This window comes from Caballeronia sordidicola (genome assembly GCF_002220365.1).
In the GTDB taxonomy this organism is placed as follows: Bacteria; Pseudomonadota; Gammaproteobacteria; order Burkholderiales; family Burkholderiaceae; genus Caballeronia; species Caballeronia sordidicola_C.
This window is the reverse complement of record NZ_MTHB01000110.1, coordinates 56,563-171,905: the sequence shown is the minus strand read 5'-3', so window position 1 is coordinate 171,905 and position 115,343 is coordinate 56,563. Positions and strand designations below refer to the sequence as shown.

Annotated in this window: 103 protein-coding genes and 1 pseudogene (2 of these 104 only partly in view); 54 read left to right on the top strand and 50 right to left on the bottom strand. The window is 60.4% G+C overall.

Annotation, left to right across the window (positions count from 1 at the left end):
* Positions 1-726, bottom strand: the 5' portion of a protein-coding gene (locus BSU04_RS17920) for a DUF899 domain-containing protein (RefSeq protein WP_179258354.1). Its footprint begins 69 nt before the window's first position; 726 of the gene's 795 nt are visible here — the first part of the coding sequence; it begins with the start codon at positions 724-726; the stop codon falls past the left edge of the window.
* A gap of 527 nt (positions 727-1,253) precedes the next feature.
* Between BSU04_RS17920 and BSU04_RS17915 the strand changes: the two genes are divergently transcribed.
* The 6 genes from BSU04_RS17915 to BSU04_RS17890 all read left to right on the top strand — a co-directional run bounded on the left by BSU04_RS17915 (position 1,254) and on the right by BSU04_RS17890 (position 8,876).
* Positions 1,254-2,765: a sugar ABC transporter ATP-binding protein gene (locus BSU04_RS17915; RefSeq protein ID WP_089161864.1), complete on the top strand. Its 1,512-nt coding sequence runs from the start codon at positions 1,254-1,256 to the stop codon at positions 2,763-2,765.
* A 24-nt stretch (positions 2,766-2,789) separates the two neighbouring features.
* Positions 2,790-3,815, top strand: coding sequence for an ABC transporter permease (locus BSU04_RS17910; protein ID WP_089161863.1), 1,026 nt, complete (start codon positions 2,790-2,792; stop codon positions 3,813-3,815).
* Positions 3,816-3,923: 108 nt separating this feature from the next.
* The gene (locus tag BSU04_RS17905) at positions 3,924-4,865 is read left to right on the top strand and encodes an ABC transporter substrate-binding protein (RefSeq protein ID WP_089161862.1); all 942 of its coding nucleotides are present in this window, start codon (positions 3,924-3,926) and stop codon (positions 4,863-4,865) included.
* Positions 4,866-4,963: 98 nt separating this feature from the next.
* A complete protein-coding gene (locus tag BSU04_RS17900) occupies positions 4,964-6,262 on the top strand; it encodes an L-fuconate dehydratase (RefSeq protein ID WP_089161861.1) in 1,299 nt (432 codons plus the stop codon).
* Between the two features lie 98 nt (positions 6,263-6,360).
* Entirely contained in the window at positions 6,361-7,527 is a 1,167-nt protein-coding gene (locus BSU04_RS17895) for an FUSC family protein (protein ID WP_089161860.1), read from the top strand.
* 482 nt (positions 7,528-8,009) lie between these two features.
* Positions 8,010-8,876 (top strand): hypothetical protein, encoded by an 867-nt coding sequence (locus BSU04_RS17890; RefSeq protein ID WP_373452840.1) that lies wholly within the window; start codon positions 8,010-8,012, stop codon positions 8,874-8,876.
* Positions 8,877-8,924: 48 nt separating this feature from the next.
* On the opposite strand, the gene BSU04_RS17885 is transcribed toward BSU04_RS17890, so the two are convergent.
* On the bottom strand, positions 8,925-9,548 hold the full coding sequence (locus tag BSU04_RS17885; protein ID WP_089161858.1) for a hypothetical protein: 624 nt from the start codon (positions 9,546-9,548) through the stop codon (positions 8,925-8,927).
* A gap of 408 nt (positions 9,549-9,956) precedes the next feature.
* On the opposite strand from BSU04_RS17885, the gene BSU04_RS17880 reads away from it, so the two are divergent.
* The 6 genes from BSU04_RS17880 to BSU04_RS17855 all read left to right on the top strand — a co-directional run bounded on the left by BSU04_RS17880 (position 9,957) and on the right by BSU04_RS17855 (position 17,565).
* Positions 9,957-10,925, top strand: a complete 969-nt coding sequence (locus BSU04_RS17880) for an ABC transporter substrate-binding protein (protein WP_089161857.1) — start codon at positions 9,957-9,959, stop codon at positions 10,923-10,925.
* A gap of 125 nt (positions 10,926-11,050) precedes the next feature.
* The gene (locus tag BSU04_RS17875; RefSeq protein ID WP_089161856.1) at positions 11,051-12,565 is read left to right on the top strand and encodes a sugar ABC transporter ATP-binding protein; all 1,515 of its coding nucleotides are present in this window, start codon (positions 11,051-11,053) and stop codon (positions 12,563-12,565) included.
* Positions 12,562-13,599 carry an ABC transporter permease gene (locus BSU04_RS17870; protein ID WP_089161855.1) on the top strand — a complete coding sequence of 346 codons (1,038 nt, stop codon included), beginning with the start codon at positions 12,562-12,564 and terminating at the stop codon, positions 13,597-13,599. The genes BSU04_RS17875 and BSU04_RS17870 overlap by 4 nt, the downstream gene beginning before the upstream one ends.
* Entirely contained in the window at positions 13,596-14,690 is a 1,095-nt protein-coding gene (yjfF, locus tag BSU04_RS17865) for a galactofuranose ABC transporter, permease protein YjfF (protein WP_089161854.1), read from the top strand. The genes BSU04_RS17870 and yjfF overlap by 4 nt, the downstream gene beginning before the upstream one ends.
* A 151-nt stretch (positions 14,691-14,841) precedes the next feature.
* Positions 14,842-16,584, top strand: a complete 1,743-nt coding sequence (locus BSU04_RS17860) for an IlvD/Edd family dehydratase (RefSeq protein ID WP_089161853.1) — start codon at positions 14,842-14,844, stop codon at positions 16,582-16,584.
* A gap of 51 nt (positions 16,585-16,635) precedes the next feature.
* Entirely contained in the window at positions 16,636-17,565 is a 930-nt protein-coding gene (locus BSU04_RS17855; RefSeq protein ID WP_089161852.1) for a Gfo/Idh/MocA family protein, read from the top strand.
* A gap of 310 nt (positions 17,566-17,875) precedes the next feature.
* Here the strand turns inward: BSU04_RS17855 and BSU04_RS17850 are convergent, their stop codons facing one another.
* Together BSU04_RS17850 and BSU04_RS17845 are read right to left on the bottom strand one after the other, a co-directional pair.
* Positions 17,876-18,124 (bottom strand): hypothetical protein, encoded by a 249-nt coding sequence (locus BSU04_RS17850; protein ID WP_089161851.1) that lies wholly within the window; start codon positions 18,122-18,124, stop codon positions 17,876-17,878.
* 34 nt (positions 18,125-18,158) lie between these two features.
* Positions 18,159-18,656, bottom strand: coding sequence for a lecithin retinol acyltransferase family protein (locus BSU04_RS17845; RefSeq protein ID WP_089161850.1), 498 nt, complete (start codon positions 18,654-18,656; stop codon positions 18,159-18,161).
* A gap of 607 nt (positions 18,657-19,263) precedes the next feature.
* On the opposite strand from BSU04_RS17845, the gene BSU04_RS17840 reads away from it, so the two are divergent.
* Positions 19,264-19,554 (top strand): hypothetical protein, encoded by a 291-nt coding sequence (locus BSU04_RS17840; RefSeq protein ID WP_089161849.1) that lies wholly within the window; start codon positions 19,264-19,266, stop codon positions 19,552-19,554.
* Positions 19,555-19,675: 121 nt separating this feature from the next.
* The gene (locus BSU04_RS17835) at positions 19,676-20,455 is read left to right on the top strand and encodes a PP2C family protein-serine/threonine phosphatase (RefSeq protein WP_089161993.1); all 780 of its coding nucleotides are present in this window, start codon (positions 19,676-19,678) and stop codon (positions 20,453-20,455) included.
* Here BSU04_RS17835 and BSU04_RS17830 read toward each other — a convergent pair.
* From BSU04_RS17830 to BSU04_RS17790, 9 genes are all read right to left on the bottom strand, one after another.
* Complete coding sequence (locus BSU04_RS17830; protein ID WP_089161848.1) at positions 20,452-21,744, bottom strand: sigma-54 interaction domain-containing protein; 1,293 nt, start codon at positions 21,742-21,744, stop codon at positions 20,452-20,454. The two genes, BSU04_RS17835 and BSU04_RS17830, sit on opposite strands and share 4 nt — an antisense overlap.
* Positions 21,741-24,800: a peptidase domain-containing ABC transporter gene (locus BSU04_RS17825; RefSeq protein WP_089161847.1), complete on the bottom strand. Its 3,060-nt coding sequence runs from the start codon at positions 24,798-24,800 to the stop codon at positions 21,741-21,743. Before BSU04_RS17825 ends, BSU04_RS17830 begins: the two co-directional genes overlap by 4 nt.
* A 28-nt stretch (positions 24,801-24,828) precedes the next feature.
* Positions 24,829-25,581, bottom strand: coding sequence for a peptidylprolyl isomerase (locus BSU04_RS17820; protein WP_089161846.1), 753 nt, complete (start codon positions 25,579-25,581; stop codon positions 24,829-24,831).
* A gap of 51 nt (positions 25,582-25,632) precedes the next feature.
* Positions 25,633-27,006 (bottom strand): HlyD family efflux transporter periplasmic adaptor subunit, encoded by a 1,374-nt coding sequence (locus BSU04_RS17815; RefSeq protein ID WP_089161845.1) that lies wholly within the window; start codon positions 27,004-27,006, stop codon positions 25,633-25,635.
* Positions 26,984-29,500 (bottom strand): FHA domain-containing protein, encoded by a 2,517-nt coding sequence (locus BSU04_RS17810; RefSeq protein WP_089161844.1) that lies wholly within the window; start codon positions 29,498-29,500, stop codon positions 26,984-26,986. Before BSU04_RS17810 ends, BSU04_RS17815 begins: the two co-directional genes overlap by 23 nt.
* 246 nt (positions 29,501-29,746) lie before the next feature.
* Entirely contained in the window at positions 29,747-31,201 is a 1,455-nt protein-coding gene (locus BSU04_RS17805; protein ID WP_089161992.1) for an efflux transporter outer membrane subunit, read from the bottom strand.
* Between the two features lie 193 nt (positions 31,202-31,394).
* Positions 31,395-31,661: a hypothetical protein gene (locus tag BSU04_RS17800; protein ID WP_089161843.1), complete on the bottom strand. Its 267-nt coding sequence runs from the start codon at positions 31,659-31,661 to the stop codon at positions 31,395-31,397.
* A gap of 277 nt (positions 31,662-31,938) precedes the next feature.
* A complete protein-coding gene (locus tag BSU04_RS17795; RefSeq protein ID WP_089161842.1) occupies positions 31,939-32,391 on the bottom strand; it encodes a DUF4399 domain-containing protein in 453 nt (150 codons plus the stop codon).
* Positions 32,392-32,450: 59 nt separating this feature from the next.
* Complete coding sequence (locus BSU04_RS17790; RefSeq protein ID WP_089161841.1) at positions 32,451-32,882, bottom strand: DUF4399 domain-containing protein; 432 nt, start codon at positions 32,880-32,882, stop codon at positions 32,451-32,453.
* Positions 32,883-33,293: 411 nt separating this feature from the next.
* Here BSU04_RS17790 and BSU04_RS17785 point away from each other — a divergent pair, with 411 nt between their 5' ends.
* On the top strand, positions 33,294-35,177 hold the full coding sequence (locus BSU04_RS17785) for an SUMF1/EgtB/PvdO family nonheme iron enzyme (RefSeq protein ID WP_089161840.1): 1,884 nt from the start codon (positions 33,294-33,296) through the stop codon (positions 35,175-35,177).
* A 30-nt stretch (positions 35,178-35,207) separates the two neighbouring features.
* Here BSU04_RS17785 and BSU04_RS17780 read toward each other — a convergent pair whose 3' ends face one another.
* Complete coding sequence (locus BSU04_RS17780; RefSeq protein ID WP_089161839.1) at positions 35,208-37,235, bottom strand: serine/threonine protein kinase; 2,028 nt, start codon at positions 37,233-37,235, stop codon at positions 35,208-35,210.
* Positions 37,236-37,614: 379 nt separating this feature from the next.
* Between BSU04_RS17780 and BSU04_RS17775 the strand changes: the two genes are divergently transcribed.
* The 7 genes from BSU04_RS17775 to speG all read left to right on the top strand — a co-directional run bounded on the left by BSU04_RS17775 (position 37,615) and on the right by speG (position 42,765).
* On the top strand, positions 37,615-37,881 hold the full coding sequence (locus BSU04_RS17775) for a hypothetical protein (RefSeq protein ID WP_062090870.1): 267 nt from the start codon (positions 37,615-37,617) through the stop codon (positions 37,879-37,881).
* Positions 37,882-37,962: 81 nt separating this feature from the next.
* Positions 37,963-38,238, top strand: coding sequence for a hypothetical protein (locus tag BSU04_RS17770; protein WP_089161838.1), 276 nt, complete (start codon positions 37,963-37,965; stop codon positions 38,236-38,238).
* 137 nt (positions 38,239-38,375) lie between these two features.
* The gene (locus tag BSU04_RS17765; protein WP_089161837.1) at positions 38,376-38,597 is read left to right on the top strand and encodes a hypothetical protein; all 222 of its coding nucleotides are present in this window, start codon (positions 38,376-38,378) and stop codon (positions 38,595-38,597) included.
* A 175-nt stretch (positions 38,598-38,772) separates the two neighbouring features.
* Positions 38,773-40,167 (top strand): selenium-binding family protein, encoded by a 1,395-nt coding sequence (locus tag BSU04_RS17760; RefSeq protein ID WP_089161836.1) that lies wholly within the window; start codon positions 38,773-38,775, stop codon positions 40,165-40,167.
* A 37-nt stretch (positions 40,168-40,204) separates the two neighbouring features.
* Complete coding sequence (locus BSU04_RS17755) at positions 40,205-40,846, top strand: hypothetical protein (RefSeq protein WP_256982937.1); 642 nt, start codon at positions 40,205-40,207, stop codon at positions 40,844-40,846.
* Positions 40,847-41,175: 329 nt separating this feature from the next.
* Positions 41,176-42,147: a LysR family transcriptional regulator gene (locus BSU04_RS17750; RefSeq protein WP_089161835.1), complete on the top strand. Its 972-nt coding sequence runs from the start codon at positions 41,176-41,178 to the stop codon at positions 42,145-42,147.
* 75 nt (positions 42,148-42,222) lie between these two features.
* The gene (gene speG / locus BSU04_RS17745; protein ID WP_089161834.1) at positions 42,223-42,765 is read left to right on the top strand and encodes a spermidine N1-acetyltransferase; all 543 of its coding nucleotides are present in this window, start codon (positions 42,223-42,225) and stop codon (positions 42,763-42,765) included.
* A gap of 113 nt (positions 42,766-42,878) precedes the next feature.
* Here the strand turns inward: speG and BSU04_RS17740 are convergent, their stop codons facing one another.
* The gene (locus tag BSU04_RS17740) at positions 42,879-44,012 is read right to left on the bottom strand and encodes a glycosyltransferase (protein ID WP_089161833.1); all 1,134 of its coding nucleotides are present in this window, start codon (positions 44,010-44,012) and stop codon (positions 42,879-42,881) included.
* A gap of 499 nt (positions 44,013-44,511) precedes the next feature.
* Here BSU04_RS17740 and BSU04_RS17735 point away from each other — a divergent pair, with 499 nt between their 5' ends.
* Positions 44,512-47,613: an autotransporter family protein gene (locus BSU04_RS17735; protein ID WP_089161832.1), complete on the top strand. Its 3,102-nt coding sequence runs from the start codon at positions 44,512-44,514 to the stop codon at positions 47,611-47,613.
* Between the two features lie 192 nt (positions 47,614-47,805).
* Here BSU04_RS17735 and BSU04_RS17730 read toward each other — a convergent pair whose 3' ends face one another.
* From BSU04_RS17730 to BSU04_RS17705, 6 genes are all read right to left on the bottom strand, one after another.
* Positions 47,806-48,570, bottom strand: a complete 765-nt coding sequence (locus BSU04_RS17730; RefSeq protein WP_089161831.1) for a histidine kinase dimerization/phospho-acceptor domain-containing protein — start codon at positions 48,568-48,570, stop codon at positions 47,806-47,808.
* Positions 48,571-48,586: 16 nt separating this feature from the next.
* On the bottom strand, positions 48,587-48,910 hold the full coding sequence (locus BSU04_RS17725) for a response regulator (protein WP_089161830.1): 324 nt from the start codon (positions 48,908-48,910) through the stop codon (positions 48,587-48,589).
* Positions 48,911-48,918: 8 nt separating this feature from the next.
* On the bottom strand, positions 48,919-49,737 hold the full coding sequence (locus tag BSU04_RS17720; RefSeq protein ID WP_256982932.1) for a MipA/OmpV family protein: 819 nt from the start codon (positions 49,735-49,737) through the stop codon (positions 48,919-48,921).
* 508 nt (positions 49,738-50,245) lie between these two features.
* Positions 50,246-50,446 (bottom strand): hypothetical protein, encoded by a 201-nt coding sequence (locus BSU04_RS17715; protein ID WP_089161829.1) that lies wholly within the window; start codon positions 50,444-50,446, stop codon positions 50,246-50,248.
* Between the two features lie 85 nt (positions 50,447-50,531).
* Positions 50,532-50,831 (bottom strand): ArsR/SmtB family transcription factor, encoded by a 300-nt coding sequence (locus BSU04_RS17710; protein ID WP_089161828.1) that lies wholly within the window; start codon positions 50,829-50,831, stop codon positions 50,532-50,534.
* Between the two features lie 101 nt (positions 50,832-50,932).
* Positions 50,933-51,343: a DJ-1/PfpI family protein gene (locus BSU04_RS17705; RefSeq protein ID WP_089161827.1), complete on the bottom strand. Its 411-nt coding sequence runs from the start codon at positions 51,341-51,343 to the stop codon at positions 50,933-50,935.
* Positions 51,344-51,863: 520 nt separating this feature from the next.
* Here BSU04_RS17705 and BSU04_RS17700 point away from each other — a divergent pair.
* The gene (locus BSU04_RS17700; protein ID WP_089161826.1) at positions 51,864-52,874 is read left to right on the top strand and encodes a GlxA family transcriptional regulator; all 1,011 of its coding nucleotides are present in this window, start codon (positions 51,864-51,866) and stop codon (positions 52,872-52,874) included.
* Positions 52,871-53,416, top strand: a complete 546-nt coding sequence (gene mug, locus BSU04_RS17695) for a G/U mismatch-specific DNA glycosylase (RefSeq protein WP_089161825.1) — start codon at positions 52,871-52,873, stop codon at positions 53,414-53,416. Before BSU04_RS17700 ends, mug begins: the two co-directional genes overlap by 4 nt.
* Here mug and BSU04_RS17690 read toward each other — a convergent pair.
* On the bottom strand, positions 53,377-54,309 hold the full coding sequence (locus tag BSU04_RS17690; protein ID WP_089161824.1) for a LysR family transcriptional regulator: 933 nt from the start codon (positions 54,307-54,309) through the stop codon (positions 53,377-53,379). The genes mug and BSU04_RS17690 overlap by 40 nt on opposite strands.
* 286 nt (positions 54,310-54,595) lie before the next feature.
* Here BSU04_RS17690 and BSU04_RS17685 point away from each other — a divergent pair, with 286 nt between their 5' ends.
* The 7 genes from BSU04_RS17685 (at position 54,596) to BSU04_RS17650 (ending at position 62,696) form a co-directional block, all read left to right on the top strand.
* Positions 54,596-55,270: an antibiotic biosynthesis monooxygenase family protein gene (locus tag BSU04_RS17685; RefSeq protein WP_089161823.1), complete on the top strand. Its 675-nt coding sequence runs from the start codon at positions 54,596-54,598 to the stop codon at positions 55,268-55,270.
* A gap of 106 nt (positions 55,271-55,376) precedes the next feature.
* Positions 55,377-57,002: an MFS transporter gene (locus BSU04_RS17680; RefSeq protein WP_089161822.1), complete on the top strand. Its 1,626-nt coding sequence runs from the start codon at positions 55,377-55,379 to the stop codon at positions 57,000-57,002.
* 15 nt (positions 57,003-57,017) lie between these two features.
* Positions 57,018-58,094 carry an HlyD family secretion protein gene (locus BSU04_RS17675; protein ID WP_089161821.1) on the top strand — a complete coding sequence of 359 codons (1,077 nt, stop codon included), beginning with the start codon at positions 57,018-57,020 and terminating at the stop codon, positions 58,092-58,094.
* Positions 58,091-59,617 (top strand): efflux transporter outer membrane subunit, encoded by a 1,527-nt coding sequence (locus BSU04_RS17670; RefSeq protein ID WP_089161820.1) that lies wholly within the window; start codon positions 58,091-58,093, stop codon positions 59,615-59,617. Before BSU04_RS17675 ends, BSU04_RS17670 begins: the two co-directional genes overlap by 4 nt.
* 223 nt (positions 59,618-59,840) lie before the next feature.
* Positions 59,841-60,155 carry a PadR family transcriptional regulator gene (locus tag BSU04_RS17665; RefSeq protein WP_373452842.1) on the top strand — a complete coding sequence of 105 codons (315 nt, stop codon included), beginning with the start codon at positions 59,841-59,843 and terminating at the stop codon, positions 60,153-60,155.
* Positions 60,152-61,519 carry a GIN domain-containing protein gene (locus BSU04_RS47125; RefSeq protein ID WP_218827304.1) on the top strand — a complete coding sequence of 456 codons (1,368 nt, stop codon included), beginning with the start codon at positions 60,152-60,154 and terminating at the stop codon, positions 61,517-61,519. The genes BSU04_RS17665 and BSU04_RS47125 overlap by 4 nt, the downstream gene beginning before the upstream one ends.
* Positions 61,520-61,553: 34 nt before the next feature.
* Positions 61,554-62,696 carry a serine hydrolase domain-containing protein gene (locus BSU04_RS17650; protein WP_218827303.1) on the top strand — a complete coding sequence of 381 codons (1,143 nt, stop codon included), beginning with the start codon at positions 61,554-61,556 and terminating at the stop codon, positions 62,694-62,696.
* 179 nt (positions 62,697-62,875) lie between these two features.
* On the opposite strand, the gene BSU04_RS17645 is transcribed toward BSU04_RS17650, so the two are convergent.
* The 4 genes from BSU04_RS17645 to BSU04_RS17630 form a co-directional block, all read right to left on the bottom strand.
* Positions 62,876-63,787, bottom strand: coding sequence for a sterol desaturase family protein (locus tag BSU04_RS17645; protein WP_089161987.1), 912 nt, complete (start codon positions 63,785-63,787; stop codon positions 62,876-62,878).
* Positions 63,788-63,896: 109 nt separating this feature from the next.
* Complete coding sequence (locus BSU04_RS17640) at positions 63,897-64,601, bottom strand: LytR/AlgR family response regulator transcription factor (RefSeq protein WP_089161818.1); 705 nt, start codon at positions 64,599-64,601, stop codon at positions 63,897-63,899.
* Positions 64,589-65,671 carry a sensor histidine kinase gene (locus BSU04_RS17635; RefSeq protein ID WP_089161817.1) on the bottom strand — a complete coding sequence of 361 codons (1,083 nt, stop codon included), beginning with the start codon at positions 65,669-65,671 and terminating at the stop codon, positions 64,589-64,591. Before BSU04_RS17635 ends, BSU04_RS17640 begins: the two co-directional genes overlap by 13 nt.
* A gap of 212 nt (positions 65,672-65,883) precedes the next feature.
* Positions 65,884-67,038: an epoxide hydrolase family protein gene (locus BSU04_RS17630; protein ID WP_089161986.1), complete on the bottom strand. Its 1,155-nt coding sequence runs from the start codon at positions 67,036-67,038 to the stop codon at positions 65,884-65,886.
* 273 nt (positions 67,039-67,311) lie between these two features.
* Here BSU04_RS17630 and BSU04_RS17625 point away from each other — a divergent pair, with 273 nt between their 5' ends.
* The 4 genes and pseudogenes from BSU04_RS17625 to BSU04_RS48805 all read left to right on the top strand — a co-directional run.
* Positions 67,312-67,647, top strand: coding sequence for an ArsR/SmtB family transcription factor (locus BSU04_RS17625; protein ID WP_089161816.1), 336 nt, complete (start codon positions 67,312-67,314; stop codon positions 67,645-67,647).
* Positions 67,644-68,171 carry an SRPBCC family protein gene (locus BSU04_RS17620; protein ID WP_089161815.1) on the top strand — a complete coding sequence of 176 codons (528 nt, stop codon included), beginning with the start codon at positions 67,644-67,646 and terminating at the stop codon, positions 68,169-68,171. The genes BSU04_RS17625 and BSU04_RS17620 overlap by 4 nt, the downstream gene beginning before the upstream one ends.
* A 99-nt stretch (positions 68,172-68,270) precedes the next feature.
* Positions 68,271-68,708, top strand: a complete 438-nt coding sequence (locus tag BSU04_RS17615; RefSeq protein WP_089161814.1) for a DUF1801 domain-containing protein — start codon at positions 68,271-68,273, stop codon at positions 68,706-68,708.
* Positions 68,705-68,906 (top strand): annotated as a pseudogene (locus BSU04_RS48805) (NAD(P)-binding protein); the annotation flags it as partial. The gene BSU04_RS17615 and the pseudogene BSU04_RS48805, both read left to right, overlap by 4 nt.
* A 114-nt stretch (positions 68,907-69,020) precedes the next feature.
* On the opposite strand, the gene BSU04_RS17605 reads toward BSU04_RS48805, so the two are convergent.
* Positions 69,021-69,989, bottom strand: a complete 969-nt coding sequence (locus BSU04_RS17605; RefSeq protein WP_089161813.1) for a helix-turn-helix domain-containing protein — start codon at positions 69,987-69,989, stop codon at positions 69,021-69,023.
* A gap of 109 nt (positions 69,990-70,098) precedes the next feature.
* Between BSU04_RS17605 and BSU04_RS17600 the strand changes: the two genes are divergently transcribed.
* A complete protein-coding gene (locus BSU04_RS17600; protein ID WP_089161812.1) occupies positions 70,099-71,349 on the top strand; it encodes a DUF1479 domain-containing protein in 1,251 nt (416 codons plus the stop codon).
* A 19-nt stretch (positions 71,350-71,368) separates the two neighbouring features.
* On the opposite strand, the gene BSU04_RS17595 is transcribed toward BSU04_RS17600, so the two are convergent.
* Both BSU04_RS17595 and BSU04_RS17590 read right to left on the bottom strand, forming a co-directional pair.
* Positions 71,369-71,764, bottom strand: coding sequence for a hypothetical protein (locus tag BSU04_RS17595; RefSeq protein WP_089161811.1), 396 nt, complete (start codon positions 71,762-71,764; stop codon positions 71,369-71,371).
* Positions 71,765-71,883: 119 nt separating this feature from the next.
* Positions 71,884-72,759, bottom strand: a complete 876-nt coding sequence (locus BSU04_RS17590) for a LysR family transcriptional regulator (RefSeq protein ID WP_089161810.1) — start codon at positions 72,757-72,759, stop codon at positions 71,884-71,886.
* 129 nt (positions 72,760-72,888) lie between these two features.
* On the opposite strand from BSU04_RS17590, the gene BSU04_RS17585 reads away from it, so the two are divergent.
* The 3 genes from BSU04_RS17585 to BSU04_RS17575 all read left to right on the top strand — a co-directional run bounded on the left by BSU04_RS17585 (position 72,889) and on the right by BSU04_RS17575 (position 76,203).
* Entirely contained in the window at positions 72,889-73,755 is an 867-nt protein-coding gene (locus BSU04_RS17585) for an alpha/beta fold hydrolase (protein WP_089161809.1), read from the top strand.
* Positions 73,756-73,888: 133 nt separating this feature from the next.
* Positions 73,889-75,283 carry an MFS transporter gene (locus BSU04_RS17580; RefSeq protein WP_089161808.1) on the top strand — a complete coding sequence of 465 codons (1,395 nt, stop codon included), beginning with the start codon at positions 73,889-73,891 and terminating at the stop codon, positions 75,281-75,283.
* 80 nt (positions 75,284-75,363) lie between these two features.
* Positions 75,364-76,203 (top strand): DUF72 domain-containing protein, encoded by an 840-nt coding sequence (locus BSU04_RS17575; RefSeq protein ID WP_089161807.1) that lies wholly within the window; start codon positions 75,364-75,366, stop codon positions 76,201-76,203.
* 19 nt (positions 76,204-76,222) lie between these two features.
* Here the strand turns inward: BSU04_RS17575 and BSU04_RS17570 are convergent, their stop codons facing one another.
* Complete coding sequence (locus tag BSU04_RS17570; RefSeq protein ID WP_089161806.1) at positions 76,223-77,104, bottom strand: LysR family transcriptional regulator; 882 nt, start codon at positions 77,102-77,104, stop codon at positions 76,223-76,225.
* A 90-nt stretch (positions 77,105-77,194) separates the two neighbouring features.
* Between BSU04_RS17570 and BSU04_RS17565 the strand changes: the two genes are divergently transcribed.
* The 3 genes from BSU04_RS17565 (at position 77,195) to BSU04_RS17555 (ending at position 79,959) form a co-directional block, all read left to right on the top strand.
* Positions 77,195-77,746, top strand: coding sequence for a PACE efflux transporter (locus BSU04_RS17565; RefSeq protein WP_179258353.1), 552 nt, complete (start codon positions 77,195-77,197; stop codon positions 77,744-77,746).
* Between the two features lie 132 nt (positions 77,747-77,878).
* Positions 77,879-78,934, top strand: coding sequence for a porin (locus tag BSU04_RS17560; protein WP_089161804.1), 1,056 nt, complete (start codon positions 77,879-77,881; stop codon positions 78,932-78,934).
* 92 nt (positions 78,935-79,026) lie between these two features.
* Entirely contained in the window at positions 79,027-79,959 is a 933-nt protein-coding gene (locus tag BSU04_RS17555) for a glycoside hydrolase family 6 protein (protein WP_089161803.1), read from the top strand.
* A gap of 48 nt (positions 79,960-80,007) precedes the next feature.
* Here BSU04_RS17555 and BSU04_RS46450 read toward each other — a convergent pair whose 3' ends face one another.
* A complete protein-coding gene (locus BSU04_RS46450) occupies positions 80,008-80,181 on the bottom strand; it encodes a hypothetical protein (protein ID WP_179258352.1) in 174 nt (57 codons plus the stop codon).
* A gap of 127 nt (positions 80,182-80,308) precedes the next feature.
* On the opposite strand from BSU04_RS46450, the gene BSU04_RS17550 reads away from it, so the two are divergent.
* The 5 genes from BSU04_RS17550 to BSU04_RS17530 all read left to right on the top strand — a co-directional run bounded on the left by BSU04_RS17550 (position 80,309) and on the right by BSU04_RS17530 (position 88,492).
* Complete coding sequence (locus BSU04_RS17550) at positions 80,309-81,040, top strand: response regulator (RefSeq protein ID WP_089161802.1); 732 nt, start codon at positions 80,309-80,311, stop codon at positions 81,038-81,040.
* Positions 81,033-82,346: an ATP-binding protein gene (locus BSU04_RS17545; RefSeq protein WP_306427199.1), complete on the top strand. Its 1,314-nt coding sequence runs from the start codon at positions 81,033-81,035 to the stop codon at positions 82,344-82,346. The genes BSU04_RS17550 and BSU04_RS17545 overlap by 8 nt, the downstream gene beginning before the upstream one ends.
* A 270-nt stretch (positions 82,347-82,616) precedes the next feature.
* Complete coding sequence (locus BSU04_RS17540) at positions 82,617-83,858, top strand: efflux RND transporter periplasmic adaptor subunit (protein WP_089161801.1); 1,242 nt, start codon at positions 82,617-82,619, stop codon at positions 83,856-83,858.
* Positions 83,859-83,870: 12 nt separating this feature from the next.
* Positions 83,871-87,062 carry an efflux RND transporter permease subunit gene (locus tag BSU04_RS17535; protein ID WP_089161800.1) on the top strand — a complete coding sequence of 1,064 codons (3,192 nt, stop codon included), beginning with the start codon at positions 83,871-83,873 and terminating at the stop codon, positions 87,060-87,062.
* Positions 87,059-88,492 carry an efflux transporter outer membrane subunit gene (locus tag BSU04_RS17530; protein WP_089161799.1) on the top strand — a complete coding sequence of 478 codons (1,434 nt, stop codon included), beginning with the start codon at positions 87,059-87,061 and terminating at the stop codon, positions 88,490-88,492. Before BSU04_RS17535 ends, BSU04_RS17530 begins: the two co-directional genes overlap by 4 nt.
* Before the next feature lie 47 nt (positions 88,493-88,539).
* On the opposite strand, the gene BSU04_RS17525 is transcribed toward BSU04_RS17530, so the two are convergent.
* The 11 genes from BSU04_RS17525 to BSU04_RS17475 all read right to left on the bottom strand — a co-directional run bounded on the left by BSU04_RS17525 (position 88,540) and on the right by BSU04_RS17475 (position 98,491).
* Entirely contained in the window at positions 88,540-89,250 is a 711-nt protein-coding gene (locus BSU04_RS17525; protein WP_089161798.1) for a YceH family protein, read from the bottom strand.
* 157 nt (positions 89,251-89,407) lie between these two features.
* Complete coding sequence (locus tag BSU04_RS17520; RefSeq protein ID WP_089161797.1) at positions 89,408-89,821, bottom strand: DoxX family protein; 414 nt, start codon at positions 89,819-89,821, stop codon at positions 89,408-89,410.
* A 242-nt stretch (positions 89,822-90,063) separates the two neighbouring features.
* Positions 90,064-90,417 (bottom strand): RidA family protein, encoded by a 354-nt coding sequence (locus BSU04_RS17515; protein ID WP_089161796.1) that lies wholly within the window; start codon positions 90,415-90,417, stop codon positions 90,064-90,066.
* Positions 90,418-90,477: 60 nt separating this feature from the next.
* Entirely contained in the window at positions 90,478-91,614 is a 1,137-nt protein-coding gene (locus BSU04_RS17510) for an NAD(P)/FAD-dependent oxidoreductase (protein ID WP_256982927.1), read from the bottom strand.
* Positions 91,607-93,001: an FAD/NAD(P)-dependent oxidoreductase gene (locus BSU04_RS17505; RefSeq protein ID WP_089161794.1), complete on the bottom strand. Its 1,395-nt coding sequence runs from the start codon at positions 92,999-93,001 to the stop codon at positions 91,607-91,609. Before BSU04_RS17505 ends, BSU04_RS17510 begins: the two co-directional genes overlap by 8 nt.
* Positions 92,991-93,359 carry a (2Fe-2S)-binding protein gene (locus tag BSU04_RS17500; protein WP_089161793.1) on the bottom strand — a complete coding sequence of 123 codons (369 nt, stop codon included), beginning with the start codon at positions 93,357-93,359 and terminating at the stop codon, positions 92,991-92,993. The genes BSU04_RS17505 and BSU04_RS17500 overlap by 11 nt, the downstream gene beginning before the upstream one ends.
* A 111-nt stretch (positions 93,360-93,470) precedes the next feature.
* The gene (locus tag BSU04_RS17495) at positions 93,471-94,613 is read right to left on the bottom strand and encodes an NAD(P)/FAD-dependent oxidoreductase (RefSeq protein WP_089161792.1); all 1,143 of its coding nucleotides are present in this window, start codon (positions 94,611-94,613) and stop codon (positions 93,471-93,473) included.
* On the bottom strand, positions 94,610-95,407 hold the full coding sequence (locus BSU04_RS17490; protein ID WP_089161791.1) for an ABC transporter permease: 798 nt from the start codon (positions 95,405-95,407) through the stop codon (positions 94,610-94,612). The genes BSU04_RS17495 and BSU04_RS17490 overlap by 4 nt, the downstream gene beginning before the upstream one ends.
* A 13-nt stretch (positions 95,408-95,420) precedes the next feature.
* Entirely contained in the window at positions 95,421-96,293 is an 873-nt protein-coding gene (locus BSU04_RS17485) for an ABC transporter permease (RefSeq protein ID WP_089161790.1), read from the bottom strand.
* Positions 96,280-97,359: an ABC transporter ATP-binding protein gene (locus BSU04_RS17480; protein ID WP_089161789.1), complete on the bottom strand. Its 1,080-nt coding sequence runs from the start codon at positions 97,357-97,359 to the stop codon at positions 96,280-96,282. The genes BSU04_RS17485 and BSU04_RS17480 overlap by 14 nt, the downstream gene beginning before the upstream one ends.
* 52 nt (positions 97,360-97,411) lie before the next feature.
* Complete coding sequence (locus tag BSU04_RS17475) at positions 97,412-98,491, bottom strand: ABC transporter substrate-binding protein (RefSeq protein ID WP_089161788.1); 1,080 nt, start codon at positions 98,489-98,491, stop codon at positions 97,412-97,414.
* A 134-nt stretch (positions 98,492-98,625) separates the two neighbouring features.
* Between BSU04_RS17475 and BSU04_RS17470 the strand changes: the two genes are divergently transcribed.
* Positions 98,626-99,549, top strand: coding sequence for a LysR substrate-binding domain-containing protein (locus BSU04_RS17470; protein ID WP_089161787.1), 924 nt, complete (start codon positions 98,626-98,628; stop codon positions 99,547-99,549).
* Positions 99,550-99,598: 49 nt separating this feature from the next.
* Here the strand turns inward: BSU04_RS17470 and BSU04_RS17465 are convergent, their stop codons facing one another.
* From BSU04_RS17465 to BSU04_RS17440, 6 genes are all read right to left on the bottom strand, one after another.
* On the bottom strand, positions 99,599-100,747 hold the full coding sequence (locus BSU04_RS17465) for a porin (RefSeq protein WP_089161786.1): 1,149 nt from the start codon (positions 100,745-100,747) through the stop codon (positions 99,599-99,601).
* Positions 100,748-100,902: 155 nt separating this feature from the next.
* Positions 100,903-101,727, bottom strand: a complete 825-nt coding sequence (locus BSU04_RS17460; protein WP_089161785.1) for a quaternary amine ABC transporter ATP-binding protein — start codon at positions 101,725-101,727, stop codon at positions 100,903-100,905.
* Between the two features lie 34 nt (positions 101,728-101,761).
* Entirely contained in the window at positions 101,762-102,718 is a 957-nt protein-coding gene (locus BSU04_RS17455; RefSeq protein ID WP_089161784.1) for an ABC transporter permease, read from the bottom strand.
* Positions 102,719-102,766: 48 nt separating this feature from the next.
* Positions 102,767-103,804 (bottom strand): ABC transporter substrate-binding protein, encoded by a 1,038-nt coding sequence (locus BSU04_RS17450; protein ID WP_089161783.1) that lies wholly within the window; start codon positions 103,802-103,804, stop codon positions 102,767-102,769.
* A 59-nt stretch (positions 103,805-103,863) separates the two neighbouring features.
* Positions 103,864-105,090, bottom strand: a complete 1,227-nt coding sequence (locus BSU04_RS17445) for a M24 family metallopeptidase (RefSeq protein ID WP_089161782.1) — start codon at positions 105,088-105,090, stop codon at positions 103,864-103,866.
* A gap of 18 nt (positions 105,091-105,108) precedes the next feature.
* Positions 105,109-105,996: a HalD/BesD family halogenase gene (locus BSU04_RS17440; protein WP_089161984.1), complete on the bottom strand. Its 888-nt coding sequence runs from the start codon at positions 105,994-105,996 to the stop codon at positions 105,109-105,111.
* Between the two features lie 130 nt (positions 105,997-106,126).
* On the opposite strand from BSU04_RS17440, the gene BSU04_RS17435 reads away from it, so the two are divergent.
* Entirely contained in the window at positions 106,127-107,029 is a 903-nt protein-coding gene (locus BSU04_RS17435; protein ID WP_089161781.1) for a LysR substrate-binding domain-containing protein, read from the top strand.
* 143 nt (positions 107,030-107,172) lie between these two features.
* Positions 107,173-107,715, top strand: coding sequence for a GNAT family N-acetyltransferase (locus BSU04_RS17430; protein ID WP_089161780.1), 543 nt, complete (start codon positions 107,173-107,175; stop codon positions 107,713-107,715).
* Here BSU04_RS17430 and BSU04_RS17425 read toward each other — a convergent pair.
* Entirely contained in the window at positions 107,712-108,644 is a 933-nt protein-coding gene (locus BSU04_RS17425; RefSeq protein ID WP_089161779.1) for a LysR family transcriptional regulator, read from the bottom strand. The two genes, BSU04_RS17430 and BSU04_RS17425, sit on opposite strands and share 4 nt — an antisense overlap.
* The gene (locus BSU04_RS17420; protein ID WP_089161778.1) at positions 108,641-110,197 is read right to left on the bottom strand and encodes a methyl-accepting chemotaxis protein; all 1,557 of its coding nucleotides are present in this window, start codon (positions 110,195-110,197) and stop codon (positions 108,641-108,643) included. The genes BSU04_RS17425 and BSU04_RS17420 overlap by 4 nt, the downstream gene beginning before the upstream one ends.
* 402 nt (positions 110,198-110,599) lie before the next feature.
* Here BSU04_RS17420 and BSU04_RS17415 point away from each other — a divergent pair, with 402 nt between their 5' ends.
* The 3 genes in view from BSU04_RS17415 to BSU04_RS17405 are tightly spaced (at most 29 nt apart) and all read left to right on the top strand, a layout consistent with a single transcriptional unit that may run on beyond the window.
* On the top strand, positions 110,600-111,370 hold the full coding sequence (locus BSU04_RS17415) for a putative hydro-lyase (RefSeq protein WP_089161777.1): 771 nt from the start codon (positions 110,600-110,602) through the stop codon (positions 111,368-111,370).
* A gap of 29 nt (positions 111,371-111,399) precedes the next feature.
* Entirely contained in the window at positions 111,400-112,704 is a 1,305-nt protein-coding gene (locus BSU04_RS17410; protein ID WP_089161776.1) for an MFS transporter, read from the top strand.
* A gap of 27 nt (positions 112,705-112,731) precedes the next feature.
* On the top strand, positions 112,732-115,343 hold the 5' portion of the coding sequence (locus BSU04_RS17405; RefSeq protein WP_089161775.1) for a hydantoinase B/oxoprolinase family protein. The gene runs 1,030 nt beyond the window's last position; 2,612 of the gene's 3,642 nt are visible here — the first part of the coding sequence; it begins with the start codon at positions 112,732-112,734; its stop codon lies beyond the right edge, outside the window.

Below are 115,343 nucleotides of genomic sequence, written 5' to 3'. Positions count from 1 at the left end.
CTTGTCGGGCGCGGCGTCTGCCACGTAGCCGTCGTGCCAGTTCCACCACTTGTAGGTCGGGGTTTGAGGGTAGCCCTCCGGTGAGTCCTCCCAAGCCTCCTGGCGGCCAAGCGGCGTAATGTCGAGGTAGTTCCAGGTGCTCCCCATCTGCTCGTCGCCACGGCTGTTGATGAAGTAGGTGCGGAACACGCGGTCGCCGTCGCGGTAAAACACGTTCGTGCCGTGCCACTCGTCCACGCTGAAGTCAGCGTCGAAGCTGTCCGTGAGGGTGAACCACGGCATCTCCCAGCCCATCTGCGCCTTCAGCCGCGCGATGTCCGCCTGAGGCGCACGCGAGACGAAGACGAGGGTCGTGTCACGGGCGTTCAGGTGCGCGAGGTGGGCAACCTGATCGGCCACCATGGAGCAGCCCCGGCAGGCGTGCTCGGGCCAGCCGAACACGCCCGGCTCGAAGAAGGCGCGGTAGACGATCAGCTGACGCCGGCCGTCGAACAGGTCGAGCAGGCTGGCCTTGCCCCCAGGCCCCTCGAACGCGTATGCCGTCTCCACGGCCATCCACGGCATGCGCCGGCGCTCGGCGGCGAGTGCGTCACGGGCGCGGGTGTGGGCCTTTTCCTTCACGAGCAGTTGCTCGCGCGCCGCCTTCCACGCCTGCGACGACACCACCGGTGGTGTATGCATGGCAGGCTGTCCGTCTTTCCGTCCGTTCTCGGTTGATGGGGTCATGGTTTTTGCACTCTCCTGGTGGGGACAAATTCCCGCGCTTCGCGACTAAAGCGCGCCTGCGCTCGCTGCTCATCGCTGGTTGTTGGCTGTGAGACAAGTCTGGCACCGGAAATCGAACGGCGGGAGTAACAAGTGCGGCGGTATTCCGATGGAGTCGCTGAGCGCAGCTTCGGCGTGGCTGATACCAATCTGCGTTATTGCCGCGAACTCGTGTCGATGCGCAAGGCACATTTGCTCCCGACACTAGGGAATGCCTACCATTGAGCCGCCGCCGTTCAGCGTCGTAGAATCGTGGCACATCGGCTTGGGGGCCCAGCAATGTGTCTGGCTTCTCGTTGCGAGTTGAACCGCGAATTTCACCGCGCTTTTCACCGCGCTTTTCACCGCGCTTTTCACCGCGCTTTTCGCCGCCATACCCGGCTGCGACCGGCGCAGCGGCGCCCGGCGTACCGACGCCCGGCGCTTTTTCGACCCGTCTCCCGCGATGAGGCAGGCGGCCGGCGCGCACTTGTCGGTAAATCCACTCCATGATCCCGCTCATTTCCGTCAAAAGGCTCAGCAAGCGCTTTCCCGGCGTAAGGGCGCTTCACGAAATCCAGTTCGAGCTGATGGCGGGTGAAGTCCACACGGTCATGGGCGAGAATGGTGCCGGCAAGTCGACGCTGATGAAAATCCTTGCTGGCGTCTACACCCGGGATTCCGGCGAAATCCTCTATGACGGCCAACCCGTCGACTTCTCAAGCCCGCGCGAGGCGCAGGCGATGGGCGTCTGCATCATTCATCAGGAACTCCAGTTGATGAACCATCTGAGCGTCGCCCAGAATATGTTCATCGGCCGCGAACCGCGCGGACGCCTCGGCCTGTTCCTCGACGAAGACAAGCTCAACGCGCAAGCGCGCGAGATTCTTGCCCGCATGCATGTAAATCTGGACCCGCGCGCGATTGTCGGCACCCTCACCGTCGCCAGCCAGCAGATGGTCGAGATCGCCAAGGCCTTGTCCTTCGATTCGCGCGTCCTGATCATGGACGAGCCCACCTCCGCGCTCAACGACGCCGAGATCGCCGAGCTCTTTCGCATCATCCGGGAACTGAAGAGCCGGGGCGTGGGCATCATCTATATCTCGCACAAGATGGACGAGCTGAAGCAGATTTCCGATCGCGTCACCGTGTTGCGTGACGGGGAATATGTAGCCACGGTCACCGCCCGCGACACCCGCGTCGAAGCGATCATCGGGATGATGGTGGGGCGAGCTTTGACCGACGCCGCGCCTTCTCGTAGCGTTGCAGGCACAGGCGAAGTCGCGCTCGAAGTAAAGAATCTGAACGCCGGCCCGCTGGTCAGGGACGTGAGCTTCGCGCTGCGCAAAGGCGAGATATTGGGCTTCGCGGGCCTGATGGGCGCCGGTCGAACCGAGGTTGCCCGAGCAGTGTTCGGCGCCGATCCGATCGAATCTGGCGAAATTCTGGTGAAAGGCGTGAAGGTGACGATCAGGACGCCGAGCGACGCGGTGGCACGCGGTATCGGCTATCTCTCGGAAGACCGCAAGCGCTTCGGCCTTGCAACCGGAATGGACGTCGAATCGAACATCGTGATGTCCAACCTGCGCAAATTCCTGTCGCTCAGCGTTTTCTTGCGCCGCGCCCAGATACGCCGGACAGCCACCCATTTCATCAGTCTGCTCGCCATTCGTACGCCCTCTGCAACGCAGGAAGTGCGGCTCCTCTCCGGCGGCAATCAGCAGAAAATTGTCATCGCCAAATGGCTCGAGCGCGACTGCGATGTGCTCTTCTTCGACGAGCCGACGCGCGGCATCGACGTCGGCGCCAAGAGCGAAATCTACAAGCTCCTGCGCTCGCTCGCGGACGAGGGCAAGGCGATCGTGATGATCTCTTCCGAACTGCCGGAGATCTTGCGCATGAGCGACCGGATCGTCGTGATGTGCGAGGGCCGCATTACCGGCGAACTCTCAGCCACGGAGGCGACGCAGGAGAGCATCATGCAACTGGCGACGCAGCGTGAAACCTTAAAAGCGGCATGAGTCTCTAGAGGAGAGGTTCGTTTCATGACACTGCCATCGGATACTTCGGCGCTGGGTAATCGGGGACGGGCGTCCGCCCTGAGAGCCCGCCTCTTCTCGCCGACCGCCTTGCAAAAGCTGCTCGCCTTCGGGAGCCTGGTCCTGCTGCTGGCCTTTTTCAGCTTCGCCTCGCCCGCCTTCATGCAGATGGACAACATGCTCGGGATCCTGCAGGCGACGGCGGTCAACGGCGTTCTGGCGATCGCTTGCACGTTCGTCATCATCACCGGCGGCATCGATTTGTCCGTCGGCACGTTGATGACTTTCACGGCCGTCATTTGCGGCGTGTTCCTGACGTACTGGCACTTGCCGATGTCGATCGGCGTGATTGCTGCGATTGGCACGGGCGCGCTTTGCGGGACCATTTCGGGCACCCTCACGGCGAAGATGAAGATACCGCCGTTCATTGCCACCCTGGGCATGATGCTGCTGCTCAAAGGGCTTTCGCTCGTCGTCTCGGCCGACAAGCCTATCTATTTCAGCGACACCGAGAACTTCTACAGGATCTCTCAGGATTCACTGATCGGCTATTTGATCCCGAGCCTGCCCATTCCGAACGCAGTGCTGATCCTGTTTTTCCTGGCGGTGGTGAGTTCGATCACGCTGAATCGCACGGCGCTTGGCCGCTACACCTTTGCGCTCGGCAGCAACGAAGAAGCGGTGCGCCTTTCCGGCGTGAATGTCGACCGATGGAAGATCGCGATTTACGGCCTGAGCGGGGCAATTTGCGGCGTCGCCGGGTTGCTCATCGCCTCGCGGCTGAATTCGGCCCAGCCGGCGCTAGGCCAAGGTTACGAACTCGAAGCGATCGCCGCCGTGGTCATTGGCGGGACTTCGCTCAGCGGCGGTTCGGGCACGATCCTGGGCACGATCATCGGCGCCTTCATCATGAGCGTGCTGACCAACGGACTGCGCATCATGTCGGTCGCTCAGGAATGGCAGATCGTGGTGACGGGTCTCATCATCATTCTCGCTGTCTATGCCGATATTTTGCGGCGCAAGAAAAGCTGACTGAAGCTGACGAAAGTGGACACTGCACAAGACAAGATCAAGAAAAGGGAGCGCCAAGGCTCCCCTAACGGCTGAAGCCTGATAGCCCACCTCAGGAGGAGAACCACCATGTTGAAAAGAAGACTCATCGGTGTCGTAGTCGGCGTTGGCGCGCTCATTGGCGGGACCAGTCTTGTGCGCGCGGACGAACCCTACATCCCGCTTATTTCGAAAGGCTTCCAGCACCAGTTCTGGCAGGCCGTCAAAGCCGGCGCGGAACAGTCGGCGAAGGCGCAGAACGTCAGGATCTCCTTCGAGGGTCCGGAAACCGAGGCCATGGTCGACAAGCAGATCGACATGCTCTCGGCCGCGCTCGCGAAGAAGCCACAGGCGATCGGCATTGCCGCGCTCGACAGCAAAGCAGCCATTCCGCTCTTGAAGCGGGCGCAGGCCGCCAAAATACCGGTCATCGCCTTCGACTCCGGCGTCGACAGCGACATTGCGCTCACAACCTGCGCGACGGACAACCTGGCCGCCGCCTCACTCGCCGCCGACAAGATGGCCGAGGCGATCGGCAATTCCGGTGAGGTCGGCCTGATCGTGCACGACCAGACCAGCCGTACCGGTGTTGATCGCCGAGACGGCTTCCTGAACGAGATGAAGGCGAAACATCCGAACATCAAGATCGTGTCAGTCCAGTATGGCGGCGGCGACCATCTGAAGTCAGCGGAAATTGCCAAGACGATGATCCAGGCCAATCCCAATCTCAAGGGCATTTTCGGCTCGAATGAAGGCTCGGCGGAAGGTGCCGCGATCGGCGTCAAGGAATCAGGCAAAAAGCTCGTCCTGATTGGCTATGACTCCGGCAAGGAGCAGAAGGACGACATCAATTCGGGCCTGATGTTCGGCGCCATTACGCAGAACCCGATCGGTATCGGCAAATGCGTCGTCGACTCTGCGGTGAAGGCACTAAAGGGCGAAACGCTGCCCAAGAAAGTCGACACGGGCTTCTACTGGTACGACAAGAGCAACATTAACGATCCCAAGATCGCCGCCGTGCTCTACGATTGAGCGTCGCCGTCAAAGGCAGGGTCGTGGCTTCTTTCGACGCCACGACCCGTGTTGTTCATAGGTACAAGTCGATAGCTGTCGAAGAGGAGCATGTTCAGATGCCCACGATCACCAAGCTGTCCGTCCGGGACATCCGGTTTCCGACCTCGCGCTCGCTCGACGGCTCCGACGCGATGAACGCCGCGCCGGATTACTCCGCCACCTACGTGACGCTCGAAACAGATTCGCCTGAAACACTCACGGGCCATGGCCTCACCTTCACCATCGGGCGCGGCAACGAGATCTGCGTGAGTGCGGTACACGCGCTTGCCCCGCTGGTCGTCGGTAAAACGCTCGAGGACATTGCAGCGGACATGGGCGCTTTCTGGCGCGCGCTGACCTCAGACAGCCAGTTGCGCTGGATCGGTCCAGACAAGGGGGCGATTCATCTGGCGACGGCGGCGGTCGTGAATGCGGCCTGGGACCTGTGGGCCAAATCGGAAGGCAAGCCGGTGTGGAAGCTGCTCGTCGACATGAGCCCCGAAGCGCTGGTGCGTTGCCTCGACTTCCGTTACGTGACCGATGCGATCACGCCGAACGAAGCCATCGCCATTTTGCACCGCCATGCAAAGACGAGGGGTGAGCGCGTGAAGGAGATGCTGGCGCACGGGTATCCGGCCTACACGACGTCGGCCGGCTGGCTCGGCTACGACGACGACAAGATCCGCCGGCTCGCCCGTGAGGGCGTCGCGCAGGGCTGGACGCACTTCAAGCAGAAGGTGGGCGGCAATCTCGAAGAAGATATGCGCCGGGCCCGCATCCTGCGCGAAGAAATCGGCGAAAACCGCAAGCTGATGATGGACGCGAACCAGGTATGGGATGTCGATGAAGCGGTCTCGAACATGCGGCGCCTGGCGCAATTCGATCCATGGTGGATCGAAGAACCTACGAGCCCCGACGACATCCTCGGCCACGCGGCCATCCGCCAACGGATTCGGCCAATTGGCGTGGCGACAGGCGAGCACTGCCATAACCGGGTGATGTTCAAGCAGTTGCTGCAGGCGCAGGCAATCGACTTCTGTCAGGTCGATAGTTGCCGCCTGGGCGGTCTGAACGAGGTGATCGTGGTCCTGCTGATGGCGGCCAAATTCGGCGTGCCAGTGTGTCCGCACGCGGGCGGTGTGGGTTTATGCGAGTACGTCCAGCACATTTCGCTGTTCGACTATATCTGCGTGTCGGCGTCGCTGGAAAACCGGGTGCTCGAGTACGTGGATCATCTGCATGAGCATTTCATCGATCCTGTCGTGATCCGCAACGGCCGCTACATGCCGCCGCAACGTCCCGGCTACAGCATCGAAATGCACGCGGCATCGCTCGATCAACATGACTTTCCCGGGGGTCCGGCCTGGCGGGCCTGAGCCGGTACGATGCAGCGGCAGCTAGCGCCAATTCAGATCCTGCGGGATTCGCTGGACGATGATCCCCGCCTTCCACGTACGCAATCGCGGAGGCGTGAATGACGCTCGTCGGCACGCTTGTCCAGACCTGCCGGGCGGCTGTGTCGTCGCTCGGACGTGAATTGCTGGCCTGGAAGCCGTCAAGGGAACGCGCGATGTTCGGGACGCAAGCGATGCTCTCGGTCGCCCTGTCGGTCGCGCTCGCAAACGCGTTGCATCTTTCGGACACGTGGTGGGCAGCAATCAGCGGTTTCGCGGTCATGCAAACGAGTTTCGCCGGCTCCGTGCAGCGCGCCGTCCATCGCATGATGGGCACGCTGATCGGTGCCGCGCTTGGAACCCTGGTGGGGCCCTGGATCGGCGACCGGCCGTGGCTGTTTGTGCCCGCATTGGGAGCGATCGGCGGCGTTGCGGTGTTCTACGCCAACGGGACCAGGTCAGCCTACGCCTGGGTTCTGGGTGGAGTGACCGCATTGATGGTGACTTACGAAGCGCATGGGCTCCTATCAGTCCGATCGACGGCATTGTTTGCAGCGCTGCGAGTCGCCGAGGTCATGGTTGGAACGCTCGCTTGCCTGCTGGTGGCGAGCGTATTTCACTTCGGACCGAAGTGGTATGGGAAGACCCGGCCGCCATCGGTGTTCGCAACGGCCGCCGAATCCGAGGCGCCTTCTGCTTCAACTCTGTCGCCATCGCTGGAATCTTTGCTCCCGACTCGCAGGCTGCTGTGCTTGCAGGGCGCACTGGCAATCGCAATCCTTGGCGCCCTTACCTATGTTTTGCATCTGCCTGGTTTCGCGCAAGCGATGGTCACGGCGATTGCGGTGCTGATACTCCCGGCAAGCTTGCCGGCAGGCGGCGCGCAGCAGCCAGTCATCGAAAAGATGGTGCACCGCGTGGCCGGCTGCTTGCTGGCCGGCGCGCTGGGTGTGGCGCTACTGCCCCTGATGCGGGGGCAGGCAATTCTGTGCATGCTCGCGCTGTCCGTCGGCGTGTGGACAGGATGTCACGTGCAGACGGGGCGAGAAGGAGCAAGCTATGTCGGCCGGCAATTCACTATCGCGTTCATCATGGTATTTGTGCAAGACCACCATTGGTCGGCCGATCCAATACCCGCGCTAATGCGGCTATCGGGCATTCTCACTGGAATCGTCGTGCTGGCAGCGGTGATCCTCGTGACTAGCAGGCTGCATTTACCGCCGTCTCTGAACGATGCAAACCGTTGAGACTCGTATTGGCTATTTGCACCCTGCCAATCCTTTTCCCAATTAGCAGTCGCTTGGCACCCGCTGATCTTTCGGAAAGTCAATTCAACGACCAGTACGATATAAACCGCACTGCGCTCCAGCAGCTGGTCTTGAATCTGGAGTGCCGGACTCGCGAGACTCCAACCAGTCGACAGCGGATCACCCTATTTGTCTTTTGAGTTGATCGCACTCGTGCAATCAACCGCGGATCAGCTGGCTTGAAAGCAGCTAATGGCTGCAATGCTTCCCTTTCTCCAAACGTTTGCCATTCCCGCATTACCCCACGGCCGTGAAGAGAATTTCTTTAGTAAGCACCTAAAGATTTTTGTCTTACAGCCGTTTACATGATGGCGCCATTGCGCGCACGGAGTATCCAAACCCAATCAACCAATGCGGAATCGAGAGTCCGCATTCAAAAAAATATAATGCACATGCAAACAAGATTACCTTTGATCATTTCCATGTTGGGTTCATTTGCGCTCGCCGCGTGCGGTGGAGGCGGAGGAGGCAGCACGTCGAACGCACAAGCGGCGGCACCAGCCTCTTCAGCCAGCGCACCTGCAGTCGCGTCGGCGCCAGTGGCCGCATCGGCACCGGGTGGCGCATCAATACCGGCCGTGACGGGCGAGGCACTTCCCAGCCTGAGCGCCCCGCAGGCTGGCTCGACTGCTGCCACGGGCAATGGTTTCGAAGGTATCTGGACGCAACAATCGTCCACGTCCCGGGTGACGGCCCTAATCGACCCGTCGAACAACATCTCTTACACGAACGCTTTGTTCTCTCTCGTTACCTCCATGTTCTTCGGAACGGTGACGACCGCTGCGCCGAACTGGACCTTGACAAGCGGCTTTGAGACCTTGAGCAATTTTCGCTATCCGGCTAGCTTGGGAAGCGGAACGTTCACAGCGAACCAGACCTTGACTGGCAGCTACGTGGCGAATAACAGCACGGTGAACCTGTCCTTGAACTACGACCCGGCCAATGCACTCGCGGTCGACCAATCGAGCGTTGCGGGTACGTGGACACAAAGCGTGACAACCATGACGGTCGACAATGCGGGCGGCTTCACGGGCTCGTTTCTCGGCTGCGGTGTCGCGGGCACGCTGGCGCTGACCACGCCGGGCTCGAGCAAGAACCTTTACACGATGACCGTGAGCGGCACGACGACCTCCTGCACGTTGCGTTCAGGGGTGACCTACACGGGTAACGCAGCGATCACCTTCCTGCCCGTTTCCGGCAGCACGACGCTATACGAGCGGACGATCGTCTATCACGTCAAGGCAGCCGACAACTCGGTGATCGCCTCCGGTCAGTTGGCGAAGCAGTAAGCCGGTTTGAGCCACGGCACGCGTGAGCTAGCCGTGGCTTACTCCCGGTCAGAGCTGCTTCGCAGGATTGGTCTGTTGCGCGGTCGCCGGCTGTTGCGGCGCCACCGGCTGATTGCGTGTCCAGTTGATAAATCCATTGAGCATCGGGTGAAACAGCGGATCGTCCAGGCCTGCCATGTTGAATGCGTTCATGTCGATCAGCAGAACCGTCTTTCCGGTGCTGGCATCAATGGCTTTTAGCGTTCCCTCGAAAGTGTAAGCCCCCTTGAACACTGCATTGGACTCAACGATCAGGAATGGCCCGATTTCTTTACTCAGGTTATTGAGTCCAACAAGATCCGACACGCTCGGAACCTTGCTACCCAGATTGCGTTCAATGACCATTTCCTGCAAATCATCCTTTGTCACGACCCGCTTGAAGGTGTGCATTTCCTTGAAAGCCGATACAAAGAAATCCACAAAGCGCGGGTTCGGGTGTTCGGCGTCGACCTTCAGGTAAATCATTTGTGTGTAAGCGGGGTCAAATTTTTCAGCGACGCGGACATCGGTGGGTTTGAGAACCGTATGCGTTGCATAAAGGCCCGATGCGGAGTCCGGCTTTTCGACATGCAGAGTTGTGTTGCATCCGGCAAGCAGTCCGGCAAGCAGCAGGCCTATAACGATACGAAGCATAAATTCCTCAAAATTAATTGTGTAATTGGCTGCTTATATATCGTCATAGGATTGGAAATCTTGAGATCTGGCGGACGAATTTTTGTAGTTCGTTCAGCGGTTTCAGATCACGTTCTTTGGCGGTTCACGATGACCGAGAGCGACGTACGGCATTCACGAATGCACCGCTCGTGCTGCCTGATTCATTCAAGTTGGACGTCCAGGGAATTGCTCGGAACGGTCTTTCCCGAGTGAGCCGATCATTCCCCTCCGTCATACCAATTCTGGTATCACAAACACGAAATAACTGATTGGACCGCCATGAACCCCGGCGTTACGCTTCATTTCGGTACGTCCTGAATCACCCGACCGCGCGAAAACAGATAAGCACGGCAGTACCGAACACAAACACAACAATCGGAGACAAACATGAGACATGCTCGACGCGCAGCCATCGGTGCGCTGCTTGGTTCTGCGCTATTGCTGGGCGCAAGCCTGAGCGCCCACGCAGATGACAGCAAGATCACCCTGGGTTTCTCACAGGTCGGCGCGGAAAGCGCTTGGCGCACGGCCAATACCGTTTCTGTCAAAAGCGCGGCTAAAGACGCCGGCATCAATCTGAAATTCTCCGACGCCCAGCAAAAGCAGGAAAACCAGATCAAGGCGATCCGCTCGTATATTGCGCAGAAAGTCGATGTGATCGCGTTCTCCCCGGTCGTCGAATCCGGCTGGGAACCGGTACTGATCGAAGCTAAGAACGCCAAGATTCCGGTGATTCTCACCGACCGCAATATCGACGTTAAAGATACCTCGCTGTACGTGACCATGATCGGTTCGGACTTCCTCGAAGAAGGCCACCGCGCGGGCAAATGGCTCGAAGACCACTACAAGAACGACGCCGGTCCGATCAACATTGCCGAGTTGCAGGGCACGGTCGGTTCAGCGCCCGCCAACGATCGTCGCGCCGGACTGCTGGAAGTGATCAAGAACGATCCGAAGTTCAAGGTGATCGCTTCGCAAAGCGGCGACTTCACGCTCGCCGGTGGCAAGCAGGTCATGGAAGCCTTCATCAAGACCTACGGCAAGCAGATCAACGTGGTCTACGCCCATAACGACGACATGGCGCTCGGGGCAATCCAGGCGATGGAAGAAGCCGGCGTGAAACCCGGCAAGGACGTGACCGTGGTTTCGTTCGACGCCACCAAGGGCGGCTTCGAAGCGATGGTCGCGGGCAAGATCAATGTCGACGTGGAATGCAGTCCGCTGCTCGGACCGCAACTCATGACGGCGGTGAAAGAGGTGAAGGCGGGCAAAACCTTGCCCAAGCGCATCGTGACCGAAGAAACCATTTTCCCGATGAGCGTTGCAGCGCAAGTGCTGCCGCAGCGTAAGTACTGAGCCATCGACCAAGCCATCGCGGTCGCGGAGAGAACCCGTGGCAAGCGCGAGTCCGCCAAAAAGCAATGACCACTGCAACGGCGGACTCGCGGTGAACTTTCAACCTCCCTTTTCGGCCTTCGTTCATGACCGGCTCGCCCATTCTTGAAACCATCGGCATCTCCAAGTCGTTCCCGGGCGTCAAGGCGTTGCAGAACGTGGACTTCAGTTTGTTTCCCGGGGAAATCCATACGCTGATGGGCCAGAACGGCGCTGGCAAATCGACCCTCATCAACGTACTCACCGGCGTCCATACCCACGATGCAGGCGAGATACGGCTGGGCGGCGACGTCGTTAATTTCGCGACCCCGCTCCACGCGGAAGCAGCCGGAATCAGGACGCTTTATCAGGAAGTGAACCTGTGCCCGAATCTGTCCGTCGCGGAAAACGTGTTCGCGGGGCGGCAGCCGAAACGGCATGGTGCTATCGACTGGAAGACCATTCATGCGCGGGCGGAAGCGGCGCTCGCCGACCTGAACGTTTTCCTCGATGTGACCAAATCACTCGATACCTATCCGATCGCCGTGCAGCAAATGGTCGCAATCGCGCGCGCGGTCTCGGTGGATGCGCGTGTGCTGATCCTCGATGAACCGACCTCGAGCCTGGACGACGGCGAAGTCGCGCGGCTCTTCGACGTGCTGCGCACGCTCAAGCAATCGGGCATGGCGATCCTGTTCGTCACTCACTTTCTCGAGCAGACCTACGCGATATCGGATCGCATCACGGTCATGCGCAACGGTGAACGTGAAGGCCAATATCTCGCCCGCGATTTACCGGTGGAACTGCTCGTTTCGAAGATGGTGGGCCATGAACGGATGACCGAGCGGCTGAAACGCGCCGCCGACGAGCCGCCCGCGCATAAGGCTGCTGTCCCGCCGTTCTTCGAAATGCGCGGCAGCGGCCGGCGCGGTGTGATGAATCCTGTTGATATCGATGTACAGCCCGGGCAAATCCTCGGACTCGCTGGCCTGCTCGGTTCCGGCCGCACCGAAACCGCCCGCCTCCTGTTCGGCGCGGAGCGGGCGGACGCGGGCGCCATGTCTATCGACGGCAAGCCGGTAAAGCTTCGTTCTCCTCGCGATGCAGTGCGTCGCGGCATAGGGTATTGCCCGGAGGACCGGAAGAAGGAAGGTATCGTCGCGGATCTTTCCATACGAGAGAACATCATTCTCGCGCTGCAAGTGCAACGCGGCTGGTGGCGCGTCATACGCAAGGCGAAACAGCGCCAGATAGCGGACGACTATATCAAGCGCCTGGACATCAAGGCACCCGACGCTGAACAGCCGATCGGACTTTTGTCGGGCGGCAACCAGCAGAAGGTCCTGCTCGCGCGCTGGCTTGCGACAGAACCCAAGATGCTGATCCTCGATGAACCCACGCGCGGCATCGACGTCGCGGCCAAATTCGAAATCATGGATCGTGTGCTGGCGCTGTGTGCGAAAGGGCTCGCCATTGTCTTCATCTCTTCCGAGGTGAGCGAGGTCGTGCGCGTAAGCCATCGGATTGCAGTGTTACGCGACCGGCGCAAGGTGGCGGAGGTCGAGGGGCACGCGGCATCGGAAGATCAGGTGTATCGACTCATTGCGGGAGGCAGCCGATGAACCGGATCAAAGCCGCATTGCAACATCCGCTCGTATGGCCGGTGCTCACGCTCGTGCTGCTGATCCTGCTCGACCTGAGCCAGAACGCGCACTTCCTCGCAATCACGGTGCTCGACGGCCACTGGTTCGGCGCGCCTGTCGATATCCTTAATCGTGCCGCCCCCCTCGTGCTCGTCTCGCTCGGCATGACGCTTGTGATTGCGACACGGGGCATTGATATTTCCGTCGGCGCGGTCGTTGCAATCGCCGGTGCGGCAGCCGCCAGCATCCTGGCCGACGATCCTTCGCGGGTCGGTGAAGCACTCGCCGCAGCACTCGCAGTGGGTGTGCTCGCCGGCATGTGGAATGGCGTGCTGGTGGCGTTCGTCGGCATGCAGCCGATCATCGCCACGCTGATCCTGATGGTGGCCGGCCGCGGCGTCGCGCAACTGCTCACGGGCGGCCAGATCATTCCGATCGGCGCACCCGGATACCTCATCGTGGGCGGCGGTTATCTGGCGCGCATTCCGTGTTCGGTATGGGTCGCGATCGGGGCAATCGCGGCGACCGCGCTGCTCATGAATCGCACCGCACTCGGTATGTTCATCCGCGCGATCGGGATCAATCCGGTGGCCACGAAGCTGGTCGGCTTGCGCTCCAGTGCGATCGTGTTCGGCGTCTATACCTTCTCCGGACTGACGGCGGCTATCGCAGGCATTCTGATCAGCTCCAATGTGCGCAGCGCTGATGGCAACAACGCCGGATTGTTGCTCGAACTCGATGCGATCCTTGCTGTCACGCTCGGCGGCACGTCGCTGCTCGGCGGAAGGTTCAGCCTCGCGGGCACCGTGCTCGGTGCATTGATCATCCAGACGCTGACCTACACCACGTACTCCATCGGTGTGCCGCCTGAAGCCACGCTCGTCGTGAAGGCAGCGGTGGTGCTGGTAGTGAGCGTGATCCAGTCGGCCACTGCCCGCACGGTCATCATGCGGCAACTGAAACGCGCCTTTCCCTACGCCCTGAAAAAGCCCCTTGCCGAGGCAGTAAAATGAGGAACCTTTTCGACCGCCTGGTCGATCCGCGCACCCTGCCGATCGTCGTCACCATCGTGTTATTCATCGCGCTTTTCGGCTTCGGTTCGGTGATGTACACCGGATTTTTCTCGCTGCAGGTGCTGCTTGGCTTGCTCGTGGACAACGCGTTCCTGCTGATCGTCGCGATCGGCATGACATTTGTGATCGTATCGGGCGGGATCGACTTGTCGGTGGGATCGGTCGTCGCGTTGACCACCATCCTCTGCGCCGTATTCGCTGAACACCTGCATTGGCCGATATGGGTGATCGTGCCGCTCGTGCTCATGCTGGGCGCGTTGTACGGCGCAGCGATGGGCGCGCTGATCCACTTCTTCAAACTGCAGCCGTTCATTGTCACGCTGGCGGGCATGTTCCTCGCACGCGGCGCGTGTTTCCTGATCACCACGCAGTCGATCACCATCAACGACCCGAGCTTTCATGCGCTGTCGGGCTTTCACATCGATATTCGCGGCGCATCGCTCACGGCCGGCGGCCTGATCGCCATCGCGACGCTGCTGCTCGCCATCTTCGTCGCGCACTTCACGCGCTTCGGGCGTAACGTCTACGCAGTCGGCGGCAACGAACGTTCCGCCTTGCTGATGGGGCTGCCCGTGGCACGCACGAAGGTCGGCGTCTATGCGTTAAGCGGCTTCTGTTCGGCGCTGGGCGGCGTGGTGTTCACGCTATACGTGCTCTCCGGCTATGGCTTGCAGGGCCAGGGCATGGAACTCGATGCGATCGCCGCCACGGTCATCGGCGGAACCTTGCTCACGGGCGGGGTGGGTTATGTGATTGGATCGGTCTTCGGCGTCGGCATTCTCGGGACCATCCAGACGCTCATCACGTTCGACGGCACGCTGAGCTCGTGGTGGACCCGCATCGTCATAGGAGCCCTTCTGTGCGCGTTCTGCCTGTTGCAGCGTGTGATCGAACGACATGCGGCGCGGCGCAAATCGGATGGGACGGCATCGGGTGAACGAGCGAGGTCGAAGCTGAAGCGACGAGATGCGGCGCGGCAACACGATGCTGCGAACAAGGCTGACCCCGTTGCGCTGGGGTCCCGGACTTGATGTGTCCTCCAAGGACCGCCCTTGCATGTTCTATGAAACGGATAAGTCGGCGCGCATGGCGCAATCACCAGACAGGTCTCGAACGCACCGCACGTTGGTGCAAATAAAGTCTTGAAATAGCAAACGAATAGCACACAGTAAGGAAAAATCGATGTCAGACGCAAAACGCCCGCTGCGCTCCGCCCAATGGTTCGGCACAGCCGACAAGAACGGTTTCATGTACCGAAGCTGGATGAAAAACCAGGGCATTCCTGATCACGAGTTCCAGGGCAAGCCGATCATCGGCATTTGCAATACGTGGTCTGAACTCACGCCCTGCAACGCGCATTTCAGGAAACTCGCCGAGCATGTGAAGCGCGGCGTATTCGAAGCGGGCGGATTCCCGGTCGAATTCCCCGTGTTCTCAAACGGCGAATCGAACCTTCGCCCGACCGCCATGTTCACACGCAATCTCGCCAGCATGGACGTAGAGGAATCGATCCGGGGCAATCCAGTCGATGCCGTCGTGCTGCTCGTCGGCTGCGATAAAACCACGCCCGCGTTGTTGATGGGCGCCGCGAGTTGCGACGTGCCGGCCATTGCAGTGAGTGGTGGCCCGATGCTCAACGGCAAACATCATGGCCGCGACATCGGCTCGGGCACGGTGGTCTGGCAGCTTAGCGAGCAAGTGAAGGCCGGCAAGATCACGCTGCACGAATTCATGTCGGCGGAAGCGGGCATGTCACGCTCGGCCGGCACGTGCAACACCATGGGCACGGCGTCCACCATGGCCTGCATGGCCGAGGCACTTGGCGTCACGCTGCCCCACAACGCGGCAATTCCAGCCGTGGATTCCAGGCGTTACGTGCTCGCGCACATGTCGGGCATGCGCATTGTGGAGATGGCGTTGCAGGATGTCCGGCTCTCGAAACTCCTGACAAAAGAGGCCTTCGAAAACGCGATTCGCGTGAACGCGGCGATTGGTGGATCGACAAATGCGGCAATTCATTTGAAGGCCATCGCGGGGCGCATTGGCGTGAACCTCGAACTCGATGACTGGACGCGCATTGGCCGCGGCACCCCTACGCTTGTCGATCTGCAACCATCGGGGCGTTTCCTGATGGAGGAATTCTATTATGCGGGCGGCTTGCCTGGCGTGATCCGGCGCCTGGGCGAAGCGGGCTTGCTGCCCCATCCCGATGCGCTGACGGCGAATGGCCATTCGTTATGGGAGAACTCGAAAGAAGCGCCTATCTACGACGAAGAAGTCATTCGTCCGCTCGACAAACCCCTCGTCCCTGATGGCGGCCTATGCATCGTGCGCGGCAATCTCGCGCCCAATGGCGCGGTGGTCAAGCCGTCGGCGGCGACAGCGTCATTGCTCAAGCATCGCGGCCGCGCGGTCGTGTTTGAAAACTTCGATGACTACAAGGCCCGCATTGGAGATCCCGAACTGGATGTGACGGCCGACTCTGTTCTCGTGCTGAAGAACTGCGGACCAAAGGGCTATCCGGGCATGGCGGAAGTCGGCAATATGGGCTTGCCACCCAAGTTGCTGGCGCAAGGCGTGACCGACATGGTGCGGATCTCGGACGCTCGCATGAGCGGCACGGCCTATGGCACGGTGGTGCTGCATGTGGCGCCCGAAGCGCGTGCCGGCGGTCCGCTGGCGGTAGTGCAGGAAGGCGACTGGATCGAACTGGACTGCCTTGGCGGAACGCTGCACCTTGACGTCAGCGACGCGGAACTCACCGCCCGTCTCGCTAATTGGGCTGAAGTGCAGACAGTTGCACCCGCGGACACAAGCGGGTATAGAAAGCTGTACGTTGATCATGTCCTGCAAGCCGATCAAGGCTGCGACTTCGATTTTCTCGTAGGATGCCGAGGTGCCGATGTGCCGCGGCATTCGCATTAATCCGGCACGTTGCACGTATCACATGAACGAAGCTTCCTTTAAGGTCCAACCATGACAGAGCAAGTTGCGATAGGCATTGCCGGCGTCGGCAAGATCGCTCGCGATCAACATTTACCCGCTATTGCTGGTCATTCCGGGTTCAAACTCATTGCCGGGGCGAGCCGGAATGCCCGGATCGACGGGGTCCACAATTATCAGAATGTCGAGGACATGCTGGCGGCAGAACCGCTTTTGCAAGCCGTGTCGTTGTGCGCGCCGCCGCAAGTCCGTTTCTCCCAGGCGCGCGCAGCGCTTGAAGCCGGTAAGCATGTGATGCTCGAGAAACCGCCGGGTGCGAGCGTGACCGAAGTTAGCGTGCTAGCCGCGCTGGCGCAGCAAAATCATTGCACCTTGTTTGCGTCGTGGCATTCCCGTCATGCGCCGGGCGTTGACGTTGCGCGCGCGTGGCTCGCTGGGAAAACCATCACGGCGGTGAATGTGCTGTGGAAGGAAGATGTGCGCCGCTGGCATCCGGGTCAGGAGTGGATCTGGCAACCGGGCGGCCTGGGTGTATTCGACCCGGGTATCAACGCGTTATCCATCATCACGCGTATCTTGCCGCATGCATTTTTCCTGAAGTCAGCGGAGTTGTTTGTTCCGGCGAACCGGCACAATCCGATTGCCGCGAACCTTGATTTCAGCGACGCGCTTGGCACGCCGATCCGGGCAGAATTCGACTGGCGTTTTGGTCCGCAAGAGTTGTGGCAGATTGAAGTGACCACCCGCGACGGCATCTTGCATCTGGCTCAGGGCGGGAAGTTTTTAAAGATCGACGGGGAGGTGCAGGACATCGGAGGGGAGAGGGAATATCCAAGCCTATATGATCGATTCTTCGAGTTGATCTCGACCGGTTCTAGCGATGTCGATGTCAGCCCGCTTCAACATGTCGCGGATGCCATGTTGCTTGGGAGCCGACACGAAGTTGAGAAGTTCGAGGACTGAGGATTCTTAAGCGAAGCCGCTGCTTTTTGGTAAAAGCAGCGGCTTCATGCTATCTGAAATCAAGCCACGCGCTTGCTTCTGCGATACTGAATTCGAGTGCATATTAAGGAAGCGGCCGATTCCTTTCCAATCAGATTTTTAACGATACCGATTTCAAATCGGGTATGTCCTTGGCGCCTTGCGTAACAGGATGGCCGAAACGGCGCTCAATCACAGATTGCAACGCGAGCGGCACCCGCAGCGCCAGAGAATAGCCCAGGGAAAACACTTGCCGCCGCTCTCTGGATTCTTGGTGCTAACACGCCACGCATCACATTGCCAAGCGCCGTGGGCTCATCGTCATGCGTGCGGCTTCGGGCGGAAACACTTGCCACGATCCGTCGTCGTGACGGAAGAAGAGCAATGCCAGCACGCCGGTCGGCCGAAGCGCTTCCACGCGGACATAGCGAATATGATTCGCTGGCATGCGGCACAGGCGGATCTCGCGTACCGGTGCGCCGGCTGTTGGCGCGAGCCATTTTTCGACTATCCGGCGCAGTGAATCACGTTGCGTATTCATGATGTTTCTCCTCGAATGGTGACAGCGAACAGGTTCATGCGGCGAGCAGGTCGTCATGGCCCCTCGCGTTGATCCAGCCTTTGAGCATTGCTATTGCCACGCGGTAGGCAAGACTTGGGTGAGAAAGACATGCCTCCACTTGCGAACTGCGGTTCTCGCCGAAAAGCACCCACGCGCACAGGTGCTCGCAGTTGTTGCTAAGCAGCCGATAGCGGTCTTCACCCAGCCTTGAGCGAACCCGGCGGACGGCATCCTGTCCGGTAAACATCGCCATCGCATGGACACGAATACAAATCTCGCGCCCTGCGGCGAAGCGCTCGAGCGTGGTCTCTTCAATCGGACCGCGATGCAGCGAGCCGGCGAAGCCGGCGTAGTGCACGACGCGGCCGTTGCCGACATAGATGCCGTGATGTTCGTAACCCGAGCGTTGCGTCACGAGGTGAGCACCGGGAGCGGGTTCGCAGTCGATGGCGACATCGGGAATTGAGCGGCCGAGTCGAGCACAAAGCCTGGATGATTGATTGCCCGACATGACCGGTTTCTCCTGGGAGGGTGGAAGCCGGGGTGTTGCAAGTAAGCCGGCGGTTGATCAAGTCATTGCATCAACCGGGCCAATGCACGCACAGCCTTGTGTGACAAGGCACAAAGGAAAATGAGAGCGTTGAAGGCAGCGTGAGGACAACGCGAGATCCAACACTTTTTCGAGTGATGTGTTGGATCCTGTGCACCACTCACCAGGCTATAAAACCAGCGAAGCGCAACCGGCGAACGGGCTACCGCCCTCTGAAGAGGAAGACCAAAATCACCAAGGCATGCATACCTGAAACGGCGCTTTCCTTGCTTCGTTCTTTGGCGTCCTCCTCTTCGCATCAGCCATGAAGAGTGAAGCCGGCTCCCGCACAAAGCGATGCGCAAGTGTTGGTATTGCGACCACTAAACGGCCCGGCTTGTTGGGTTCAGCCCAACCAAGCTAACCGAACAAGCGCAGCCGCTGCGCGACACCACATGACCCAAACCCGCCTGTGAAAAGGCACGGCGAGAAAAGCACTCGCGCAGCCCACCTTCGGCATGCGCCTTGCATAAGTAAGCACGTCCAAGACCCACGTCCCCTAACCAGGCAAGACCACCGGAGCCTCACCATGACTGCACTCGCCATTGAAGACATTCCCTGCGATCTCACGCTCGATCGTGCAGCGATGACCTGCATCCACGGCGGCAACGGCCCTGGAAATTGGGTGTATGGCTGGATTACGCCCTTCGTTGAATCGCAGCCTTCGATGGGGCCGGTCGTGAACCTGTACGAAACGAATAACAACTTCTATGCTGATCAGATGATCAATCAGTTCCAGACCACCAACGTGAATAACACCGGCTCGAATTCGAACATCTCGGTCAACCCGAACGAGCGCAGCCTCAACCACGCTGCCTGAAGCGGACCGCGGCACAAGAAAGCACACACCACGCACGCCTGAAGCAACCGGTTCTGTCTCGCCGCTAACGCGGCAACCCTTTGGCGCACCCATGCGCGCCGCTGCAGACATCGGAGGTCTCGTGAGCAACACCGGTGAGTTTCGATGGACATCGGCTGCCCGCACCGATACAGGTCTCGTACGCGAGATCAATGAAGACGCCTGCCTCGAAATGCCCGAACACGGTCTGTGGGCCGTCGCCGATGGCATGGGCGGCCACGCAGTGGGCGATGTCGCGAGCCAGATGGTGATCGACCGGCTGAAGCGCTCCTCGGCTCCCGGCAAACCCGTCCCTCTAGACGAGCGCATGCGCGAAGCGCGAGAGCGGCTCCTCGCGGTCAACGTGGACCTGCGCGCGGAGGCCGCCCGCCGCCAAGTACGCCGGATCGGCAGCACGGTGGTCCTGCTGCTGGCGAGCGAACGGTCTTGCGGGTACCTGTGGGCAGGTGACAGCCGGCTCTATCTTTGCCGCCAGGGTTTCCTGCGACAGCTGACGCGCGATCACAGCCAGGTCGAAGAACTAAAGGCGCGCGGTCAGATCAGCCCGGAAGAGGCACTGCATCATCCGGGGAAACACCTGATCACGCGTGCTGTCGGCGCGATGGAAACACTTGAGCTCGATGCGGACCGTATCGATCTGCATGACGGTGACATTTTCCTGCTCTGCAGCGACGGTCTGAGCAATGAGGTAAGCGATGAAGAGATGGGCGGCGTCCTGACAACCGGCGATTGCCAGCAAGCGGTAGCGCGGCTGCTGGAACTCGCACTGCGGCGGGGCGGACGCGACAACATCTCAGCCGTCGTGGCGCAAGCCGAGGACATTTTCTGCCTCGACAAAACGCAGATAAACCCGACCCTCTAGCTGCCCTTCTCCTTCTGCGCAGCGGAAGCCGCATGGTTGCGAAAATCCTTCGAATGCAGCCCGTGCTTCTTCAGCAGCATCTGCACATGCGAGCGGTTCATCTCGAAGCGTCGCGCCAATTCCGCGACCGTCCCGCCCACCTCGTGCAGGCCGCGCTCGAGAAAAGCGCGCTCCGCTTCATCGCTCGCCGTGCGCTTGGCGTCGCTGAGCGACACCGCGCTTGCAACCATGCCGCTCACCATCGACGCCGAATTGCCCGGACGGATATCGACGGGAAGATGCTCAATGTCGGCCGTTTCCGGCGCGAGGCAGACGATGCGGTAGACCAGGTTGCGCAACTCGCGGATGTTGCCTGGATAGTCGTAGGTCCGCAGGAACTCGCGCAGCCTGAGCGTCATCTTCACCGGCTGGCGCTTTAGCGTTGCCGCGGCTTCATCGCCGAAATAAGCCAGCAGCAGCGCAATCTCGTCTCGCCGCTCGCGCAACGGCGGCAAGGTCAGATGGATCACACTGAGCCGATAGAACAGGTCCTCACGAAAGCGCCCTTCCTCGCTCATGCGCCGCAGATTGCGATTCGTCGCCGCCACAATGCGCGTATCCACCGCAATGGGTTCATCCGATCCCACGCGCTGGATCTCATGGGCCTCAAGCACACGCAGGAGCTTGACCTGTCCCGCAAGGGGCAACTCACCGATTTCATCGAGAAAAATAGTGCCGGTATGCGCGCTCTCGAATTTTCCCTTCCGGTCATTCGATGCCCCGGTGAACGCACCCTTCCTGTGACCAAATAGTTCGGACTCCAGCAGGTTGTCAGGAATCGCGCCGCAATTCACCGATATATACGGCCTGTCCGCGCGTGATCCGTTCGCATGAATCACCTTCGCCATCAACTCCTTGCCCGTTCCGCTCTCCCCGTCCACCAGCACGGGGAGATCGGTCGGCGCCGCCTTTTCTGCAATCTCCAACGCTTCCAGCAGTTTCGGGTTATCGCCGAAAGTGCCTTCAAATATGAAGCTTCGCGCGAGCAACGCCTCCCGGCGCTCGCGCGCTGAGCCGGGCAAACGCTGCGGCTCGGCTACCGCCGCCTGTACGAAACGCTCCCTGTGCGATAGCTGCATCACGTCGTCGCGCAGCACGCTCGCTTGTCTGAGCAGCTTTTCGATTTCCGGGCGCTCCATGCGCGACGACCAGCGCAACGTCGAGCGGAGAATTTCGATCTTCTCCAGCAGGGCGGCGTACGAGGTCGCGGGGCTGGCCGGCAGGTCTTCGATATCGTCGAGTATCTTCATGCTGCGCTCAGTTGTTTTTGCACGAGTTGGTAGTACATGCCCTTGCGCGAGACGAGTTCGTCGTGGCGGCCCTGCTCGACGATCGCGCCTTCATACAACACGAGGATCTTGTCTGCACGCATGATGGTGCTGAGCCTGTGCGCGATGATCACGGCCGTGCGACCCTTCAGGATCTCCTGCATATTGCCGAGAATATTGCTTTCCGACTGGGTATCGAGCGCGGAGGTTGCTTCGTCGAATACCAGGAGGCGCGGGTCGTGATAAAGCGCGCGCGCAATACAGAGCCGCTGGATCTGGCCGCCTGACAACCCCACGCCGCGCTCCCCGACTATCTGCTCGTAACCCAACGGCATCTTGCTGATGAACGCGTGGGCATCGGCCATCTTCGCGGCCTCTTCAATGCGCCTGCGATCCGGCGCTTCATCACCACTCGCGACGTTTTCCGCGATCGTCCCCGAGAACAGCAGGTTGCTCTGCATGACATAGCCTATCTGCGAGCGGTACACGTTTTTATCGATCACCTTCAGGTCGTAACCGTCGACGACCATCTTCCCTTCGGTCGGGGTGTAGAAGCCGACCAGCAGCTTCGCGAGCGTGGTCTTGCCAGAACCGCTGCGGCCCACTATTGCAATCAGCTCACCCGGCTTGACCTCGAAACTGATGTTCTCCAGCACGTACTCCGTGTCGGCGCCGCCATAGCGAAAATACACGTTGTTCAGGCTGATTTCACCTTGCAGGTCGGGCAGCATGATGCGCGACGGCAAATCCTCCGGCTTCTGTTCCGGCTCCATGTCGAGCACATCGCCTAATCGTTCCATCGCTACGCCGGCGTCGTTGAGCAGGCTCCACAAACCGATCAAGCCCATCAGCGGCGTCAGTACGCTCCCCATGAACGCGTTGAACGCGATCAGCTGCCCGATGGTCATCTCGTGCGTGAGGACCATGTTCGCGCCGACCCAAAGAATCGCGATCGTGGTTGCGGCGTTCAACATCTGGCTTCCCAGCGACACCGCAATATTGAACGCCTGCGCGCGATACTGGACCTCCAGCGACTTCGCGTATTTCTTTTCCCACTTCAGCCGCACCGTGCGCTCAATGCCCATGCCCTTGATTGTCTCCACTCCGCCCAGCGCTTCCATCAGGAACGACTTCGCTTCGGTCGACGCGGAGAAAACTTCGCGGGCGTAGTTCTTGATCTTCGGCGTGGCGAGCGCGGTCAGCGCCATGATCGGAATCACGAAACCGATCAACAGCAGCGTCATCTTCACGTTGTAGAGAAACATGATCGTGAAGTAGATGAAGACCATCAGCAAGTTGAGCGCGGTCGTCACGGTCGACTCGGTGAGGAAGGCGCGGATCGTGTGGTTCTCCTGGAAACGCGCGAAGATATCGCCGGTCTTGCGTTTGGCGAAGAACGAAAATGGCAGCGACAGGGTATGGCGGAAGAACTGCGACATCATTGCGAAATCCATGTTGCGGACCATGAAGTTCGCAAGGTACGCGCGAATGGTCGACATCAATTGCGAGAACAGGTTGGAGATGATCAGCCCGGCAATCAGCAAATGCAGCAGCCCGACGTTCTGGTGAACGATCACCCCGTCGAGAATATTCTGGATGATCAGCGGCGGAATGACGCCGAGCACCTGGATCACGAACGTCGCGAGGAAGAGGTGCGCCAAGATCTTTTTATAGGGCGTCAGGTAGCCGACGAACCGGACCCACGGCGAGCGTCCGACTGCTGCTTGCGCGAGTTCGGGCGGGGCAGTGAACAGCAGGCAGGTGCCGCTCCAGCCACGCTCGAATTCCTCCACGTCCATCTTGCGGAAGCCGACCGCAGGGTCGGCCACCCATACCTGGTTCTTTGAAATACCGTACACCACCACGTAGTGGTATCCCTCCCAGTGGACGATGAACGGCAGCTCGAAACCGCGCAGCGACTCGAAGGTGCACTGAACGCCACGCGTGGTAAAGCCCAACACATCGCCAGCGCGCGCGAGGCTGTCAAGTGTCGCGCCCTGGGTCGTGACGTTGGCCAGTTCGCGGAGCTTGCCGAGCGTCATGGGGATCTCGTAGTGCTTGCAGATCATCGCAAGACTAGCCGCGCCGCAATCCATCTCTTCGGCCTGCTGGACCCATGCGAAACGGCGTATCACCCGCTCGCCGAACGCCGGTTTCGAGTGCAGGTCGAGCATGGCCGGCAACGAGCGTCGTTCCTCCAGCTTTTTCTGGCGTTGCAACTCGCGCTCGGTAAAGCGGATACGGTCTTCCAGCACTTCGCGCAGCTTCGGGTTGCGTTCGAGCACGAGGTGCACGGTTTTCTCCGGCACGACCAGGAGGCGCGTGTCCACGTTTGCGATAGCCGTTGCCTGTTGCTCCTGCCGCAACAGGCAAGCCTTCTCGCCGAAGACCTCGCCCGCTCTCAAGGTGGCAAGCAGATATTCGCTCGCACCCTCCTTGCGCACGATCCGGACTTCGCCCTGCCGAACCACGTATAGCCGCCGGTCATCGCGCCCGTCCTGATGGATGATCTCCTTGCCCGCGGCCACCCGCTTCACGCCGACGCTGCGCACCGACGCCTCCAGCTCGGCCTTGTCGATCTTGCCTCGCAGGTCGAAGAGCTTCGCGACAAAACCGCCGGCCGAGCTGATTGCGACATAGCTCGTGACGAACGCGAGCGCCGCCGGATTATTCGTCACGATAGGCTCGATCACTCGGCGCGGAATGAACAACAATTCCGTCTTGCCCGACGACCGCACCGACGATTCATGCCGGTACTCGCGCAACATGGCAATGTCCGCGAACACTTCCCGTTCGCGACGCACACCCATGCTGATCTCCTTGCCGTTTTCCTCAGTGAAGATCCGCACCGAACCGGCCTTGATGACGAACAGTCCCTCCGCCGCGTCACCCGCGTTGCAAACGGTCTCGCCGAATGCATGAAAACGCGTCTCGGCGTGTTCGGCGAGCTGTTCGATTTCCTGCGCGGCAAACGGCGACAGGATCTCCACGGTCGCCAGGAAAGCGGCCAGGGAATCGAGTTTCTGCGGTACGTCCATGTGCTCGCCTCCAGTCGTGGGCCACGCCCTAGCGCGCTTCGATAATGTGTTCCTGCGCCCGCGCCTGCAGCCATTGCTCGCGCAGCAACCGGCGAATTTCGGACGCTACGTCTGCATCCAGCACGGCCGGACGTTTCGCCGTCACCGCAAAGATTTCGTAGGCGGTGCCGTCGGGTGTGGGGAACGGTCCAAGCAGGTCGCCAGCGGCGGCATTGAACACCTTGGCTTCGATCTCGGTGCCGAGCGACCCGCGCAACACCTTGCCAAGCACGCCACCCTGGTCGCGGGTATCGGCAATCGAGTGTTCCCGCGCCATCTCCGTAAAGCTGTCCGGATCGTCCTGCAGATAGGAGATCATTTCCTTCGCCTGACTCGGTGTTTCGAGCACGATATGACTGATCTCAACGCTGTCGAAACGCGGTGAATTCAGCTTGAAGAACGCTTCGACGTCGGCGTCACCGCCAATCTGTTCGAGCATCTTCTCCTGGTAGAGGGTGTCCGTGATGAAGGTCTCGAACTCGTCGAGGTTCACGCCAAGCGCATCGAGATAGCGGTTCATGTCGGCGGCGCGGTGCAGGCCACGCACGCGCCTGAACTGATCGGCGCGCACCTGGATCTCGCCCTCGGACACGTCGACGTGCTGCTTCTTCGCCGCGCGCACGGTGAGCTTGTCGCGTACGAGTTGCTCGACGAGCCCCTCGAATTGCCCGGTCAGTTTCAACACACGGATGAACTCATCGGCATCGACGACTTCATCGTCTATTCGCACAATCGCGGTCATTTCTTATGCCCCTTTTTAAACTTGAAAAGCAGTCGATGAACGCCGCCACCGTCAGCCCGCCACCTGCCGGAACGGGTCAAGACCAAGATCGATCAGGCGCCGCTCGCGTACCACGATCTCCGCGGTCGCCGTCATGCCGTAGCGCAACGGGTAGCGCGTATCCGCCACCTGGTAATAGTCCCGGGCGAGCGTCACGCGTCCTTCATAGACCGGCTGTTTTGTCTCCAGCGACGGTTTCGTCGCGGGCGAGATGAATTCGAGCGTGCCGTCGACCACCCCGTAGCGCTGATACGGAAACGCATTGAACTTGAGCTTGACCGCCTGCCCCTCCCGCAGGAACGCGCGGTCATGTTCGGCTATCTCGATCTTCAGCACCGGCCGCGCGTCCTTGGGCGCAATGCCGCCAAGCGGTGTGTTGGCCTGGATCTTGTCGCCGGGTTGTGTTGACGTGACATCCGTGATGACACCCGACACCGGCGCCAGGATAAGCAGGAAGTTATCCTTATCGATATTCTCGAAGCGGATACGGTCCGCCGCTTCGGCGACGAGCCTCGCGGTTTGCAATTGCAGCCGCAACTTGTCGCCCGCGCTCGTGATTTCCCGCATGGCCGACTCGTATTGCAGCTTCAGGCTGGTCGCTTCCTGGCCGCTGGTTTCAAGCTGCGCTTTGGCCTGCGAGTATTCGTGGCTGAGGCGGAAATCGAGTTCGGTCAGTTTCGACTGGGCGATCCGGGTTGCGTTATCCGCCTCCATGTAAGCGTTGCGTTTGCTCTCGACCTGGATCTCCGATACTCCGCCACCGCCCGGCAACGCCAGCAGCCGTGCGTAGCGGTCGAGCTCCTGCTTCGCCGCGTCACGGGTGCGGCGGGCGCTATCCAGCTCGGTGCGCGCCTCATCGACTTGTGCTTTCTGTCCCTCAGCCAGCTTGGTCGTCCCTTCGGCCACGCGAGTCTGGTGCAAATGCTCTTCCACTTCCATCTGGTCTTTCAGCGCCGCCGCCTTGCGCTCCATCAGCAGCTTTTTTTCGGGAAACTCTTTCCAGTCGCGCTCGGCGTCATCGAGTTTCAACTGCGCTTCCAGCGCGTTGGTGGCGGCCTGGATCGCGCCCCGCGCGTTGAGCCGCGCCACGACATCGTCCTTCGAAACCGGCTGCCCTTCCGCGATATAAACATCGGCCAGCTCGCCGTCTATAGGCGCATAGAACCGCCGTACCTCGGACTCGGGCGATAACGTGCCCTGCGCCGTGACGATCACATCCGCACGGCCGACGAACGACCATATGAGCGCGCTCACGACCAGCGCGACCATCGTGTAGATGAGCGCCTGGGTCAGCCGCGCCGGTTCCGCTACGAGGATGGAGATGCCCTCCACGCTGTGATCGCCCAGTGATTCGGCAAAGGATTTAGGGTGCGTGTCGTTCTTCACCGTTCGCTCCCTTGTAGGACGTTTTATCCCCGCCGATCAGCGCCAGCTTGGCGCTCAGAAGCCCGGGGTCCAGCACCGGACTCAACTGAACCAGCGAGCGCCGCTGCAAGTCGACTTCCGCGTTTATTTCGGCGAGCAGCTTGTCAGCAAGCGCGCTGCGATCAGCCTTCAACTGGAGAAGAAGCTGCGCGGCCCGTTGCGCGCCGGACCACGCGTCGGTCAGCAGCTTCGCCTGCTTTTTGAAGCTATCGGACAGGCCAGTCTCAAGCCGCTGGTCACCGCCGATCGGCCCGTTGGTCCGATACTGCGTCCACGCCGTCTGCGCCCGGTTGAACCACTCGTCCGCGCGCGCCAACGCCTTCTGCCTGAGGGCACTGAGATCCGGCTGGATCGCGTTGACGAACCAGACGTCCGCAGCGGGATCGAGTAATTCGTAAAACGACAGTACCCGGTCGTCGTAGCCTTGCGCGCCGCGTGACTTTTGCAGGTCCGCGAATTGGCTGGCCACCGCCTGCTTGTGCGCGAGCTCGGCGCTGACAGCGTCGGCCCACGGTCCGCCTGTCATCGATCGAAGGCCCGCCATGGCCAGCTCCGTCTGCCCATTGCGCCACGCATCCGACACCGCCGTGTAGCGCCGCACGACATCAGGCGTAGGCAGGCCCTTGGCATCGAGCTGATGCTGTTGTGCCTGAAACGGTGGCGTAGTAAAGCGCGCTATCTGCATGGCGCCGATCAGCGGACCGAGCTCGCGCGACTGGCGTGCGTGCTCCAGCGCGAGGTATTGCCGGAGATCTTCCTGCACGCGATCGAGACCCGCCAGGCGCGGGTATTTGTCGGCGTAATCGGCAATTTCACCACTTAACGCGTCAGGGTCACCACCCGGTGCAAGCGCCTTGTCGACACTTGCCTTGAGGCGCTCGATAGCTGCCAGATAAACCGAGTCGTCGCTCTCGAGCTTGCGCAGATGACTAAGCGCAACGGCGTACAGATCCCTGAACGCCGGTACTGTCGATGCAATCCGGTCCAGCCGCCGCTGATGACCGCTCGGGTCGCTCTCCCATTGCTTCAGCAACTCGCTGATACGGTTCTCGTCGGCGTAGATGCGGATGGGAGCATCCGGCCTCTCGCGGCTCGCCATGAACGTTTCAAGCCGTCCAATCCAGTCGATCTCACCGACAAGTAAGCGCGCATCGGCATTGGTCGGACCGAGTGTCTTCATCTGCGAGACGACTGCGCGCGCGGCGTCGAAATTCCGCTGTTTCAGTTGGTCGAGCCAGTCCGGCAGATATCCTTTGAGAAGCGCTTCCGTACCCAGGAGCATCGCCTGCGGATCGTTTGGATGCTTGTCGAGGTAAGCATTCACGACCGGCACGGCATGGCGATAATCGCCATGAGCGACGAGGCTCTTCAGGTTCCGCTCGGCTGCATTGCTGAAATAAAGCGCGCTGCCGATCGCAAAGATTGCTGCGACGAATGCCAGGCCCCACAAGAGCACCCGGCGCTCCACCGCCTGTCCGCCACCGAAGGCCGCGCCGAGCTCGGAGACAAAGCGCACGAACTTGCTGCGCGAGCGGCGGCGTGGCGGGACACGCTCCTCGGGCAAGGTCTCGCGATTGATTTCATCGTCGGACGGTTGACCCTGGTCGACGCAGAAGATATCCAGGAAGGAATGCGCGGTTGCGATAAAAGTGGTCTTGTCCAGATCGTCCGGTGTGGCCTGTGCCGCTGGGCCGGTCGCCGTCGCGGTCATGGTCGTGGTCACAGCGGGTTGCGTTTCGCGCCGCAGGCCGACGATGTACGCGAAGTGGTTGCCGCCGAACGCAAGCGACGCACCATCTTGCAGCGCAACCGCGGTTTCACCCACTCGCTTGCCGTCGACGAATGTACCGTTCGTGCTGCCGAGGTCCTCGACGAATGGCTCGCCAGCTTTCACGAAAATATGCGCGTGCCGTCGCGACACGTAGTTAACCTGATGAGGATAGCGGTCGCTGTACTGCGCGAACGTCTCGTCCGCCTTGCTGATCAGGAACGGAAACTCCGTCAGTTCGACCAGATGCAATCCCAGGTCGCCGCGCACCGGCGTGAGCGTCATGCGGACAGCCGGTATCGCGGCGCAGGTTCGCGATGCGGTGCGCGGCACCATCCGCACGCGGAACACCAGCTTTGCGCCAAAGCCTATGACATCGCCGCCCTGAAGGCGCACGGGCTTCTCGCGCAGCATGACCCCGTTCACCGTAGTGCCGTTCTTGCTGCCGAGGTCGGCCGCGTACGCTACGCCGTGCTCGATAAAGATCCGCGCGTGCCGTCGCGACAACTGAGCGACGGCATCGGTCTCGTAAGAGGAGAACGGCGCTTCGAACCGCCCGATCGCGAACAGATTTTCGTCGATACGAATAACGCCGGCCGCGGGATGGGACTCGGGCTCGAGCAAGAGATCGAAGGCCTTGTGCAGCATCGGCCCCGCCTCGGCAACGGAAGCTTCTCCAGGAGCCATGTGTCCACATCTCGAAGAATGTTCATCACGTTGAGCGCTGGGCGACGAGCCCGCACACTCCCACCGATGAACCTTGTTGGTCGAAACCGCAATGAAAGCGGTGACGCAAATAAGTGTAAGTCACGCTTTGCGGTAGTCAATCATTCAGCAACACATCTGTCGCCCGCGAACTAACACTTTGCATTCCGAACATTGGTTTTGGCCGATGTGGACTATTGCCCTAAAAACAGGCGTCGTGACCAGCGCTTAGTTCGTTACTCCCTTACTTGCGGCAAGTTCACCGTTCGCATCATGCGCGGCAGTGGGGTCGCTTGCCTGGTCCGTCTTCTGGACGTCGACCGCCGACCATCCACCTCCCAGCGACTTATAGAGGGTGACCGTATCGGAGAGCAGCTGCTGATGGTTTTCAAGCAACGCCAGTTCTGCCGCAAGCAACGTTCGTTCAGTCTCGAAGACCTGCAGTTGCGACACCACGCCTTCCTTGAGTTGCGCTTCAATCTGCGCGGCCACCACTTTCAAGTGCCCCACTTCTTCCTGCAGTTCGGTGCGCTGCTTCGTATGTGCGTCAAGGTTGACCAGCGCGTTCTCCACCTCCTCGAACGCCCCCATCACGGTGCGTCGATACTGCTGCTCGACCACGATCGTCTGCGCCTCGGTCGTCTTGACATGCGCCCTGACACTCGGATCCAGCAGCGGAATGTTGATGCTGGGCATGAAGCTGAACGTGAAGGACTTCAATAAATCGGTCAGCGCGAAACTTGCGGAACCGCCCCGGCCCGTGAGGCTGATGGTCGGCAACTGAGCGAGCTTCGCCTGCCCCACGACGTCGTACGCTTCCAGCACGCGGTATTCGGCCGCCACTACGTCGGGCCGCCGCGCCATCAATTGCGACGGCAAGCCCGCCGGTACAACGGGGACCTGCACGCGCTTCTCGAGTTGCCCCGCCGGCACGGCGAACTCACCGGCCGGGACACCGATCAATGTGGCCAACGCGTTGTTCGCCAGATCGCGGTCGCGATGCAGTTCGAGCAAGTCTTTTGTCAAACGATTGATTTCCGCGCGCTGCGTCAGGACCTGCGTGTTCGGCGCAAGTCCGTTCTTCGCCATGCCTTCGTAGATGGTCAGGATCTGCTGATTGGTGCGCAGCGTTTTTTGCTGCTGGTCGATCTGGTCATCGAACTGAAGAATCTGGAAGTAGGTTGTCGAGACATCGGATACAAGCGTGAGATAGCCTGCGCGCCAGTCAGCTTCCGTTGCGCGATATTCGGCCTTCTGCGCCTGTACGCCCTTCTCGACCGCGCCCCAGACGTCGATATCCCAGTTCACCTGCGTGGCGACGTTGTATTGCTTCGAGAAATCCTGCCGCGTGGTTTTATCGAACTCCGCGCCCGCGCCGAGATCGGCGGTGGGAAGCGCGCCGGCGCGCGCCTCGTTGATCTGTCCGCCGGCGACCGACACGCGCGCCGCGAGAATCTTGATATCGAAGTTGCCCGCTATAGCACGGCTGACGAGGGAGTCGAGATACGGGTCGTGGAATTGCTTCCACCAGTCGAGCGTAATGGTGTCGGCCGGTGAGACCAGCGCCTTGGCCGTTTGCGACCACGTGGTCTTGGCGGGCGTATCAGGACGCTTGTAGTCCGGCACATTGACATCGATGCAACCCGCGAGAAGTGTCGTGCAGGCAAGGACGGGAAACGCCATGCGTGCGAACAGAGCGCGTGCGACACCCCGCGCTGAGAACTCGGCGGCGCGGCCTTGCAACCCGCGCGATAGCGACATGACTTGCACGATCTCACTCCGGGTAGATTGATTGCGGCTTGAAGACTTGCCGGCTCGGGGTTAAGGCTGGTGCGGCAGCGAAGGCCGGATGACCTTCGCTGCCGGCGCCTGACGATCAAAAGTTGACCGTGTTGTAGTTGTTGGCGGTTTGCGTCGGCTTGACCGTCGACGAGATACCGCTTGCAAACGCAACGTTGTTGCCGTTGTTGCTGATCGTGTTTTGCGACTGGCTGATCAACTGCTCCGCACCGAACGAGAGGTTGGTCGTCGAGCTGCTGTAGCTCGGCCAGAAGCCCGGCAGGTTGCCGCCACGCACGGCGGACATCGCGCGGCTGTCGAGTTCTTCGGTAACGGACAGGTCTTTGATCATGAGCGTTTTCATCACAGTTCTCCTGGGGGTAAAGCCATGGGCTTTGAAGGTTGGGTTGAGCATCATGTCTGCTCGCAGGACACTAATGCATGGCCCATGCCAGGCGTGACCGGCAGCCGCGCCCAAAGGCTCCTGAGCTTTACTGGTAAAGGACGTGCGCGATTAGTTCATGACCCCGGACGGTGGCCGCCCGCGAGTCACGCGGCACGCGCGTGATGGCCAGCAACCAACGCTTGTTCGATGAACTGTTGGTTCAAGCGCGACACACGCTGCGCGTGAACCGGTCCGATCATTTAACGTAGATCGTGATCTTCTTGGAATAGACGGGAGGGTTGTGCGGGACGTGCATGTAGTCGCCCATCAGTAATTGCAGCGTGTGCTTGCCGGGGGGCAACTCGAGTGTGGTCTCCGTTTCGCCCGCGCCGAAATGCAGGTGCTGGCGGTCCGAGGGAATCTCCTCATCGAACGACGAGGGCAGATCCGTGTCGATCAACAAATGATGGTGGCCCGTATTCGGATACTTCACGCCTCGCGGCGCGACGCCCATGTAACGCAAACCAAACCACACGCGAAATGGCTTGCCGGCTGGCAGCGTCTGACCATTGTTTGGATAGCCGATATACGCGTATGCATTGGCTGGCGCGGGAGTGGGGCCGGCCAGCGCGGCGCCGGATACGGACGCGGATAGCAGCGAGACCGCGATCGAGATCGAGATTGCCCCGGCAGCGCAAAATTTCTTCATGGCACACGCCCTCCGCTTAATCTGCAGCCCGCTTGAATATCCACACTGCGACACATGCTTCATCGCACGGTGATCGAGATCTTCTTCGAATAGATCGGGGGATCGTGCGGCACGTGGTTGTAGTCCCCCATGAGCAACTGCAGCGTGTGTTTGCCCGGCGGCAACTCGATTCGCGCATCGGTTTCACCTGCTCCGAAATGCAGGTGCTGGCGGTCCGAGGGGATCGCCTCATCGAACGGAGGCAACTCCGTATCGATTAGCAGGTGATGGTGTCCTACATTGGGGATGTTGACGCCCTTCGGGCACACGCCCATGTTGCGCAGGCCCATGCGGACCCAGAGTTTTCCGCCTGTGATGACCGCGCCGTCGGGCGGCCAGATGATGAATGCCTCCGCACCGGGGGGAGACGGTGTGCGCGCAGCCGGGAACGAACGCGACGGCATGAGCACCGTCATGAAAGCGAGCACGCCGAGGACGGTTCTTCTTTGCATTTTCGTATTCTCCCGAACCTTATGCACGGTTTTCTCTTTGTTAGCTTAGGACGGAATCAGTTAAAAAGACATGCCTCGAAGGAGTGCGATTCGACCTCTTGTCATGCGCGATTCAATCGATTATCTATTCGATATCGTCTGAATAATTAGGTATCCATCTTTTATCGCCGAGACAGGCTCGTCATAAAAGGCCAATCCCCGGGCTAATCACGACACGTTGCATCGTTACGCCGTCTTGACCACGTTGATATGAAGTAATTGCGTGCTATGGTTGATTGTGATGCTCGCCCATCGGACGATCGGATTCTGCGTGAGTGCTTGTTGCGCTCCCGCAGATCATGCGGCTCTGGCGCGGTTCCTTGAAGGTGCCGTCGAAAAAAGGCACGGGGTGTGATCATGTGGCGAAGACTCATGTGGAGAAATCTGTGGCTCGCGGTCCTGCTTGGGGCACTCGCGTTCAGCTGCGCCGCCGCTGAACAGAAGGGTGACGCGCGTCCACGCCGCCTTGCGCTGGTCATCGGCAATGCGAGCTATGAGGATCATTCGCTCACCAACGCCACGCGCGACGCGGCGGCAACTGGCGAGTTGCTGAGCCGGCTCGGCTTCGAGGTCATGACGTACGAGAACCTGGATCGCGCACGCATGAACGAAGCAGTTCACGAATTCAACAGGCGCCTGGCTGCGGGCGGTGTCGGCCTGCTCTATTTCGCCGGACATGCGATGCAGGTCGGCAAGTCCACGCTGCTGCTGCCGGTCGACGCGCAGGGTTCCCCCGCGGCTCCGATCACGCAGGGCATCGACTTGAACGGCATCCTCGCGGGCATGTCGGTGCCACGCAGCGATCAAGTCAATCTGGTCGTGCTCGATACCTGTCTGAACAATCCATACGACCCGGCCAACGTCAGCATCGTGCAGCCGCCCTCGCGGACGATTGTTGCGTATGCGACCGCACCCGGCACATACGCGGCCGACGGCACGCGACATGGCGCGTATACCGCCGCCTTGTTGCGCGCAATTGCCCAGCCGGGGCGAAATATGGAGGGCGTGCTAGACGATGCCGCGCGATTCGTGAGCCATGCGACGGAGGGGCGACAAGTACCGTGGATAGCTGAAGGACCGGCCGCAGCCGCAAGCGAATTCCAGTTCGCACCGTCCGCTGCGCAAGCGAGCGACAGCGGCAACGACCACAGCCGAAGCACGACGGCAACCGAAACCGTCGTCGCGTTTCAAAGCCGGGGGATTCTTCGTAAGGACAGCAACGAACAATACGAGCTCACCTTCTGGGAGTCGATCAAGGACAGCACCTACCCGAGCGACTACGAAGCCTATTTGAAGGCCTATCCTAACGGGCGCTTTGCCACGCTCGCTCATGCCCGTATTGATCGGCTTCGCGCTTCTGCTGCTGCTCCGAAGGCCCAATCACAAACGCAAACGCAGCCCGAGCATGCGCGCGCGGCAGCCCCGCCTGCATCCTCTTTAATGGCTCCCCCTGCGCCGGCGCCTGCGGAAAAATCGGTGGCCGCTTCCCCGCCGCCCACGCCTGCTTCCAAGCCAGCCCTCAAGACCGCCGCCTCCACTGCTGGCGAGATCAAGGACTGCGCCACCTGTCCGGCGCTGGTTGCGCTACCGGGCGGTACGTTCGAGATGGGCAGCAATTCCGACGATCCCGCCGAACGCCCCGTGCATCGGGTCAGCATTGGCCAGCCGTTCGCGATCGGCAAATACGAGGTGACCGTCGAGCAGTGGAACGCGTGCGCGGATGCAAGCGGGTGCCCGCGCATCGATATAGAAGGCAATCCCTCCAAGTCCACGCCCGTGCACAATCTGAGCTGGGACGACGCACAGGTCTACGTTAAATGGCTTAGCAAGACCACGGGCAAGACGTATCGCCTGCCGACCGAAGCCGAGTGGGAATATGCCGCGCGAGGCGGTACCACTACGACCTACTGGTGGGGCAACGAGATGCGCAAGGGTTACGCCGACTGCAAGGACTGCGGCGAGCCATGGCGCAAGGATAGCCCGGTGAACGTGGGCTCGTTCATGCCAAATCCCTTCGGACTCTTCGACATGAACGGCAGCGTCTGGGAATGGGTCGCTGACTGTTGGCACAGCTCGTATAAGGGCGCGCCGGCGGATGCCCGCGTGTGGGATGAGGCGGGCTGCCCGATGCGCGTCATCCGCGGCGGCTCATGGCCCGACGGCGGTGCTTACATGCAGTCGTCCACGCGGTTCAAATACAGCGCCAGCGTGCGGCAATCGCAAAACGGCCTGCGCGTGGCACGCGACATGAAATAACGGGGTCTTCACCGGGTCTTGAAGCGGACACTATTGTTTGCGGGGATGCGTGTCGATCTGAACGAGATCCACGGCGATCTTGTCGCGCCCGAATTTACTTGCGAGTTCGCCGAGCCGTTTTTCCACGGCACGTAAATAGTCCGCTCCCGACTCGCTGTCGGGCCTGAGCGCATCGAACAGGACTGCAGGCGTCACGAGCAGCACGATCATCTCCGAGCCGAACGGCTTCGATACGATCCAGTCGCCCGCGCTGCCGATAGTCGCGGCGTAGTTCGGTGGCGCCTGATTGTCTTTCGAACGTGCATTGGGCAGCAGGTGGACTACGCTGCCATCGAGTTGGTAATAGTCGATATTGACCCATGAATCGTAAGGTGGCGTGGTGACCTGAACGACTAGCGGCTGGCCTTCGGTCAACTGCGTATTCTGATTCCGGGTTTGAATCGACGCGGGCCGGATAGCCCTCAAGTAAGGCGAGATCAGCTTGAGGATGTCACATTTATCGTTGTCGACTTCCTGCACCTGTACGCGCGGATTGACGACGCCTGGTATCTCGTTCAGCGTGCTGCGCAACTTCTGCGCGCCATAGCTTTGACCTATATAGCCGGTCACACTAAGCGCCTGGTCTTGCACCGATGCCACCAGTGCCGAACACGGCACACTCGCAAGCACGGGGGTGAGCGTCGCGAGCGAAAGCGCGGGGACAATCGGCATGGCCGGCGCCGCCGCGACCTTTTCAGGGACGGCAGCGACTTTCTCCAGCGGCACGGCGCGATGCGACGACGCATAGAAATAGCCGCCCGCCGCCACTACCGCGAGCGTGCCCGCCGAGACAGCCGCCTTGACTGCGGCGCCCGACATACCGCTACGTTTTGGGGTCTCGCCGAATTCCTGCAGAAAGTGCGTGACCGTCGGCATGCGCGCTTCCCGCTCGAATGCAAGCGACGTCCTGAGCGCCCGCCATTGCCGCGTCCCCAGACCATCGGGACGCTGTGGCTTGAGGCCGGAGCTGCGTGCCTGGGTTGCGGGCACACGGTCGAAGGGGTGCCGCCCGGTCAGCAGTTCGTAGGTCGTGCAGCCGAGCGCATAGATGTCGTCGCGGGGATCAGGCTCACGATGTTCGAGCATCTCCGGGCTCGCATAAGCGGGCGTCAGCGCGCCGAGACTGCCGGGGTCGAAGATGGTCGCGTCGGTCTCTTCTTCAGGCCGCTGGAACACGCGGGCGATACCAAAGTCGATGACCTTCACCTCGGCGGTGTCGGTCAGGAATACGTTGGCGGGTTTGAAATCGCAATGCACGAAACCGCGCTCGTGTGCGTAGGCCAAAGCGTTCGCCATGCCTTTGAAGATCGGCAACGCCTCTGCATATGACATGCCCTTGAACGCCGGAGCCCGCAAGATCCGGCTCAGCGGCTGACCGGACAAATATTCCATCGTCAGGTAAACGACCGGGCCGTCGCGATCGAAGTCGTACACCGTGACGATGTTTCGATGCCCCAGCGCCTGCGCCTTCTTGGCTTCGCGCTGCAGTGCAATGAGCGATTTTGGATTACCCCGGAACTGAAGATTCAACACCTTGATCGCGATGTACGGGCGGCGATCGGATGCTTCGAGCTTGCGCAGGTCGAGCGCCTTGTAGACGGTCCCCATGCCGCCCACACCGAGACATTCCTCGAGCACGAAGCGCCCGTTGAGGGTGTCACCGATTTCCTTCACTTGATCCGTGCCCGACATCACGAAGTCGCGCGCGGACGAGGAAGATGAGGCGGACTGCGAAGAGGGGTTCGAGCGTTGTTGCAACGCGCCTGGCGAAGTCTGCAAGCGAGTTTCATCGGAATTTGCGCCGTAGCTTGCCAGCGACGCCTGCTCGATCCTTCGATGCACGGCCGCATAAAGATCGGCAGGCAGCGGCGTTATGGCTTGTTCTTCGCGGAGTATTTCCAGCAGGCGTCCGGTCGAGGTGTCGTCGACAGACAACGCGCTGTCGACGAGTATTAGAAACTCATCATGCGACGCACCGCTGCTTTGGAAGGTTCGGATAGCTTGCGCAAGACTGGTCATCTCTACGGCTCGTACGCGGCTCCATAGTGAATATATCGTCTGTAGTTACCCGCACTCGCAGTGATTCGATACTAGGTGACAGCCCTGCCTTTCGCAATATGGTTTCGCTGCGGATGTTCGATTGGGCACATGTTGTTGCAGGCCCAACAGATTGGGCTCCGGCTGTTGGCCGAAAGCCGTCATGCGTTTTGAATGCCAGTCCGCTCACGTGCATGACGCCAGCCTTCCCCATTGCGCCGAGCCTTGTTCCACAAGCCTTTCCAGATTATTTGATTGGGCGCCGACACTTCTGGCATAGGCCATGCATTAGTGTCCTGCGAGCAGACAAGATGCTCACCAACCTCTAAAGCCACCTGGCTTAACCCTTAGGAGAACTGCCATGAAATCACTGACCATCAAAGACCTTTCCGTCACCGAAGAACTCGACAGCCGCGCCATGTCCGCCGTACGCGGTGGCAACCTGCCCGGCTACTGGCCTGGCGTCAACGTGTCGTCGTACGAAGCTTCGTTCGATGCCACTCAATTGATCAGCCAGTCGCAAAACACCTTGAACAACAACGGCAACAACGTTGCGTTCGCAAGCGGCATTCACTCGACAGTCGACCCGAAGCAGACCGCGACCAATAAGAACACGATCAACTTCTGAAGCTGCGCGCCAACCCGGAGGCCTCGCGGTCTCCAGGTTGCCCGTTCAGTCCGCCCTTATTTTTTACCTTGGAGCACCGCCATGTCGTCCATCGCAATACACGATTTGTCTCACAGCCGGGATCTGGACCGCAACGCCATGTCGGACCTGCGCGGCGGCAACTCATCGCCTGCCAACGCCGGTTCTTATGCCTACGTCAACGTCGCAGTGAACCCGACCGAAAACATCGTTCAGTATCAAAACGTAGAGGTCAATGCACTCAACAACGTCGGCGTGATCGGAGCCGGCTTCGGACCGCTGCACCTGAACGTCAGTCCGTCCCAGTACGCGACCACCGGTTCGGCTATCGCTTTTTGAAGCATGGGCAATGCAGGTCTGCATGCATCGACATGCGCTGCGGGAAGTCTCTTCCCGCAGCGCATCCGGCGTTTTCGGACCGCCTAAATTGCCTATACTAGGTTGAATGGAAACCCTCACCCTCCCTGGATGACATCATGGCCGCAATTCTGATCAAGGATCTACCCGACAGCGTGGAACTCGACAAGCAAGCGATGAGCGCGATTGTCGGCGGTGCCAGGACCCGCACTAGCAAGACGCTTCGCACGTACGCAACACCGGCGAGCGGCACGAGGATCGTCAATTTTCCGGCCAGCCAGATTGGAGTCGCCGCGGTGCAACCCACGGCCAAAACCACAGGACGGAAGGCGCGCAAATAGAGCCTGGCGCATATCGCCATACGGTATTCCCTTAGAAGAAATCAAGCTTTTGCCGCTAAACCGCTCGATCAATGGAAAGCTGGAAACAAGGTATATTTGCCCGGTAGGTTTGCGGGTAATCCTTGGTACGGCTTCTACCGGGCCACCAAGGAACCACGTTCCCTGGAGAAATGCCATGGCAAATTGGACACCGGATCCAACGTTCTATCCCTCCCCGCGGATGGCCATGAAGGCCCCGCACGAAACCATCGCGTATGTCGCGAGTTTCGATCCCACGCGACAGGTTCCGGACGCCATTGCCGTTATAGACGTGGACCCCGCCTCCCCCAGCTATTCGCAGGTGATCAGCAACGTTGCCATGCCCAACACGGGCGACGAACTTCATCATTTCGGCTGGAATGCCTGCAGTTCCTGCTTATGTCCGAATGCACCCCACCCGCACGCCGAGCGTCGCTATCTGGTCGTGCCCGGCTTGCGATCGTCGAGAATTCATATCCTCGACACCAAGGCCGACCCGCGTAACCCTAAAATCGTGCGCGTGCTGGAGCCAGCGGAAGTCGCCGAAAAAGCGGGCTACACTCGTCCCCATACGGTTCACTGCGGACCCGAGGGTATCTACGTAGCCGCGTTGGGGAATGCACAAGGCGAAGCGCCGGGCGGCATTTTCCTGATGGACCACGAGACCTTCGACATACGTGGTCAATGGGAAATAGATCGGGGTCCTCAGCAACTATCCTACGACGTCTGGTGGCACCTCGGACACGATACCCTGGTCACGAGCGAATGGGGCTTGCCTGCCACATTCGAAAACGGCCTCGTGCCGGAAATCCTGATAGGGGGCCAGTACGGGCACAAGCTGCATTTCTGGGACCTGCATACACGAAAGCATAAACAGGAAATCGATTTCGGCGCGGAGAACCAGCTCGTGTTCGAACTGCGTCCAGCCCACGATCCCACCAGGGCATACGGCTTCGTCAACTCCGTGATCAGCCTGAACGATTTATCCGCATCTATCTGGACGTGGTACCGCGACGGTGACAAATGGAGCGTCAAGAAGATCATCGAGATTCCGGCTGAGCCTGCCAACCCCGATCTGTTGCCACCCATGCTGAAGGGTTTCGGTGCAGTGCCTCCGCTTGTCACCGATATCGACCTGTCGATGGACGACCGCTTTCTCTACGTCGCGTGCTGGGGAACCGGCGACTTGCGGCAATACGACGTGTCTGATCCCTTCGCGCCAAAGCTCACCGGGACCGTGCGAATTGGCGGCATCGTCTCGCGCGAATCCCATCCAAAGGCTGCCGGACGACCCTTGAACGGCGGACCGCAGATGGTCGAGGTCAGTCGCGATGGCCGCCGCGTGTATTTCACCAACTCGCTATACGGCGCTATCGACGACCAGTTTTATCCCGATGGTCTCAACGGCTGGATGGTAAAGCTCGATGCGGCACCCGAGGGCGGTATCGAATTCGATCCGCGCTTTCTGGTCGAGTGGCCTTCCACGCACCGGCCGCATCAGGTGCGGCTCGAGGGCGGCGATTGTTCGTCGGACTCGTATTGTTATCCGTGAACCGCTGCGCTCCCAAAGCGCTCACGTCAGGCGCGCCATGAACATGGCATGGGCCGGGACGGGCCACGCATGGGAGTGGTTTGCCATTGCAGGGCTCGGGGTCTTTCATGGAATCAACCCGGCGATGGGCTGGCTGTTCGCGGTCGCCCTCGGTCTGCATCGGCATAGTCGCAAGGCCGTCCTGCTAGCGATCCCGCCCATGGCACTGGGCCATGCACTTTCTATCGGTATAGTGGCCGCGCTCGTGCTCACTACAGGGATGGTCGTGGATAGCCATCTTATCCGCATCGCAAGCGGCGCCCTGCTCGTCGCCTGGGCGGCTTACCAGGTTCGCTACGGACACCGGCACCGCGTACGGGTTGGCATGACGGCCGGTTTCGCCGGCCTCGTCCTCTGGTCGTTCCTGATGGCGAGCGCACACGGCGCCGGCCTCATGCTGATCCCGGCGCTGATCCCCTTGTGCGGGTCCATGGCGGGCCTATCCTCCGGAGGGCTCCTGGTCTCGCTCGCCGCTGTCGGCCTGCATACGCTGGCCACCTTGCTCGTGACAGGGGCCATTGCGCTGCTGGTATACGACTGGCTGGGCGTGGGCGTGCTCAGGCGCGGCTGGATCAACTTCGACAGGCTCTGGACCATCGGGCTCGCGGGCACGGGCGTGTTGCTGATCGCCACGGCTTAGCAACCGAACGCCGGATTGCTCGCCCGGCTCCGGGAAGCGCCTATCATTCATCACTCGGACGCCAAACCAGGCGACAGTTGCCAAGCGGCGATAATGTGGCTTGCGCAGTCTGCCCGCCCGACAGTCACGATCAGCTACGATTGACGTCCACGGCCTGCGGGACGCGTCCCCGCTGCGGGTTTCGCCTGATCCCGATAGAGAATCCGCGCCTTCCCTTAACCACAACCTTGTTTGTCACCAAGCGAAAACAACAATGAAAAAGACGCCCGTTTATCCAGTAAGCGAAAAAGCTTTCAGTGTTGTTTTAATTCACGCATAGGCATACCGCGATGGCTCAAAGCTACTCGAACTGGTTTGTGCGCGCGCGCCTCAAGACGCGGCAGTTGATGCTGCTCGCGGCCATGGAAGAAGAAGGCAACGTGCGCCGCGCTGCCGATGTCCTCGGCATGACGCAGCCGGCTGCATCGCGTTTATTGAAGGAACTGGAGGACGTGCTGGAGGTGCGGCTTTTCGACCGCACGCCTCACGGAATGCACGCCACGCTGTATGGCGAAGTGATGATTCGGCATGCACGCATGGTGCTCTCGAATCTGGATCAGGCGCACGACGAGATCTCCGCGTTGCGCGCGGGACTCGCGGGGCAGGTGCAGATTGGCGCGATAGCGGCTGCCGCCGCGACCATGGTGCCGCTTGCCATCGCACGCGTGAAGGCGCTTTATCCGCAATTGCAGATATGGCTGCAAGTGGAGACTTCAGACGTGATGCTGCCGCTGGTTGCGGAGGGCCACCTCGACATCATGATCGGCCGCGTACTCGAGCGACAAGGCCAGTTCAAGGATGCGGTGCGTTACGAGCCTATTGCGGAGGAACCGCTTTGCGTGGTCGTACGCCCCGGGCATCCGCTCGAACAGGCGACCGGCCTGACCATGCATGACATTGTCAATGCGGGCTGGGTTCTCCATCCACCCGGCAGCGTGCTTCGGCACAGATTCGACATGGTGTTTTCGCAGATCGGTCTCGGTTCACCGCAAAATGTGGTGAACACCAACAACATCCTCGCCATTTCGGGCATCTTGCTGCAGAGCGACATGCTCGCTGTGATGCCCGAAGAGGTTGCGCGGCAATACGAGGAATTCGGCACGCTCAAACGGCTGGCTATTGAATTGCCCTGCCGCATGGATGCATTCGGCATCATCACGCGGCAAACGCAACTATTGTCGCCCGCGGCAACCGTCGTGCTTCAGGCGCTGCACGATGCCGCGCTCGAGGTGTATGGCGCGCGGCAGGATGCCATCGCCTAGAGCCTGCGAGCCACCGGGTCGCGCAGGCGCATAAGTTATATTGCAGGTCGATCCACCATTCGCGGAGTGTTACCCATGATCATCGAAGAGAACAATCAGCTCATGCTGCGGCCACTCGAACGTACCGATCTCCACTTCGTCCACAGCCTGAACAACAACGCAAAGATCATGCGTTACTGGTTCGAAGAACCCTACGAAACGTTCTCTGAGTTGTCGCAACTATACGATCGCCACGTCCACGATTTGCGTGAGCGCCGCTTCGTTGCCGTCGACAAGGCGGGCGAGACGGTAGGGCTCGCAGAATTGATCGAGCTTGATTACATCCATAGGCGCGGCGAGTTCCAGATCATCATTGCGCCCGGTGCTCAAGGCCAGGGATATGCAACCAGTGCGACCTTGCTCGCCACCGACTATGCATTTTCCGTGCTCAATCTGCGCAAGCTCTATCTGATAGTGGATGTGTCAAATCAGTCGGCCATTCACGTCTACGAGAAGTGCGGCTTCAAACAGGAAGCGGAATTGATCGAAGAGTTTTTTGGCAACGGCCGGTATCACAATGCGTATCGCATGTGCATTTTCCAGCACGATTTCCTTAAGCAAACGCAGGCGTGCAAGTAAGCACAGGCTGCCCGCGATCGCTTCGGCGAGTGGGTCAGATACTCCCGCCCTGCGGCTGCTGTTTTCAGGCGCTAAGTTGCCGCTTGAGCAGCTTAAGCCGCCTGACCTGCGGCCTACGCACGCGCAAGCGATTCCACCCGCTCTTTCGACTGTGCCTGGTTCAGCATTTGCTTAGTCAGCGTGACATGTTGCCGGGCGAAACCGCGCGTCGTCAGATCCTTCGATACCAGCTCCTGCTGCGCACGACGAATCCGCGCGGTCGTGCCTTCGGGATCGGCGCCTAACGCAGCGACAGTCTCGCGCAGGCTTTGTGCATCGTGGACCGGTACGTATGAGACGGCGTCATCGGAGAAATAGTCGGACAGACCACCTATGCCCGTTGCCACCACCGCCTTGCCAGCCATCACCGCTTCGAGCAAAACCGTGATGCCCGACGCATGATGATTGGGATGAAGCGGTACGACGATCACATCGGCCCATTCATAGAGCGCACGTTGCTCTGCTAACCCCGACACGGGCGCGACCACAATGTTATCCGGCCGATCGGGACGCGTGACCTTGCGCTGGGTCGCCAGCCGCGCGCTAAAGCGCTTATCGTTTTCGAACGCGGCCATGAAAGTTTGCCAATCGCGATCACGATCGTTACCAATGGCCGCCACGCGCAACGGTTCATGAGGATGCCACTCCGACACCGGCTGCAAAGGGAAATCGTCGGTGCTGATGCCGTAGAGAACCACCGTTGCTTCGCGGTTCCAGAATTTTTTCACTAGCACGGCGTTGTCGTGAGTTAGCGTGGTCAGCAGGTTCGCCTGGCTTAGCAGCTTCTTGAAGATCACGCGTTTGAATACGCCAAGCGATTCCCATATGTCGAGCAGCCACACGCTTTGTGCAAGCAGAAGCGGTTTATTCGGACCACGCTTGAACATAAGCAATAGCGCCGCCGATAGATACTCGCGCTCCGTATGCGTCCAGATCACATCTGCCTCAAGCAGCGCCGCACGGTTGCGAAACGTATGAATGAGATCGCAACCAAGAAGCGCTTTCAAGCCGCGTCGAATAGTGCGGAGAACACGTCCTTCGGGATGATCCTGGGAATACGAAAGCGCCATCGCCTCCGACTCGGCGTGATGATAACCGTACAAGCACCCAACATTCTCGTCCTTGCGATACTGGCTCGGATCGACACCGTAGTAAAGGTGAACATGAATGTTAGCAGGCCCATTCGCCGCCGTCCTTTTCGCTCCCATATACCCCTCGATATCACCACTTGCTCAAGCGCCTGACGCGCCGAAAAACGCATGGTACCGATGCATGGACGCAGAGGGAACGCCCTGAAGCAAGACATTCGCGTTCAAGCGATGGGTATCCCACACAACGCGTTGCATCTGCGTTGCGTGTTCGGCAGCGCTCATAGCGCACGAGCGGACTCTGCTATTTAAAGCCCGCGCACAAGCAACTAAGCAACCAAGCAACTAGGCAACTTGGCGCTCAAGACTAAGACGCAGCCTGCTCTCCACTGACGAACAACCGCCTCGTTTCCTGGCCACCGCTCCGTGCATCTCTCCTCGACTTAACAACAATTGACAAATACCCAAGCCCTTTTTGCGAATTAAAGCGCGATGCTGCACAAAGCCGGTATTACACGGTAAGGTTTCCAAGCTCCTTTGTTCGGCTCGCCACATTCACCAGATAGGCTGCTTGTTAAATTCCGCCCGCTTTTACAGATAACAAACACCGGGGCGGTTCATGTCTAATCCAGTTCGTTTGCGAGCGATCTCGCTTGCACCATCACTGCTGCTGATTCCTTTTCTCCTGAGTCCCATTGCGGCGGCAGCAGCATGTGCCGTGAACGGCCTCAATACGGTTTGCGATTCAACCTCGCCGAACCCGTGGACCGCGACCATCGGTACCGGCTATGTAGCGGGCAACGACAATCAAACAGTTGTTGTCCAGAACGGCGCGACGATTACGACGCAAGATGCATCGGCAATCAGTCTCGCCAACAACGCCAACATCACGGTTCAGTCGGGCGGCACGGTCAGCAATTACGCTGTCAATTCGCACGGCAACTATGGCACCGGCGCGAACACCATCGAGTTCCAGGACAACGGTACGCTGACCGTGCAAGCCGGCGGCAAGGTGCTGTCCAACGGCACGCAGGACATTGCCGAGGCCGTGAACATACAAGGCCAGGGCAACGTCATTATCAACAACGGTTTGATCCAGGCGATCAACGCCAGCGCCATCTGGTTCCAGAACAAGGTTGGCGGCAACACGGTCATCAATAATGAAACCGGCGTGATCCAGTCGCCCGGCAGCGTGATTGGTTCGAGCGGCGATGCCCCTATCGATTTCACCAACAAGGGCAGCGTGATTGGTGACATCGTGTTCTCGGGTGGCGACGACATCATGCGCATCTACACCGGCTCGTCGGTGACGGGCACGATCGACGGCGGCGCGGGCAACAACCAGTTGTTCCTGAGCGGACTCGGGGTGGACACGCTGACCGGCAACATTGTCAACTTCCAGGCGCTCATCAAGACCGACACGGGTACGTGGACCGTCAACGGCATCCCGGCCGGCGTGCAAAGTGCTGAAGTGGCAGGTGGTACGCTGATCCTGACGGGTGATAACAGCACCTACACGGGCCAGATGCTAGTCGATGCAGCGGGTACGCTTCAAGCCCGGGCACAGAGCCTGCCGGCCGCGATTACCGACAACGGACTGGTCCGCTTCGCGCAAACCGACGACGGCACCTACGCAGGCTTGTTGAGCGGCACGGGCTCGATCGAAAAAACCGGCGCTGGCACGCTGTTCCTCGCGCCCGCTACAACCGGCGGCAACACGTATTCAGGCGGCACGCTGATCACGCAAGGCACGCTGAATATCGCAGCTGATAACGCACTGGGCGCCACCACGGGTGGCCTCACGTTCAACGGCGGCACGCTGCAACTCAACAACGACCTCGACCTCGCCTCGACCCGCGCAATCTCGATCGGTGCGAATGGCGGGACAATCGACACGCAGCAATATTCGTCGACGCTCTCGCAAGCGGTGACCGGTACCGGCTCGTTGACAAAGCTGGGCAGCGGCATGCTCACCATGAACGGCATGAGCACCTACGGCGACACGAATCTGCTGGAAGGGTCCCTTGCAGTCGGCGACGCACAGCACAATCTGGCGAGCATCGGCACGGGCACGACGACCGTCGCTTTCGGCGCCACGCTTGGCGGTTTTGGCACCGTGCTTGGCTCTGTGACGAACTCGGGCACGATCGCGGCGGCGAACGCCTTGCCCGCTTTCTCTGCATCGACGACCGGCACCTTTGCGATCCGGGGCGATCTCACCAATAACGCCACGATCAACCTGGCGGCCGCATCGGGCACGCCGGGCAACGTGCTGAATGTGAGCGGCAACTACGTCGGCAACAACGCGCAGTTGATCGTGAACACCGTGATGAACGCGGGCGGCGCGCCGTCCAACCAGTTCACCGATCAGCTGGTCATTGGCGGCGACGCGAGCGGCAGCACGACCGTGACGGTGCGTCCGAGCGGGCTGGGTGCGCTGACGGTAGGCGATGGCATCAAGCTCGTCCAGGTGAACGGCAGCGCGGCTGCCAGTACCTTCCATATGCTTGCGCCGGTTCAGGCCGGGGCATACCAGTATCTGTTGTATCAAGGCGGCTCGGGCCGTCCCGACGACTTCTACTTGCGCTCGTCGCTTGAGAGCGTGCCGGTAACGCCTCCTGTGACGCCGCCGGTTACGCCGACGCCACCAACCACGCCTGCCAACCCTGGCGCGGTTGTTACGCCGGTGACGCCGATCGTGTCCGCGGGCACGCCCGCCTCCACGCCCGCAGTCCAGCCTTCGGCCATCGCGTATCGCCCTGGCGTGGTCGGCTACACGATGACGCCGTCGCTCAATCTCGACTACGGTTTCTCGATCATGAACCGGCTGCATGAACGTGTTGGCGATGTCGCGAGTCTCGAGAATGCGCAGGGAACGTATGGCAACGGCGTCTGGGGACGTATCGGCGGGCAGAGCCTGAACGCCAACTCGGGCGACCGTTTCTCCGGCGATGAGCGCACGTTCTTCGCGGAGTTCGGCAAGGACTGGACGCTCTCGACGAACCCGGCCGGCGGCAGCACGCATGCGGGCGTGACGGTGACCATCGGCTCGTCGTCGGCAACGTTCGAAGACAGCGCACGCAGTCTCAACCCGGCGCTGACAACCGCTACAGGCTCAGTCGAGACGCAGGCACAATCGCTTGGCGGCTACTGGACCAAGTACTTGCAAGACGGCAGCTACTTCGACGCCGTCGCGCAGCTCACCCACTATCACAACAAGTACGGCGATGTGTACGGTGGCGGCGCTTCACAAAACGGCGTTGGCACGGGCCTGTCCGGCGAAGTGGGCAAGCCGTTGCTGATCGGATCGACGACGATTGCGATCGAGCCGCAAGCCCAGTTGATGTACCAGTACCTGCATCTGAACAGCTTCGACGATGGCATCTCGCCGGTATCGGGCACATCGAGCAACGCGTTGCGCGGACGGGTCGGCTTCCGGATCTTCAAGGCGAACCTGACCAATGACACGAAGACGGGGACAGCCACGCCCTACTTCACTGCCGACGTACTGCACGACTTCCTGAATCCGGGCAACACGGCAGTGGATGGCGCGTCGTTCAACAGCGGCCTGTCGAAGACCTGGTATGAAGTCGGCGTGGGTGTCACCACGAGCATGAGCAAGTCGTCGGAGATGTACGCCAACGTCAAGTACTCCCGCAATATTGGCGGCGATTATCGTCAGGGCGTGTTTGGTCAGGTTGGATACAGATACAGCTGGTAAGCGACCTGCGCCGGTGCGGATGTCCGGTGCGAGTAGTTGCCTAGTGTTTGTTGTTCAGTTAAGCCCTTGTCAGAAAAGCCGCTCTCGGAAACGAGCGCGGCTTTTCTTTTTTCCTGGTCAGCTAGAACGAAACAATAAACTGGGTTCCAGTCGCCAACGTCCTGACGGACAGTTTCCAATTGTGCGCCAGCGCTATCTCTTTGCAGATCGACAGGCCCAGGCCGGCGCCGTCGTGTTGAGCATTGGGCGCGCGCCAAAAACGCTCAGCAGGAGTTGCCGGACCTGTCGCGCCATCAAATCGATTTCGCGGAACAGCAAATCCTTGTTCTCAACCTCGGGCTGCAACTCGATTTGTCCTCTTATCAAAGTCAGCGGCGTTTGAAGTTCATGCGCAGCCGAGGCGAGAAATTGCTGTTGTACCGCGAAGCCGTTCTCGAGGCGCGCCAGCGCATCATTGAACGCGATAAGAATAGGTTTGATCTCGCTGGGAACGCCCTTGATGGAAAGCCGCATGCGAAGGTTCTGCGGAGTGATTGAAGCGGCGGAATCCGATGCAACACGCAGAGGCCGCAACACGCGGCGAACAGTGAACGTCAAGGTCAGGCCGAAGATAATTGTCGCGATCAGCAAGGTATACCCCACGATCTCCGGAATCGGTTCGATCCTCTCGCCAAGCACGGCCTTATTGAACGCGACACTCGCCGCGCTTTGTACAAAGAACGGCGTTTGTCCGTGCATGATCGCCAGTGTTACGACATCAAATGGCTTGCCGTTAATGGTCACGCGTTTCATGGCGCCAAGGGAGCTTGTCAAATCACCGGCGTCCCAGGAGGCGTTATGGAGCGCGCCACGGGACGCCAGAAGCACGTGTCCGGAAGCATCGAGCGCGCGATACAGCAATTCGGTCGATGCGAAATCGAAGAGCCACGTCGCGCGCTCGTCGAGGTCTATTGACACCGGTCGCCTTGACTCATCAAAGCGCAATTCGGAGGCCAGCTGGTGAGCGCTTCTTATGCTCTCGCTCACCCGGAATGTATCCGGTGGAAAGTGATTGAATGCGTACAACACGATCGGGAGTCATGGTTCCGCCGGCACGCAAGGTTCGCAAGAAAAGCAGCCCGTCCCCGTCGGGCAAGCCGCGATCAAGGATCATCACCGAGTACTCGCCGTGGCTCAGGCCATAGGCTGCTTCAGAGAGATTGGTAAAGATATCGGTTTCGATTCCGGCAGCAGACAACGATTGCCGGATCATGCCCGCCAGGCGGGAATGATCTTCGATCAGTGCAATTCGCGACATAGGGCCGGTTAATTGAATTGATACAGATAGGCGACCTTGGCTTCAGGAATGAATCGCTTGCCGACGATCGGGCTGTCGGTTATTCCGCTACCCAAGTGGGCTATGCCCAGGTCAACGCTTACGAGTTGGCGGGGTGTTACGCGATAGTCGAACTTGGCGCCGACCGATTCCTTGTAAGAGGATGTCCCGGTGTATGCGGGTCGGCCGGCCTGCGCCTCCGACGTCCTCACGCCATAATAGTAATCAACGTACTTGCCGCTGTACCAATTCACTCCGGCATGGGGTTCTATAGAGAAGTTACCATAGTCCAGGGTCTTGCCGAACGCGATATCGGCCTTCTGTCCTTTGTTTCCACCACTCAGGTGCTCACCCGAAAGGTCGCCGTATTGCGTCGACCATTTGAGCGCGGGGCCCATCCAGAATGCGGCGCTGCGGGTTTGCATTCCATTGAGTATGGGTGCGTCGGAGCCCCTGTAGCCGTCTGCGATCGCGTAATTCCCGCGTAAGGTGACTGCAACACCGTCCCATCTCCCGACCTTCAGATCAACGGTTGTGCCAATTGCGTGTATCCATTTGTCGTCGAAAAAGAAGAACGGAACAGGCGTTATGTGCGTGCCATATCCTTTGTAAAGTGATTGCTCAAAGGCCACCCCGCCGCCAAGACCCCAATGGGTGACGTTCGTGGCATTGCTCAGAATTGCAAATCCGGTCGTGTCGGTGTTAGGCAGATTCGCGCTAGGACCCTCTGCCCAAGCCGCGCCCGAATACATCAGAGCGGATGCGACGGCGAATAGCAGTTGATGCTCGCGACGAAAGTGTTTTTTCACAGTAGTGCCTTTTATGGGGTTGGTCGTTGGGGCGTACTGTATGACCGGGGCACTTACTGTTCACTTACTGGGCGATCAATTACTTATGCGGAAGACGTTTCCAGACATGCGACATCTCACGTCGAGAGACGCGACGCTCGGTTGTAATCGTTTGATTTGAGATGGGAGTTTTCCGACATCAGCAGAATCTGGCGGCAGTATCGGGCATCGAGGGTGAACCTTGATACATTCGTCATCCTCATGATCGATGAGACTTCCCTATCATCGAGCAAGGCAAAGAAAGTTCGCAAATATCGACGCTGTCCCGAACGACTTCGATGGCGTTCGAGAACTCTCTCTCAGCGCCTCGTCACACCGGTACGCGCTGGATGGCTCCTGCGACCGCTCGAACGGCGAACAGGTATGCATCAACACCAAGGCCACATGTCACGCCGCGTGCCGCCAGCGAGATGAGCGAATATCAGCGGCCAGCCTGGCATCTCCGCTTTCTGGCCGGGTGCGCTAGCTACTATGCTTCGACAATGACCACGTCATAGTTTTCGTCGTCAAAAGCGACGAAAAACTCCTCGGGCAATAGCCACGAATCCACACTCACCGTCTTCGTGGCCACGTCGATGTTGACCTTCGCGTCGCCGTCGACACTCTTCACTGCAAGCTCAATCGTCGCAATATCGGCAGAACGGATTTCATTTTTCACTGAGAATTTCATGTTCACTTCACCAATCGGAAACGCTTCAATAAAGTGGGATCTATCGAGTCGTCGTGCCCCACACCTCGGTCGATCAAACCAGCGGCTACAGATGCAACCTGATCTGTGCCGCGAAGGCGCGAATGACGTCTTCATTTCGCGATAGAAACATCCACTGACCAACGCGGGTGGAAACAACCAGTCCCGCCTCAATCAATGCCGCGACGTGCGCTGATACGGTCGATTGAGATAGGCCACTGCGCGCGTGGATTGCATTTGACGGTACCCCGTAACCAAGATCGAAACATCCTTGCACGAAGTATTTTTTTGGTGTCTTTAACCACCTCAATATCTCGCGCCGAAACGGGTTTGCGAGTGCCTTATAGATTAAATCCTCGTCAGTCATAGGTATCGACAAGCACCACAATAGAAGCCAAACAAACAGACAAGAATCAAGCGGCAGCTACGAAACGCATAGTCCCTATCGCGTCGTGCCCTTGGGTCGCGTCACTCTTGGATCGCGTCACTCTTGGCGCGCCAATGCGTGGTCACCGCGCGATGGTCGGCAAGGCCGGCGCGCGCGATTAAAAACGCTCCGTTGGACACCGACGCGAGCCTTCGCACCCTGCGTCCTGCATCACTGAGTCGGTCCACCCGTTCGCAATGCCCAAGCCCTGGCTTGATGACCGGGGAACCCGGCACTACGACAATGTCAAATGAAATGTGCGAATCCACCAGGCACTCCGTGGTACCCACCGCTACGCCATTCGAGCAGAGGAAAGGCCCCGGGGACGTCCCCACGAGATGCAGATCGTACAGCGTTGCGCCGCACAAACGATTCGCTTCAAGGAAAACATCCATTGGGCCCGTCACTTCGAGCAGCCGAAATCTGACGTACAGCATCATCGCAACATGCATGCGCCGTTACTCCTCGAATTCACTGCGTAAGCGCGCCACGCATCTCGCCGCGTCAGGTCTGGCGAGGTAAAGCGAGGGCTGGCGTACTTTCAACATGATGAATCTGTCCTTGGGTTTGCGTCCCGTATCAACGTAGACCGCGACGTTTGAAGAAACGCCTGTAGCCGCGTCCATGAGACTCAAGTCTAATCAGCCGGCATGAGGGAGGAAACACGTGGATGTGGCCATGCCAGGCCAATCAACGTGAGATTTGGGCCAGCGGCACCGCGGCGGTAACGTCCTACGTTTCGTTAAGTAGCGTCAAAAAGGCGATGTCCATTGAACACCGCTCGAGGCCAGTCTCATTACGCTGACGCAAAAGACTCTTACCGGCTAGTACGTCCCCATTTTCAGGCTATTGCGGTAATCTTCCTTATCGCTCGTTGGTACCCATTGGCAGGCTTGGTCCACTCGTTGGGGTCAAGCCAACGGAATGGCCGGTATTGGAAACGGGCCCACCAACTCCACGAAGGGTCACGGCATGAAAGTCGCCATTGTTATATTCGATGGTGTGCAGTCGCTCGATGTTGCGGGCCCCCTCGACGTGTTCGCGGAAGCAAACACAATCCTTTCCGAACAGCAGAAATATGAAGTCTCCCTTATAGGCTCCCGCGCCGGGACCGTGACCTGCTCGAACGGGATGGGGCTGTCGGTGCCGTTTGGCTATGCGGATCTCGACACGCAATGGGACCTGCTACTGATCGCAGGAGGGCCGCAATTGCCTGACGCCAAACTGTCAGATGACTTTCTGAAGTGGCTGAAAAATCAGGCTAAAGACGCGAGACGGTTCGGCTCCGTGTGCAATGGCGCATTCGTGCTCGCACACGCGGGGCTGCTTGATGGCAAGGAAGTGACGACTCACTGGGCGGACGCGGGCCGCCTCGCCCAGGAATTTCCGCAGGCATGTGTGCAGCCCGACAAGATCTTCGTTCGTAACGGACGCCTCTTTACCTCGGCAGGCGTGACAGCCGGCATCGATCTGTGCCTGTCGCTGGTCGCCGAAGACTGGGGGCACGAGCTCGCGGTGCATGTCGCAAAACGTCTTGTCGTCTATATCCAGCGGGAAGGTGGCCAGTCTCAGTACAGCCCGTACATGGGAGCGGGGAGAGACGAAGATCCGATTATCCGCAAGGTGCACCGATATGTGACAGAGCATATAACCGATGCGCTCTCGATTGAACAGCTCGCGAAAGCGGTTGCAGTGAGCCGACGGACCTTCTCGAGATTATTTTCGAAGTATGCCAAGGTGACACCGTCCGTGTTTGTAGAGCAGGTTCGCGTCGACAGCGCGAGGAAGTTGCTGGAAGACACGGATGCACCGCTGAAGACCGTAGCATTTAAATGCGGCTTTCGCAGTGCCACGCATATGCGCACGACTTTCTCCCGACGGCTGGAGGTAACACCGAAGCAATATAGGCAACGATTCCGCGGCGAGGCGGGCAAGCAGCCATGGGCGGATAACGGCGCCCGCAAGCAAGTCTCTTTTCAATGACTGTCTCATCTGTAATTGCCGTTGATTCCGAACAAGCCCTTCCTGACCTGCTTGAGCCGGGCTTGTCGCTAATATTCTGCGGAATCAATCCAGGGATGCGTGCGGCATCGACAGGTCATCACTTTGAGGGCAGAGGCAATCGGTTCTGGCGGGTCATGCATCTTGCAGGCTTTACACCCGAACAGATTCGTCCCGAAGACGACCACACGATTCTTCGATACGGCTGCGGCCTCACCACGGTGGTCCCGCGAGCAACGGCGCAGGCCGCCGAGTTGTCGCGATCGGAGATCGAACAGGCCGGGGATGGATTCCGGCGAAAGATCGAGCAGTACGCACCGCGAAACATCGTTTTCCTCGGAAAGATGGCGTTGTCGGCGATCTCTGGTTCGCGCGATATCGATTGGGGGCTACAAACCAAGCCATTCGGCGGCGCTCGCGCGTGGGTCGTCCCCAATCCAAGCGGACTGAACAGGGCGTTCAACCTCGGTGCGTTGGTGGCCGCCTACCGGGACGTTCGCATTGCGGTAGCGTCCACACCCTGAAGGTGCGCGTTTTTGCGTAGCGTCTCGGTAACGAATTCGACGAAAGCGCGAATCTTGCCGCTGGTGCTTCGTCTCTCTACATGCAGCAGGCTCACCGGGGTCGACTCGGGCTCGAATGCGCTCAGGATAGCCTGGAGCCTGCCATCGTCTACCTCAGGAGCCGCCTGGTACGACAGAAACTGGGTTATCCCCACACCGTCCACGGCGGCGAGAACGGCAGCGGGACCCAGGTCGACAATCATCCGCGGCCGAAGTCGGACAGGCAACCTTGACCCGTTCTCGTTGAACACCCACTCAAGCGGCGGCGAGACGCCCGTGAAGGACACACAGTGATGATTGGCCAGATCCCGGGGGTGAAGGGGTTCCCCGTGCGCGGCGAGATAGGAGGGAGCCGCGTACGTCCGACGCCGCACAGAACCCAACGGAATGGCGAATGTCGAGGAGTCTCCGAGGTGGCCGACACGGATGGCAATATCCACCCCTTCCTCCAGAAGCCGCGTGGTTCGATCGGCATACACCGCATTGATGCTGACGTCCGGATAACGCAGCGCGAACGCGTTGACCAGAGGCGCAACATATCGCTGGCCAAACAGGACCGGTGCTGAAATGGTCAACGTACCTACGGGATTGAGTTGATCAGCCGCAATGTTGGCTTCTGCATCCGTGATGGCGTCCAACACCGTCCTGCAGGCTTCAAGGTAAGTCATTCCTGCATCGGTCGGACGAACCGATCGAGTCGTCCGGGCAAGCAGCGGTGTGCCGAGGCGCGCTTCCAGCGAACTGACCGCCCGCGAGACCGCAGCGGACGACATTCCGACTTTGTCAGCCGCACCAGTAAAGCTGCCTCGGTCGACGATGGCGACGAAAATCTCCATCTCACGCAATTTGTCCATTTCGTTCCCCCGGCTCCCCGCGTTCATATGTCGTGATTTTATGCGCTGTGATCCACCGACATGGCAAGAAGCCGCTGTTTATGTTTTTCGCGCGTCAGGGGAGTTTGCCTTATCAGCTTGCAAAGGACTCTTTCAGACCGTGATGGTTATCAGGACATCGGCGGCCCGGTTGGCAAGATTCATCCACTCTTTGGCCCAATACCTGACTAGCTTGAACCCCTATGAATGGGCCTGTCTCGGACAATTAGACCATGTTGTAAAGCCCAACCAAACGAGAGAGGCACCCATGTTTACCGCGATGCTTGAAGTTCACCCCATACCCGAACAGTTCGACGCCTATCTCGGCATGGCCAAGATGCTGCGTCCTGAACTCGAGAAGATCGACGGGTTTATAGACAACAACCGTTATGCAAGTCTCACACGCGATGGATGGCTTCTTTCGCTGTCGAGCTGGCGCGACGAGAAGGCGCTCATACGCTGGCGTAGCCTGGAGACGCACCACAAGATCATGCAAGCTGCGCGTGACCGGGTGTTTTCCGACTATCGCTTGCGCATTGGCCAGACCGTCAGCGATACCCAGTTGCCCGCCGGACAGGTGTTGCGTGAGCAGCGTCTGGATGTCACCGAGACAGGCCAAGGCACGGCAGTGACGCTGCATGATGGGAAATTTCCTCCGGAGTGGATCAAGCAGGCTGACGCGGAAGCGGTGGTGAAATCACTTGGAGTGGATACAAGCGCGCCGGGCCTCGTTTCCTGGGACGTCTTCGAGCACCTGATGACACCGGGGGACGTGATCGCAGTGCTCACGTGGCGCGACCAAGCGGCAATCGAAGCGTTCGAACGCCATGCCGCGACGACGGATGTGTTGCGCCTGCGCACTATCCGCATCATCCGGGAGTACGGCATGTTCGATCGCCGGGAAGCACCGCAATACTTTAAAGAGGCGCAACTGAAAGCGTAAACCGGTCGCATTGCGTTATCGGTGCTGGAGGATCTTCGTCTTTCGCTTGACCTCCAACAACAGCTAGTTAGCTATCCTTTCTAACCTGATCGGAAACGGGAGTCCTATGACTACAGGCAACTCTTTAGCAACTGAAACGGAAACGCCGACCATCGTACAGTCGTCGGCATCCGCGCCAGTGCCGGGGACACAGGCTCCTGCGCAGCCGGTGCTCACGCAATCCGCGCTTTCGCTCCGTCTTGCCGTTGGCCTGGTCGGAATGCTGCTTGCGTCTCTTCTGGCCATCCTCAACGAGCAGGTCACTGCAGTGTCGATGGCCGACATTCAGGGCGCGTTCTCGATTGGGCATGACGATGGAACCTGGCTGAGCGCTCTGTTCGAGGCGGCCAATGTCGCTACGATGGTGTTTGCGCCCTGGTTTGGGATCACGTTCACGCTCAAGCGGTTCACGATCGGCGCCGTGATTGCAACGATGCTTTTCGGCATCCTTTGCCCCTTCGCACCCAACGTGCTTACGCTTTACGTGTTGCGCGTTTTGCAGGGGATTGCCGGCGGATGCCTCCCCCCGATGTTGATCATCGTGGCGCTGCGCTATCTTCCGCCCAAAGTGAAGTTATACGGGCTCGCCGGGTACGCGCTCACAGCCACCTTCGGGCCGGCGCTCGGCACACCCCTCGCCGCTTTGTGGACCGAGTATGTCGGCTGGCAAATGGCCTTCTGGCAAATCGTGCCGCTTGGTATCGCATGCTGCGTGGCGATCCAGCAGGGGCTTCCGCCCGATCCGCTCAAACTCGAACGGCTCAAAGCATTCAACTGGACCGGATTTCTGACGGGGTTTCCGGCTGTCGCCATGCTCGTGACCGGCCTTCTGCAAGGAGACCGTCTTGACTGGCTCAATTCCGATTTCATTCGCGTGATGTTTATTGGCGGGGCGCTGCTGTTCGTGACTTTTCTCGCCAACGAGTGGTTTCATCCGCTTCCTTTTTTCAAGCTGCAATTGCTTTCGCGCAGAAACTTTACGCACGGACTGATGACACTCGTGGGCGCGGTAATACTGCTGGTTGGCGTGGCTGCAATCCCCGGCCAATATCTCGCCAAGGTTCACGCCTACAGGCCGCTGCAGACTGCACCCTTGTCGTTGCTGGTGGCAATCCCCCTATTGATCGCGCTTCCTCTGACGGCCGCCGTCCTGAACCTGCGGCGAGTCGACCACCGGTGGGTCATGGCAATTGGCTTGTCCCTCATGACCATCACGTGCCTGATGGGGAGCTTCATCACGTCCGAGTGGATCCGCAGCAATTTCTACTGGCTTCAATCCATACAAATCGTCGCGCAACCGATGGTGATCCTGGGAATCCTGATGGGCGTGACGACGGGCTTGGCCCCGACAGACGGTCCATTTGCTTCAGCGATGTTCAACTCGCTCAAAACGTTTTCCGCGGCTGGGGCGACGGGTCTCATCGAAGGGGTGGGTACCGGTCGCGAACGTCTTCATTCGAACATGCTCGTGGACCACTTGGGCAATCACGCGCTCGTGGCGAGCCAAAGCATCGACGCAACTCATGGTCTCGGCGAACTTGCACACCGGATCCACGAGCAGGCAGTGGTAATGACCTCGGCGGATCTCTATTGCGTCATGGCGGGTATTGCCATCGCCGTTCTTTTCCTCGTGCCAGTGTTACCTGTGCGTATTTATCCGCCGTGGTGCGCCACGCCCCCCTCTTCCCACTAAGGGACGATATTTATCATGTCATCCATTGCTCGATCTCCTCTCAAGATGATTCGTGTTGCTGCTCTGGTTGTCGCAGTCGGCGTTGGCGCATTGGCTTGCTCAAGCCTGTTAGGCCACTCGAGTACCGAATCCACAAACGATGCTTATGTAGAAGCCGATTTCACGCTCGTGGCGCCACGCATCGCCGGCCAGATATCCGACGTACTCGTCGACGACAACCAATCGGTAAAAGCCGGGCAGTTACTGGTGCGTATTGATGATCGTGACTTCAAGGCCGCATTGATGAGTGCGGAAGCGGACGTGGCTGTGGCACAGGCGTCCGTCGCAAACTACGACGCCGAGATCGCGCGGCAGCCCTCGCTCGTCGAGCAGACGCGCGCGACGCTCAAGTCCGACGACGCGTCGATCGAGTTTGCGCGAGCCAACGCCGCGCGGTATCAGAATCTCTCGGACGCCGGCGCAGGAACGGCCCAGGAGCAACAGCACGCCTCGAGCACGCTTGCCGAGCAGCTCGCGCAGCAGGCCCACGACCGGGCTGCGATGGCGTCCACCGAGCAGAACCTGGATGTACTGCGAACTCAGCGTGATAAAGCAGCAGGGGCGCTCGCACGCGCCGAGGCGGCACTCGGGCAGGCAAAGCTGAACCTGTCCTATACGGAGATTCACGCGCCCGTCGACGGCAAGGTTGGTCGGCGTTCTGCGCGGATTGGCGCATTCGTGACGCCCGGTGCGCCGGTCCTCGCGATCGTGCCGCTTTCCGAAGCCTATGTCGTCGCCAACTTCCAGGAAAACCAGATCACCAGCATGCGGCCTGGTGAAAGCGTGCGGATCAAGGTCGACAGCTTTCCTGGCGTTGTGATTCACGGCCGTGTCGATAGTCTCGCCCCTGCAACGGGTTTGAGCTTTGCGCCTATTGCACCCGACAACGCGACGGGCAACTTCACGAAGGTTGTCCAACGCGTACCTGTCAAGATCGCCATTGACCGCGGTCAAGAGGCGGCGTCTGCGTTAAGCGTGGGGCTATCTGTCGAAACGGAAGTCGCTGTCGGTCAGCATGGCGATGCGCCGTCCGAAGAGGGAGATAGAAAATGAATACGAATAACTTTTCCGTCAGCGCGTTAGTGCTGGAAATATTGGCGTGCCTTGTGATAGCGGGCTGTACCGTCGGGCCGGATTTCGAACGTCCAACGACGTCCGCGCCGCCGCAGGTCTTTGATCGTACCCAGTCTGCGCAAGCATCGAGCAAGGCAGCCGAATCCGGATTCAATTCAGATTGGTGGACGCTTTTTAACGACCCCACGTTGAACGCGCTCGAACAGCAACTGGCCGATGCGAACCTCGATGTGGCCGCGGCATCGGCACGCCTTCGGCAAAGCCGGGCCGAACAGCGCGTTGCGGGTGCGGCGCAATACCCGACGCTTGACAGCGCTGCATCATACGACCGCGAACGCGGAAGTCCGAACGGCATTCTGGGTCTGCTCGGGGTCAGCCCAACCAAAACCCAATCGCAATCTGCTTCGGGGGCTACGCCGCTTGGCGTGGCGCCGTTGCCGGGCTCCAAGGGTTCGCCGGCTTATAACCTCTATCAAGCTGGCTTCGATGCATCCTGGGAACTGGATATCTGGGGCCGGAATCAACGCGGTGTGGAAGCCGCATCCGCCCTGGCGGACGCTTCTTACGAAGACCGAAACGCCGTGTTGTTGTCCGCACGGGCCGAACTCGCGCGAGACTATATCGAGTTGCGCGATACACAATCATTGCTACGGATTGCGAAGCAAAATCTTGATATGGCGCGCAGTACCACGAAGCTCACGCAGGTACGGGTGCATGAAGGTGTGACGACGGATCTCGACGTCGCCAATGCTTCCGCGCAGGCGGAGTCAATCGAGAGTTTGATTCCGACGTTCGAATCGCGATGCGAGACCACGATCAACGCGATCGGCGTATTGCTCGCCGAGGAGCCGGGCGCGCTTGCGCAAACGCTTGGCGAGCCGCATGACGTGCCCGAGCTGCCTGCACAAGTGCCTATCGGCTTTCCGTCGGAACTGGTGCAGCGCAGACCGGATATAAGGAAGGCGGAAGCGGAGCTGCACGCGGCCACGGCGTCGATCGGCATGGCGAAAGCCGATTTTTATCCGCGGATATCGCTCAACGGCAGCGCGGGTTTCCAGAGTCTGCAGCTCTCGAGCCTCGCCAACTGGGCGTCTGGACAGTTTGTTGTCGGACCCTCCATTACCATGCCGATCTTCGAGGGTGGGCGCCTCAAGGGAACACTGTACCTTCGCGAGGCGCAGCAACAGGAGGCCGCAATCGTCTACAAACACACCGTGCTTGACGCTTGGCGCGAGGTGGACGATGCACTTGTCGTCTACGATGCCGAGCAGCGGCGCCGCGATCGGCTGACGGCTGTCGTTGCCCTGAACCAGCGCGCGCTCTCGGTAGCTCAGCAGCGCTACAAGGCTGGGGCACTCGACTATCTCGACGTGCTGAACGTGCAGAAGCAACTGCTCGAAGGCCAGAGCAATCTTGAACAAAGCAAGGCGACTGCTGACGCGAACCTCATCACTCTCTGTAAAGCACTCGGCGGCGGCTGGGAATCGACTTACGCCCATTGATACGTGTCGCGATGACGGCGGCACTGGGGCGGGCAAATGCCTTCGGGGATTTGTAGAACAGTGCTCATGTGCGGCCTGCTCGCCCCCGCACCTTTCAATTGAAATTTCCGACTCGTCAGCCCATGCGGCACCTCCTTGATAAATATCGACGCAGCTACCTTGCATAAACAGGTAGCGTGTTATATGTTTAACCTATTCACCGAGTTCGCATATGACCGAATCGATCCAGGTTCAACTGAAGAAAGGGGCACTTGATCTGTGCGTACTCGCTCTGTTGTCACGCGGGGAGAGCTATGGCTACGAGATCGCCAGCACGCTCGCCAGTGCCGTCGGCATGGGCGAAGGCACGATCTATCCGCTGATGCGTCGCATGCAGAACGACGGGCTGGTGGCAACCCGCCTGGTCGAATCGGCCAGCGGGCCTTCGCGTAAATATTATCGGCTCACGCCGATGGGCCAAGGCGCTCTGGAAGCGCATCGGCGTGACTGGCGGTCCTTCGTGGCCGCAGTCGATCAACTTCTCGGAGACCAGACGTGAACAGCGAAGCATTCTTGCGCACTCTGCGAGCTGGACTCGCCGGTCTGTCCAGGCAGGAGATCGAGGAGATCATCGCCGACTACGAAGCCCACTTTGCCGAAGCGCGCGCGTCGGGTCGCAGTGAGGCGGAGGTCGTCGAGGCTCTCGGCGACCCAACGCGGCTCGCCCGGGAGCTACGTGCTGAAACCGGCCTGCGGCGATTCGAGGCCCATCGCAGCGTTGGCAACCTCATCACCGCCATGCTTGCGCTGGCAGGTCTCGCGGCGGTCGACATCTTCTTCCTGATGCCGCTGCTGCTCGTCGTGGCGGCCCTCGCCCTCGGCCTTGGCATCGGTCTGGCGGCCCTCGGTGCTGTCGGAGTGCACATGATCTTCACCGTCGTGTTCTTCGCTCACGGCGGCTCGTTCGTGGGCGGCGTGGTCCGCTTCGTGGTCGGCATCGGGCTGATTGCCTGCCTCGTCGTCGGCGGCTCGCTGCTGCTGCTGGGACTCGGCGCGGGCGTGCGGATGCTCGGACGCTATATGCGGCTGCATTACCACCTGCTCGAACCCGGTCAGGACAGGCAGCAAGCGTCGCGTGAAGACATGTCGACGCAGAAGTGGAACGTGAGTAAAAGGCCGGCGTTGTTTGTAGTCGCGGGATCGACCGTCGCCATCGCTCTGCTTGCGCTCGGCAGTTCGCTCGCCGGATCACATCGGGATGGCGACCCGTCCTGGTGGCCGAAGGGGGGATGGCGTTGTGGTCCCTCGTGGTTCGACCGGGTACCTGCAAGCGGCGTCAATGCCGCGAACCCGGCCAGTACCTCGCCTGCCTCCGTGACGTTCCCATTCGAGGCGAACAACAGGCTCGATATCGATCTGCCGGCCTCTGTCACCTACCAGCCCGGCCCCAAAGCCGAGGCGACCGTGACCGGCGATTCCACTCTCGTCAGCCATGTGCGCATTGCTGATGGCAGGCTCGGGTTCGATAGCGGCCTCGGCTGCTCCCCAGTCACGCATCTCTCGGTTCGGCTGACGGCCCCATCGATCGCAACATGGGCAATCAGAGGCAACAGTGACCTCGTTTTATCGGGTATCGAACAGCAGAAGCTGCAACTGCGCATCACGGGGAGCGGCCATGTTGTCGCGAGCGGTGCCGTGCAGGTTGTCGCGCTCAATGTCGCGGGTTCGGGCGAGGCGCAACTGCAAGGACTCTCGGCCAGATCTGCCGAGATCGTGGTCCATGGCAGCGGCGAAGTGCAGGTCGCGGCGCAGGACAGCGCTGACATCGCCATCCGTGGCAGCGGTGTCGTGAAACTGCACGGCCATCCGGCGCAGTTGCATTCGGCCATATCGGGTAGCGGCCGTATCGAGAATACGCCCTAGCGACATCTAACGCTGGGCCTACAAGGAGACGTTGATGATCAGGACTACTAGCCGACGCGATATATTCAAACTAGCCGGCGCCGCATTGATAGCGAGCCAGATGCCGCTATTCGCCCAAGCTGCTTCCTGGGCAACGAAGCCCCCTGCTGCCTCCGCTTCCGGCTTTGCACCCGACCTCGAGGCCCGATTCGAGGCCTTTCGTGCTACCACCCCGCTGCAAAATCTGCACAGCGTCGTGGTTCTGCATGATGGGCACATAGCCTTCGAGCGCTATTTTTCGGGCCTTGATGAAACCCGGGGCGAAAGCGCTGGGCAGGTCGTGTTCGGTCCCGACACACAGCACGATCTGCGCTCTGTCACCAAGAGCCTCGTGTCGTTGCTCTACGGCATTGCGCTCGCGGACAAGCGCGTCCCGCCCGTCGATACGCCGCTCCTGTCGCAGTTCCCGGAATACCCTGACCTCGCTCGCGATCCTCAACGGGCGGATCTCACGATCGCCAATGCGCTGACCATGACGCTCGGCATGCAATGGAACGAGCAACTGTCGTATAGGGATCCGGCCAACAGCGAGTCGGCAATGGACGCGGCGCAAGATCGCTTTCGCTACGTGCTTGAGCGCCCGATCGTCGCTGCACCGGGCGAAGTCTGGATCTACAGCGGTGGCGCCGTTGCACTGATCGGACGCCTGATTGAGAAAGGCACCGGGCAAGCGCTCGAGGACTACGCGCGCTCGGCTCTTTTCGAGCCGCTTGGCATCGACAAGTTCTCATGGGCGAAAGGCACCGATGGAGAGGCGATTGCCGCCTCCGGGCTACGCCTGACGCCGCGTGAGCTCGCGCGTATAGGGCAATTGGTCCTCGCCCGTGGCCAATGGGAGGGCCGTACGATCGTGCCCGCAACGTGGCTCGACGCGAGCTTTACTCCCGCCGCTACGGTGCGTGACGGCCAGTCATATGGTTACCTGTGGCGGGTCGGCGAAATCGCCTATCCGAGCAAGGGCGGAATTCGGGGCGAGCACTACGTGATGGGTGTCGGCAACGGCGGACAGCTGCTGGCTATCGTTCCGGCGCGCGCATTGGTCGTAGTCGTCACAGCGGGAAATTACAACGCTCCGAAAGACTGGCAAGTGCCCGACGAAGTGCTGCGCCATTTCGTGTTGCCCAGCCTCAAGACGTGAGACGTGAGGTCCACGTCCAACTTCTTCACCATAAACAAAAGGATTCTCTGCGTATGCTGTTTATCCCGGTCACTCTGTTATTTTTTGATCGATGTCGTCCGCGCCGGGACCATCCCAGGCCAATACTTCATCATCGCGGATAAGTGCGTGACCGTCCGTTCCCGGGTCGATAAGCAACCCTATTGCTGCCCCGCGCCGAAGGACCTTGGATCCGCACGACGCCTTAGATCTTCTGTCGTTTCCCCTTCGTCATTTGGCCGCCAGCCGGGTGGCTTGGCGACGTAGCCAAATACCTCGCGTACGGAACGCGCGGCCAAGAGGTCGCGCCACAGCGCGCGCCAGTGATCGAACTCGATGGTCAGCAGGTTATAGGTCGTCATTGGCCGGACCAGACCGAAGCGACACGGCGTGTCGCGACGTTCTGCGATATACGTATCAAACAATCGATCGAACACGATCAGCACGCCGCCGTAGTTTCCATCGAGGTATTCGAGGTTGGACGCGTGATGCACGCGGTGTGCTGAAGGCGTGTTGAGAATCCATTCAAGCGGCCCGAGGCGTGGGATCCAGGTTGCGTGCAGCCAGAACTGGTAGAGCAGGTTGAGCGAAAGCAGCATCAGCACGATCCGGGGCGGCATGCCGAATAGCGGCGCGAGCACGAAGAACAGTAGCGAGCCGGTAAGACGGCCAGTCCAACCAATACGGTACGCGGCGCAAAGATTGAGTTGATTGGGCGAATGGTGCACGGCATGAGTGCACCAGAACCAACGCGTCCGATGGGCTGCACGGTGGTACCAGTAATAGCAGAACTCCTGGCCAATGAAACAAGCCACCCAACCACTCCAATGGTTCATCGGCAAAGTCCAGAGCCTGTGCTGCCAGAACCAGTTCATCGCATCGCTCCAGAACACGAGCGGCAGCAACCAGCGCAACGGGTACTCGCGAAATAGAAAGTCGGCCACCGACACACTGGCTGCCTTCCAGTCGTAGCCGCGCCAGCCGAGTCGCACAGTAAGCAGCAGCGCCTCGACCAATGAGGAAACGAGGATCGCAATGTTTGCGTAGTTGAGCAGGGTGAGCAACATAGCCATGGCTGAACCATCCATAGGGTGATTCCGTCCAGCGTAGGTTGACGTTCCTTGACCCGCAATTGACTTGGGACAAACGGGGTCTGAGTTGGGGCGGATTGGGCGGTCTGCGCTAGCCCCGAAGGCGTTGCACCAGCATTTCCCGATGCTGCCGGCTGCAGGGCACCTCGACGCCGCTGCGCAGTACAACTGTGGCATCACCCTTCGCGCGCGGCCGCACAGCGAGCACGGCTGCCAGCGCCACCGCAGCGCCGCGGTGCGTGCGGACAAATGCGGGGGCGAGGTCATTGAGCAAGGCGGCCAGCGTGCGTCGTATCAGCAGGCTCCGCCCGGGAAGATGGATGTTGACGTAGTTGTCGGCAGCCTCCAGCCATTCGATATCCGCGCAGCGTACGACGTGCGTCTTCCCACGATCAGCGACCATCAGATGCGCGGGCATGCCGACGCTCGGGCGCGCCGCACTGCGGACGGTTCCTCGCAACCGCTGTATGGTGCGCGCGAGGCGTTCCGGCTCCACAGGTTTCAACAGATAGTCGGCCGCCTGGGCGTCGAATGCGCGCACCGCATACTGGTCGAATGCGGTCACGAATACCAGTGCTGGAGCGTCGTCCGGCAGCGACGCCGCCACGTCGAAACCGTCGACCTCGGGCATCTGTACGTCGAGGAAGATCACGTCCGGCCGCAACTGCGCAGCCAGCATCAGCGCCGACGCGCCGTCGGAAGCTTCGCCGATCACCTCGACATCGGGAAATACCCGAAGCATGCGCAGCAGCTTGCTGCGAGCGAGTGCCTCGTCGTCGACAATCAGTGCGCGCACGGCAGGATCACTCCAACGATCAGGCCACCGCCCGGTCGCAATCGCAATTCGAGACTGGCCTGCGTGCCGTACAGCGATTGCAGGCGGCGCTCGAGGTTGCCGAGGCCCACACCGCGCTTGTCAGGAAGGCGCTGCAAATCGCCATCATCCTCAATCTCGATCTTCAGCCGGCTCACGCTAAGCTGCGTGCGTATTGCGATATGCGTGAACGCGCTGCGTCGTTCGACGACATGACGGAAGCAGTTTTCCAGCAGCGGTTGAAGTCCGAGCGTGGGGACGCGGCAATGCTGTGCAGTAGCATCGACTTCCCACGTTATTCGAACACGATCGGCGAAACGCTGGGCCATGATGTCCGCATAGGCGTGCAGCAACGTCAGCTCGTCGGCCAGCGACTGTTCGGGATGCTGGCTCGCGTCGGTCGCTGCGCGCAACAATGTCGCGAGACGGGTGAGCAGGATGTCGGCGGCGTCAGGATCGCTATGGATCAGCGATGAGACGGTGTTCAGCGCGTTGAACAGAAAGTGCGGTTGCAGTTGCTGGGTCAGTTGTGCGAGTTGCGCCTGTCGCGCCAGGTTCGCCTGTTTTTCGGCGGTCAACCGCTCGTCAGCCCACGCCCCGTAGGACCGAACGCCGAAAAGGATACCGCTGAACAACGCATAGAACACGACGAAGCTCGTCGCTTCGTAGGTCATCACTTCGACCCACGGTCCATGTGGGTACTTGGCGCCGGCCAGTGCGTAGATACCGAGTCGCAATGCGTACATTGCAGCGATGTAAGCGACCATTTGCAGCGGCATCGACGCCCAGGAGCGAAGAAACCATCGTAGCGGCTGATCGAGAAGACTATTGCGCCAGTCCGCACGCCTTATATGCACCGCAATCAGCGCCGTGGCGGCTAGTGCCGAGGAGCCGTTATTGACGAGCGGCCGCCAGAACTGCACTCTGCCTGTCCACAGGGACTCCTGAATCCCGACAGCCAGCATGAGCAGCCAGAACGCGGCCCACACCCACAGCAGGCGCCGCCACAGGATGGTCGGTTTGGGTTCGGCGAAAGGGCTGCTAGTGTTCATTTACCTGGCTCCTTCACGCACGTTCGCGGCGCCGGTTTCGCGCCCACGCGCCACATTTCGACCATGCCTGAACCATATCGACGCAAACAGTCAAATGCCCCCCTTTTCTTGCAGCTACATTCGAAGAACCGTCACGCGGCTTCGTCAGGTCATTTTTCATCGAACACCAGCCGGTAGTCAGGCATCGGGGAAAGTACCCAGCTTTTCCGAACTCACGGCCGAAAACGCCTGAAAAAGCTGCGAATGTCCGCCGCGAGGAGTTCAGGCTCTTCCATTGCCGCGAAATGGCCACCACTCGGCATGTCGGTCCACTGCGCGACATTGAACGTTCGTTCCAGCCATCCGCGCGGCGGATGATTGATCTCTTTCGGAAAGTGCGCAAAGCCCACCGGCGGTAACACCCGTTGACCGGCGGCGAAACGCATGGGCTGCAACCGGTTTTCCCAGTACATTTGAATGGATGTACCAATACTCTGGGTGTACCAATAGAGCGATAAATTGGTGAGCAACTCATCTTTCGAAAATCTACGCTCGATATCCCCGTCACAATCGCTCCATGCGCGAAACTTCTCTCCGATCCACGCAGCCAGCCCTGCCGGCGAGTCGTTGAGCGACGCAGCTAACGTCTGCGGCCTCGTGCCGTGCATATGCGCATAACCGCCCTCGAGTGCGGCCCACTCACCCTTCTCTCGAAGGAAATTTTGTTCTGCGATGGTAAGCGGCGAATTTGCGGCATCGATTGCGGGTTCATACGAGCCCGGCAGAAAGTTGAGATGAATGCCATCGACTACCTGTGAGTGCCGCAAGGCGAGCGCGACCGACACGCCCGCGCCCAAGTCACCACCCTGAGCGCCAAATCGCTCGTACCCAAGACCTCGCATCAGCGATGCCCACACATCCGCCACCTGAAAAGAGGAAGTGCCAGGGGCCGCAGGCGCCGGCGAAAACGCAAAGCCCGGGAGTGAAGGAATAACGACGTCGAAGGCATCGTTCGGGTCCGCACCGGATGCACCCGGGTCGCACAACAGCTCAGCCAACGCATGAAATTCGAAGAACGATCCCGGCCAGCCGTGCGTGATGACCAACGGATAGGGCTTGGGTCCAACGCCACGCCGATGAACAAAGTGCACGCGCTGACCGTTCACGTCGGCCATGAACTGAGGTTGCTGGTTCAGACCGCGTTCCGCGGCCCGCCAATCAAAACCGTCGGCCCAGTACTTCACCAATTCGCGCAACCATGTGGTGTCTGTGCCTTGTTGCCATGACCCGGACGGAGTCATGGATGCCCACCGGCTGTCGCGCAAACGCCGGCGCAGGTCGTCGATCTCAACATCGGACACGGAAATCTGAAATGGCTCGATATGCATGGCACCGCCTATGGAAGAGTTCAGTTGATTCTCCACGATCTGGCCGATGGTGTCGAACACCCGCAATCGGCGGGGTTCGGACGCACGATGAAGTTGCATAGCCGACCCGACTAGCAAGCCCCCGTCCAACTGCTGGTGCGGTAACTAAGCATCCATCACCGCGCCGAATAAGGAAGTCAGTCGCGAAGGACAGCACGCCCAATGGGAGCTAGAAATCGAAGGACGGATTCGCACCGCTTGACACGTATATACTCCGTGACGTATATATAAAAAATGGAATCGACATTCGCCATCATCGCCGAACCGAGCCGCCGCGCCATCCTGAGTCTGCTAGCCACTTCTGAGCGGTCCGTGGGTGATATCGAGGAGAAGCTAAACCTCTCGCAGCCCTCGGTTTCAAAGCATCTGCGGGTGCTTCGAGAGGCCGGATTCGTGGAATCGCGCGTTGACTCGCAGCGGCGTCTATACCGGATCAAACCGGAACCACTGATGGAGATAGACGCCTGGCTCGCTCCATTCCGTCAGTTTTGGTCGGTCCACGTCGACGCCCTGGAGCGCCACCTTGATCAGATGGATCCCGCACCTCGCAAAAAGGGAAAGAAACAATGAGCAACCGCGACGAATACATGCCGGGGCCGGCCGCCGGGGCCGAAGTCCGAAAGGATGGAGAAAAGTGGACACTTGTTCTCGTGCGCGAGTTGCGGCATCCGCCGGAGAAAGTGTGGAAAGCGCTGACCGACCCGGCCAGCCTGCATGAATGGGCACCGTTTGATGCTGACAGGAGCCTCGCGTCTGTCGGGCCCGTCAAGCTTTCGACAGTCGGAACGCCGACGCCGCAGATCTCGGATACGCAGGTGACGCGCGCCGAGGCGCCGACCCTGCTCGAATACCGCTGGGGCGAAAATGATATGCGATGGCAACTCGAGCCGTGCGGCGACGGCACGCGTCTCACGCTTTGGCACAACATCGATCGCGGCTTCATATCGATGGGTGCAGCCGGCTGGCATATCTGCCTCGATGTCCTCGATCGGCTCGTGGCTGACGATCCCATCGGGCGTATTGTCGGTGGCGAAGCAATGAAATTCGGTTGGCCGCGCTTGAACACCGAGTATGCGAAGCAATTTGGTAGTTGAACCCAAGAGCGCGGACAAGGCGAAGACGTCCAACTCTCCGCGCGAAGGGAAAAACCCGCCACGAAAACAGACAGAGTCTGGAAGTTTCAGGAGGAGAAAATGAAAAAATCGAGTTCGACCGAGGGCCAGTCTGCGCCTGAGTTGATCGACAAAAGAATCGCCGACCTTGGCGACTGGCGCGGGGAAACGTTGAGCAGGATGCGCGAGCTCATCAAAGACGCAGACCCGGACGTCGTGGAAGAGTGGAAGTGGATGGGCACGCCCGTGTGGTCCCACGACGGGATCATCTGCACCGGCGAGTCTTACAAGTCGGTAGTGAAGTTGACCTTCGCCAAGGGGGCATCGTTGAAGGACCCGGCCAAGCTCTTCAACTCGAGCCTCGACGGAAACATGAGGCGCGCGATTGACATCCATGAGGGCGAGGTGGTCGAGTCGGATGCGTTCAAGGCGTTGATCAGTGCTGCTATCGACCTTAATACATCCAGTGCGAAGGCAAAGGCAAAACCAAAGCCAAGGCAACCAAGGAAATTAAATTGATCCACGACGTAGTGATCGCCGGAGCGGGCCCAGTCGGATTGTTTTGCGCCTGTGAGCTGCGCCTGGCGGATCTCTCAGTGCTGGTGCTCGAGCGGGCGGTCGATCCGCACTCGCCTCTGAAGCGGCTCCCCTTCGGGATGCGCGGCCTGTCGGTGCCGACCATCGAAGCGTTTTACCGTCGCGGGTTGCTGGGCGAGTTCGCCGCGCCGCCGCGCGCCGGGGACGAACACGCCAAAAACGCCAGCGCTCCGACCGAGGCGCCGGGAGCGGAAAAACCCCGGCGCCAAGCCGGTCACTTCGCGGGCGTGCAAGCTATCCGTGCTCTTCGTCCTCGGGACCAACGCGTTCCCGTTTGCTTTGAAGCGATGGAGAGCGTTCGGTTAGCTGGGCAACATCCTCGTCATCAGGAACACCGGCCTCGACAAATTTCCGGCGATACGCTGCCGGCGTCGTTTCCTTTACCGTCTTGAACTGCCGGTTGAAGTTGGAAACATTCGCAAATCCAGACCGCGTCGCAATGACCGAAACAGGCAACGATGTGTCGCTCAGCATCCGGCAAGCATGGCCGATCCGCACGCGCGTCATGTACTGCCCTACGCTTTCGCCCAAGTGTTGAGCGAAGTAGCGCGCAAGCGATCGCTCCGAAAGGCTCGCCGCCGCACAGAGTTCGGATAGACGCAAAGGTTCGGCGAAACGTGCTTCGATCAGCGAAAGCACCCGGTTGATGCGATCGGGCTCGTGGCCGGAAGGTCCGCCATCACGGTCGTTGAAAGCGCTGGGTGACGCAAGCGGTTCGCCCGGTGAATCGGCGAGCGTACACAGGATGTCCAGCGTGGCGGAAAGACGTTCGCGCGCCGCGCTCGATAGCAGTTCGCCGATACGCTCGCGCATCACGCGTCCCGCCTCGGGTTCGAACGCCAGTCCGCAGGCCGCCCTGCGCAGTAGCTTGCGTAGCGGTTCATATTCCGGGCAACAATCCGCTAGCCGCCGAGCCCACGCACTGTCGAACCAGATCACAATTGCCACTTGCGGCGACGACGGCTCGATAGAGCGATTCGACGCCCAAGTATGCGGAAGGTCCGGCGGGACCAGCACGAGGTCATCGGACCCGTAGGTAGTCACTGAATCGCCAATGTAGCGCTTCCCGTGACTATTCATTGTCAGTGTCAGTTCGTATTCCGGGTGGTGATGCCACTCGAACGGAATGCGGGGAAGTCGCCGGTGGTAAACGCGGACGGAACAGTTGCCGCCGAACTCGACATGTTCGTATGCAGGCTTCATGGCTGCGGATTCATGGCTGGAATAGCAAAATAATTGTCTGAATAGTATCACCGTGAAGAGCGTGCGCGGCATATGCTCCGGTCATACCAACACGCAAACGGAGACGACCATGACAGCATTGAAAATCGACGATCTATCCGCCGCGATTCGCCAGGCCAAACGCGAGTTGCGCGCGCAATTGCCGAATTATCGAGAGGTATTTGCCGACGTGGAAGAATCGATCATCGCTGAGGCAAAGCTCATGACTGAACAACGCAATCGCGGCGAGCCCGTCATCCCCGAGATTCAGTTTTCCGATATTGCCGAACAACGCGTGAGCGCTGCCCAAGTCGAACTCATCAAGGCGCGAGGCGCTTGCGTCATTCGCAATGTATTCGAGCGGGCACTGGTGGAAAGCTGGGACCGGGACATTGCAGACTATGTCGAGCGCAATGATCTGGACACACGCCTGCAAAACCGCGCGGAAGATAAATACTTTGGTCAACTGGCGTCCAGCAAGCCGCAGATCTACGGAATCTATTGGTCAAAACCGCAGGTGCTTGCACGCCAGTCGCCGTCCCTGACGACCGCACGGCTCTTCCTGAACCGGCTATGGCGCAACGAGAGCGAGGGGCGCGTGCACTTCGACCCCGAACACGTTCCGGCCTATGCCGACCGCCTGCGTCGCAGGCCACCAGGGTCCGCGTCGCTCGGCCTCTCCGCTCATTGCGATGGGGGCTCTGTTGAACGCTGGATAGAAGGGAATTTCCGCAAGGTGTACCGGCACGTTTTCAATGGAAACTGGCGTCAATACGATCCGTTCGACGCTGCGTTCAGACCGGATGTTCAAGAGATTGCTTCCCCGGCAGTATGCTCGATGTTCCGCACGTTCCAGGGCTGGACGGCGCTCACGCCTCAAGGCCCAGGCGACGGCACGCTGCAACTCGTGCCGATCGCAAACTCAATGGCGTATATCCTGTTGCGCGCGCTGCAGGACGACGTAGCCGACGACGACCTCTGCGGCGCCATGCCGGGGCGAGCGTTGTCGATCAAGCCGGAATATCACGCACCCTTGTTCGATGCGCTTTCGTCAATCCCACAGATGCAAGCCGGCGACACCGTGTTCTGGCACAGCGATGTGATCCACGCGGTCGAGGACGCGCATCTGGGCGACGGCTACAGCAACGTGATGTACATCTCGTCGGCGCCGGCATGCGCCAAGAACGACGAATACCTCAAACGCCAGTTGCCGAGTTTTCTGGAAGGCAGAAGCCCGCCGGACTTCCCGGCTGATCATTTCGAAGTCGACTTCGCCGGACGAGCCACTGCCGACGATCTGACGGCGCTAGGCAAGTCGCAACTTGGCTTTGGTTCTTTGTAGACGCCTCTGAACGGTAACATCAGGCCAGTAGCGAAATGATTCCTCCAATGGTGAGTCCCGCAGCGATCCATCTCCCAGCCGTGTAGAACTCGTTGCGATTCTCCTGCGGCTGGTCGGGACGCTCGAGGCCAAGCGTCCCGTAAGCAAGCGACTTGACAGCCGATACGTTCGACGCTGCCCCCTCGCCACTGCCCGCATTCTGACTAGCCAGTGCAGCCCCTTCGGGAGAAATCGAGACGGCCGAATCCTGTGTCGTGGCATCGGCCGCTTTGGTCGCTTGGGTTGTTTGCGCCGTCTGCGTTGTTTGCGCCGGATCGACGTTGTCGCCCGATATAGACCGTTGGTCATTCGCGGCACTCGAAGTCGATATCGTCCGCTGCGAAGTTGGCGACGACGCGACATTGCCTATCTGCATAGCAAATCCCTCATCCTCTTGGTCGGCCTCTCCAGCTTATCGACTCAAGCGCGCATATCTTTAGCGTTGGTAAGGTGAGGTAAGGTCGGGCCAATGCGTCGTAGAAAACCCAGGGTGGCTTAAGCCAATGCCTGCAGCAACTTCTGCCGGACTACTGCGGTAATGTCGAGTTGGCGTTCGTTTTCGAGTATGCCGATTACGCGCTTGAGCGGACCGTATGGAAGTTGTAGTGCAATCAGCGAATGGTCGCGGGTCCATGCAACATGCTTAAGCAAAGGCACGATGGAGATTCCCACGTTTTGCCGGACCAGGTCGATGATCGCGGCCACTGAATTGACCTCGAGAATCTCCCTGGGTTTTATCCGCATGCGCCGCAAGGTCTGCTCGACTTTTGCTCCCGTTGGGGAGGTCCGGTCGAAGCGAATGAACGGATGACGCTTCAGCAAGGATGCGACGTCTGCCTGTGCTGTCGCAACCCGCGTGCTTGCAATGAGCATCAGGGGCTCTTCATAAAGCGGTGTCCATTGAAGATTGACAGGCATCTCGTGCGGGATCTGGACAGTGAGCGCGGCGTCTATCTCGGATGCCGTGACCTGCTCCGCGAGTTCTACGGTATGACCGAGAACGAGCCGGACATCGAGTGCCGGATACTGCGCTTTCAGACTGACCAGGTTCTCCGACAGAAAGCCCATTGCCGAGACAATTGCACCGACGGTAATGCTGCCGGCAATCTCGTGTCCCGTATCCACGTCAGCCAGCATTGCCTCGTAAGCCGCGATCAGCTTGCGCGCCTGGGGAATGAGCGCCCGGGCAGCGGGGGTCAGCGTAATGACCCGCCCTGACCGGTAGAACAGCGGCCGCCGGAACTCCTCTTCCAGCGCACGCATCTGCTGCCCGACCGCTGCCTGAGTCAATGCGACGCGACCCGCGGCGGCGGCGAAGGAACCGTATTTTTCGACGGCAAGGAAGGTGCGCAAGAACCGGATGGTGCTCATGGAACGGGGATTCCCAACGTTGCGAGACTAAAGGTTTAGTTTAGTTTGTGTAAATATAAATCAGTTAGTTTTTTTGAATGACCGACTGCACAATTGCGTGGTGAACCATTCCACCACAAGGCTGCAGACATGCCCCAGGCAACCCCCTCCCCAACCACCTGCAAACCCGCCGATCGCGGTCAAGCGTATTACGAACTTGGTTCGACAACCGTGTTTGCGTCGCGTAACGACCCGCGTTTCGCTTACACGTTGTACGTGCCTGAAACGATCCTCGAGTCGGGCAATAACGTTGAGCTTGTCGTGGTCATGCACGGGACGGGGCGTCAGTTCGCCCACTACCGCGATGCGTTCGCGGAGTTCGGCCGCTGGAACAACTGCATCGTCTTGTGCCCGCTATTTCCGGTCGGCGTGCGCGGTGACGGCAACCGGGACGGTTTCAAACATCTGATTGAAGGCGACATCCGCTACGACCGCGTGCTGCTCGACATGGTCGATGAGATAGGCGAGCGTTATGGCAAGCGTTTCGACCAGTTCGCGTTGTTCGGCTTCTCAGGCGGTGGCCAGTTTGCGAACCGTTTTGCCTACCTGCATCCGGAAAAATTATGGGCTGTGTCGATCGGTGCCCCGGGCTCGGTGACGCTGCTCGATGTCAACCGCGACTGGTGGGTCGGCTTAAGAGGTTTCGAGCAGCAGTTTGGCAAGGCCTTCGACCTCGACGCGTTGCGCCGCGTGCCCGTCCATATGGTGGTCGGCAAGGCGGATCTGGAAACGTGGGAGATCACGCATCGGGAAGGTGGCCGTCATGACATGCCGGGCGCAAACGACGCCGGCGCGACCCGTCCAGAGCGTCTCAGGACGCTCAAGGCGACGTTCGACGCAGCGGGGGTTCGTGTCCAACTCGATGAACTAAGTAACGTTCCACACAACGGCATGATGGCCGTGAGCGCGGTCCAAGACTTCCTTGCAGGCGTGTTGCGCGAGCGCCGGGCCGGCTAGTTCAACAACATCAAAAATCAAGCTCGCGAATCTGCGAGGCTCTCTCGCCCGGGCGCATTCGCGTCCCGGGCCGACTGCCTATCGCGCGCTATCTGCCTGCTCTTTAGCGGCGACGCGCAGGAGGAGATGACGTATGAATGCAGCAGAATACGAAGGCGCATCAACGCCCACTGCACCTGATCCACGACAAGTCCGCCGCGCGCTGCTCGCCTCGGTGATCGGCAGTGGCTTCGAGTGGTTCGACTTCACGGCGTACGTCTACTTCTCAAAAGTCATCGCAGAGGTGTTCTTCTCGGTGGGAAGCCCCGTCGTGTCAATGTCGCTAGCGCTCGCGACGTTCGCTCTTGGCTTTCTCATCCGGCCGCTTGGCGGGGTCCTCCTGGGCATTTATGCGGATCGCGTGGGACGTACTCGTGCCCTGTCGCTGGTCATGCTCACGATGTGCGCCGGCACGCTGATGCTGGGGCTGGCTCCAGGTTATGCGACCCTGGGCATCGCGGCTCCGCTTCTCGTCCTGTTGGCGCGACTGATCCAGGGACTGGCAATCGGCGGCCAATTCAGTCTCTCGTCCGTGGTCGTGGTGGAAAGCGCGCCGCCTGGCAAGAAGATGTTCTACGGCAGCTTCAACATGTCCTCCCAGGCGCTTGCCATGTTGCTGTGTTCCGGATGCAGCTATCTGCTTATCAATAATCTCACGGCGAACTCGCTGGTGGCCTGGGGCTGGCGCGTGCCGTTCCTGATTGGGGCGCTCATCGGGCCGCTTGGCTTTTACATCCGGCACAACGTTGCCGAGTCTGCGGAGTTCGAGGCGCTGCGCAAGCAAGTCCGCACGGGCGCCGCGCGTGCTTTCCGGCTGGGCGACTTTGTGCGTGAACAGGGCGATGCGGCCTTATGTGCGATGGGCGTGATGATCATAGGCACCGCGTCGAATTATTTGTGGAACGCGTATCTGCCCGTGTATGTGGAACACCAATTGCATCTCCCGCTTAAGGCGGCTTTGCTCGGAACGTTTATCGGCGGAGTCATCAACTTCCTGCTGTTTCCGATCTCGGGCAAACTCGCCGATAAATTCGGTGCCTACCGGCTTTTCTATCCACTGGTGATCAGTTGGTTGCTTTGCACGTTCCCGCTATTCTGGTTCATTGTTTCCGCGCCGTCGCTCACGCGTCTGCTCATCGCGCAAATTATTGCGTCCTTCTTCCAGGTTGCCATCGCGGGTCCGCACCCCGGCATGCTCGCAACAATCTTCCCCGCGAAGGCGCGTTCGACTGGCGTGGCGCTGTCGTATAACCTCGCGGTAACCTTGTTCGGCGGCCTTGCGCCGCTGACCGTCTCGACGCTGACTCAAGTTACGGGCAGCCACTATGTTCCCGCTTTTTATGTGGTCTTTGCAGCGCTGGTTTCGCTCACGCTCGTGGCGTTCACGCGTACCGGACAGGCGGCTTTGGCTCGCGATCGTGCTGACAGGAGGCCATTTTCTGCGGCGCAACAAGGGCCCACAGCGGACCTTCAGTCTTCTGACAGCTGACCTGCAAGCCCCCTCAGGCGCACGCCCGGCGCCAATTCGCTACACTTGAGCGCATCGAGTGCACCGGGAGGATCTCATTCATGGCAACCCGAAAGACGGCGGATAAAGCTGGGAAAGCTGGGCAGATCAGGATCGGCATCGGTGGCTGGACCTTCGAGCCGTGGCGCGGCACGTTCTATCCAGAAGGACTCGTGCAAAAGCGCGAGCTCGAATACGCGAGCCGCAAGTTGACCACGATCGAGATCAACGGGACGTTCTACGGCTCGCAGAAGCCCTCTACGTTCGCCAAGTGGCACGACGAAACGCCGGATGATTTCGTCTTCTCGCTAAAGGCGCCGCGGTTCTCCACGAACAGGCGGGTGCTCGCGGAGGCCGGCGAGTCCGTCGAGCGTTTCCTCGCAAGCGGCGTGCTTGAATTGAAGAACAAGCTAGGTCCAATTAATTGGCAATTCGCCCCGACCAAACAATTCGATGCGGACGACTTTGAAGCTTTCCTGAACCTGTTGCCGCATCAAGTCGATGGTCGTGAGATCCGGCACGCACTCGAAGTGCGACATGAGAGTTTCCGGGACGAGGCATTCGTTGCCCTCGCGCGCAAACATGGAGTTGCCATTGTCATGGCGGGGGATTCGAAATACCCGCAGATCGCGGACGTAACGGCGAAGTTCGTCTATGCGCGCATCATGGGGACAACCGAGCAGTTTGCGCAGGGCTACGACGACAAAACGCTGGATCTATGGACTAAGCGAGCGAGTGATTGGGCATCCGGCGGCACGCCGAAGGGACTTGAAACGCTCGGCAAACCAGCCGCGGCGACTACGCCCCGAGACGTCTATTTATACGTGATCAGTGGCTTCAAGACACACAACCCCGCTGCGGGCATTGCCATGATCGAGAGACTAAGCGGCGGCAGCATTTAGTGGGTCCTTAGCGCTAGAGCTACTTCAATTCGGCCTCTGCGCCGAGCGTTGTCAGCGCATCCAGCAACCAGTTCCCCGCGAGTCCTAACGAAGTACCCTTTAAACACAAGGCGTCGACGGCGACCAACCGGGGCCACCCGCGCGCCGATAACTCTTGCAACGTTTTTGCGCCGAAACGGTCCGCAACCCACCGAGGCAACTCGGTCCACCCGAAGCCCAACTCCGCCATTTCCAGCAGGAGCAAGTAACTGTCGGCAGACCAGACTCGCACGCTTCGCTGATGCTCGCCCGGCTTTACTCCCGTGGTGATGCGCAATTCGCGGTGCTTGGCGAGGTTCTCCATTGTCAGATCAGGAACGCCGCTTAAAGGATGTCCTGTCGCGACGAACAGCGCCAGCTCCGACGATTCCGCCAGCCTGATCGAGCGGATATCGGGAGGATAGCTCCCCTGGGCCGCGACTACGCCAAGCTCCGCGCGGCGCACCTGCACCAGCGACACGACGTCTTCATCCTCCTTGACCAGGCACTCGAGTTCGACCGTGGGAAAACGCTTTTCGAATCCCACAAGCAACTTCTCATAGTGCGGAGGCTGGTACGTGTTCGATATGGCCAGACTCAAGCTTGGCTCCAGCCCCGCGCTTAGCCGCGCGGCCGCCTGTATCAAGCGATCGTGCGCCTCAAGCGTCTCACGGGCGTTGGCAAGCAGCGCTTCGCCATACGCGGTAAGCCGGGGCTTCCGGGTGGTCCGATCAAAGAGCGCGACGGCTAAGTCAATCTCCATATCCGCAATGATCGTGCTGACAGTTGACTGACTGCGCCCCAGCTTTCTCGCGGCAGCCGAGAAAGAACCTGCGGCAGCGGCCTCCGAAAAGACAATCAACGCGTCAATACAAGCGACCATGATCTATCTAAATCCCAGATAGTAAGCAATTTGAAATGTTAAACGCGACCCCTGAGAATGGCAACCGTCCATTCAAAAAATGAGGCCGAGATGACCACGCAACGCAACGTATATGAACGCATATTCCAGGTGCTTCTGTTCGAAGGACTTGCCACCAGTATTTTTTCTCCTGTCCTATCATGGATCGTCGATAAACCTCTGGGCGACGTCACGGCCTTGACTGTTGCAATTTCGATCATCGCCATGCTGTGGGGTTTCGCATTCAACTCTTTTTTCGGTATCCTTATTTCCTACGCATCGAGCCAGGTTCAGCAGTGGAAGCGCGTTATTCATGCCCTCGGTTTCGAAGCAGGTCTGGTCCTGATAGCGGTCCCCTTGTCCGCATGGTGGCTGCAAATGACGTTTGCTCAGGCGTTGCTGATAGATCTCGGACTATTGCTCGTTTTCCTTCCGTACACGTTCTGCTTTTATTGGGCGTACGACATGCTAAGACAACGTCTGGTCAAAGCGCCCCTTAGGTCAAGCGCTTTAGGCCCGCATATGCCTTTGGTCTCTGAGCGCCAGTCGCAATACGCGCCCGCAATACGCCCTTTCAAGACCGGCGAAAACGACCGCGTCTTGACAGCGAGACCTCCAGGTTAATGTCTAAACGACTCTTCGAACACACGCCACACAATGTCGCGTCGTTCGAATTTCGTTGCGAATTTCGTTGCAACTCCGGTTCAACTTGCTACAGTCGCGAGGTTCAATTGCTAAGAACCTGATTCCACCGCGATGAATTCTCCCGCCCGGCACCCTGCGGCACTCTTCTGCCGCCGCACTTGCAAACACGTGCTGTTCTACGCGCTGCCGCTCCTCGCTACAGCCGGCACGGTCCGTGCGCAAGGCTCGGTCACGCTATACGGCACGCTCGACACCAGTATTGAAGTGACTAATCCTGGCAATGGCTGGACGGCGCGAATGGATTCCGGCGCGTATCGCGGTTCGCGCGTCGGCTTGCGCGGCAGCGAGCCTCTGGGCAATGACACGAGCGTGATCTTCGACCTGGAGAACGGGTTTGGCTCTGCAAACGGCACCCTGGACACGGCCGGCACGCTGTTTAACCGGCAGGCATGGGTCGGGCTTGACGCACCGTGGGGCGAAACCCGCTTCGGCCGGCAATACTCGCCGCTCTACATCCCGTTCAAGGGCGGACTCGATGCCTTTGGCGCAGGCACAATTGGATCGGGGCTGAACAATTTGTCGAAGATCACGCCCTATACGGATAACGCGTTGACCTGGATCTCTCCGTCGGTGGGAGGGTTCAACGTCACCGGCATGGCCGCGCTGCGCGACCCTGGCGACGGCAACGGTATCGGCGGGTATTACATGACCGCCAATTACACGCTTGATGCCCTGCAGTTATCGTATGCACGGCAACAAACCCATGGCGACGCCGGATTGCGAGCGAATCTGGCGGGCGCGTCCTATCTGTTCGGTCCCGTGCGCACCTACGTCGCGCTGTTCAACGGCGACGGCGGCACTCCGCGCTATCACGATGACGGCGTTTCGCTGTCGGCTTCCTGGGCCATCTCGCCGCTGGCACGCGCGTCCCTGGGCTACGCGCATGCACGTGATCGCAGCGGCGAAGGCAACAACGCAGACCAGTTCAGCGTCGCCTTCGAATACACGCTGTCGCGTTCGCTCCTGCTGTATTTCACTGCCGCCGATCTGGAAAACCGCGGAAACGCCACGTTCACCCTGCGCGGCGTCAATGTAACGGGATTGCCGGTCGCGTACCCGGGCGCACCGGTACGCGGTGTGCAACTCGGCATGATCGAACGATTTTGAACCGGGTGTTTTGACGCGCATGCGCCGCGCGACCACGTATTAAATTCCGCGAAAAATGCATGGCTACGCCCCCCTTCATAAATGAACTGAACATGCTCATCAAACGCTCGCTTGTTATTGCAGTGCTGGTTTTTCTTGGTGTTACGCAAGCGCATGCGGACGCCGGGTTTTATGTCGATCCCGACTCTAGCCCCGCATTGTGGGTGCGAGCGCATCAAGCGGACCCGCGCGCGCCTCGCATTGCAGAGTCGATTGCCAACGTACCCATGGCGCGCTGGTTCGGCAACTGGAGCGGCGACGTGCACAAGGCGGTCAAGCGCTTCGTCGACAAGGCGGATGCCACACACCGCGAACCCATCCTGGTCGCCTACAACATCCCTCATCGCGACTGCGGAGGCGCATCGGCGGGCGGCGTGGGTGATGCCCCGGCTTATCAGGTCTGGATAGACGCGTTCTCGCGCGGCCTGGGTAATCGCCGTGCAATTGTCATTGTCGAGCCGGATTCGACCGCGCAACTGGACTGCTTCAAGACCGATGGCGAGCGCGACGAGCGGCTCGGCCTGCTGCGTTATGCGGTCTCGCGTTTTCACCTCAACGCACCGGCCGCGGACGTCTATCTCGACGGCGGCAACGCACATTGGGTTCCCGCTGCCGCAATGGCGGCTCGGCTCAACGCAGCCGGTTTGAGCGAGGCGAGAGGCTTCGCATTGAACGTATCCAATTTCTACACGACCGAGGAATCGGCGGCTTATGCATACTCGGTGAACGCCGCCTTGGCGGCGCAATTCGGCTATAGCAAACCCTTCGTCGTCGATACAAGTCGTAACGGCAAAGGTTCGGATGGCCAGTGGTGCAATCCTCCCGGCAGAATGATCGGGGCTCGTACCAGCGGCGCCTCGGGCGCCATGCTGCCGGTATGGATCAAGGTCCCGGGCAATTCCGACGGGCCGTGCGGGTCCGCTCCCACCTCTCCAGCCGGCGCGTTCAGCCCGGAGCTGGCGGTGCGTCTCATCGACGGCGACTGAAGAGCAACGGCATGCCGGTTCCCTGCCCGTTAGCGGCCTCCTGGCTGCTTATTCGAAAACCAGGGACCGATGCGTGGATGCACCTGCGAAGTAACCATCGCCCACGGTAACAGGCACGCCTTCGGCCCCTACGGTGGCATCGCCGCAAGCGAAGACACCCTCGACGGTGGTGGCTTTCATCGAGTCGGTACGGATGATCTGCCCAATGGGACCATCGTTCACATCACACGTTTCGAGAAAACGTTGAAAGAATCACTAAGACGCCGTAACACGGCCCTGGCGGGCATCGTTTATAGTCGCTTCGATTGCACCTTACAAAGCTCGTCAAGGGCGCGTCCAGGCTCAAGCCATGTCCAACAGCGAAACCCGAATCCTTCTAGTCGACGACGACGCCGCACTACGCGGCTTGCTGCAGGCTTTTTTCGATGAACGCGGCCTCTTGGTCACGTTCCGCGAAGACGCGCGCGACCTGAATCAGGTGGTGATGCGCGAACGCCCGTCGATCATCGTGCTGGACCTGATGATGCCCGGCATCGACGGCCTGACGGCGCTCACCCGGCTGCGCGCGGATAACGACGATACCCCAGTCATCATGTTGACAGCGCGTGCGGACGATATCGATCGCGTCGTTGGCCTGGAAATGGGTGCGGACGATTACCTCGGCAAGCCCTTCATGCCGCGCGAGCTGCTTGCGCGTATCAACGCGGTGCTGCGCCGCCAGGGCGTAGGCCGGTCTCCAAGCCCGACGAGTCAACGCTCGGAACCGGTGCGTTTCGGGCGCTTCGAACTCGACAACGAGCGCCGCACGCTCACGCGTGACGGCGAACCGCAACGTCTCACCAACAGCGAGCTGCGCCTGCTCAATGTGCTCGTTCGCCATCCGATGGAAACACTGTCGCGCTCGCGGCTGCTCACGCTCTGGTACGGCACGCACGCGGAGGTGACCGAGCGCGGTATCGACGTGCCGATCTGGCGCCTGCGCCAACTGATTGAAGAGGATCCCTCGCAGCCTCGCATCATCCAGACCATGCGGGGTATCGGCTATATGTTCGTGCCGCCGCGAGCCCCCGAAGATGCATAAGCTGCTGCGCCCCCTCAACACGATCTTCGGCCGGCTTGCGCTGCTGTCAGTGGGTCTGCTCGTCATGATGCAACTGACGTGGGTCGTGATCGTCGATCGTGAGCGCGGCATCATTGAGGCGGATCACGTCAGCCGGCTGGTGCGAGTGGTGCTGGATCCGGCGGCGAGCGCGGCCGACGGCTCCAGCGAGCGTCTCGCCGCCGCGCTCGGCCTGCGTCTTGTCGACGCCGGAGCGCGGTCCGCGCCCCTCGGTTGTCCGCCGCCTTGCGCCGATACACACGGTCCATTCGAGACCTCCTTGCGTGCGGACCTGCCGCCGCAGAGCCGCGTGGTGCTTGACCACACCGAGACGATCATGTGGGTGCGTTATGGCCCCTCGTCGCGATGGCTTGTGATCCCGGCCGTCATTCCCCCGGTAAGCCGCTTTCTGAGCGCTAGTGCGCTCATGCTGTTCCTCGCCATTGCTATCGCACTGCTGGGCGCGTGGCAGATTCAGAAGCCCATATTGAGGCTCGCACGGGCAGCACGGGAGTTCAGGTTGGGCCATCGTCCGCCGATGGTCCTGGCCAACGGCCCATCGGAAGTGAAAGGCCTGATTGGCGACTTCAACGAAATGGCCCGTGAATTAAGTGACGCCGAACAGGAACGTGCGGTCATGTTGGCCGGCGTGGCCCATGACCTGCGCGCGCCCATCACACGCATCCAGGTCCGCGCAAACCTTGTACCGGACGCCACTGCGCGCAACGGATTTTTCCACGACACTGAGTCGCTTGCGCAGATCGTCACGCAATTCCTCGACTTCGCCCGCGACACCGAAACAGATGCGCACGCGCCGTGGATCTCAGTGAATGCGTTCTGCCGTTCGCACTACGCGGAAGCTGAAGCGAATGTCGATGTCGACGGCCACGACGTGCTCGCACGCGACCCGCTCTTCATACTCGAGCTGCAGGCGGGCGACGACTTCCGCCTGCCTGCTGTCGAACTGGACCGGATACTCTCCAACCTCGTGGAAAACGCCTTCACCTACGGCGCGCCGCCGCTTTGCATCGCGACGTCGCGTAGTAACGGGCATGACCGCCTGAGCGTGCGCGATCATGGCAAAGGCATGCCCGAAGCCCACTTCGCGCGAGCGCTCCGGCCCTTCGTGCGGATCGATCCCGCCCGCGGCGGCGACGCGCACTGCGGTCTGGGCCTGACCATCGTGCGGCGCCTCACGCGTCGATATGGCGGCGACCTGTCCATGCGCAATGCCGACGGCGGCGGCCTCTGCGTCGTACTCGAGTTCCCATTGCGCGTGCGCGCCTGACACTGTTGCCGCGTACTCGTGCGCGCCCGCTCGCGGCTATGTTACATCGTGTAATCAGTCCCTAAGCCATCGTAAGACGCTGCTCGTTAAGCTCCTCTCATCCCTTGCCGCTGGCATGGCGTTGCGCGGTTTTCTCCGAGCCCCGGTGGCACGGTCGAACGCCTCTCGAGGCAACCCTCCTTCGCTTTCCCTCGCGTTTTTCGAAAGACCTGCGCATCGATGTCTGCCCGGCGGCCCTTTGTCGAACCTTGATCGAAGGATGCTCAGCGCATGACCAGAATAATCCATCAGATATCCTTAATTCCTGGCGGGGCCACGCGATCGCTACGCACACGGGCACTCGTAGCCGCCGCCGCTGCGGTGGCCACGTTTTCGCTCGCCGCTTGCGGCGACAGCGGTTCACAGCGTCCGCCACAGGGCGTACCTCAAGTCGGCGTTCAAACCATCACCCCGCATCCAATTGTCGCCAGCACTGAACTGTCCGGCCGCCTGTCCGCCGTACGCGTGGCCGATGTCAGGCCACAAGTACAGGGCATCGTCATCAAGCGGCTCTTCACCGAAGGCTCGATGGTCGCAGCGGGCGCCGTGCTCTACCAGATCGATCCGGCCACCTACCAGGCGAGTTACGACCAGGCCGTCGGAACGCTCGTGAAGGCACAAGCCACGGCCGACGCCGCGCAAACCAAGGCGACGCGTTACGCGGATTTATCGAAGATAGACGGCGTCAGCAAGCAGGACTACGACGACGCCATTTCGTCGCTGCAGGAAGCAAAGGCCGACGTGATCGCCGATCGCGCGTCATTGAAAACCGCCGCCATCAATCTGGGATACACGAAGATCGTGGCGCCCATCGCCGGGCGTATCGGCAAGTCGAGCGTGACTGAGGGCGCGCTTGTCACGGCCGAGCAGACTACGGCGCTCGCCACCGTTCAAGCGACCGGCGAGATGTACCTCGATGTCACCCGTTCATCGGTCGACTGGCTGCGGCTGCAAAAGGAATTCGCGAGCGGCCAGTTGCAGCAGGCGGGCAGCGACGGCGCGGTCGTGCATCTCGTGATGGAAGACGGCAGTGACTATGCGCATGCCGGCAAGCTGCTGTTCTCGGATATCACCGTCGACGCCACCACCGGTTCGGTCACGTTGCGCAGCGTGTTCCCCAATCCGGAAGGTGCGCTGTTGCCGGGGATGTTTGTGCGGGCCCGGCTCGAAGAAGGCGTGAACCAGCAGGCGATCACGGTGCCGCAACTGGCGGTGTCGCGTGCATCGGATGGCTCGGCTAGCGTGCTCACCGTCGGCACGGACGGCAAGGTCGCGCAGACCGCGGTCACCGCCAACAACGCCAACGGCGCGGACTGGGTCATCACGAGCGGCCTGAAGGCCGGCGACCGGGTGATCGTGTCGGGGTCGCAGAAAGCGCACACCGGCGCGCTCGTCAATGCGGTCGAAAGCGCCTCCCCTTCCGATTCAAATTCCGATGCCCCTGCTACGGCCGCGTCGGCAACCCGCAGTTAAAGCGAGAACCTCATGGCAGGCTTTTTCATCAACCGACCGATTCTCGCGTGGGTCATCGCCATCGTCATCATGATGGTGGGCGCGGCGTCCATCCGCACGCTACCCGTCGAGCAATATCCGAGCGTCGCGCCGGTGTCCGTGCAGATCACGGCGTCCTATCCCGGCGCTTCCGCCGAAACCGTGGCGACCACGGTCACGCAGGTGATCGAACAGAAGCTGAGCGGTATCGACAACCTGCTGTACATGTCTTCCACCAGCAGCTCCGCTGGGACGGCGACCATCACGCTCACCTTCCAGCAGGGCACGAACGCGGACATCGCACAGGTGCAGGTGCAGAACAAGGTGGAGCAGGCAAGCTCGTCATTGCCGCAGACCGTGCAGAACCAGGGCGTGCAGGTCGCCAAGGCGGCCAGCTCGTTCCTGATGATCGTCTCGCTCTCGTCCTCCGACGGCAGCATGAATTCCATCGATCTCGGCAACGTGATCGCCACGCAAATCGAAGACCCGCTGACGCAGATCGACGGCGTGGGCGACGTGACGCTGTTCGGAGCGCAGCACGCCATGCGCGTATGGCTCGACCCGGTCAAGCTGCAGGCGGTGGGTCTGAGCGCAAGCGACGTCACCACCGCCATCACCAACCAGAACGTGCAGCTATCGGTCGGCCAGATCGGCGGTTCACCTTCGACGAAGACGCAAGCCATCAACGCCACTATCTCCGCGTCGAGCTTGCTCACCACGCCCGCCGAGTTCGGCTCGATCCTGCTCCGGGTGAACACGGACGGCTCGAAGGTGCTGCTAAGCGACGTGGCGCGCGTGGAAGTAGGCGGCGACGATTACAGCACTGACTCGCGGCTCAACGGCAAGCCTGCCGCCTCGCTCGCAGTCAAGCTCGCAAGTGGCGCGAACGCAATGAGCGTCGCGAAGGCAGTGCGTGCAAAGCTCGAACAGTTGACCCCGCAGTTGCCGCGTAGTGTGGTAGTCGACTATCCGTACGACACCACGCCGTTCGTGCGTATCTCGATTGAAGAGGTGGTGAAGACGCTGATCGAAGCGGTGATGCTGGTGTTCGTCGTGATGTATGTGTTCCTGCAGAACCTGCGCGCAACGCTGATCCCGACCATCGTGGTGCCGGTGGCGCTGCTCGGTACGTTCGCGGTGATGTCGGCGGTGGGCTTCTCCATCAACGTGCTCTCGATGTTCGGGCTCGTGCTTGCCATCGGCTTGCTGGTGGACGACGCAATCGTGGTGGTCGAAAACGTCGAACGATTGATCGCGGAGGAACAGCTCTCGCCGCTCGCGGCGACACGTAAAGCGATGAAACAGATCACCGGCGCGCTTGTCGGTATCACGACCGTGCTGATCGCCGTGTTCATTCCGATGGCCTTCTTCCCCGGTTCCACGGGCGCGATCTACCGGCAGTTCTCGATCACGATCGTGGCAGCCATGCTGCTTTCCGTATTCCTCGCGCTCACGCTCACTCCCGCGCTATGCGCGACGCTGCTCAGGCGCTCAGACGTGGAGCATCACGAGAAACGCGGCGTGCTCGGCTGGTTCAACCGCGTGCTTGCGCGCGGCACCGACCGCTACTCGACGGGTGTATCGCGCGTGGTCGGCAAGCCCATGCGTTATCTTGTGATCTATGCGCTGATCGCAGGCGTGGTTGTGCTGCTCTTCACGAAGCTGCCATCGTCCTATCTACCCGAAGAAGACCAGGGCATCATCATTACGTCCATCTCGACGCCGGTCGGCACACCTTCCGCGAAAACACTCGAGACCGTCAAGCAGGTTGAGGCCTACTATCTCGGCTTACCGCAGGTGGACAAGATCATCGCGCTCACGGGGTTCAGCTTCAACGGCTCGGGCCAGAACAACGCGCTCGCATTCGTCAAGCTCAAGGACTGGAGCACGCGCCGTGGCAAGGACGGACAGGCGTCGTCGATCATCCTGCACGCGAACATGCATTTCGCAACGGCCGCACGCGACGCGCAGATCTTCGCGCTCAACCCGCCTGCGATCCAGGAACTCGGCACGCAGAGCGGGCTCGACTTCGAACTCGAAGATCGCGCGGGTCAAGGCCACGACAAGCTGATGGCCGCACGCCGCGAGCTGATGGCGCTGGCCGCGAACAACAGCCTGCTCTCTGGCATGCGTCCCGGCGGTCTCGACGATACCCCGCAGTTCCACGTCGATATTGATCGCGAGAAGGCCAGCGCGCTCGGACTTTCCGTTGCCGATGTGAACGACACGCTGGGGACGGCGTTCGGCTCGACCTACGTGAACAATTACGTCGATACAGGCCGCATTCAGAAGGTGTATGTGCAAGCCGATGCGCCGTACCGGATGATGCCTTCGGACATCGGACGCTGGTACGTGAAGGCGAGCACATCAAGTACGTCGAGCACGACCAGTAGCACCAGCAGCAGCACGACAACAAGCGCCACGAATTACGACGGTCAAATGGTGCCCTTCTCGGCATTCGCCACCGGCAAGTGGACCTTCGGGCCGCCGCAGATCGAGCGTTTCAACCGCACGCTTGCGATGGAAATCACGGCACAGACGGGCGCTAACGCAAGCACCGGCCAGGCGATGGATGCAGTCGAAGCACTCGTCAAGAAACTGCCTGCCGGTTTTGGCATCGACTGGACCGGGCAGTCCTATCAGGAACGCCTGGCCGGTTCGCAAGCGATCTACCTGTATGCAATATCGCTGATCGTGGTGTTCCTGTGTCTCGCGGGTCTCTACGAGAGCTGGTCCATTCCGATCGCAGTGATTCTGGTGGTGCCGCTCGGCGTGCTGGGAGCCGTGCTCGGCGCACATCTTCGTGGCCTTCCAGACGATATCTACTTCAAGGTCGGTCTGCTCGCGACCATCGGTCTGTCGACAAAGAACGCGATTTTGATTGTCGAATTCGCGAAGGATTTGCAAGCGCAGGGACGCAGCCTGATCGACGCTACGCTTGAAGCGGCGCGCCTGCGCTTGCGGCCGATCCTGATGACCTCGCTCGCATTCATATTCGGCGTGCTGCCGCTTGTGATCAGCACGGGCGCCGGGTCGGCGAGCCGTCACGCGATTGGCACAGGCGTGATGGGCGGCATGATTGCCGCCACCGTCCTGGCGATCTTTTTCGTACCGGTGTTCTTCGTCGTCGTGCGACGTTTGTTCGGCGAGCACGGCCACACCACGCATAACGAAGGTGAACAATGATGAGGCTCAAACTGGGTGTTCGCCTGCTGTCGCTCGCGATCGCGACAATGGTGACGATCACCGGCTGCACGCTCGACCCGCATTACGAGCGGCCCGCCGCACCGGTGGCCGCGGTCTATCCGCAAGGTGACGGTTACGAAAGCACGACAGCCGCGCAGAAGACCGCCGTGGATGCGTCAAAAACGCTAGCCGTCGATACCCAATGGCGCGCGTTCTTTCGCGATCCGCGTCTGCAAACGCTGATCCAGATCGCTCTCGACAATAACCGTGATCTGCGCGTCGCTGCGCTGAACGTGGCGGAATACGAGGCCCAATATCGCATCACGCGTGCGGCGCTTGCACCATCAATTTCCGCGAGCGGCGGCGTGACGCGCGAACGCACCTTAGGTGCAACCAGCGTATCGAACGATCTCAACATTGGCACTACTTCGTGGGAAATCGACTTCTTCGGGCGTCTGCGCAGTCTCAAGCGGCAAGCGCTGGAGAACTATCTCTCGACTGAGGCATCACGTCAAAGTACCCGCATCAGCCTGATCGCAACGGTGGCGACCGACTACCTGACTTGGCTCTCAGACGAGCGGTTGCTGAAGATCACGCAAGACACGGTGGCAGCCGACCAGGCCACCTACGACGTCACGAAGCGCATACAGGAGCTGGGCAACTCCTCGCTGCTCGATGTGCGGCAAGCGCAGAACACGCTGGCCAGCGCACAGGCAAGTCTGGCGTCATACAGGCGGGCCGTGGCTCAGGACCGCAACAATCTGGTCGCGGTGCTTGGTGCGCCGATCCCGGACGACTTGCCGCCCGCGCCCGCCTTCGACCAGGCCACCGGCACGTCGATGTTCGCCGAGATCGATGCAGGTTTGCCTTCGACCCTGCTCACGCGCCGGCCGGATATTGAAGAGGCGGAACATGCGTTGAAAGCGGCGAACGCGAACGTGGGTGCGGCACGGGCGGCGTTCTTCCCAAAGATAGAACTGACGGCGAGCGCGGGATCGTCGAGTTCGACGCTATCTGGTTTGTTCAAGGCTGGAACGGGCGCCTGGGCGTTCGCACCGACCGTGTCCCTGCCGATCTTCGACTATGGCAGCAACAAGGCGTCGCTGGACGTTGCAAAGATCGAAAAGAACATCGAGATTGCCGACTATGAAAGCGCGATCCAGACAGCGTTCAAGGAGGTATCGAATGCGCTGACGGCGCGAGCAACGTATATCGATCAAGTGAACGCGGATCACGATTATGTGAGCTCTGCGCAGAGCTATTACACGATTGCACAGGCGCGGTACAAGGCAGGCACGGACAGCTTCCTGACGTTCCTCGATGCACAGCGCACGCTCTATACCGCGCAGCAGCAGTTGGCGTCCGACACGCTGTCGCAGCAGTCCAATCTCGTGACCTTGTACAAGGTACTGGGCGGCGGCGTGCAGTGACAACGGGTAGGTACGCGATGCCGTTGTGCACGCGCATCGCGTAATACTTAAGACTGGCCGTCCGTTTTATCGAGGGTGATCCCCAGTTCGGCCGCCATATGTTCAACCATCGTCCGCAGGCGGACCAACTCCTCGCCGAGCCGCTTGTGGTCGGCTTTGAGAATCTCGAACTCGGTGTAAGAAACGGAGTCGTCGACAGCACCAGCGGCCGACGCTTCACTCGCACTTACACTCACTTCGCCGCATAACAAATGCGCCCAGCGGCTTTCGCGCTCGCCCGGCGTGCGCGGCAACTTCACGACACGCGGCGGCTCGTTGGCGGCGAGTTCATCGAGGAACGCCTCGACCGACGAGATATCGGCGAAACCATGCAGGCGCGCGGCGTTCAGGCGTAGTTCGGCCGCTGTCTGGGGCCCGCGCAGCATGAGCGTGGTGAGCAACGCAGCGGCCTGGCTGGGAATGCCCAGCACGCGGTTCATGTTGTGCTCGAAGCGCGGTACGCGGCTGCTGCTGCCTTCGAACACCAGGCTGAGGCGTTTCAGGTCGTCGACGGTCGTGAGGACATCGGCGTCGGTGACGTTCATCACCGGGGAGCGCGCGGTCTTCTGGTTGCAACCGGATGTCAGCGCATTGACCGACAGCGGGTAAGCATCAGGAACCGTATGCTGTTTTTCGACGAGGACGGCCAACACGCGCGCCTCGAGCGGCGTCAAGGTGCGCATGGCGGGGCGTGAGGGAGCATCGGGAGTGGAATTCATGCTTGACGTCGCTGGGTGCAGATACGGGTATTCGGACCGGGCGTTACGCCCGGCGGAGGATGTCTATAGGCGCTTAACCAGCCCGGTGAAGAGCCCTATGATATCCGCCCTGCCCAGTCCCGAGAATACGTCGTTGATTGACGAGCTCAGGACGCGCCTACTTTCGATCGACGGAATACTTCCCCGCGCCCGTCACGCACAAGAGCAGCAGGCCGCCCATGATGCTGATGTTCTTGTAGAAGTTGATCATGTTGGCCATCTGCTCGGCACCCGTCATGGTCCAGAAGTGGTGTCCGATGAGCGCCGTGCCCAGCGTGTACAACGCAAAGAGAAGCGCGAGCGGCCGGGTGTAGAAGCCGGCCACAATTGCCATGCCGACAAAAAACTCCATGACGACCGCGATGATGGCCGAGAGCGTGGGGAACGGTGCGCCTTCCGTGGCCATGTAACCGACCGTGCCTGAGAACCCGGTCAACTTGCTCCAGCCGAAGATCACGAAGAGGATCATGAGCAGTACGCGCGCGATCAGAATCAATTCGTCTTTACGTTGCTCGAACAAGGTGTATCGCATGATGGCTTTCCTTTGGAAAGAGCACGACCGTACACGGGGAGGCGGCGCTCAACGAGCGCCAGTCGAACAGTAGCATCGCTATGTTGCAGCAGGCAAACAGCAGGATTGTTTCTATAAGGGAGTGAAGCGGGCAGTGAAGCGGGCAGTGAAGCGGCAGTGAATGACATGCGGGAGGTTCTGAACGGACGGCAGGATAGCCACTGAGTTCAGCGGCTATCGCTCTTATATTTTCCCCCGCGAAATCACGCCAGCGCAGTCACCGTAATCTCGACCAGCAGATCCGGCGCGGCCAGCTTGGACTCCACCGTCGCGCGTGTCGGCGCACAACCCGGCGCGACCCATGCATCCCACACTTCGTTCATGCCCGCGAAGTCGCGGCCGATATCCGCCAGCCAGACCTGCGCCGACACCAGCCGCGTTTTATCGATACCCGCCTGTGCGAGATAGCCGTCGATCTTCGCAAGAACCTGTTGCGTCTGACCTTTCACATCGAGCGTGCGGTCATTCGACGTTTGTCCACCGACGAACACCAGCCCTGCAGCCTTCACAACACGGCTCATCCGTTGATTGGTTTCGATCCTGACGATATCGTTCATAAGTATTCCTTGTTTATTCAAAGTAACCATCAATCAGCATGACGCAATCATGTGTCATCTCTATGCCGCCGCGACACCTTTGAACCGGTCGATGGCAAACGCATCCAGCGGCAACGACGCTACACCGTCCAGCACCAGCTCGGACACCAGCTTCCCACATCCCGGCCCAAGCTGAAACCCGCTGCCGCAATACCCGAACGAATAGGTCAGGTTGGACGCACGCCGGCTAGGCGAGATCACGGGCAGCGAGTCGTCGGTGAAAGCTTCCACACCGGCCCATGCGCGATTGATACCGAGATTGCGCAAGTGCGGAAACAGATCGACAACCGTATTCGCGCTCTTCACCAGCCGCGCGAAGTCTACTTCACCGTGACGTCCCGGGAGGTCCGCAATCCCGATCAGCTTTCCGCCAATCACCACCGTGCCGTTATCGAATTGCTTGAACGACAAAGGCCGTCCCGTTGCACCGAGCGTCGCACGGCAGAACGGCGCTGCCCGGTGCGTGACCATCAGCATCAACCCTTCCGGATGAACCGGGACCGGCTCGCCCACTTGCTGCGAGAGCTCGCCCGCCCACGCCCCGGCCGTAACCACCAGCTTCGCGGCAGAGAACACACCCGATGGCGTATGCGCGAACCAGCGCTCGCCCTTCTGTTCGATCCGCGTCACCGGCGTGCCTTCATGGAACACGGCGCCATGACGCTCCGCCGCCAGCCGAAACGCGGTCGTTGTCCGGAACGGCAACGCGTAACCATCGCGTTCGACCCAGATGCCACCGGTCACATGCGGCGTGATCGCCGGCTCCAATTCAAGCACGGTCCCACGGTCGATGATTTTCTCATGCGTGAAGCCATGCGCCTCGAGCAGCGCCACGCGTTCACGGCATTCATCGAGTTCGGCTTCGGTCTCGGCAATCTTCAACTGGCCCGACGCCACGAAACCGGCATCGTCGCCAATTGTATCGACGATGTTGTGCCAGATCTCCCGCGACATCAGCGCCAGCGGAATCTCGGGCAATGGCCGGCCAAGCGTGCGCACGCCGCCCGCATTGACGCCCGATGCATGGCGACCGACATAGTCGGCTTCCAGCACGGTCACGTTCACCCCGCGACGTGCGATATGGAATGCGCTGCTCGATCCATGCAGCCCACCGCCGATCACCAGCACGTCCGACTCATTGGCTACGGGTTTATTCACCGGCCAGTTCTCCGAGCGTAAGCGGTTTGATCGGCGGACGGATGCGATAGTAGCCGATGGTCTCGGGAGGCACGCTACGTGCATCCGCGATCACTTCAGTCACGGTCAATCCGCACAAGCGGCCTTGACATGGGCCCATGCCGCATCGGCCGAATGACTTCGCCTGGTTAGGCCCGAGGCAACCGAGCTTCACGAAACTCCGAAGTTCGCCGGCCGTCACTTCCTCGCAGCGGCACACGATCACCTCGTCCTTCGGCACACGATTTTCATCGCGCGGACGATAAAGACTGTCGAGGAAAGGGCGAATACGCATGACATCGGCCAGTCGGCGAAGCAGCGGTGCGGCGCTGCGATTACGCGCGGCGGTATCAATCACGCCAAGCTGCGCAGCAATCGCCAGCGCCGTCACTTTGCCTTGCGTCTCTGCCGCCTGTGCGCCGCCAATACCACTGCCATCGCCCGCAACAAAGATTCCAGGGACATCGAGCTCGCCCCATTGATCGGTGACGGGCGCGAAGCATAACTGCGCGTCATCCCACTTATGCGATGCCCTGAGCGAAAGCGTGAACTGCGTATTCGGCACCACGCCCTGATGCAGCAGGATCACGTTGGCCTCGATCCGATGCGACACGCCCCGCACCGAAAAATTCAGCGCGCGCGCCCGTTCGGAACCGTCTTCATCGATACCGCTTTCCACCCGGAGGTCATCGGCGGCTTCATGCATTGGCACGCCTGCTTCGCGCAACGTGCGCATCAACTGCAGGCCCTTGCTCAGATACGGCCACGCTCGCAAAGCCGACAACATGTGCCGCTTGGCGCGCCAACGGTCCTCGTGACGCGTGGTATCCACCAGCGCGCGAATGGGAACGCCCGCTCGGACATACTGCCATCCGAGCAAGTAAAGCAGCGGTCCGCAGCCAACGAGTATCGCCGGTTCGGCGGGCACTTCACCCGCGCTTTTCAGCAGGATCTGTGCGGCACCGGCGGTCATCACGCCGGGCAGGGTCCAGCCGGGAATGGGGAAGGGACGTTCGAGCGCGCCGGTCGCGAGCACCACGCGCCGAGCCTCGAAGCTGCTGACCTTGCCGTCCTTGAGGTAGTGCACCGTCCGCTCGCGCGTGACTTGCCAGACCGACGCGTTCGGCGCATACCGCGCGCCGGAGCGCGCAAACTCGCTCGCCAGCGCCGCACCCGCGACATAGTCCGCGCCGAGGATGGTGCGGCGTTGCGCGTCGCTGCGTTCGATCGCGCGATAGATCTGTCCGCCCACCGCTTCCTGTTCATCGAGCAGGACCACGGACAGCCCCGCTCTCGCAGCCTGGGTTGCGGCAGCGAGCCCGGCAGGTCCGGCGCCGATCACGGCGACATCGATAGTATCAGCGGCCATGAGCGTTCTCCACCGGATTCAAGTCCGACAGCGGCGGCAGATCGCGCGCGCCCTCTTGCGAATGAATACGCATGCCGTCCTGCACCGTGACGAGACAACTCTGCCGGCTCGGCATGCCGTCGATCTCGACCAGGCATTCGAAACACGCGCCCATCATGCAATACGGTGCACGGGGCGCGCCGGACACGGGCGTCGCGCGAAACCTCTGGACTCCAGCGGCGAGCAATGCGGCGGCAACCGAACGGCCGCCGGGCACGCTGAGCGGCTGGTCGTTGAACCAGATCTGGATAGTGGCGTCGGCCTGTGCATCGGTGCCGGGCGCCGGCGAGAGCACTCTGAATAGCGGTTTTGAAGTCATAGTCGGACAGGTCGAAGCAAAGCGGAATGTCGGCGTTCAGGATGCATCGCGTGGAACAGGCAACAGCGAACCGTTGTTACCGGAGCCGATGCAAGCGATACGTTTGAGCGGCTAGTGAGCATGGCTGGTCGTATGATCGGCGGCGAGAAAACGGCCACCCCGGAATGCGGCAAGTTCATCGGGGATCGGACCGCCTGTGATCCACGGAGCGATGCGCATCGCGTGCGCTGCCGCCAGCGTCACGCCGCTGTGACACGTCACGACAAACGCGCCGGGATACTGCAGCGACTGCTCGTAGATCGGGAAACCGTCCGGGCTGTAGACGCGCAGCGCCGCCCACGTGCGGACCAGCCGCACGTTCTTCAGCAAGGGAAACGCACGCACGCCGCGCCGCGCGATGGTCGAGAGCACGTCGGCCGTGGTGAAGTCGTTGTAGCCGACCTCTTCCATGGAGTCGCCGAACTGCACCGAGCCTTCATCGGTCTGGCGCACGTTGATGGTCGGGTAATGCAGGAACGGTGCGACCCGTTCACTGACCAGCACCTGTCCGCGATTCGGCGCAACTGGCGCGTGCAGACCCACCTGGGCGCTGAGCGCGCGGTTGCCAAGGCCTGCTGACAAGACGACCTTCGGCGCGCGCCACACAGCGTTCTTGCCGTGCACGGCGAAGCCGTTCGTTTCGGGAACAATGCGGCCGATGTCTTCGTCGTTGACGAACTTCACGCCGCGCCGCTGCATGGCGTCGTGCAGCGCACGCAGCAGCTTGAGCGGATTCACATGGCCGTCCATGGGCGTATAACTTGCGCCGATCACTTCAGGTCCCACGGCGGGAAGACGTTCGCGCAACGCCTGCGCGTCGAGCAATTGATACGGATACTCGCCGCCAAGTTCTGCCTGCAACGTGGACAGTCGTTTTTCGCGCTCGGCCATTTCCTCATCGGAGAAACACAGGTGGAAACCGCCCGGCTGTTTCAGCGAGACATCAATACCGGTTTCTTCGAGTAACGCCGCCGCGAGCCCAGGCCACAGCCGCGACGAACTGCGCGACCAGCGCGCGTAGGGCGACAAACCGTAGCCTTTACCCTGCACCCACACCAGCCCGAAATTGCCGCGCGACGCGCGAAAGCCGCCGTCACCCTGGTCCAGCACGGTTACCTTTGCACCTTCGCGCGCCAGCCCGTAAGCCACCGCGGTTCCTACCAGCCCACCCCCGACCACCAGCACGTCGGGACTGTCGACTGAATGACCTCTCATCGTGTTTCTCCAATCAGGACGCGGTCCAGACCCACCATCCGGTCGAGCACCAGCATCAATACAATCGTACCGACGATCAACACGGTCGACACGGAGGCCACCAGTGGATCGATCGTCTGCGCGATCTGGTTGTACATCGCGACGGGCAGCGTGGTCGTGCCAGGCGTCGCGACAAAAATGGTCATCGTGAGTTCGTCGAAACTCTGGATGAACGCCAGCACCCAACCGCCCGCCACGCCGGTACGGATCATCGGCAGCACGACGCGGCGAAAGGCCGTAAAGCGGCTCGCGCCACATGACAATGCCGCGCGTTCGGCGTCGCGATCAAGACCAATAGCCGATGACAACGCCAGGCGCAACGCATAGGGCAACACAATGATCACATGCGTCGCGCAGAGCGCCCAGAACGAACCGCCGAGGCCGAGCAAGCTCAGGAATCGCAGGAACGCGATGCCGAGCACGACAGCGGGAATCATCATGGGCGAGAGGAAAAAGCCAGTCAGCGCAGCGCGGCCGGGAAAACGATAACGAGCGATGGCCAGCGCCGCCGGCAACGCGAGCGCTACCCCGACCGTGGCCGCCACCAGCGCGAGGCGCACCGAGAGCCAGAAGGCATCCACCATCTGGTCGTTGGCCAGGATCGCCCTGAACCAGCGCAGCGACGCGCCGTCGAACGGCAGCGAGATAAAACCCTTGTCGGTGAACGAGACCGCAATCACGACAACCAGCGGCGCCGCGATGAACGCGAGAAACAGCGCGTTGAACAGCAGGCCCAGGAATCCGTTTTGTTTCATGACGTCTCCCGGTTCAGTCGAAGATATGCTTGAAGCGGCGCTCGGCCAGGCGGCTGCAGCCCAGGACAATGGCCACATTGGCGATCAGCAGCAGGACAGCGATCGTCGCCCCCAGAGGCCAGTTCAGCGTGCCGAGGAACTCGTCGTACGCGGCGGTCGCGACCACTTTGAGACGGCGTCCGCCGATCAACGCGGGTGTCGCGAAAGCCGATGCGGACAGCGCGAACACAATGATCGATCCAGACAGCACGCCTGGCAGGATCTGCGGCAGCACCACGCGCCGGAACACGCGAAACGGCGATGCGCCCATCGACCGGCCGGCCCATTCCACTTGTGGGTCCAGTTTCTGCAACGTCGCCCATACCGACATCACCATGAAGGGCACCAGCACGTGCGTCAGCGCGATCACGACCCCCGTCATGGTGAAGACAAGACGGATAGGCTCCGACGTAATGTGAAGCGCCTGCAGCGCGTTGTTCAGCACGCCGTTATTGCCCAGCAGGATTTGCCAGCCGAGCGTGCGCACAACAACCGATATCAACAGCGGACCAAGCACGACGAGCAGGCAGATGGACTGCCACGGACGTTTCATTCGCGCGAGCACGATGGTCTCGGGCACGCCAAGCAAGATGCAGAGGAACGTCACCGTGAACGCCATGCCTGCGGTGCGGGCGAAGATTGCGCCGTAGTAGGGATCGGTGATGACTTCGAGGTAGTTGCGCAGCGTGTAGGTCGCGAGCGTGCCCTGGCTGTCGCTGAATACATGGAAGGACAACACGAGCGTCAACAGTAGCGGCACCAGAAGCAGGCTGCCGAACAGCAGCAATGCGGGGGCAGACAGGAGCCACGGCGCGGCGCCCGCGCGCTCGGGATCAAGCGTTGCCATGGTTTCCCTCCTTCTGCAGCACACGCAAGTCGTCATCCGACCAGGCCACGCCGACCTCCGCGCCTTCATCGGGCGGCGGCGCGCCGTTGTTCGGCTGGGCCACGCTCAGTTGCCCAAGGCCGGTATCGATCAGCAGAAGCCACTGGTTGCCGGTGAACACGCGCGTAGTGATGCGGCCGGTAGCACGAACACCCGCTGTATCGACGGCCGCGAGATGAACTTTCTCCGGACGGATATACACGTTCACCTCGCCCTGAACATGGCGCCCTTCGTGCGGCACCTTGAGCGTGGTGCCAGCGACATTGACTTCAGCACAGCGCGCGTTGCGTTGCAGCACCGCGCCCGGCAGCAGATTGGTCTTGCCAAGAAATGCCGATGCGAACGGCGTCTCCGGCCGCTCGTACGCTTCAAACGGGGTGCTTAATTGCGCGATCGTGCCGCGATGCATCACCGCAATGCGATCGCTCATCGTCATGGCTTCGACCTGATCGTGCGTGACGAGAATGGTGGTAATGCCCAGACGCTTCTGGATCGAGCGCAATTCGATGTGCATTTCCTCACGCAGCTTGGCGTCGAGATTGGACATCGGTTCGTCGAGCAACAGCAGTTCGGGGCGCATCGCGAGCGCACGGGCAATTGCGACGCGTTGCCGCTGGCCACCCGACAACTCTTTTGGATAACGCCCGCCCAGTCCGTTCAGACGCACCAGGTCGAGCGCTTCGGCCACGCGTTCGGCACGTGCCGCGCGTTTCATGTTGCGCATCTCGAGACCGAAGCCGACGTTGCCGTTCACGGTCATATGCGGAAACAACGCATAGCTCTGGAACACGACGCCCATGCCGCGTTTCTCCGGCCGTTCATGCGTGATGTCGCGGCCGTCGAGCAAGATGGTGCCGGTGCTCGGCGTCACAAAACCCGCGACCATCTGCAAGGTCGTGGTCTTGCCGCAACCGGAGGGGCCGAGCAGCGACAGGAACTCACCCCGTTCAACGTCAAGGTCGATCTGTTCGATCGCGGTGAAATCACCGTAGCGCTTCGAGATGCCTTTGAGAGTCAGAAAGCTCATGTGCGTCCGTGGGTTGAGGTCGGCGGTCGGTGTTTGAATCCAGGCGCGCGGCTCACCGCTCCACGCTGCGGTTCCAGCGTTCGGTCCACTCGGTCCTATGCTGGTTGATCGTCGCCCAGTCCACCGCGACGAGCTTCGAGATCTGCTCAGGACCATACGGCACGCGCGCCGCCACTTCAGGCGTCAGTTGCACGGTCTTGTTGACCGGACCCAGGCCGATCGCCTGCGCCTGGATCATCTGCACTTGCGGGCTCAACAGGTACTGGATGAACTGCTGCGACAACGCGGGCTGCGCATTCTCGGCCACCGCGCAAGCGCCGACCTGCAGCGCGACGCCGCCTTCTTTCGGGTAGAAGAACTTCAGCGGAAAACCTGTGTTTTGCAGCGCAACGGCGCGGCCGCTGCCATACGGTGCGAGGATGACGTCGCCGCTTTGCATCAGGCCGTCCATCTCGCCCGGCGTCGGTGCCCACGACAGCACGTCTGGTGCGACCTGCTTGGTCATCGCGGTGAAACCCGGGTCGATGTTTTTCTCACCGCCGCCATTCATGCGCGCCAGCATGACGAGCGCATGCAGGCCGTAAGTGTTGGTGATAGGCGGCATGCCGAGCTTGCCCTTCAGGCGCTTGTCGTACAGCACGCTCCAGGAATCCGGCGCGGGCAGGCCCATCTTCTTGAATGCATCCGCGTTATAGCCAATTCCCGTCGCGACCATGCCGACACCGACCGAGGTCGGACCAAGACGCGCGAGCGGATACAGGTCCTTCATCACGGGCGCTTCCTCGACCTTCGCGCACAAACCCATCTGCATCGCCTGGTACATCGGGCCGTCATCCATCACCGCCACGTTGATCTGCTGATGCCCTTTTTGCGCCTGCAATTTCGCGAGCGTGTCGCTGGAATTACCCGCAACGTAGACGATCTTGACGTCGTGCGCTTTCTCGAACGGCGGGATGATCTTCTCGCGATACATGGTTTCGTTCGAGCCGCCGACGTTCGCCACATACAGGGTAGTCTCGGCGTGCGCCAGCAGCGATCCCGACAACGCCCCGGCACAGCCGAGCGCGGCCAGCAGGGGCCGCAGATACGAACGAGAAGACGACGAGCAACGGGTTTGCTGCAGTTGTTTCATGTGCGATTCTCCAGACTATGCAGGTCGGACGCTTGAGGAATGTGGCCAGGAGAAATTATTTTGTCCGCCGCAGGGCATATCGTCCAATAAGAATAAAATAGCTATCCATACAAGGATGATATGGGTTTCGCTCAATGAATCTTAAGCATATAGAGGCGTTCCGGGCGGTCATGCTGGCGGGTTCGATGACCGCCGCAGCCAAGGAATTGTTCACGTCGCAGCCCAATATCAGCCGCCTGATCACGCAACTGGAGCGCGAAACTGGACTCTTGCTGTTTCAGCGCAGCGGTGTCCGGCTGATTCCAACCAGTGAAGGGAACGCATTTTTTCGTGAAGTGGAACGCGCTTATGTGGGCCTGCAGGGACTGACCAATGCCGCGGCTCAAATCAAGAACCTGGGGACCGGGAGATTGCGCATTGCAGCAATGCCGTCGGCGGGAATGACACTCGTGCCACATGCGATCCAGCGCTTCCAGGCATTGCATCCGGAAGTCACCATCTCGCTGCACGTGAACACCTCAGGCACCGTCAATCACTGGACGAGTTCGCAGTTCTGCGACCTTGGGGTCGCGATCTATCCCAGCGAGGCGTCCAATTGCGAGGTCGAGTTGTTATCGAGGGTGGCCGCGGTAGGCGTGCTGCCTGCGGGTCATCGGCTGGCGAAGAAGGCGTCGCTCAAGCCAAAGGATTTTCAGGGGGAGCCGTATATATCGCTGTGTCATGGCGACGGCACACGCGCTCAGATGGACGAGGTCTTCGCACATGCTGGCGTTGAACGGGTGCTGGCAATCGAGGCCCAATACTCCGCCATCTGCTGCGAGATGGTTCGCTGCGGCATGGGCGTGACGTTGTCGCATCCCATCGTTGCGCAGGATTTTGCCGGTCCCGGCATCGAGATCCGTCCATTCACGCCTGCGGTCCTGTTTCCCATTTATTTGCTGTTTCCCCCGCATCAGCCGCGGACTCGTCTGACCATGGAATTCGTCGACATACTGCGAAAGACCCACGACGATCGGCTGGCGGCAATGGATAAGCCGGAGCCGTTGAAGCGGGCTTGAGCGAAGAAGCGCCCAGGCGCCCCCCGCGCCCGCCCGGGAGCCCCCGCACTCAGAATGCGTGCCGTATCGCGAGCCGCACGACAACCTGCTTCGACGTGGACGAAGCGTCCGCCGCGCCCGGCACATACGCCTGATCCAGCGCGGTCCGGGTGCTGTCGCCGCCGACGGACTGGAAGGCCGCCTGCGCGTAGACATCAGTACGCTTGGACAGCAGGTAGTCGGCCATCAACCCCGCCGACTGATAATTCGGGTGAGCCGTGCCGGTGCTGGCGTTATCGGTGGCACGGGTATAGACATACTGTGCGCCGACAAAAAACGCGGGGGTGAATTGATATTTGCCGTTGATCTCGAAGTTGTTGAACTTGAGCGACGATATCGACCCGCCTGCCGGCACGATCGACCCCGTGATATAGGTCGTGGAAGTCGGGTCGGACAGGTTGGTGTTCGTGTACGCAAAGCCTACCGTCGCATTGCCCACGGTGTAGTTGATACCCGCGCCGAAAACGCGCAAGCGCTGCGCGAGGAAGTTCTGGTCGGTCGTCGGAATCGCGCCGCTCGTCGTGCCGGACGGATTGTCTGAGTTCAAGTAAGCGGCCGCAATCAGCAATCCGCCGTAGGTGTACTGCGCCCCCAAGCTCATCAGCCGATTGTTGGCAAAACCCCCAGCTACATTGCTGAATCCATACATGCCGCCGAATTGAAAACCGGCCCATGTCGGACTCGTGTATTTCACCGTGTTATTCACGCGGAATGAATTATCGGTATTGTCGTTATCGTACGGGTGCGCAAACAGATAACCCGCCCAGTTTCCGTTCGCCGTTGTCTGCGCGAGAAAATCGACCACCGAATCATATTGCCGGCCGAGCGTGACGGTTCCGTATGTGGCGTCGCTAATGCCCACGAAAGCCTGCCGCCCGAATTCCAGACCGCCCTGGCCCAACCGTCCGTTGTTCACGTTAAACCCATTTTCAAGCGTGAAGATCGCCTTGAGGCCGCCGCCCAGATCTTCGCCGCCCTTCAATCCCCAGCGGCTGCCCTGCGCATAACCGCTCTGCATTTCATAGGCTTTATTGCCGTTGACGTTATTCGTATAGTCGAACCCTTCGTCGATGACGCCATATAGCGTCATACTGCTTTGGGCATGCGCGCCCGTGACGAACAGGCATGACAAAGTCATGCAGATTGCTTGCTTTTTCATTGATGGCTCCAAAACCATAGACCCGGCGTGTCGCCGGCGTGGACCTGCTTTTTTTATGACGCTTCTTTTATTGATCGCCCAGTACGGGCGTGTGTTTCCAGGACCCTTGTTACGGGCCCTGTCCTGCGCTCAGTCAAATGCGTTAACTGACTTGGTTACGCGACGCGTTCCGCACGCCGCTCGACGAACCGGCGGACATAGTCGTTCGCGGGGAAACGCACTATGTCCTCGGGCGTGCCTTGTTGCACAAGTTCGCCATCGCGCAGAATCGCGATTTGCGTGCCCAGGCGCAACGCTTCATCCAGGTCGTGCGTGATGAAGACAATGGTCTTGTTCAACGTCCTCTGTAACTCGAGCAACTGATCCTGCATCTCGGTCCGGATCAGCGGATCAAGTGCCGAAAATGCCTCGTCCATCAGCAGCACTTCCGTGTCCGCGGCCAACGCACGAGCAAGCCCCACGCGCTGGCGCATCCCGCCCGAAAGCTCGTCGGGAAATTTATCGCCGTAACCGGCCAGGCCCACCTTGCCGAGCCAGGTCCGGGCCTTCTGGTTCGCTACATCGTGACGCTCGCCTCTGACACGCAATGCGTACGCTGCGTTCTCCAGCACCGTTGCATGAGGCAACAGGCCGAAGTTCTGGAACACCATGCTGACGCGATGCCGGCGGAACTCGCGCAGCCCCGCCGCGTTGAGCGACAGGATGTTCTCCCCGTCGATCACGATCTCACCCGCACTCGGATCGATCAGCCGGTTGAAGTGGCGCACGAGCGTGGACTTGCCGGAGCCGGACAAGCCCATGATCACGAAGATCTGACCCGCCTCGATATTCAGGTTAATGTTGTTGAGGCCGACGTTACAGCCGTTGTCGGCGAGCACGTCCGCCTTCGACGCGCCGTGCCTGAGCATGTCGATAACACGTGCATGGGTCATCGTCGGCCCGAAGATCTTGTAGACGTTGCTGACTCGGATAGCTGTCATGTTCGCGCTCCGCGCAAGAAGAGGGGATGGGGGGTCAGACGTGACGCGACGCGGTGTCGCCCGCCGTCTCCGGCTCGCCGAGACCGGCGCTACGCGCACTCTGGCGAGCCTGCACGCGTGCCCTTCTGTTCGCGCTGATCGCCATGCGTGCCCGCCGCTCCTGCCCGTAACCCTGCGAGATCCGGTCGATGACAATCGCCAGGATCACAATGGCGATGCCCGCCTGCATGCCCTTGCCGACATCGAGTGTCTGGATGCCGGCCAGCACGTCTTCGCCGAGGCCGCGAGAACCGATCATTGATGCGATCACGACCATGGACAGCGACATCATGGTGGTCTGGTTGATACCGGCCATGATGCTCGGCCGCGCGAGCGGCAACTGCACGCCTATCAGCATCTGCCAGCGGCTTGTGCCGAAGGAGCGCGCGGCTTCCACCACGTCACCGTCCACCTGCCGGATGCCCAGGTCCGTGAGCCGGATCAGCGGCGGCAGCGAATAGATCACCGTGGCGAAGATGGCCGGCACCTTGCCCAGTCCGAAGAGCATCAGCACCGGGATCAGGTACACGAAGCTGGGCAGCGTCTGCATCACGTCAAGTACGGGCAACAACCCCCGGCGTACCCAGCGGTTCTGCGAGCACAGGATGCCAAGCGGGATGCCCAGCACAATCGACAGAACGGTGGCGACCAGCATCAGCGCAAGCGTCTGCATCAGCTTGTCCCACAGCCCAAACGCGCCGATCGCGTAGAGCAGCAACACGAACAATGCGGCTAGCGAGAGCTTGCGCGTGGCGTGCCAGGCGAGCAGGCCCGCGAATATCAGCAGCAGCCACGGCGGCATGATCCGCAAGCCGCTTTCCAGCGGCACCAGCAGGTATTTCAGCACGACCAGACTGAACGAGTGGAAGGCATCGCCATAGTTCTGGACCAGCAATGCGACCTTTTCGTTGATCGGGTCGGCAAGCGACAGATGCGGAAAGATGGACGTCATGGTTCACTCGTCTTGAGAAGGGTCGCGCGCAGTGGAAAGGGTCCCGTTTTAAGTACCCAGCTTGGCTTGCACCTTGGCCGCTACATCGGCCGGCACCCAGGTCTTCCACATCTCGGGGTGCGTGCGCAGGAACGTGGTGGCCATGGCCGAGCCGTCGATCTTCTTCGAGGTCATCTCAAGAATCGTGCTGTTCAGGAAGTCCATCGGAAAGCTGACTTTCGAGAACATCTCGATGGCTTGGGGTTCGGCTTCGCTGAAGGGCGTCGAGACACCCACCGTGACGTGCGACACCATGTATGACGAAGCACATTGCTTTGTGCTGCTTTCATCGCGCAGGGTCTTCCAGCAGGCGTCGTTATACGGCGGCATCTTGAGTTGGACGAACTTGTATTTCGCCATCAGCGCAGCCGGTCCCCAGTAATAAAAAACCAGCGGCTTGCCGCGCTGATACGCCGATTCGATCGATGCATCGAGCGCTGCGCCCGTGCCCGGATGAAAGTTGGTGTACGACGCGTCGAGGCCAAGCACCTTGAGCAAGCGCGTGTTCACCCGTTCGCAGTCCCAGCCTGTCGGGCAGTTCAGGAAACGGCCCTTTTCCGGTTCTTCATCGTCGGCAAACAGCTCTTTGTATTTCGGCAAGTCAGTGACCGAAACCAAGCCTGGCGCGCTGGCCTTGATGTTGCGGGACGCGTCGCCCTTGATCACGTATTCGGGCACGAACCAGCCCTCGTTCGTGCCGCCCGGGAGCGTGTCGCCTACCAGCTTGACCTTGCCGGCAGCGACCGCTTTGGACGTGATTTCACTGCGGCCGGTCCATTGCTCGGCCCAGACCTGCACGTCGTTGCTTGCCAGCGCGGTCTCGGTGGCGGCCGTGCTGCCCGGCACGACATCTGTAGCACAGCCGTAGCCCTTTTCAAGGATTTGCCGCAGCACTTCAGTCGCAAATGCGCCGCTTTCCCACGTGATACCCGCAAAGTGCACGGTCTTGCCCGAGCTGCAGAATGTCCCTGCGGCATGCGCAGTGCCGGCGGTCGCCGCAACCACGACCAGCGCTGAAATGCTTGCTTTGAAGAATCGTTTGAGCATCGTCTTGCACCTATGGGGGTTCGGGGTTAGTTTGAATAGATAAGCGCGACAGGAGAGGATCAGGCCAGCAACCTGGCTTCGAACGGATAATCCGAGAGCAGCTCGACCCGGCCATCGTCGCGAATGTAGAGCTGCTCCTCCAGCTTCACTCCCTCGCCGCCGGCCTCGTGTCCGATATAGCTTTCTATGCAAAGGGTCATGCCCGGCTCGATCACGCCGTCATAACCCTTGGCCTCGTTGTCCTCTCTATGCACGATGTACGGATACTCGCCCGTCATGCCAACGCCATGCGCAAGCGCGAAATAGCGGCGCGCACGGTATGGCTCGGGAATCTTCCACGCCCGGGCGATGAACTCCTGGAAGGTCGTACCGGCGCGCACGTTTTCCATGTTCGAATGAATCTGCTCGTACGCAAGTTGATAAAGATTCTTTTGCGCGGCTGTCGCCTGCACATCGCCGCAAAGGAACGTGCGCGAGAAATCCGCGTAGTAGCCGAAACGTCCGACCACGTCCGTATCAAGCCCGACGAGTTCGCCTGACTGGATCTTGCGCGGGCTGCTTTCCTGGAACCACGGATTGGTACGCGGCCCCGAACTGATCAAGCGCGTTTCAATGTAGTCGCCATCGGTCGCGATGATGTGCTGATGCAGATGCGACCACAGCTCGTTCTCGCTGATACCCGGCACCAGCGCCGCTTCCAGCTTGCGCACGCCTTCTTCTGCGGCTCGCAGCGAAGCGCGGATCATCTTGATCTCGTTAGGCACCTTGATGGCGCGTGCGCGCTCCAGCGGCTCCTGTGCGTCGAAGACCTGATAGCCGCGCGCCTGCAACGCGAACGCCGCAGCGGACGTCGCGCTTTCGATCGCGATGCGTTTGCCGCCACCGCTTTGTTTCATCAGCTCGTCAATCTCGGCGGCCCAGCGTTCGGTGACCTGGCCGAGCATATCGTCGCAGAAGTAATAGGAAATCGCGGTAGCGGGGCGGACTTCATCGACGGTATCCAGCCCGTCGGCCAGGAAATCGCAGCCTGCGTATTCGAACAGCACGACCTTGCCTTCCGCCGGCACGAACACATAGCGGGCGGGGTTGCGCATCGAATAGACCTGCATGTTGCGCGAGCCGGTGGCGTAGCGCATGTGCGTCGGGTCGAACAAAACAGCTGCGGTCAAATCGCGCTTCTTCAACTCACGGCGTACGGCAGCCAGCCGGTCACGTTGGATCTGCACAATTTCCGCGGCGGTAGGTTCGCAATCTTCAGGAAGATGGGTAGGGCGAATAATCGACATGTGGGGTTTTTAAAAGAGTTAATCGACCAGGCTATCGGCGCGAACGAGCCGTTGCTCGGCTTCCAGATGAGCTTCCGAAACACGGCCGTACAACTGGCGCGTCCGTTCAAGCCGTCCGATCACGCCAGGCTTTTGCGAGTACGCGAAGATGGCCGTGTGGCGCTCGACCTCGCCCGCTACCTGCGTGACGCGGTGCAGCGAAAAGCGGCCCTTGAACAATTGCAGGTCGCCCGGACGCAAGGTGATGATGTTGATGGCTTCGCGAGTTTCCCCCCGTACTACACGGCCGACGCCTTCATAGTTCTCGCCTTGCGGCGTGCGAATGTTCGGGCAGTATTCGAAGTCGCCGCCCGCGGTAGGCTGCTGGGTCATCATCGAAACAATGAATTCGTTCGTGTCGTAATGCCACGGCTGCTCCGTGCCGGGCGGCATCACGTTCTGCACCAAACCCGCATACGGATCGGCGTATTCCCACACCCGCGTTTCGCCCAGGCAATCCGCCACGAAACGTTTCATCGCCTGGGCGACATAGATGCGATGCACGATCGCGTCAGCCGGAATCAGGTCGCGTGTCACGAAACCGCTGGTCCGGTCCATGAAGATGCGGCGCGGATCGGCGTCGGACAGCGCGGGGTCGTCGGCGGTAAAGTAGGCGTTCACCTTACGGGTTGAAAAGTACGTTTTCATGGCCAGCGCGCGACCCTCGTTGCGCGCCCGCTCCAGCGCCTCCGGGCGCAGGAAGTCGTGCAGCACGGCGCTGCCGCTGGCGGCCAGCTCGGCGCGGCAGGCAGCCACCAGATCGTTCAGGCGGGGGCTGTCCGGGTCATGCAGGGGATAGCGGTCGGTGTTGACGATATCGCTGAGATCCAGGCATTCAGCATCGGCAAGTGAGACAGAGAGAACCACGGCAGGCTCCAAATCGATATTTTGGCGAGTGGATTTACAGGGCGACTTCAACAACAATCTGCGAACACAATGTGCGAACGACGGCCCGATCTTTTGGCGGCCAATTTCTTTTGGAAAGCGAGTATTTCCGATGGATTCCATTAGCGAACCCGATTGGTCGAAAATCGCTTCACTCGATGCGGAACTAGTCCGTGCGTTTGTAGTAGTGGCTGAAAGCGGGGGTTTTACGGCGGCGGCGCGCCAGCTTCATCGCACGCAATCGACCATCAGCCTGCGTATCCGGACGCTCGAAGAGCGGCTTGGCGCGCACCTGTTCATGCGCAACAGCCGTCATTTCGCGCTCTCAAGCGATGGCGAGAATTTCCTGATCCACGCGCGGCGGATATTGCAGGTGCAAAACGAGGCGATCGCCTCGCTGACGCGCGGTAGCCGCGGCAATGTGATTCGTTTCGGGCTGCCGGAAGATTATGCGGAGCTGTGGCTGCCGGAATTGCTGCGGGCGTTTTATGAATTGCGCCCCGGTGCAAGGCCGCATATTCATTGCCGGACGTCACTGGAATTGCTGGAGCGGCTGGGTGCGGGTGAACTTGATCTGGCACTGGTCGTGCGGCATGGCGAGCGTGCCGGGGGAAAACCCCTAGCGCGGCAGGAACTGGTGTGGGCGGCACATCGCGATTTCGTGTTGTGCGCGGACGCGCCGGTGCCGCTGGCGCTCTTCGACGAAAGTTGTACTTACAGGCAACGGGGATTGCAGGCGCTGACCGCTATCAGCCGGGATTATCAACTCGTCTATACGAGCCAGAGTCCGACCGGCATCCGCATTGCGGTGAATCATGGCGCGGCGGTGACGATCATCGATCGTCGGACGCTGCCCGCGTGCTGGCGCACGTTCGGCGAATCGGACGGCCTGCCGGCGCTGCCGCCTGCGGAACTGGAGCTTCATGTTGCGCCGACCATGCGGAATGAAGCAACGCGCGACCTGAGCGCGTTGATCGAGACGCTGGTGTCGGAGCATAGCGGCGTGATGGTTTGAGGGCGTGAGGGTTGCTCGAGCCGCTACATCGCTACGCGCTTTCAAACTTTCCGGTCCCGACCCGAGCGGTTATATTCCTTGTTCCCTGCGGCCTGCGCCCCTAACGGCGCGTCCTGCCCCATCTACGCTCACATGCTTCGACCATGCCCCACTCCCCTTCCGTCCTGGAAACCGATCGCCTCGTCCTGCGTGCGCCGCAACGCCCCGATTTCGACGTTATCTACGCCATGTGGTCGGACCTCGCGGTCGTGCGCCACGTCACCGGCACCGCCTTCACGAAGGAAGAAGCGTGGGCGCGCCTGCTTCGAAGCGCTGGGCATTGGGCATTGATGGGATTCGGCTACTGGGTGGTCAGCGAGAAGCACAGCGGCAAGTTCGTCGGCGAGGTCGGCTTCGGGCAATACAAGCGCGGTATCGATCCGGCATTCGATGAAGCGCCGGAGATTGGATGGATGTTGACGTCAGAGTCGCAAGGACAGGGTTACGCGACTGAAGCCGTACGTGCCGCATTGCAGTGGGCGGATACACGCTGGCCCGAAGCGGAGATTGTCTGCATCATCTCGCCGGAGAACGCGGCCTCGCTTGCACTCGCCAGGAAATTTTCATTCGCAGAAAGTCGTACAACAACGTACAAGGGCAAGCCAACCATCGTATTCCAGCGCGAGGCGCCGCCGCGCGAAAGTTAAAGCCCCTCCAGGAAGTCTTTCTTGATCGATTTGGAGTAGGCGGAACACGCAACGTGCGCGGCGTTGGCCGCTGCATTGACCATCACGCTCGCATCGACGGGCTTGCACAACGACACAATGATCGGCGGCGGAACCGGCTTCAGCGGCAGCTCGACGAACTCGCCGCTTTGCAATTCCTTGGCGACAAAGAGACTGGGAATACCGGCGACGCCATATCCGTCGCGCACCAGTTGAACGATCGCGGCCACCGAGGGCGAGCAGGTAATACGCGTTTGTTCGGGCCGCATGTTTTCTTGCCGGGCAAGCGTGTGCACGATGCTTTCCAGCGCGACTTGCGGTGCCGTACCACGGCCGAACGTGACTATGGGCCGTTGCAAGACACGTAGAGCAAGCCCTGTCGCGCGCCGCGACAACAGCCCGCGTCTTGCGATCCAGCGCACCGGGTAACTCGCAATCGCACTCGATGCAATCTTGGTGCTGTCGATCCCTTCCACGCGAATGACGAGATCAAGCTCGCCGCTGAGCAAGCGGCGCTGCAACACCGAACTCGAGTCGACGGTGAGATCGACATCGAGCTTTGGATAGTTCGCATTGAGATACGTGATGTAGTGCGACAGCCAGCTATGCACCACCGTTTCGATGACCCCCAACCTCAGCTTGCCGCCGACCACCACCTCCTGACCCGCTGCCTCGCGCAATGCACGTGCGGCATCGACCACATTCCTCGCCAGCCCGAGAAGGCTCTGCCCCGCAGTCGTCAAGCGGAACGCCGTTGAGGTACGGTCGACCAGATCGGTCTTCAACTCGTCCTCGAGCGACTTGATGCGTAGCGAAATGGTCGCGGGCGTGGCGTGCAGCGCACGCGCCGTCGCCCGAAAGCTTTCCAGTTCAGCCAGCGTCACGAAGGTTTCGAGGAAACGTGTATTCATGCAGGCGTCAGCCGGAACGACTGCATGGCGTCACCCAGGCGCAGCGCCTGGTCGTTCATTGAGCTCGCTGCGGCAGCGGCCTGCTCCACCAGCGCCGCGTTCTGTTGCGTGGTGCCGTCCATCTGCGCAATCGCCCGGTTGACCTCTTCAATCCCTACGCTCTGCTGGCTCGACGCAGTAGCAATGTCTTCGACAATTGTTGTCACGCGTTTGACCGCCGTGACGATATCGGCCATTGCCCTACCCGCGTTTTCGGCGAGTCCCGCACCGCTTTCGATCTGCGTCAGCGAGGTGTCCACCAGCACGCGGATCTCTTTTGCCGCCGCCGCGCTGCGTTGCGCGAGGCTGCGCACTTCGCCCGCCACCACGGCAAAACCACGACCGTTTTCACCGGCGCGCGCCGCTTCAACCGCCGCGTTCAGCGCAAGAATATTCGTCTGGAACGCAATGCCGTCGATCACCGCCGTGATCTCGGCGACCTGCTTCGAACTGGTTGCAATCGCGCGCACGTTCTCGACCACATCATTTACCACGCTGCCGCCCCGCAGCGCCTGCGCCGACGCGCTTGCCGCCACCTGGCTCGCTTGCGACGCGTTCTCGGCATTCGCCCTGACCGTGGACGTGATCTCGTCCATGGCCGCGGCAGTCTCCTGCAGCGACGCCGCCTGTTGCTCGGTGCGGCTCGACAGGTCCGCATTGCCGCTGGCAATTTCAGCCGCAGCAAGCTTGATGGCGTCGGCGGCGTCCTTCACGCGCGATACCGTGCCCGCCAGGCTGTCGCGGGTATGGGCAATCGCTGAAATAACACTCTGCGTATCGCCGGCCGCCACGTCGATACGCCCCGTCAGGTCGCCCGATGCAATCTGCCGCGCGAGTTGCGCAGCGGCGGCGGGTTCACCGCCAAGCGAACGTCGCACGCTCTTGATTGCCAGCGACGCAAACAGCGAAATGGCCGCGCCGAGTGCGAACAGCATGAGGAACGAATGCAGGAGCGTTCGATAGAACGCGGCCTGGATATCGTCCTGATACGTGCCGGCAATCATGTCCCAGTCCCACGGCTTATAACGCTTCGTATAACCCAGCTTCGAGCTCGGTTCGGTCTCGCCTGGCTTCGGCCACCAATATTCGAGGAACCCCGCGCCCTCCGCAGAGCTGCCGGCCGCGGCAATGGCCTTGTAGAGCGGATTGCCCTTTGCGTCCTTCCAGTCAGACATGTCCTTGCCGTCCAGCTTCGGGCTGATGGGATGCATGATCATGACCGAATTCGCGCCGACAATAGTCACGTAACCGCCGCCGTCATACCGCAGGTCGCCGATCCGCGCGATGGCCTCCTGCTTCGCTGCGTCGACGGACATCTTGCCGCTCTGCGCCAGCTTGTCGAGGCCGGCGGCAATTGAATAAGACATCGCGACAATATCGCCCAGATCGCGATGACGCTCCGACAACTGCAGGTCACGCGTCTGGTAAGCGTGCCAGACAGTCAGCGTCAGAAGGCCGAACCACGAAAGAATCAGCGGCATCCATAACTTCTGGCGCAAGGACAGACGGTTCATTTTTGTTTTCCAGTTGAAAGGAACTGCGGTCAGGAGAGGCGCGGGAGAACGAGCCCGCTGGTTCGCTTAACGGCAGCCCGGAGGAATTATTAACTCCGCCAAAAAAATGCGCCGGCGCAATCGATCTTTTTTGCAGGGTGTTTCTGAGCAGACGATACGCTTTAGCGTGTTGGAGCCTGCGCGCTGAAACACTGCGCACACAGGCATGCAGCCTCACTCAGCGCCTATTCGCCCGGCACTCTGCGCCAAGCTCGCTACGTGAAAACCCGCACGAAACTGTTAAGAAAACCTTAACGCATGCGAGTGGAATAACTCGCTGGCGCCGCTTTTTTTTCGCCCCTAACCTGCATCTCATCGCTTGCTTCATCGCCATTTCATTGCATTCGTGAGGGACCTGAAACCATGCCGCATCTATTCCGCCAGCAAGTCCGCAGCAAGCGCTTTACCGGTCCTACCGCCGGTCACTGCGGCGAGTTCGCGCAGGCCAACCTCGCCATCATCCCAAGCGCCTATGCAGAGGATTTCCTGCGTTTTTGCGTGCGTAACCCCAAGGCGTGCCCGCTGCTCGGTATAGGTGAACCGGGCCAGTGGAACGTCCCGGCACTCGCCCGCGATCTCGATATCCGCACCGACGTTCCCGGCTACAACGTGTATCGCGACGGCGTGCTGTGCGAGCAGCCCGGCGATATCGTCGAACTCTGGCGCGACGATCTGGTGGTGTTCGCCATCGGTTGCTCGTTTTCATTCGAGCAGATGCTGGCGCACGAACGCATCCCGTTGCGACACGTTGACGAGGGTGTCAACGTGCCCATGTACCGGACAAATATTTCGAACCAGGCAGCCGGGCCTTTCGGCGGCAAGCTGGTCGTCTCCATGCGTCCCATGAGCGGTGCGCATGCGGTGCGGGCCATCCAGATCACGAGCCGGTTCCCTTCGGTGCATGGTGCGCCGGTTCATCTGGGCAGCCCGGCAGTACTGGGTATTGAAGACCTGATGCAGCCCGACTACGGTCAATCCGTCTCAATCCATGAGCACGAAATCCCTGTGTTCTGGGCGTGCGGTGTGACGCCGCAAAGCGCTATTGAAAGCGCGCGCCTGCCGTTCGCCATTGCACATCGGCCGGGTCACATGCTCATGACCGATATCCCTAACTCATCGCTCGCTGTGCTCTGAGCGCACGCTCACGAACCCCGGAGAAAACCATGAATACCGAAGCACGCTATGCGAGCGCGCAAGTTGAAGCGCTACCCGACGAACCCGTCAGCAGCGGCATGTTCGGCTGGTACAAACACACGACCCCAAGCGAGAAGCGCGCTTTCTGGAGCTGCAAGATAGGCTATGGACTCGACGCCATGGACACGCAGTTCCTGAGCTTTGTGATCCCCACGCTGATCGCAACCTGGGGGTTGAGCAAAGGCGAAGCCGGGTTGATCGGCACAGTGACGCTGCTGACTTCGGCACTCGGCGGGTGGGTCGCTGGCATTTTGTCGGATCGCATCGGCCGCGTGAAGACGCTGCAGATCACCATTCTCTGGTTTGCGTTCTTCACGCTTGTCTGCGCATTTGCGCAGAACTACACGCAGTTGCTCGTCGCACGTGGCTTGATGGGCTTCGGCTTCGGTGGCGAGTGGACGGCAGGCGCGGTGTTGATCGGCGAAGTCATCCGGCCACGCGACCGCGGCAAGGCGGTGGGCATGGTGCAGGCGGGCTGGGCAGTTGGCTGGGCCGTCGCCGCCGGTCTCTACACGCTGGTGTTTTCGTTCCTTCCCGGTGATATCGCATGGCGTGCGTTGTTCGCGCTCGGGATCTTACCCGCGCCGTTCGTGATCATGATCCGCCGCCTTGTTGACGAACCCGAGGTGCACAAGCAACAGAAGCAACGTGAACTGGACGCCAACGACCGCAGTTCGTTCCTTGAGATCTTCGGGCCTGGTATCTGGCTGACCACGCTGCGCACAGCCATTCTCGCGACCGGCACGCAAGGCGGGTATTACGCCATCACCACGTGGCTGCCGACTTACCTGAAGACCGAGCAGCACCTGAGCGTAGTAGGGACGGGGGGTTATCTCGCCGTGGTGATTGCCGGATCCTATGCGGGGTACCTGTGCGGTGCATTTCTCAGCGACCGCTTTGGCAGACGACTCAACTTCATCGTGTTCGCGCTGGCCTCCATGGGCATTGCGCTGGTCTACACCCGCGTGCCGATGAGCAACACCTTGCTCCTGATCCTCGGCTTTCCGCTCGGCTTTTTCGCATCCGGGATCTTCGCCGGCATGGGCGCGTTCATGACCGAGCTGTTTCCCACTCGGATACGTGGTTCAGGTCAGGGCTTTTGTTACAACTTCGGCCGTGCTGTCGGCGCGACGTTTCCTTTCCTGATCGGCTTTGTTGCGCAAAAAATGTCCTTGGGCATCGCGATTGGAACCTTCGCGGCGGCGGCGTATGGCGTAGTCATCCTGGCGGCGTTGACGTTGCCGGAGACGCGCGGCGCCAAGCTTACCTCCTAAGTTATCCTTTGTAATCGGACCACTCTAATGACGCAAGCTGTTTCCACCCCCGTCCCGCACGACCGCCGCTGGCAATTCTGGATCGACCGCGGAGGCACGTTCACCGACATCGTCGCGCGCCGCCCCGACGGTCGCATCGTCACGCATAAGGTGTTGTCGGAGAACCCCGAACGATATCGCGATTCCGCCGTGCACGGCATCCGCGAATTGCTGGGCATCGCAAGCCACGAAGCCGTGCCGGCCGAGCTGATCGATAGCGTGCGAATGGGCACGACCGTCGCGACCAACGCGCTGCTCGAACGCAAGGGCGCGCCAACCGTGCTCGCGATCACGAGAGGTTTCGCCGATGCACTGCGCATTGCGTATCAAAGCCGGCCGAAGCTATTTGTGCGGCAAATCGAATTGCCAACACTGCTGTACGAGCAAGTTGTCGAGATCGATGAACGGATCGGTGCGCGTGGTGAAGTCGTGCGGGAACTCGACGTCGAACAGGCCCGCCAGGCGTTGCGAAACGCCTTCGATAATGGCATCCGTTCCTGCGCAATCGTGCTGATGCATGGCTACCGCTACACCGCGCACGAACAAAAGCTAAAAGAGCTGGCGGAGCAAATTGGTTTTACGCAGATCTCCGTCAGTCACGAAGTCAGCCCGCTGATGAAGCTGGTATCGCGCGGCGACACCACCGTAGTCGACGCATACCTCTCGCCCATCCTTCGCCGCTATGTCAGGCAAGTTGAAGCTGATCTCGGCACGGTACCGCTGCAGTTCATGCAGAGCAATGGCGGCCTCACCGACGCTCACCGCTTCCAGGGCAAGGACGCGATCCTGTCGGGACCGGCGGGTGGCATCGTAGGGGCGGCACAAGTGTCGAAGCTCGCGGGCTTCGACAAGATCATCGGCTTCGACATGGGCGGCACGTCGACAGACGTCACGCACTACGCCGGTGAGTACGAACGCGAGTTCGCCACCGAAGTGGCGGGCGTTCGCATCCGTGCGCCGATGATGAAGATCCACACCGTCGCAGCGGGCGGCGGCTCGATCTGCAGTTTCGACGGCGCGCGTTTTCGCGTCGGGCCGCAAAGCGCGGGCGCGAATCCCGGACCGGCGTCGTACCGGCGCGGTGGACCGCTGACGGTAACCGACTGCAACGTGATGACCGGCAAGATCAGCGCGCGCTGGTTTCCGCACGTATTCGGGCCGGACGGCGACCTGCCGCTCGACGCCGATGTGGTGCAACGCAAGTTTGCCGAGGTGGCAGCAGCGGTAGAGGACGCAACCGGCGTCGCGCGCACGCCCGAAGAGATTGCGCAAGGGTTCCTGAAGATCGCGGTGGAAAACATGGCCAACGCAATCAAGCAGATCTCCGTGCAGCGCGGTTACGACGTGACGCACTATACGCTCGCGTGTTTTGGCGGCGCGGGCGGTCAGCATGCCTGCCTGGTCGCCGATGCGCTCGGCATGACACGCGTGTTCATCCATCCGCTGGCGGGCGTGCTGTCGGCCTACGGCATGGGTCTCGCCGACGTCCGCGCGCTACGTCAGCAAGCGCTTGAAACGCCACTCGACCGGGAAGCGCTCGCCGCCTGCGATCACACGTTCGAACCGTTGGAAACGGCAGCGCGAAACGAAGTCGCCGAGCAACGCATTCCAGTCGATAACATCTCGATGCGGCGCACGCTGCATATCAAATACGACGGCACCGACACCGCGCTGGAAATCGACTTCTCGACGGAACCCGCCAAAATCGTAGACACGTTCGAGCGTTTGTATCGTGCGCGTTATGGGTTCCTCATGCCGAACAAGACGCTGATCATCGAAGCCGTCGCGGTTGAAGCCATCGGCCGCACGCAGGAAGCCGAAGACGAGCAATGGCCGCTTGCCGAGCAGGCATCGGTGAATCCGGAAGCGCTCGCGACCACGCGTATTTTCTCGGGGGGCGAATGGCGCGACACGCCGGTTTTCGATCGCGATTCGCTGGCGCCCGGCGCGCGTATCGACGGCCCGGCGATCGTGAACGAGCGCACCGGAACGACGGTGATCGAACCCGGCTGGCAAGTCGTGGTGAGCAAGCACAATCATCTCGTCGTCGAACGCACGACCGCGCTCGTCAATCGTCATGCGGCCGGTACGCAAGCGGACCCCGTGCTGCTTGAAGTGTTCAACAACCTGTTCATGTCGATTGCCGAACAGATGGGCGTGACGCTCGCGAACACATCGTATTCAGTGAATATCAAGGAACGTCTCGACTTTTCGTGCGCACTCTTTGACACGGGCGGCAACCTGATCGCCAACGCGCCGCACATGCCAGTGCATCTTGGTTCGATGGGCGAAAGCGTGCAGACGATCATCGACCGGCGCGCAGGCACCATGCAAGCCGGCGATGTCTACGTCCTCAACGCACCGTACGCAGGTGGCACGCATTTGCCCGACGTGACCGTCATCATGCCGGTGTTCGTCGATGCCAGTCCCACGCCGACCTTCTATGTCGCGGCACGCGGACATCATGCGGATATCGGCGGCATCACGCCCGGCTCCATGCCGCCGGATTCCACGCACGTCGACCAGGAAGGCGTGTTGCTCGACAACATCCAACTCGTGGCGCAAGGGCGTTTTCTCGAACGTGAAATACGCGACCTGCT

Excerpts from the sequence above, each read along its gene's own strand:
- BSU04_RS17600 (WP_089161812.1), top strand. The coding sequence starts at position 70,099 with ATGACAGCATTGAAAATCGACGATCTATCCGCCGCGATTCGCCAGGCC.
- BSU04_RS17785 (WP_089161840.1), top strand. The coding sequence starts at position 33,294 with ATGTGGAGAAATCTGTGGCTCGCGGTCCTGCTTGGGGCACTCGCGTTC.
- BSU04_RS17825 (WP_089161847.1), bottom strand. The coding sequence starts at position 24,800 with ATGGACGTACCGCAGAAACTCGATTCCCTGGCCGCTTTCCTGGCGACC.
- BSU04_RS17545 (WP_306427199.1), top strand. The coding sequence starts at position 81,033 with ATGCATAAGCTGCTGCGCCCCCTCAACACGATCTTCGGCCGGCTTGCG.
- BSU04_RS17480 (WP_089161789.1), bottom strand. The coding sequence starts at position 97,359 with ATGAGCTTTCTGACTCTCAAAGGCATCTCGAAGCGCTACGGTGATTTC.
- BSU04_RS17575 (WP_089161807.1), top strand. The coding sequence starts at position 75,364 with ATGGCAACCCGAAAGACGGCGGATAAAGCTGGGAAAGCTGGGCAGATC.
- BSU04_RS17455 (WP_089161784.1), bottom strand. The coding sequence starts at position 102,718 with ATGACGTCCATCTTTCCGCATCTGTCGCTTGCCGACCCGATCAACGAA.
- BSU04_RS17565 (WP_179258353.1), top strand. The coding sequence starts at position 77,195 with ATGACCACGCAACGCAACGTATATGAACGCATATTCCAGGTGCTTCTG.
- BSU04_RS17595 (WP_089161811.1), bottom strand. The coding sequence starts at position 71,764 with ATGCAGATAGGCAATGTCGCGTCGTCGCCAACTTCGCAGCGGACGATA.
- BSU04_RS17705 (WP_089161827.1), bottom strand. The coding sequence starts at position 51,343 with ATGCATGTTGCGATGATGCTGTACGTCAGATTTCGGCTGCTCGAAGTG.
- yjfF (WP_089161854.1), top strand. The coding sequence starts at position 13,596 with ATGAGGAACCTTTTCGACCGCCTGGTCGATCCGCGCACCCTGCCGATC.
- BSU04_RS17535 (WP_089161800.1), top strand. The coding sequence starts at position 83,871 with ATGGCAGGCTTTTTCATCAACCGACCGATTCTCGCGTGGGTCATCGCC.
- BSU04_RS17710 (WP_089161828.1), bottom strand. The coding sequence starts at position 50,831 with ATGACTGACGAGGATTTAATCTATAAGGCACTCGCAAACCCGTTTCGG.
- BSU04_RS17495 (WP_089161792.1), bottom strand. The coding sequence starts at position 94,613 with ATGAGAGGTCATTCAGTCGACAGTCCCGACGTGCTGGTGGTCGGGGGT.
- BSU04_RS17900 (WP_089161861.1), top strand. The coding sequence starts at position 4,964 with ATGCCCACGATCACCAAGCTGTCCGTCCGGGACATCCGGTTTCCGACC.
- BSU04_RS17905 (WP_089161862.1), top strand. The coding sequence starts at position 3,924 with ATGTTGAAAAGAAGACTCATCGGTGTCGTAGTCGGCGTTGGCGCGCTC.
- BSU04_RS17715 (WP_089161829.1), bottom strand. The coding sequence starts at position 50,446 with ATGAAATTCTCAGTGAAAAATGAAATCCGTTCTGCCGATATTGCGACG.
- BSU04_RS17425 (WP_089161779.1), bottom strand. The coding sequence starts at position 108,644 with ATGAATACACGTTTCCTCGAAACCTTCGTGACGCTGGCTGAACTGGAA.
- BSU04_RS17625 (WP_089161816.1), top strand. The coding sequence starts at position 67,312 with ATGGAATCGACATTCGCCATCATCGCCGAACCGAGCCGCCGCGCCATC.
- BSU04_RS17465 (WP_089161786.1), bottom strand. The coding sequence starts at position 100,747 with ATGAAAAAGCAAGCAATCTGCATGACTTTGTCATGCCTGTTCGTCACG.
- BSU04_RS17850 (WP_089161851.1), bottom strand. The coding sequence starts at position 18,124 with ATGAATACGCAACGTGATTCACTGCGCCGGATAGTCGAAAAATGGCTC.
- BSU04_RS17675 (WP_089161821.1), top strand. The coding sequence starts at position 57,018 with ATGTCATCCATTGCTCGATCTCCTCTCAAGATGATTCGTGTTGCTGCT.
- BSU04_RS17550 (WP_089161802.1), top strand. The coding sequence starts at position 80,309 with ATGTCCAACAGCGAAACCCGAATCCTTCTAGTCGACGACGACGCCGCA.
- BSU04_RS17570 (WP_089161806.1), bottom strand. The coding sequence starts at position 77,104 with ATGGTCGCTTGTATTGACGCGTTGATTGTCTTTTCGGAGGCCGCTGCC.
- BSU04_RS17525 (WP_089161798.1), bottom strand. The coding sequence starts at position 89,250 with ATGAATTCCACTCCCGATGCTCCCTCACGCCCCGCCATGCGCACCTTG.
- BSU04_RS17840 (WP_089161849.1), top strand. The coding sequence starts at position 19,264 with ATGACTGCACTCGCCATTGAAGACATTCCCTGCGATCTCACGCTCGAT.
- BSU04_RS17415 (WP_089161777.1), top strand. The coding sequence starts at position 110,600 with ATGCCGCATCTATTCCGCCAGCAAGTCCGCAGCAAGCGCTTTACCGGT.
- BSU04_RS17485 (WP_089161790.1), bottom strand. The coding sequence starts at position 96,293 with ATGGCAACGCTTGATCCCGAGCGCGCGGGCGCCGCGCCGTGGCTCCTG.
- BSU04_RS17470 (WP_089161787.1), top strand. The coding sequence starts at position 98,626 with ATGAATCTTAAGCATATAGAGGCGTTCCGGGCGGTCATGCTGGCGGGT.
- BSU04_RS17700 (WP_089161826.1), top strand. The coding sequence starts at position 51,864 with ATGAAAGTCGCCATTGTTATATTCGATGGTGTGCAGTCGCTCGATGTT.
- BSU04_RS17775 (WP_062090870.1), top strand. The coding sequence starts at position 37,615 with ATGAAATCACTGACCATCAAAGACCTTTCCGTCACCGAAGAACTCGAC.
- BSU04_RS17635 (WP_089161817.1), bottom strand. The coding sequence starts at position 65,671 with ATGAACACTAGCAGCCCTTTCGCCGAACCCAAACCGACCATCCTGTGG.
- BSU04_RS17630 (WP_089161986.1), bottom strand. The coding sequence starts at position 67,038 with ATGCATATCGAGCCATTTCAGATTTCCGTGTCCGATGTTGAGATCGAC.
- BSU04_RS17860 (WP_089161853.1), top strand. The coding sequence starts at position 14,842 with ATGTCAGACGCAAAACGCCCGCTGCGCTCCGCCCAATGGTTCGGCACA.
- BSU04_RS17500 (WP_089161793.1), bottom strand. The coding sequence starts at position 93,359 with ATGACTTCAAAACCGCTATTCAGAGTGCTCTCGCCGGCGCCCGGCACC.
- BSU04_RS17890 (WP_373452840.1), top strand. The coding sequence starts at position 8,010 with ATGTTGGGTTCATTTGCGCTCGCCGCGTGCGGTGGAGGCGGAGGAGGC.
- BSU04_RS17910 (WP_089161863.1), top strand. The coding sequence starts at position 2,790 with ATGACACTGCCATCGGATACTTCGGCGCTGGGTAATCGGGGACGGGCG.
- BSU04_RS17490 (WP_089161791.1), bottom strand. The coding sequence starts at position 95,407 with ATGAAACAAAACGGATTCCTGGGCCTGCTGTTCAACGCGCTGTTTCTC.
- BSU04_RS17670 (WP_089161820.1), top strand. The coding sequence starts at position 58,091 with ATGAATACGAATAACTTTTCCGTCAGCGCGTTAGTGCTGGAAATATTG.
- BSU04_RS17855 (WP_089161852.1), top strand. The coding sequence starts at position 16,636 with ATGACAGAGCAAGTTGCGATAGGCATTGCCGGCGTCGGCAAGATCGCT.
- BSU04_RS17560 (WP_089161804.1), top strand. The coding sequence starts at position 77,879 with ATGAATTCTCCCGCCCGGCACCCTGCGGCACTCTTCTGCCGCCGCACT.
- BSU04_RS17540 (WP_089161801.1), top strand. The coding sequence starts at position 82,617 with ATGACCAGAATAATCCATCAGATATCCTTAATTCCTGGCGGGGCCACG.
- BSU04_RS17885 (WP_089161858.1), bottom strand. The coding sequence starts at position 9,548 with ATGCTTCGTATCGTTATAGGCCTGCTGCTTGCCGGACTGCTTGCCGGA.
- BSU04_RS17520 (WP_089161797.1), bottom strand. The coding sequence starts at position 89,821 with ATGCGATACACCTTGTTCGAGCAACGTAAAGACGAATTGATTCTGATC.
- BSU04_RS17435 (WP_089161781.1), top strand. The coding sequence starts at position 106,127 with ATGGATTCCATTAGCGAACCCGATTGGTCGAAAATCGCTTCACTCGAT.
- BSU04_RS17880 (WP_089161857.1), top strand. The coding sequence starts at position 9,957 with ATGAGACATGCTCGACGCGCAGCCATCGGTGCGCTGCTTGGTTCTGCG.
- BSU04_RS17830 (WP_089161848.1), bottom strand. The coding sequence starts at position 21,744 with ATGAAGATACTCGACGATATCGAAGACCTGCCGGCCAGCCCCGCGACC.
- BSU04_RS17780 (WP_089161839.1), bottom strand. The coding sequence starts at position 37,235 with ATGACCAGTCTTGCGCAAGCTATCCGAACCTTCCAAAGCAGCGGTGCG.
- BSU04_RS17770 (WP_089161838.1), top strand. The coding sequence starts at position 37,963 with ATGTCGTCCATCGCAATACACGATTTGTCTCACAGCCGGGATCTGGAC.
- BSU04_RS17685 (WP_089161823.1), top strand. The coding sequence starts at position 54,596 with ATGTTTACCGCGATGCTTGAAGTTCACCCCATACCCGAACAGTTCGAC.
- BSU04_RS17755 (WP_256982937.1), top strand. The coding sequence starts at position 40,205 with ATGAACATGGCATGGGCCGGGACGGGCCACGCATGGGAGTGGTTTGCC.
- BSU04_RS17845 (WP_089161850.1), bottom strand. The coding sequence starts at position 18,656 with ATGTCGGGCAATCAATCATCCAGGCTTTGTGCTCGACTCGGCCGCTCA.
- BSU04_RS17690 (WP_089161824.1), bottom strand. The coding sequence starts at position 54,309 with ATGGACAAATTGCGTGAGATGGAGATTTTCGTCGCCATCGTCGACCGA.
- BSU04_RS17620 (WP_089161815.1), top strand. The coding sequence starts at position 67,644 with ATGAGCAACCGCGACGAATACATGCCGGGGCCGGCCGCCGGGGCCGAA.
- BSU04_RS17530 (WP_089161799.1), top strand. The coding sequence starts at position 87,059 with ATGATGAGGCTCAAACTGGGTGTTCGCCTGCTGTCGCTCGCGATCGCG.
- BSU04_RS17765 (WP_089161837.1), top strand. The coding sequence starts at position 38,376 with ATGGCCGCAATTCTGATCAAGGATCTACCCGACAGCGTGGAACTCGAC.
- BSU04_RS17450 (WP_089161783.1), bottom strand. The coding sequence starts at position 103,804 with ATGCTCAAACGATTCTTCAAAGCAAGCATTTCAGCGCTGGTCGTGGTT.
- BSU04_RS17795 (WP_089161842.1), bottom strand. The coding sequence starts at position 32,391 with ATGAAGAAATTTTGCGCTGCCGGGGCAATCTCGATCTCGATCGCGGTC.
- BSU04_RS17810 (WP_089161844.1), bottom strand. The coding sequence starts at position 29,500 with ATGGCTCCTGGAGAAGCTTCCGTTGCCGAGGCGGGGCCGATGCTGCAC.
- BSU04_RS17725 (WP_089161830.1), bottom strand. The coding sequence starts at position 48,910 with ATGTCGCGAATTGCACTGATCGAAGATCATTCCCGCCTGGCGGGCATG.
- BSU04_RS17735 (WP_089161832.1), top strand. The coding sequence starts at position 44,512 with ATGTCTAATCCAGTTCGTTTGCGAGCGATCTCGCTTGCACCATCACTG.
- BSU04_RS17445 (WP_089161782.1), bottom strand. The coding sequence starts at position 105,090 with ATGTCGATTATTCGCCCTACCCATCTTCCTGAAGATTGCGAACCTACC.
- BSU04_RS17590 (WP_089161810.1), bottom strand. The coding sequence starts at position 72,759 with ATGAGCACCATCCGGTTCTTGCGCACCTTCCTTGCCGTCGAAAAATAC.
- BSU04_RS17555 (WP_089161803.1), top strand. The coding sequence starts at position 79,027 with ATGCTCATCAAACGCTCGCTTGTTATTGCAGTGCTGGTTTTTCTTGGT.
- BSU04_RS17580 (WP_089161808.1), top strand. The coding sequence starts at position 73,889 with ATGAATGCAGCAGAATACGAAGGCGCATCAACGCCCACTGCACCTGAT.
- BSU04_RS17505 (WP_089161794.1), bottom strand. The coding sequence starts at position 93,001 with ATGGCCGCTGATACTATCGATGTCGCCGTGATCGGCGCCGGACCTGCC.
- BSU04_RS17750 (WP_089161835.1), top strand. The coding sequence starts at position 41,176 with ATGGCTCAAAGCTACTCGAACTGGTTTGTGCGCGCGCGCCTCAAGACG.
- BSU04_RS17870 (WP_089161855.1), top strand. The coding sequence starts at position 12,562 with ATGAACCGGATCAAAGCCGCATTGCAACATCCGCTCGTATGGCCGGTG.
- BSU04_RS17410 (WP_089161776.1), top strand. The coding sequence starts at position 111,400 with ATGAATACCGAAGCACGCTATGCGAGCGCGCAAGTTGAAGCGCTACCC.
- BSU04_RS17875 (WP_089161856.1), top strand. The coding sequence starts at position 11,051 with ATGACCGGCTCGCCCATTCTTGAAACCATCGGCATCTCCAAGTCGTTC.
- mug (WP_089161825.1), top strand. The coding sequence starts at position 52,871 with ATGACTGTCTCATCTGTAATTGCCGTTGATTCCGAACAAGCCCTTCCT.
- BSU04_RS17760 (WP_089161836.1), top strand. The coding sequence starts at position 38,773 with ATGGCAAATTGGACACCGGATCCAACGTTCTATCCCTCCCCGCGGATG.
- BSU04_RS17515 (WP_089161796.1), bottom strand. The coding sequence starts at position 90,417 with ATGAACGATATCGTCAGGATCGAAACCAATCAACGGATGAGCCGTGTT.
- BSU04_RS17895 (WP_089161860.1), top strand. The coding sequence starts at position 6,361 with ATGACGCTCGTCGGCACGCTTGTCCAGACCTGCCGGGCGGCTGTGTCG.
- BSU04_RS17460 (WP_089161785.1), bottom strand. The coding sequence starts at position 101,727 with ATGACAGCTATCCGAGTCAGCAACGTCTACAAGATCTTCGGGCCGACG.
- BSU04_RS17585 (WP_089161809.1), top strand. The coding sequence starts at position 72,889 with ATGCCCCAGGCAACCCCCTCCCCAACCACCTGCAAACCCGCCGATCGC.
- BSU04_RS17820 (WP_089161846.1), bottom strand. The coding sequence starts at position 25,581 with ATGACCGCGATTGTGCGAATAGACGATGAAGTCGTCGATGCCGATGAG.
- BSU04_RS17790 (WP_089161841.1), bottom strand. The coding sequence starts at position 32,882 with ATGCAAAGAAGAACCGTCCTCGGCGTGCTCGCTTTCATGACGGTGCTC.
- BSU04_RS17615 (WP_089161814.1), top strand. The coding sequence starts at position 68,271 with ATGAAAAAATCGAGTTCGACCGAGGGCCAGTCTGCGCCTGAGTTGATC.
- BSU04_RS17915 (WP_089161864.1), top strand. The coding sequence starts at position 1,254 with ATGATCCCGCTCATTTCCGTCAAAAGGCTCAGCAAGCGCTTTCCCGGC.
- BSU04_RS17645 (WP_089161987.1), bottom strand. The coding sequence starts at position 63,787 with ATGGCTATGTTGCTCACCCTGCTCAACTACGCAAACATTGCGATCCTC.
- BSU04_RS17475 (WP_089161788.1), bottom strand. The coding sequence starts at position 98,491 with ATGAAACAACTGCAGCAAACCCGTTGCTCGTCGTCTTCTCGTTCGTAT.
- BSU04_RS17680 (WP_089161822.1), top strand. The coding sequence starts at position 55,377 with ATGACTACAGGCAACTCTTTAGCAACTGAAACGGAAACGCCGACCATC.
- BSU04_RS17740 (WP_089161833.1), bottom strand. The coding sequence starts at position 44,012 with ATGGGAGCGAAAAGGACGGCGGCGAATGGGCCTGCTAACATTCATGTT.
- BSU04_RS17430 (WP_089161780.1), top strand. The coding sequence starts at position 107,173 with ATGCCCCACTCCCCTTCCGTCCTGGAAACCGATCGCCTCGTCCTGCGT.
- BSU04_RS17605 (WP_089161813.1), bottom strand. The coding sequence starts at position 69,989 with ATGAAGCCTGCATACGAACATGTCGAGTTCGGCGGCAACTGTTCCGTC.
- BSU04_RS17805 (WP_089161992.1), bottom strand. The coding sequence starts at position 31,201 with ATGGCGTTTCCCGTCCTTGCCTGCACGACACTTCTCGCGGGTTGCATC.
- BSU04_RS17420 (WP_089161778.1), bottom strand. The coding sequence starts at position 110,197 with ATGAACCGTCTGTCCTTGCGCCAGAAGTTATGGATGCCGCTGATTCTT.
- speG (WP_089161834.1), top strand. The coding sequence starts at position 42,223 with ATGATCATCGAAGAGAACAATCAGCTCATGCTGCGGCCACTCGAACGT.
- BSU04_RS17800 (WP_089161843.1), bottom strand. The coding sequence starts at position 31,661 with ATGAAAACGCTCATGATCAAAGACCTGTCCGTTACCGAAGAACTCGAC.
- BSU04_RS17650 (WP_218827303.1), top strand. The coding sequence starts at position 61,554 with ATGATCAGGACTACTAGCCGACGCGATATATTCAAACTAGCCGGCGCC.